We start from the raw sequence: 111,887 nt of genomic DNA, 5'->3' as shown, positions 1-111,887 counted from the left end.
CAGATGCGCTTCACTTCGACGGTCCTCTCGAGCTCGAGGACGTGGTTCTCGCTCACCTGGGAGGATGTTGTCTCCTGGCGCGGTTCGCGCGGCGCGATCCAGCGCTCGGAGATGGGGTCGTACCACTTGCCCAGATTGATCAACTCGCTTCTCCTCTTTTCGATCCCCCATGCGTGATCGTTCATCCCACGCTCGCTATCGATGTTTTGCGTGTTCTGCGGAGCAGGCTGCGCCTGCTGTTCGGCTCCGACGTGGTCGTTGCCTTGGTGGAAGGCCAACGGCGGAAGGCGCGCGACGTTCCAATGTCGCGAGCGAAGTGGAATCTGCGAAGAGAATCTAAGCGCTAGCGCTTCGGCGCGTTCCGATCATCGGTCGAGGATTCGCCGGCCGTCGTGCGATTCTCGCGCGTGCGGAGGTCTTCAGACACCGTCTCCAACGAGCGTTCGCTGTCCGCGGCTTCGGGCGGCTCGCCGGACTTGCGGTACTTCCTCACCAGCCGCTTGATGTCGTCGATCGCCTGCAGTAGCGGCGGCGTCAGCGAGAACAGCGCGCCCATCGCAATGGCGATGATGGTGTGACGAAGCGAGACCTTCTCGTCCTCGTCGAAAGGATAGGCGTTGGGCTCGATGGCTGCCGGTGCGAGGCCGGCCGATGAGCGCGGATGATCCGGCTTCCGCGGCTTGCGCGGCGGCATCATGATGACGACGAAGAGCACGTTGATCAGCAGCCAGATGCCGAGAATGATGAGAAAAGTTCGCATTCCAGAAAACCAAAAAAATAGCGCGGCGTCGGCCTAAACCGCCATTGAACGGCCATTCATGGGCCGATGCAAGTTGTGCTTTTCCCGGCGGCAAGTCCCGGTCGAGTGAGGCACGACGAAATCGCTATCGGAATCCGGCAAAACCCTGGGGTGTCCAGTGGAAAGCGATGGCTGCGTGGCAGACCGGGACGATGCCGCCGTCGGTCATCCGAAGCGCGCCTCGTGCGGCCGGCGCGTGGCCGCGTGCGCGCGCCAGGCGTCGATCGCCCGGTTCGCGAGCATCAACTGCCGGCGTTCGCCCTTCCTGAGCTGGGCTTCGATGGTGTCGAGAAGGAAGTTTGCGGTCTCGTCCGGCGCGCCGAGCTCGCCGCTCTGCTCCAGGCAGCTCCAGGCAATGAAGAATGCGCTCTCGACGGTGCAACGTATGGACATGCGCTGCCAACGCAGCGTAGCCGCCGGTGTTCCGCGGCGAGACATTCGATCTCGCCGCAGGAAGATTCAGGTTCCTCGCATCCTAGTTCTTCAGCACGATGCGGCCGACAACCTTGCCGGCGCGAAGCTCGTCGATCCATTTCTGCACGTCGCCCATCGGCTCCTCGCGCATCGGCGTCGGCTTGATCTTGCCGGCGCGGGCGAGAGCCATCAGCTCATGGCCTTCGGCGAGCGTGCCGACCATGAAGCCTTCGACGGTCAGGCGCTTGTAGACCCATTGCACCATCGGCAGCGTGAACTGGCCGCCCATCAGGCCGGAGACCACCACCTTGCCGCCGCGTGCGGCGACCGCGACCGCAAAGGCCATCGACTTCTCGTTGCCGGCGAAATCGACGACCTCGTCGAAGCCGCCCTCGGTCTCCTTCAGGATGCGGCGGATCACTTCCGGCTCGGACGGATCGTAGGCGACGGCCGCGCCGTTCTTCAGCGCGGTCTCGCGCGCGGCCGGCGAGAGGTCGGCGACCGTGATCGGCTGCTTGAACATCGCCTGCGCGAACGACAGGCCCATCATGCCGACGCCGCCGAGACCGATCAGCAGCAGGTTACGCTGGCGCGGACGATCGACCAGGCGCTTGAGCGCACCGTAGGCGGTGACGCCCGAGCACATCAGGGTCGCGGCCTGGTTGACGGGAAGGGGATCGTAGTCGAGCAGGTATTTTGCGTCGGGCACCAGCACATGGGTGGCAAAGCCGCCATCGATGGAGACGCCGAGGAAGCGCTGCTTGGCGCAGAGGTTCTCGTCGCCATTGGCGCAGTCGCGGCACTGGCCGCAGCCGATCCAGGGAAACACGGCCTTCTTCGCGCCGACCAGACCGGCGGGAACGTCAGGGCCGACCTCGTCGACGACGCCCGCGATCTCGTGGCCGAGCGTGAAGGGCAGCGTCATGCCGCGCGTGGTGTCGAGCTTCTTGCCGCCGCCGAGATCGGCATAGCCGTCCTGGATGTGCAGGTCGGAATGGCAGAGGCCGCAGCGCTCGATGCGGACGAGGACCTCGCGGCCTTGCGGCTTCGGCGTGTCGACGATGGTCTCGCACAGCGGCGCATCGAACTTGACCAGGGATTGCCGACGCATCAACGCCATATTCCTTCCTCCGAAATTAGCTCATTGTTTGAGCATGATCTCTTTCGGAAAACCGCTTCACACTTTTCCGGATCATGCTTCTTCGTTGCGTATATCCGCCAATTCACGGGCCATGGCAACAAAGCCTGAAATCGGAATCGTCTCGGCGCGCCGCGTCGCATCGACGCCGGCGGCAGCGGCAAGTCGCGCGGGATCGACGCCCAGCGATTTCAGGCTCTGGCGCAGCATCTTGCGGCGCTGGCCGAAGGCGGCGGCCGCGACCTGCTCGAGCAGCCTGCGATCGCACGGCAGCGGCTCCGCGCGCGGCTTGAGGCGCACGACGGAGGAGGTGACCTTCGGCGGCGGCACGAAGGCGGACGGCGAAATATCGAACAGGATCTTGGTCTCGCAGCGCCAGTTGGCAAGCACGCCGAGACGGCCATAGGCCTCCTCGTCCTCGCGCGCGACGATGCGCTCGCCGACCTCACGCTGGAACATCAGCACCATCATGTCGTACCAGGGCGGCCAGGGTTCGATCGTGAGCCAATTGATGAGAAGCTGGGTCGCGATGTTGTAGGGCAGGTTGGCGACGATCTTTGCGCGTTCGCCCGAGAGCAGCGGGCGCGGGTCGAACGTCATGGCATCGCCATGCACGATCTCGAGCCTGTCAGGATAGCGCGCGGAAATATCCCGCAAGGCCGGGATCGCGCGCTCGTCGTGCTCGATCGCGATGACGCGCCGGGCGCCGAGCGCGAGCAGGGCGCGCGTCAGCCCGCCGGGGCCGGGGCCGATCTCGACGATGGTGGAGTCTTCGAGCGGCGCGGCCGCACGGGCGATGCGCGCGGTGAGGTTGAGGTCGAGCAGAAAATTCTGACCGAGCGATTTCCTGGCCGACAGCGCGTGCTGGCGAATGACCTCGCGCAGCGGCGGGAGGTCGTCGATCGCGCTCATCAGGTTTTCGCAGCCGCCATGCGGCTTGCAAGCTGCAGCGCCGCGATCAGGCTGGCCGGATTGGCCTTGGCGGTGCCGGCGATGTCGAAGGCGGTGCCGTGATCGGGCGAAGTGCGGATGAAGGGCAGGCCGAGTGTGACGTTGACCGCGTCGTCGAAGGCGACGGTCTTGATCGGGATCAGCGCCTGGTCGTGATACATGCACACCGCGCAGTCATAGAGGTTGCGCGCAGCTTCGTGGAACATGGTGTCGGCTGGCAGCGGCCCCCTGGCCTCGATGCCGTCATTGCGTAGCACCTTGAGCGCCGGCGCAATCACCGTCTGCTCCTCATGGCCGAGCGAGCCGTCCTCGCCGGCATGCGGATTGAGGCCGGAGATCGCGATGCGCGGCCGCGCGATGCCGAAGCGGGATTTCAGCTCGCTCGCGACGATGCGCACGGTCGAGACGATCAATTCGCTGGTGAGCTGGCTCAGCGCCTCCCGCAAGGAGACGTGGATGGTTACCGGCACCACGGCGAGCCGCGGCGACCACAGCATCATCACCGGCTGCGGCACGCGGCCGTCCTCGGCGGCAAGCTCGGCGAGGAATTCGGTGTGGCCGGGATGACGGAAGCCGGCGCGGTAGAGCACGCTCTTGGCAATCGGATTGGTGACGACGGCGCCGGCGCGCCCCTCGCGCACATCCGTGACCGCCTGACGGATCGAGGCGAGCGCGGCGGGCGCGCTGGTGGCGTCGGGCTTGCCGGGCTCGGCCGTCGCGCGCACGCCGGTCGCGACCACGGGCAGGGCATCGGCGAAAGCGGCCGCGGCCTCAGCGGGGCTCACCGAGGCGATCCGGATCCCGGCGCCGAGCGCCTTGCCGATGACCTCCGCGCGCCGCGCGACGAAGGTCTCGTCGCCGAGCAGGTAGAAGGCGGGCAGGTTCAACTCACGGCGTCGCAGCCAGGCTGCAATCGTGATGTCGGGGCCGATGCCCGCGGGCTCTCCCAGGGTCAGGGCGAGGGGCTTGATCGGGGCGTCGGCCATCAGCGGTTGCGATATTCGATCATCGCCGCCTTGCGGAGCTCTTCGAGATAGGCCTTCTGGGTCTTCTCGTACTTCTCCTGGTACATCTTCTCGCGGACTTCGCGCTTCTTCGGCGTGTCGATCATGGTCGGCTTGCGCGAGCACAGCACCACCATCTCGATGCCCGCCTTGGTCACCTCCGGCGCGGTCAGATGGCCGATCGGAGTGTCGTCGAGCACCTTGCGCAGCGCCTCGGGCAGGTCGGCCGTCGTCTTGGTGACGGCCTCGCGGATGGTGGCGTTCGGCGTCGAGCGGAACAGCGAATTGGCTTCCTCGCAGCTTCCGACGCGGGAGCGATACTGCTCGGCTTCCTTCAGCCGCGTCTCCTGGAAGGCCGGGGACGAGCCGCGCGGCACGATCAGCACGATGGGCTGCATCTTGTATTCGGTGCCCTCGACCTGCAGCTTGTCGCCGGTCTGGGCCTGGACGGCCTGGGCGACGTCGCGCTCGCCGACCAGCAGCTTCTCCTTGAAGCGGCCGCGCACGAGGCTGGTCCAGACCATCTCGGCCTTCATGCGGCCCTTCAGGGTTTCAGGTCGGACGCCCTTGGCTTCGAGGGACTTGGTCAGCTGATCCGGCGAGATGCGCATGCGTTGCGCCATGCCCTCGTAGGACTGGTTGATGTCGCTGACACCGGGATCGACGCCGTATTTCTTGCCCTCCTTGAGCTTCACCCTGTCGTCGATCAGCTCGTTGATGACCTCCTGCCGGGCTGGAGCCTTCTGCGTCGTCAGCTGGTCGAGCTTGGCGCGCTGGTCGATGTCGAAATCGGTGATCGGATCGCCGTTGACCATGACGACGATGTTCTGCGCGCGCGACGGCGCGGGCAGGCCGGTCAGGACCAGCCCGGCACCGATGGCGAGGAGGACGCGGAAGGCAGGCAATGGAGTAGTCATGGTTGTCGCTCGTATGTCAGCCGCGGTGAACCTGCGATCGGGACCGCGCGGCCGTCACTTCAAACCGTTCACTGGAAGCCGCCGGCGGAACTGCTGGTCGTCGACGAGGTCGCCAGCGTGCGCAGACCGATCTGGAACATGAACGCGTGGCTCAGCGTGGGCGGGGTCGTGCCCGCGGAGTAGCTGTACGAGGTTACATAGTTCGCCGCCAGCACGAAGCAATCGTCGACATAGCCGGCGCCGAGCACATACTGGTTGATCTTGTTGGCCTCGAGGTCCCAGCGCGCCGAACCCGTCACCACCCAGTTGGTCGCGACCTTCAGCGAGCCCGAGGTCAGGATGCCCTCGCGGCGCGTCAGGTAGCCGAGCTCCGGCTGCGCCGCGTAATTGCCGTACAGCATGCTGATCGACCACCGATCGAAATTGGCGCGGCCTTCGGCCTCGAAGCGCTGCACGTTCCAGGTCTGCTCGTCCATGCGGGAGCGGACGCTGAAGGTGTAGGTGCGGTTGGGCGAGTAGCTGGCGCTGGCGACGTAATCCGAGCGCGGCTTGTCGAGACCGGAATCGAGGCCCGTGTTGATGGAGTCCCGGACCGCGAAGGAGTTCAGGCCGAACAGCTGGTAGGACTCGCCGAACAGCACCTTGACGGCGCCGCCCCTGTCGAACTGCGTGGTGGACTGCACGCCGACATTGGCGCGGCCGCCGCCCTCGACGCGGTCGTAGCCGGAGAACTTGTCCACGCTGAACAGGTTCGAGGCGTCGAACACCATGCTCTGCGCGTCCTCGTTCGGCAGCTTGCCGGCATAGGTCTCGTTCGGGCGGATGATGATCTGCGCGATCGGCTCGATGGTGGTCGAGCCCCAGGGCTGAACGTTGATGAAGGGGTAGCGGTATTCGAGGCCGACGGTCGGCATCAGGCGGAATGCCTGGGTGTCGCCGACCGGCAGATAGTTCGACACGCCCGGCTGGTTGGAGACCGAGGAATTGATCGCGTCGGCGCGCAGGCTGGCGAACGGCGTCCAGATCTGGCCGAACGGATCAGTATAGGACTTGCGCCACTGCGCTTCGGCGGTGAGGCGAGTGTAGGTGCCGGGGAAGCCGCGCAGCAGGCACTGCGACGGCGTCCGCGCGAGCGGATCGGCCGAGGTGGTGGTGCACAGGCCGTTGGTGTTGGCGAGCGTCGTGATCGGATCGAACACCGCGGTCTCGCGCGACAGGTTCACGAAATTGGTCTTGTAGCTGAACTCGCCGCCGAACACCGGATAGTTGAGCACGTTCGAGTAATCGATCACGGGATAGACGACCGGCACCTGGCTCTGGTTGCCCGAGAAGCTCAGCCAGTACATCGTCCGCGCGTCGAAGAAGCTGCGATTGCCGACGCCGGTCAGATAGAGCTGCGACAGCGCGTCGGTCGGCAGGTTCAGGAACGAGCCGAGCGGATCGCGGTACTGCGCGAGGCGGTAATCCGACATGAAATAATAGTCGGACAGCAGGACGCCGTCCCAGCCCCAGACCCATTTGTCGTTGAGCGCGAACTGGCCCTTGGTCTCGACGCCGCCGCGGAACTGGCGGTCACCGGGCAGGCCGGAGAACTGCTTCTGATCGAGCTGGTCGATGCCGTAGAGGCGGATCTGGTAGGCGCCGTCCATCAGGCGCTGGCGGAATTCGGTCTGGAACAGCACGCCCTGCTTGGAGGTGATGCGCGGGCTGAAGGTCATGTCCATGTCGGGCGCGATCGCCCAGTAGAACGGGACTTCCACGCCGTAGCCGAACGTCGTGTAGGAGGTGAAGCCCGGCATCAGGAAGCCGGTCTTGCGCTTCACGGTCGGGTCGGGCGTCGAGAAGTAGGGCATGTAGGCGAGCGGCACGCCGAAGAACTCGAGCTGCGCCGTCTCGAAATACAGCATCTTCTCCTGCTGGTCGTGGATGATGCGGGCACCCTTGACCTGCCAAAGCGGCGGCTTCTTCGGATCGTCCTTACACGGCGCGCAGGCCGTGTAGACGCCGTTCTCGAACACCGTGTAGTTGCCGCTGGAGCGGTCGGCGCGGCTCGCGGCCATGCGGGTCTGGTCGGCGGTGTCCACGCGCAGCGAATCGACGAAACCGTCGCGGTAGTCGTCGGAGAGATCCATGATCTCGGCATAGGTGATCTTGCCGTCGGCATCCGTCATGCGGATGTTGCCTTCGGCATGAAGCCGCTTGGTCTTCTGGTCGTAGATGACCCTGTCGGCCTCGACGCTGGTGCCGTTGTAGAACAGCTGGACGTTGCCGACCGCGGAAACGCGCGAATTGTTGTAGTCGTAGTCGACCTCGGTCGCCTGAACCAGCATCTGGTTGTCGTTGGCGACCTTCGGCGGCTTCGGACGCGGCGGCAGCGGATTGTAGGTGAAGCTCTGGGCAGAGGCGGGGGCCACGGCGGCAACGTCGATCAGCCCGCCGAGCGATGCCACGGCGGCAACAGCCAGCAGGAGCCTGCGAATAGACAAGCCACCCCCGTTCGCGCGCACCACAGTACGCCGCGTCAAACGAGACACGCGCCCTCGTTGGACGGCAGTCACTAACCGTCCTCCTGATAGAGCAAGGCCAAAAAGCCGGTGAGGCCGCCCACAACAACGGGCAACCACGCCGCAGCGATCGGATGCATCAACTCAGCCTTGCTCAAATCCTCAGTTACTTTCGACAGAACGTAGAGCAGAAAGCCTGCGCCCACGCCACTCAAAACCATCTTCTGCACGCCGCCCATCCGGAAGAAGCGCAACGACACGGAGGCCGCGAGCATCACCATGGCGGCGAGCAAAAACGGCTGCGCCAGGAGCTTCTGATACTGGAGTCGATATCCGGCTGTCGCGAAGCCTGAGCTTTCGGAAGAGCGGATGTAGCTCGGTAGTTGCCAAAAGGACACAGTCTCGGGTGTGGAAAAACTGTTACGGACCTGGGCCTCGGTCAGCGTCGTCGGAATCTCCAGGCTGGCCTGGTCGACCGGCGGCCCGTCCAGCGTGAAGCGGCGGACGCCCTTGAACAGCCAATGGCCGGCCTCGAGCGTGGCTTCGCGCGCCTCGACGCGCTCCTTGAAGTGCTGCTGTGTGTCAAACCGGAACAGTGTGAGACCGGTGAGTCGGATGCCCTGCTGCTCGCTGCGCGCGGCGTTGATGATGGTCTGGCCGTCGCTGGTCACCTGATTGAGCCAGAAGCCGGAGGCGTCCTGGATGCCGCCGCCGGGTGCCGAACCGAACAGCTCCGCTTCCATGCGCTTGGAGAGCTCGCGCAGATTGGCCGACATCGGATTGTACGCGACGGTGGCGATGACCCCGATCACGAGCGCGCTCCCGAGCGCCGGCGAGATGAACTGCCAGGCCGAGATGCCGGCGGCGCGCGCCACAACGAGCTCGAGCCGGCGGGAGAGGGCGAGATAGCAGGTCATGGCGCCGATCAGCATGCAGAACGGCGTCAGCTTCTCCAAAAGCTGCGGCACCCGGAAGAGCGAGGTCTCGGCCACCATGATCGCGGAGGCGGATGCAAGGCCGGAAGTCTTGCGCACCATCTCGATGTAGTCGACCAGCACCAGCAGCAGGAAAATGCTCGCGAACACGCCGAGCGCCGCGACGACGAAGCGGCCGGCGAAATAGCGCCCGAGTGTGTTGGTGAGCATGCTCATGCTGTGGCCGGCCGTCCGAACAGCCGCGCAATGCGTGCGTTGGACCTGTTGATGGCCTCCACGAGGCGGGGAGGCGGTTCGACCACGATGCCGCCGATGATCATCCACAGCCCGATGCCGATGGCGCCGATGACCATCGCGTATTGAACGAGCACAGCCCCCGGCGATTTCACCGCCATCACCGAGCAGGCGAAGCCGGCCATGCGCAGGCCGAACACCGCGAAGATCGAGGAGCCGATCGAGAAGTTGCGGCTCTGGCGGGTGGTGCGAGGCGCACCCAGGAAGGCGAAGGTCAGCACCGCAAAGGCAAAGGGGTAGACCGGCGCGAGCAGACTGTCGTGCAGGGCCGAGCGGAACTGCCCGGGAATCTGCTTGTAGACGGGATCGTCCTCGGATGGCGAGAACAGCTCCCAGAGATAGCGCTCGCGGATGCCGAGGGTGACGTCACGGCCCTGATTGCCGAACTTCGACATGTCGAAGCCGTAGCGCCCGAACGCCACCAGCGCGGGATCGCGCTTGCCGGCCTCGAAGCGCTGCAGGTTGCCGTCCTTCAGCACCAGGAACGAGCCGTTCTCGTTCTTCACGACCTCGCCCTGCTCGGCGACGATCGAGACGCGCTCGTTCGGATCGCGGCGGTCGTCGATGAAGATGCCGGCCAGGATGCCACCGGGCTGCCGCTCGCGGATCCGGATCGTCAGGTTCTTGTCGAGCTGGGCGAAGCGGCCGGGCTGGAGGATGTTGGTGAGCACGTCGGCGGTGATCTCGGCGTCCCACTGCTTGATCCGCCGCATGCCGTCGGGCGCCAGATAGGCCGCGATGAAGGCGACCAGCGCCGCCACCACGCAGGTGGCGTAGAAGAACGGATAGAACAGCCGGAACGGCGAGAAGCCGGCGGCATTCATCACGATGATCTCGGAATCGGTCGCGAGCTTGTTCAGCGTGTGCGAGATCGCGATCATCAGCGCGATCGGCGAGATGATCAGGACCAGCGCCGGAATGACGAGGCTGGTGATGCCGAGGAAGGTAAGGATGGTCTGACCTTGGCTCGTCATCAGGTCGATGCCGCGCAACGCCTGCGTAATCCAGATCACGCCGGTGAGGCTGACCAGGACCAGCGCAAACGACGCCAGCGTCGTGCGGAAAATATACCTATCGATCGACCCCATGCGCTACCGCACGAATCCCACCAAGCCCCACTGCAGGCCGCAACTCCGGCTGTCCGACCAATCCCGGTCAGGGGATCCCCAAGGTCGGCCAACCACCGCTTCCACCGGCTTACTCTCTCACTACCATCCCGTTGATCCGTCAACAAAATGGCTGCCCCGTGGCACCCTCAATATATGGTTAATATTTCGCTCGATGTGGCCTGGCGGCCACGGCGGTGCTTGGCATCTGCCGGGCCGGTGGCCCATAGTGGGTAAAGTCCAGTGAATCGTCGTTCAGCTCCGGCCTGTGGCCGGGACCGCAGAACGGCAAAAAGCCCCATGTTTTGGAGGAGTTACCCATGTCCGATGCCATCAAGGTCGGCTTCGTCCCGTTGTCTGCTGCCGCCCGTGGCATCCTGGTCGTGTTCTGCGACGACGGCCTGAAGCTCGGCCCGGCGACGGCCAAGGCGCTCGGAAGCGCTGTCGACCTCGTGAAGCGGGCGGCCTCCGCCTCCGGCTTTAGAGGTAAAAGCGGGGCGGCCCTGGACATCCTGGCGCCGGAGGGCGTGAAAGCCACCCGTCTGGTGGTGATCGGGGCCGGCAAGCCGGCGAGCCTGAAGGCGAGCGATTTCCTCAAGTTCGGCGGCGTGGCGGCGAGCAAGCTCACGGCCGGTACAGCTGCCATGACCATCATGGCGGAATTGCCCGGCGGCGCGATGACGAGCGAGCAGGCGGTCGCGATCGCCTCGGGCCTTCGCTTACGCGCCTACAAATTCGACCGCTACAAGACCAAGAAGAAGGACGGCGAGGAGGGCGGCTCGCGCGCCGACATCTCGCTGGCGGTTGGCGACGCAACTGCTGCGAAGAAGGCTTTTGCCCCGGCCGGCCACGTCGTCGACGGCGTGGTCATCGCCCGCGACCTCGTGAACGAGCCGCCGAATGTGCTGTTCCCCGAGGAGTTCGCGCGCCGCGCCGGTCAGCTCCGCAAGCTCGGCGTCAAGATCGAGGTGCTCGACGTCAAGGCGATGCAGAAGCTCGGCATGGGCGCGCTGCTCGGCGTCGGCCAGGGCTCGGCGCGGCCGAGCCGCACCGTGATCATGCGCTGGGACGGGGCCAAGAAGGGTGAGGCGCCGGTCGCCTTCGTCGGCAAGGGCGTCTGCTTCGACACCGGCGGCATCTCGATCAAGCCGGCCGGCAGCATGGAGGACATGAAGGGTGACATGGGCGGGGCGGCCTGCGTCGTCGGCCTGATGCACGCGCTGGCGGCGCGCAAGGCCAAGGCCAACGTGGTCGGCGCCATCGGCCTCGTCGAGAACATGCCCGACGGCAATGCACAGCGGCCGGGCGACATCGTCACCTCGATGTCGGGCCAGACCATCGAGATCATCAATACCGACGCCGAAGGCCGCCTCGTGCTCGCCGACGTGCTCTGGTACGTCGCCAAGAAGCTGAAGCCGAAATTCATGGTGGATCTGGCGACGTTGACCGGTGCGATCGTGGTCGCGCTCGGGACCGAGCATGCCGGCATGTTCTCCAACAACGATGAACTCGCCGAGCGCCTGCTCGCGGCCGGCCTCGAGAGCGGAGAGAAGGTCTGGCGCCTGCCGCTCGGGCCGGAATACGACAAGCTGATCGATTCCCAGTTCGCCGACATGAAGAACACCGGCGGCCGCCATGGCGGCTCGATCACGGCCGCGCAGTTCCTGCAGCGCTTCGTCGACGGCACGCCCTGGGCGCATCTCGATATCGCCGGCACCGCCATGGGCGCGCCGAAGACCGACATCAACCAGAGCTGGGGAAGCGGCTACGGCGTCCGCCTGCTCGACCGGCTGGTCGCCGACCATTACGAGCGCAAGTGACCAAATGACCGAAGTGCTGTTCTACCATCTGCAAAACATGACGGTGGAGAACGTGTTGCCGCCGCTTCTCGAGAAATCGCTCGAGCGCGGCTGGCGCGTCGTGGTGCAATCGACCTCGGAGGAGCGCGCCGACGCGCTCGACGCGCATTTGTGGACCTATCGCGACGATTCCTTCCTGCCGCACGCGACGTGGCGGGTGAACGATGCCGCCGATCAGCCGATCGTGCTGGCGATCGAGGAGGGCAATCCCAACCGCGCCAATGTCCGCTTCCTGGTCGACAACGCCGCACTGCCGGAGGACGCGCAGGGCTATGAGCGCATGGTGCTGCTGTTCAACGGCGACGATCCGGATGCGCTCGCTTTGGCCCGCACAGCCTGGACGGATTGCAAGGCGCGGGGATTTGATGTCACCTATTGGCAGGCCGACGAACGGGGCCGGTGGCAGCGTCGGAATTAGCCCTCCAACGCAATTAATGATAATTTGTACTTTCCGGGCGATGCTGGCTTTGGCCACCTTCGTGCCGCAAAGTGATGTTGGGACAATCGCTTAGGGCTGGTCCTTCACGCGGGGAATTTAGTTTATCGTGCGACATCAAAAGCTTCCCGGCTCGCTCATAGTTGCGTTGGCCGCCGTAGCGCCGCTGCTCGCGGGCTGCTCGGGGACCGATCTGCTGTCGAAGGATGCCGAATGGTTCCAGAGACCGGGGCGTCTCTTCATCAAGAACATCTCGATCGAATCGCCGCCGCTGACCCCGGACAAGCCGGTGGGCGCCGAGGATCTGGTTAGCGCCGACGGCGCCTGTCCCGGCATGGCGCCGCCGCCCGGGCCGGCCGACGCCAATGCATCGACGACGGCGCCCGTGGGCGGCACCGTCGCGCTGGGCCACACCGAGTGCGACGTGGTGCGCGGCATCGGCGCGCCCTCGACCGTCAATCTCTCCAATGACGCCGCCGGCCGTCGCGTCGCGGTGGTCACCTGGACGAGCGGGTCGCGCGCCGGCATCTACACGTTCACGTCCGGACGCTTGTCCTCGATCGAGGGCACGCCGGAAGCGCCGGTCATGCCAAAGACGGCCAAGCCGAAGCCGAAGAAGAAGTCGGCGTAAGGCGAGCTTGCGGGACGGGCTATGGCCGTCCCTTCGTTGCATCTTCGAACGACAGGACCTGACCGCTCAGTCCCCGGAACGTGGTTTTCTGGGGCCACATCTTCTCGATCTCACGAGGAGTTGGCGGGTGAGCGGTTTCCAGTTCGAGTCCGGCTTGAGCGAATAGACGCTGAGCGTCATGCCTTCATCGGCACGAGGCGAGTGAACCTGCGCGAGCCAAGGCTCATCGGATAGGTTGATGCCGATACCCGCCTCGTTGCGCAGGTCTGTTGCGCGCCATGTGCTACGTCTGTTTCGAAGCTGTTCGTCGTCGCGAATTGACAGCGCATGCGCGTGACCAAAATCAGCGAATGTTTGCTCGAGCCTTTTCAAGCGGTTTTCCGGAGAGACCATGCGCAACCGATATCCACCCGCGTCGGCTGCGCGATCATGATCGTGATTGCGACACTTTTGCTGAAATCGCTTTCGTGATGGCGGTGCGGCCGAGAATGCGCTCATATGGCGTGAGAAAAAAACTGGAGGAAATCGTGCGGTTCATTGCCCTCGTATCGGCTCTGCTCATGTCGCTCGGCTCGGCGGTTGCCCAGGACTATCCGTCGCGGCCGATTACCGTGCTGGTGCCGTACGCTGCGGGCGGACCGACGGATACCATCGCGCGCCTGACCGCGGCGGCGATGGGGAAATCGCTCGGCCAGCAGATCATCGTCGAGAACGCGACCGGCGCCGGCGGCACGATCGGCACCACCCGCGCCGCGCGTGCCCAGCCGGACGGCTACACGCTGCTGGTCCATCACGTCGGCATTTCGACCGCGGCCACGCTGTACCGCAATCTGAGCTACGACACGAAGACGGCCTTTGCGCCGATCGGGCTTGTGACCAATGCGCCGATGACCATCATCGCGCGTCCGGATTTCCCGGCCGACACGCTCAAGGAACTGGTCGCCTACGCCCAGCAGCAGGGCGACAAGCTGACTTATGCCAATGCCGGGTTAGGTGCGGCATCGCATCTCTGCGGCATGCTGTTCATGACGGCGATCCAGAAGCAGCTCACCACGGTGCCCTACAAGGGCAATGGTCCGATCATGAACGATCTGCTCGGCAAGCAGATCGATCTCACCTGCGACCAGGCGACGAACACGACCGGCCCGATCACGGCCAAGCAGGTCAAGGCCTATGCGATCACCACCAAGGAGCGGTTGAAGAGCCTGCCCGATCTGCCGACCGCTGACGAGGCCGGCCTCAAGGGTTTCGAGCTCGGCGTCTGGCACGGCCTCTATGCTCCCAAGGGCACGCCGCCCGCGGTCGTTCAGAAGCTGACGGCGGCGCTTCAGGCCGCGCTGAGGGATCCTACATTGATCGCCCGGTTCAACGACATCAACACCGAGCCGGTCCCGCAGGACAAGGCGACGCCGGAGGCGTTAGGCGCGATGCTGGCCAGCGAGGTCGATCGCTGGGCGCCGATCATCAAGGCGGCGGGCCAATATGCGGATTGAGTAAAGATCACGCGGTTCAGTGACTTGCGGCTAGGTGATTCATTACCTGTACTGTGCATGGGGTTGTTTTCGAGGTTTTGAATCTACCCCGCCGCCTCGTCGAACTGCGTGCTCGCCTCGAGCCATTGCTCTTCCGCGCGCGCCAGCGCGTCGGCGGCATTGGCGCGCGCCTTTGACAGTTGCGCGGCCTGCTTGGGATCGCGGGTGAAGATGTCGGGCAGGGCGAGCGCCGTGTCGATCTTGGCGATGATGTCGGTGACGCGGGCGATCTCACTCTCGGCTTCGGCGATGCGCTTCCTCAGCGAGCCGCGATTGTCCGACTTCGGACGCTGCGGCTTTTCGCTCGGCGCACTGCGCTCGCGCGGCGCGGCGTCCGCATTGCGCGCCGACAGCACCAGGCGGCGGTACTCGTCGAGGTCGCCGTCGTAGTTGGTCACGGTGCGGTCGGCGACGATCCAGAGCCGATCGGCGCAGGCCTCGATCAGGTAGCGGTCGTGCGAGACCATGATCACCGCGCCGGGGAACTCGTTGATCGCCTCCGCGAGCGCGCCGCGGCTGTCGATGTCGAGATGGTTGGTGGGCTCGTCCAGGATGATCATGTTGGGGCCGAAGAAGGTGGCAAGGCCGAGTAGCAGCCGCGCCTTCTCGCCGCCCGACAATTTGCCCGCCTTGGTGTCGGCGGCCTTGCCGGAGAAGCCGATCGTGCCGGCGCGCGCCCGGACTTTTGCTTCGGGCGCATCGCCCATCAGCTTGCGGACGTGGTCGTAGGCGGAGGCGTCCTCGTTGAGCTCGTCGAGCTGGTGCTGCGCGAAATAGGCGATCGACAGCTTGTCCGCGCGCGTCACCTTGCCGGAGAAGGGCGCCAAGCGCCCGGCGAGCAGTTTGACCAGTGTCGACTTGCCGTTGCCGTTGGCTCCCAGCAGCGCGATGCGGTCGTCATTGTCGATGCGCAAGGTGACGCGGCCCAGCACGGGACTCGCCGGATCGTAGCCGACCGAGGCGTTGTCGACGGCGATGATCGGCGGCGACAGGATCTTCTCCGGCGCGGGAAAGCTGATCTCGCGCACGTCCTCGGTGACGAGCGCCGTGATCGGCTTCAGCCGCTCCAGCATCTTGACGCGTGACTGCGCCTGGCGGGCCTTCGAGGCCTTGGCCTTGAAACGGTCGACGAAGGCCTGCAGGCGGGCGCGCTCGGCCTCTTGTCGCTTGACCGCTTTGGCATCGAGCAGCTCGCGCGCGGCGCGCTGCTCCTCGAACGAGGAATAGCTGCCTTTGTAGAGCGTGAGCTTGCCGCGCTCGAGGTGCAGGATCTGGTCGACCGAGCTTTCCAGGAGGTCGCGGTCGTGGCTGATCACGATCACCGTGCGCGGATAATGCGCGAGGTGATCCTCCAGCCACAGCGTGCCTTCGAGGTCGAGATAGTTGGTGGGCTCGTCGAGCAGCAACAGATCCGGGGCGGCGAACAGCGTCGCGGCGAGCGCGACGCGCATCCGCCAGCCGCCGGAGAATTCGGCGCAGGGACGGAGCTGATCGGCGGCGGAGAAGCCGAGGCCGGAGAGGATCGCAGCCGCGCGTGCGGGCGCCGAATGCGCGTCGATGTCGACGAGCCGGGTCTGGATCTCGGCGATCCGATGCGGATCGGTCGCGCTCTCGGCTTCGTGCAGCAGCGCGTCACGTTCGATGTCGGCCTTGAGCACGACCGTGATCAGGCTTTCGGGACCATTCGGAGCCTCCTGCGCCAGGCTGCCGACGCGCCAGCGCGGCGGCAGGGTCACCGTGCCGTGCTCGGCCGCCAGCTCACCCCGGATCACCTTGAACAGGGTCGACTTGCCGGTGCCATTGCGCCCGACCATGCCGACGCGGGATCCGGGCGTGATCTGCACGGAACTCTGGTCAATCAAAAGGCGTCCGGCGAGGCGGATGGAGAGGTCGTTGATGGAGAGCATGCGGCCTTGTCACCGCAAGGCGCGTCGAACGCAACTCGTTTTTCCGCAAGACTATTGTTTGAGCATGATCTTTCCGGAAAACCGCTTCGCACTTTGCGCTGGCGCGGCCCTTCGGGTCCGGATCATGCTCAGTGCGACTCGCGCTCGCGTCGCTTCAGCTCGTTCAGGAGCTGCTCGAGATGCGTCGGCAAGTGGGGTTCGGGGCGCAGGCTCTGCTGGAGCCGTTCGCCCACCGCATCGCAGATCGAGCGGCTGGTGCGCCGGTCGATCTGTTCGCTGTCATTGGCGAGAAGGCCAGGCATGACCGGTTCCATGTTGCAGAGTAACGATACGGTACCAAGTCATTGGCCCCCCAAATGGTTTCGCCATTCTTTGGGGATGTCCGGCGTTCTAGCAAAAATTGTATGAATTGGACGCAACCGCCCAAAAACGAGGCCCCGGCGGGGGGATCACCGGGGCCTCTCTAGGAGGTACCTTGGGGGGCTTAGGTACCGTCGGAAGGTGCTTTAAGAAGGTGCTGTCGGGCTCAGTAGCAGCGGTTGATCAGTCGCCAGCGGGGTCCCCAGGGGGTTGGGACCAGCCGGCGCACATAGCAGCCGCCATAACCGTAGGAGACGGGGGCATAGACGCGCGGGCCACCCCAGCCGTAGCCGTGATGCCAGCCGCCGCCGTGCCAGCCCCAGCCGCCGCCATGCCAGTGCGCGGAGGCCGAGGTCGGTGCCAGCGCGGCACCCAGCGCGACCGCGGCGACGGCGGCAAGCGAAAGTTTCCTCAACATGGTGATCTCCTCAAGACTGCCGGCGCGGGGCTATCGCGTCGATGGAAAGGCCGCCGAAACGTTCCGCCTGTCGATCAGGCTTCGGTTTCGATAGGCCCGACCTTACGCCGGCGAGGCTGAACCAAACCCTGAATGGGGGCTTCAGATTCGGTTCATCTGGGTGAAATCTCGGTAATCCCCGTCTTGATCCGCCCGGATCAGCCTGCGGCGAAGCGCCCGTGAGACGGCTCTGGCGGTCGCTTGCCGTCCGGCAACGGCGCCGATATAAGCCCCGCAACTCCGAACCACCGCTTTCTTCCCAAGGACAAGATTATGGCCATCGAACGCACTTTCTCGATCATCAAGCCCGACGCGACCGCGCGTAACCTGACCGGTGCGGTCAACGCCGTGATCGAGAAGGCGGGCCTGCGCATCGTCGCGCAGAAGCGCATCCGCATGACCAAGGAACAGGCCGAGACCTTCTATGCCGTCCATAAGGCCCGCCCGTTCTTCGGCGAGCTCGTCGAGTTCATGACCTCGGGCCCGGTCGTCGTCCAGGTCCTGGAGGCCGAGAACGCCATCGCCAAGTATCGCGACGCGATGGGTGCGACCGATCCGTCCAAGGCGGCGGAGGGTACCATCCGCAAGCTCTACGCAAAGTCGATCGGCGAGAACTCCGCACACGGCTCGGATGCGCCGGAGACCGCCGCGATCGAGATCGCGCAGTTCTTCTCGGGCAACGAGATCGTCGGCTGATCGATCAGCTGAAGAGTTAAGGCGACTGGGCGAAAGGACTTATTGTGAGCTGGCTCTGGCAGATCTTCGATCCCGCTACGATCGGGGCGTTCTTCACCCAGTTCCGCAATGAGATGGCCGAACCGACCTTCTGGATTGCGGTCGGCAAGATCATCTGGATCAACATCCTCTTGTCTGGCGACAACGCGCTGGTGATCGCGCTCGCCTGCCGCGGTCTCTCGCCGCGGCACCGGCTGTGGGGCATGGTCTTCGGTGCGGGCGCGGCGGTGATGCTGCGCATCATCTTCACCGGCATCGTCGCGACCCTGATGGAGCTGCCGTACCTCAAGCTGGTCGGCGGTCTCGCGCTGATCGTGATCGCGGCCAAGCTCTTGGTGCCGGAGAACGAGGACGAGGACGACGTCGAGTCCGCCTCGCATCTGTGGCAGGCCATCCAGATCGTCGTGGTCGCCGACATCGTCATGAGTCTGGACAACGTCATTGCGGTCGCCGCCGCGGCCAATGGCAGCGTGCCGCTGCTGATCCTCGGCCTTGCCATCAGCGTTCCCTTGATCGTCGCCGGTGCGGCGCTGATCATGGCCCTGCTGGCCAAGCTGCCGGTGCTGGTGTGGGCCGGTGCGGCGCTGCTCGGCTGGATCGCGGGCGAAGTGATCGCGACCGATCCAGGCATCGCGCCGAGGCTGCACACGCTGTTCGACGGCCCGCTCGGCGCCTCGCTGGATTCGATCCTCGGCGCGTTCCGCATCCCGCCGCAATTCGGCCATGGCGGGGGAGGCGGCGAATATCTCTGCGCAGCGCTCGGCGTCGTCGTGGTGCTGGTGGTCGGCACCATCTGGCGCCGGCGCAGTCTGAGTGCGGCCGCGCTCGAATCCTCCGAGCGCCACGCCAAGGCGTCGGCGGAGTAAGCTTTTCGAGGGGGCGCCCGCGTCACCTCTCCAACAGGGAGAGGTGAATTACCGCCTTACGATCGACCCCGAACGGCCGACCAGGCGGGCGAGCTGCTTGAAGCGGCTGCCGACGCGGTCGGCGACGAGGTCGACGAGCCGATGCTCGAACACCAGCATCAATTTGCGGCCCTGGGTGCGGAAATGCGTGGCGGGCAAGACGCCTGGGCGCGCCGCCGAGATCAGATGCGCGACACGGAATGCCGCGCCGAGCAGGCGGGCGCGTTCGAGCTGCGCCGGGGTCAGCAGCTCCTGCGTGGTGACCGGCGGCTGGTTTTCCTCGCTGAGGCCAGCGTAGCGATAGAACACCGACAGGCCGACGAAGGCGCGCTCGGTGTGGGTGATCGCGCCGAAATTGCCGTTGACGACGAGGCTCAGCGTCTGCTCGCCGCGGTGGTCGGGATGCACGCGCCAGCCGATGTCGGAGAGCAGGCACGCGGTGTGGCGCAGGCGGCGGTCCTCCTCGGTCTCGCGCAGCTTCACGACGCGCACCAGGCGGTCGGTCCAGGCGATCAGCTCGCGGGCGTGCTTGGCCGAGCGTGACAGCAGCTGGTTGAGCTCCTCGGCTGCGCAGATCAGGCCGTCCTTGTTGCGCTCGGCCTCCGGCAGCTTCTCGTGCAGCAGGCCCTCGCGCACGCCGAAGGTGGAGAACACGATGTTCTTGGGTTTTGCGACGCGGATGATGTGCTCGAGCACCAGCGCCGCATAGGTGAGGAGAGGGCGGCGCGCGTCGGCGACGATCTCGATGTCGGCGAGCATGTCGGCGGCCGCAAGCCGGCGCAGGCGGCGCGAGAAGTCGAGCGCCTCAGCCGCGGAAATCGAGTAGCCGTGCATCACCTGGAGCGGATAGCCGCTCTGGATGATGTGGATGCGCGCGAGCGCGCGCCAGGTGCCGCCGACGGCGTAGAAGGTGCGACCGCGGCCGGCAGCGAGCAACTGCACCTCGTCGATCTCCGCGCGCACAATGCGGTCGGCGCGCTTGAGCGATTTGTGCGCGAGGTCCTGCAGCGCAAGGCCGCCGAGCGGCAGCGTGACGCCGCTGCGCACGCTGTTCCTGCGCACGTCGATCAGCTCGAGCGAGCCGCCGCCGAGATCGCCGACGATGCCGTCGGGATGGTGGATGCCGGAGATCACGCCGAGCGCCGACAGCCGCGCCTCGCGCGGGCCCGACAGGATCTCGATCTTGACGGCGCAGATGCGCTCGGCTTTCGCGATGAAGTCGGGGCCGTTGGAGGCATCGCGGCACGCTGCAGTGGCGATCGCGAACACGCGCCCGACCTGCATCACCCGGCACAGCGCGCGGAAGCGCTTGAGCGAGGTCAGCGCCTTGTCGACGGCGTCGGGCGCGAGCAGGCCCGTGCTCTGCACCTCGCGCCCGAGGCCGCACAGCGTCTTCTCGTTGAAGATCGGAATGAGGCTCCGCGCCAGCGCCTCGTAGACGACGAGACGGACCGAGTTGGAACCGATGTCGATGACCGCGACAGTGGCGCCGCGCTTGCGCGGCCGCGTCACGTCAGGGATCCCGGATCAGGATTGATGACGTTCATTCCGGCGCGTGAGGCGGCGCGGCGAGGATTCCTTGAGCGACTTTCCACGGCCAGACAGACTCGGATTTGTCATGAAATAGTTGTGGACGTTGAAAGGCTCCTCGCCCTTCGCGGCCTTCATACGCGTTGAGGACCCGTCCGGCAACAACTGCCAGCTTTGCTCATTGTCCTTCAGATTCGCGACCATGATCTGTTCGAGAACCTGCTGATGCACCGTGGGATTTTGCAGCGGACACAGCACCTCGACGCGGCGGTCGAGGTTGCGCGGCATCATGTCGGCCGAGGAGATATACACAGCCGCTTTCGCGCTGGGCAGGCCCTGGCCCATGCCGAAGCAGTAGATTCGGCCGTGTTCCAGGAAGCGTCCGATGATCGACTTGACGCGGATGTTCTCCGACAGGCCGGGAATGCCAGGACGCAGGCAACAGATACCGCGCACCACGAGCTCGACCTGCACGCCGGCCTGCGAGGCCTCGTAGAGCGCGTCGATGATATCGGGGTCGACCAGCGCATTCATCTTCATCCAGACCGCGCCGGGACGGCCGTGCCGCGCATGCGCGGTCTCGCCCTGGATGTGCTCGATGATGCGCTTGCGCAAGGTAAGCGGCGAGACCGCCATCTTTTCCAGATCGCTCGGCGCCGCATAGCCGGTGATGAAGTTGAACACGCGCGCGGCATCGCGCCCGATGGTCGGATCCGAGGTGAAGTAGGAGAGGTCGGTATAGATACGCGCGGTGACCGGGTGGTAGTTGCCGGTGCCGGTGTGGACGTAGGTCGTGAGGCTGCCGCCCTCGCGGCGTACCACCATCGAGAGTTTCGCGTGCGTCTTCAATTCGAGGAACCCGTAGACGACCTGCACGCCGGCGCGCTCCAGGTCGCGCGCCCAGCGGATATTGGCCTCCTCGTCGAAGCGCGCCTTGAGCTCGATCAGCGCGGTGACGGACTTGCCGGCCTCGGCAGCCTCGGCGAGCGCGCGCACGATCGGCGAGTTGTTGGAGGTGCGGTAGAGCGTCTGCTTGATCGCGACGACATCGGGGTCGCGCGCGGCCTGCTGCAGGAACTGCACGACGACGTCGAAGGACTCATAGGGGTGGTGGACGATCAGGTCCTTCTGCCGGATCGCGGCAAAGATGTCGCCGCCATGCTCGCGCACGCGCTCGGGGTGGCGCGGCACGTAAGGAGTGAATTCGAGGTCGGGCCGGTCGAGGCGGGTGAGCTGCGAGAGCTCGTTCATCGCCTGCACGCCGTCGACCAGGAACACCTCGTCGTCGGCGGCCGAGAGCGCGTGCTGCACGAAGCTGCGCAGCTCTTCCGGCATCTTGGCGTCGATCTCGAGCCGGATCACCGATCCGCGGCGGCGGCGCTTCAGCGCGGTCTCGAACAGGCGGACGAGGTCTTCGGCCTCTTCCTCGATTTCGAGCTCGGAGTCGCGGATGATGCGGAAGGCGCCCTGGCCGTGCAGATTGTAGCCGGGAAACAGGCGGTTGATGAACAGCCCGGTGGCCTGCTCCAGCGAAATGAGCCGGACGGTCTTGCCTTCGGACGGCAACCGGATGAAGCGGTCGATCTTGCCGGGCATGCGGATCAGCGCGTTCATCTGCCTGCCGTCGGCGGCGCGGGTGAGCTGGAGCGCGATGGTGAAGCCGAGGCTCGGAATGAACGGGAAGGGGTGGGCCGGGTCGATCGCCAGCGGGGTGAGCAGCGGGAAGACGTTGTTGAGGAAGTAGTCCTCGACCCAGGTCCGCTCCGCCTTGGTGACGTCCTTGCCGTCCACCAGAACGATGCCGACATCGGCCAACGTGCCGCGCAGATCACGCCAGATCGCCTGCTGGTCGGAGGCAAGCTGGGACACCGTGCGGTTGATCAGCGCGAGCTGCTCGGACGGCGTCAGGCCGTCGGGGCTGCGCTCGGCGATGCCCTCGCGCACCTGGGCCTTGATGCCGGCGACGCGGACCATGAAGAATTCGTCGAGGTTGTTTGCCGAAATCGACAGGAATCGCACCCGCTCCAGCACGGGATGGCTGGGATTGACCGATTCCTCGAGGACGCGGCGGTTGAAATGCAGCCAGGACAGCTCGCGGTTGATGAACCGTTCGGGGCTCGATGCGATCGCCGGAAGGCCCTCGGTTTCCGGGGCTTTTTCTTTTGTTTCAACGGCTTGCGCTGAGTCCATGAGAAGTCGATCCATCCAGTTCACCCCAATTTGCGACCTATGCGCAAAACCGGCGGGAGCATGTGTTAGAGCGATGACGTTTCGATGACATTGATGTTCCGCGGTTCCGCGCAGTCAAGCGGCGTCGGGACCCGGGCGGGGGTCAGGCGTCCCGCAGCAGCTCGGCGGCCAGCGCCCTTGTGACCGGGCGGCCGAGGCGCAGGGCCTCGCTGTCGAGCAACTCCACAGCCTGCCGGGCCGCCGCGGAGGACCGCTCCAGCCGGGTGGCGAGGTAGCCGACCACGCTCTCGTCCACAGTGAGCTGGCGGTCGGCGCAGAATTTGACGATCAGGCCGCGGAACAGCTGGTCGTCGGGCGGCAGCAGCGCGACCACAGGCACAGTGCGCAGCCGCGAGCGCAGATCGCGGAGCTCGATCTCGAGCGAGGCCGGCGCGTCGCGTCCGGTGAAGAGCACGTAGGCGCCGTCCTCGCGGGCGAGGTTCATCAGGTGGAAGAGGGCGCGTTCGTCAAAATCCCCGGCCTTGAGATCCTCGACCACCAGCGCGCCGGTGGCGAGCGCGGCCGGAACGCCTGCGGCGGTCAGTCCATTCGCCGTCGTCGAGCGCGCGCCGGCTTCCTCCGCCCAGATCGCGGCCAAATGGCTCTTGCCGCTGCCTTCGGGGCCGGCCAGCCACATGATGCGGTTCGGCCATTCCGGCCAGCCGTCGATCAAGGCGAGGCCGGCGGCGTTGGCGGGTCCTTCGAGGAAATTGTCCCGGCTGAGGCTCTCCGCATGCGGAAGCGAAAACGCCAATTGTCGGGGGTGAACGCGGCCTGCCACGCTAGCTTTGCTCCATGCCGGCGCGCCGGCTTCGTTTTGAGAGATTCGACTTCATCGCGCGGGCGTTGGCCTTTGCGGGGCCGCCTCCCAGCTCATTTGGCCTCGATCGTGCTCATGTGCCGCAGCCACTCCACGAGATAGAGCGACACGGAGGAGAGCGTGAAGACCGTGACGAGGCCCATCATGATCATATCATAGGGCGCAGGCTTGAAGCCGAAGGCAAGAGATGCCAGCACCAAGGCGGCGTAGGCGACCTGGGCGGCTGTGTTTAGCTTGGATACTTTCGACGGCTTCATCTCGACCGGCTTGTCGAACAGCCAGGACACGATCACCGCAGTGACGATCATGATGTCGCGCGACACCACCAGGATCACGACCCAGCGCGGGATGTCGCCCCAGATGCCGAGGGCGAGATAGATCGAGACCAGGAGCGCCTTGTCGGCGAGCGGGTCCAGCAGGGCACCGAGCTCGCTGCGCATGTTGAAGCGCTTGGCCAGGAAGCCGTCGACGGCGTCGCTGATGCCCGCGATCAGGAAGACGGCGAATGCCACCTCCATTTGGCTCGACACGATGGCCCAGACGATGATCGGGACCAGCATGATGCGGCCCAGGGTAATGATGTTCGGAATACTCACGCGGCGCTTCCCGGCACCCGGCCTGACCTCGAATCCGGCCCCTTGGAGGCTGAACCGGTTGATATCTACATAGTACGCCCGGGAGCGCCATGCGAGCCATTGCGCATCCCCGGAATTCGACGTAACCAGCCGCAAACCCACTGGAAATCGGGCATGACCGACCGCAAAAACGGCCTCACTTACGCCGATTCAGGCGTCGATATCGATGCGGGCAACCGCCTGGTCGACCTGATCAAGCCGATGGTGCGCGCCACCGCGCGCCCCGGCGCCGACGCCGAGATCGGCGGCTTCGGCGGCCTGTTCGACCTCAAGGCGGCCGGTTTCAAGGACCCAGTCCTGGTGGCCGCCACCGACGGCGTCGGAACCAAGGTCAAGATCGCGATCGAGACCGGCCTGCATGGCGGGATCGGCATCGACCTCGTCGCCATGAGCGTCAACGACCTCGTGGTGCAGGGCGCCGAGCCGCTGTTCTTCCTGGACTATTTCGCCTGCGGCAAGCTCGACCCGGAGGCCACCGCCGCGATCGTTGCCGGCGTTGCCGAAGGCTGCCGTGAATCCGGCTGCGCCCTGATCGGCGGCGAGACCGCCGAGATGCCCGGCCTCTACAAGGACGGCGATTACGACCTCGGCGGCTTTGCCGTCGGCGCCGCCGAGCGTGGTACCCTGTTGCCGCGCAAGGATATCGCCGCGGGCGACGCCGTAATCGGCCTCGCCTCGTCGGGCGTGCACTCCAACGGCTTCTCGCTGGTGCGCAAGATCGTGGAACAATCCGGCCTTGGCTTCGGGGCCCCGGCGCCGTTCGCGCCTGTCATGACGCTCGGCGGCGCGCTGCTGACGCCGACGAAGCTCTACGTCAAATCCTGCCTGCGGGCGATCCGCGAGACCGGCGCGGTGAAGGGGCTCGCCCATATCACCGGCGGCGGCTTCACCGACAACATTCCGCGCGTCCTGCCGAAGGATCTCGGCGTCGGCATCGATCTCGCGCGCCTGCCGGTCCTGCCGGTGTTCAAATGGCTCGCCGCGCAGGCCGGCATCGCCGAGCTCGAGATGCTGCGGACCTTCAATTGCGGCATCGGCATGATCGCGATCGTCGAGCCGGACAAGGTCGACGAGGTCGTGCGGGTCTTCACCGACGCCGGCGAGACCGTGGCGCAGCTCGGCACCGTGATCCCGGCTGAGGGCGAGCACCGCGTCGTCTATAACGGTCACCTCGATCTGGCGCTGTGATGAAGCGCCGCGTCGCAATTCTGATCTCCGGTCGCGGCTCCAATATGGCCGCGCTGATCAAGGCAGCCGCTGCCGCGGATTTCCCGGCGGAGATATCGCTCGTCATCTCGAACAAGGCCGATGCGCTCGGGCTCGAACGGGCCAAGGCAGGCGGCGTCAACACGCTGGTGATCGAGAGCAAGCCGTTCGGCAAGGACCGCGCCGGCTTCGAAAAGGTGCTGCAGGCGGCTCTCGACCAGCACGGCATCGAGCTGATCTGCCTCGGCGGCTTCATGCGCCTGTTCACGGCCGAGTTCACAAAAGCCTGGTACGGGCGGATGCTCAACATCCATCCCTCGCTGCTGCCGTCGTTCCCCGGCCTCGACCCGCACGGCCAGGCCCTGCGCGCCGGTGTAAAGCTGTCCGGTGCGACGGTACACTTCGTCATTCCCGAGACCGATGCCGGCCCGATCGTGATGCAGGGCGCGGTTCCCGTCGGCGACCACGACACGGCGGACACGCTGTCGGAGCGCATCCTCGAAGTTGAGCACCGCATCTATCCCGAAGCGCTGCGGCTGCTCGCGACCGGCAAGGTCCGGATCGAGGGCGATGTCTGCAGGACGGCGGGCAGCTCTGCTTCGGAGAATTTTTTGGTTGCGCCGGTGGTGAGCTGAGGCGTCGGCTTCGTTTCGTCTCCCCCAAATAAAATCCCCCGGCAGAGCCGGGGGCAACGTCATGATCTCTCGCGTGTCGTGAGAGAAGTCAGGAGACCTTGAGGTTCTCCGCGGACGACTTGCCGCGGTTCTCCACGAGGTCGTATTCAACCACCTGGTTCTCGTTGAGGGTGGAGAGTCCGGCACGCTCGACGGCGGAGATGTGGACAAACACGTCCTTGTCGCCACCATTCGGCTTGATGAACCCATAGCCCTTGGTCGGGTTGAACCATTTGACGGTGCCCTTTTGCGGCATCGCTAGTCTCCTCCACTAGATAAAAAAAGACGCGGCCGCTTTTTCGCGTGCCACGCCACAAACGGGCTTCCGGAAGTCTGTTCGAGTCTCATCGTCGCGAAACGCACAGTCGAGCGGCCAATTCCGATTGTGCCGGATATTGCAACATGAAAATCGCGCGTTAGCAAGCCGCGCGCGAATTTCAAGACCGGGGCGGGGGCTATCGTCTGCTATTTGCGACCTGTGGCCGCGGAACCACAATCGAGGGCAATAGCCTCGGTCACAGCGTGCCAACCGGTTGACCCTCCGTGGCAGTTCGGCACAAATCGCCGCACACGCGAGCCGCCCGTGTTGCATTTTTGCGGACCGCCCTTTGCTTCGGGATTAGTCGTCATGCGCTGCACCTCGCAGCCCTCCGGGACACGGCAGACGATCGGGCTGGACCGCGTCCGCCGGATCGCGACGGCCATTATGATGGCGTGCGCATTCGCCGTGATGATGTCGGCCACGCCGGTCCTGGCGCAAACGCCAACGCCAACGCCGACACCAACGCCAACCCCCACGCCGACCCCAACGCCCACGCCGTCACCGACCCCGACCTCGACCTCGATCAATTACGACCAGTCGATCGGCAGCAGTGCGCTCAATCTCGGCTCGAATTTCCTGGAGCGGCTGGGCAACCAGGCATCGGGCGGCGTCAACCGCGCCTTCCGCACTAATCCCGGCGGGGGCGGGGCGTCCGCAGCTACGGAAGATCCGCGCTACCGCACGTGGTTCGAGGGCTACGGCATCTCGGTGCGGACTGATCCGCAAGGCGACTTCGTCGGCGACAAGCGCAAGACGTTTGGCGGCGTTGCCGGCTTCGGTGCGCGGGTCGCGCCGGGCGTCAATCTCGGCTTCTCGGTCGACCAGAGCCATACCGACGTTGACGTGCCGCTGGCGCTGCAGTCGGCGACGATGGACCTGACGCAGATCGGCTTCAACGGCTCGGTCGACAAGGGCCCGTGGACCTGGGCCTTCGCGGTGGTTCATGGGTTCGGCAAGGTTCATTCCAGCCGGGATACCGGCTTCGGCCTTGCCACCGCCGGCTATCGCGCCGCTGTCGACGGCGCGCTGACCGAGGTCAGTTACTACTGGACCAAGGATCAGATGCGCATCGTGCCCAAGGGGGCGCTCGAATATGTCCGCGCCACAAGCGCGGCGTTCCAGGAGGCCGGCGGGCTCGATCCGCTCAATGTTGGCTCGACGGCGCTCTCGCGCGCACGTGTCATGATCGGGGCCGAGATCGGGCGCTACTTCATCTTCGATCAGAAGATCCTGGACCTGTCAGCTTACGGCAAGTTCGTCGACAATTTCTATCAGAACCTGGGATCGGTGCAGGTCAGCCTCGGGACCCAGAGCATCGTCGTCCCCGGCATCGGCGAGAGCCGTTACGGCATGGATGCGGGCGGCTCGGCCTCGCTCAGCCTGACCAACACCGCGCGGCTCTACATCAATTACGATGGCAAGTTCCGCAACGAGCTCACCTCGCACCAGGGCACGGTCGGTTTCGAATACAGATGGTGAGCTGAGCTCGCCTTTGCCTCAAGTCGGCGTCGCCGCGACGTAACCGGTCAATCCGAAACCCTCGCGCGCGGCGGTCATCATCGGCACCAGCGCGTCCGGATGGATGAACTCGTCGCGGAAGCAGGGATAGGTCCTGGGATCGAAGATCTTCTTCAGCCACTCGACCACGATCTTGTGGCGCTCGGAGGCGCGAAACTCTCTGTGATAGGTGAGCCAGAGATCGGCGTGGTGGCTCACGCCGAGATCCACGGCAACGAGCGGTGCGCCGAGCGCGATCGACACGGTCGGCAGGAAGCCGATGCCGGCGCCGCGCTCCACCGCATAGAGCACGCCGACGGAGGAATTGGTCTTGATGCCGACGATGCCCTCGAGCGATTTCAGACCGAGCACGCGGGCATAGGCGCCGTCGTCGACCTGCGGTGCACTCTGCTTGATGATGCGATGGTCCTGCAGATCGGCCAGCGTTGCCGGCAGGCCGTACAGATTCTCGTACTCCTTGGAGACGAACGGATAGATGTGCAGGCGGCCGAGCTTGGCGACGATCAGATCGGGATTGGTCGGCGGCTCGAGCTGGATCGCGATATCGGATTCGAGCCGCGCGACGTCGGCCTGCTCCATCGCGCAGCGCAGGTCGACGGTGATCTTGCGATAGGTCTTCTGGAAGTCGATCAGCCGCGGCAGGATCCAGAAGTTGCCCGGGCCTTCCGTCACCGCGACGCGCACGGTGCCCGACGTATCGTTCGACGAGCGCGAGGCGCGGCGGAAGACGTTGAAGGCGTGACGCTCCATGTGCGCGACGTCGGCAATCATTGCGGTGCCTTCGTCGCTCAGCGTGAGCCCGCTCTGGTCGCGCAGGAACAGCTTGCAGCCGATGCTCTCTTCGAGGCGATCGATCCGGCGCATCAGCGTCGTCGAGGTGAGGCCGAGCTCTTCGGCGGCGTTGCGGAAACTTTTATATTTTGCGCACGCTAAAAACAGCTTCAAATCATCCCAGGACGCGCCCAGGGCTTCTTCACGGTGCTGCATCATCGCAGCACCCCGGTGCAATAACTGCTGCATACTCCTGATCCCCAACCGCTAAGCTCGTGATAGCGGGGCCTGAAAGCCGCAAACGATAGAGGGGCGATCTGCGTATGAAAAGGGGCTCGTTTGCCGCAAGGCATGATTTCGACGCGCTGCCGCTCAGTCCCGAGGTCGATGTCCGTTGCGCGCAATTTTCCGAAATTGCGGCGCTTTCGGAGATGGCGCACCGGCTGGTGCCGGGCGTGCAGATCGGGACCGCGGAGCTTGCGAAATATTACACGTTCGATCCCCAGAGCATCCTGACATTCAGCCGGAACGGCCGTCTGCTCGGTGGCATGGCCTTCCTGTTTCTCAACGACCGCGGACACGATGCGCTGCTGCTCGACGAGATCTGCCTCACCGCGCCCGAGACGCATTATCTCGCTTCCGCGACGGAAGACGTTGCTGCCATCTATATCTGGGCGATCGCCGCGACGGGGCGCGGCATCGCGGGTCTCGGCAAAGCCGCGGCTCATCTGCGACAGGTAAGATTTCGCGGCGCGGATTGCTATGCGCAACCATCAACCGTGGCCGGACGCGACATCATGAGAGCGACCGGATTCGAACCGATCGCGAGCTTTCAAGCAGACCTGTGGTGCTACGAACGCCCCTGGCATCGGCAGTCGATGCGCATGCCCGGTGCGATCATCCAAGCAAGGAGTTTTGCAGATGCACGGCACTAGGATTCCCCTCGCCAAGCCCGACTCCCGCGCCATCACCATCCGCCTCGCGCGCGATCCCAGCGATCTCATGCTGGTCACCGCCATTCGCTCGGCGGTCTATCTCGCCGAGCAGGATTGTCCGTTCGAGGAGGAGTTCGACGGCAACGACATGGTCGCTGCGCATTTCATCGGCTATGTCGGCAACGAGCCTGCGGGCTGCCTGCGGGTGCGCTTCTTCGGCGATTTCGCCAAGGTCGAGCGGCTCGCGGTGCGGCACCAATACCGGCGCTCGCGCGTCTCCTTCAAGCTGGTGCAGGCGAGCGTCGACTATGTGAAGCGCAAGGGCTTTCGCAAGATCTACGGCCAGGCGCAGGACCGGCTGGTCGATTTCTGGGCCCATTTCGGCGCCAAGCCGCTCGGCCACAACCGCAAGATCACCTTCTCGGATTTCTCCTACACGGAGATGCTGCTGGAGATCGAGCCCGGGCCGGACGCCATCACTCTGGACAGTGATCCTTACGTAATCATCCGTCCCGAGGGCGATTGGGACCGGCCGGGCGTGCTCGATGCCTCGGCGGGGCGGGCGGTGACCTCGCCGCTGCGGGACCTCGCACTCGCCGATCGCTGAAACCGGTGCAGCCAAACGCAAGACAATGCTGGCTTCCATCACCGACGACCCGCCGATCCTGGTCTGTGCAGACCTGCAGGTCGAATATCTGACCCCCGGGCGGCGCCACGTGATCCTCGACGGCGAGGCCGCCACCATGCGCTGCCTGGAACTCCTGACGCTATGGCGCGACAAGCTCTGGCCGGTGATGCATCTGAAGCGCATCGCCCAGGCCGCCTGGTTCAATCCGGCATCGAGGCTGACCGATTGGATCGCCGAGGCGAAGCCGCGGCCGGGCGAGATGACGTTCGAGCACCCGCTGCCCTCGGCCTATAGCTCGTCGCGGTTCGTGGACTACATGTCCAATATCCGCACTGGCCGCTTTGTGGTGATCGGCTTTTCGCTGGACGAAACCATCCTGGCCACCGCTGTCGACGGGTTTCACCGCAGCCATCGCTACCAGGTGGTCGCCGATGCCGTGGCCTGCCGGCAGCCGGGGATGGGCGAGGCCGCCGCCTACAAGCAGGCGGTGGTGAATGTTGTCGGAAACTTTGCTACAATCCAATCCAGCGCCGAACTGATCAAAACCAGCGGCGCCGTTGCGGTGTAGGCGGCCGCGATCGGCGGATGGGGTGGGACATTGTCACGGGGAGAAGAGCTCAAGGAGCTGACGAGCGAGCTGTCGCACGCAGCCGAGAGGGCGCGCCGCATCGGCTTGCCCACGACGGTCTATCTGCTTTCGATGGCGCTCGTCGAGGTGAGGGAGGCCGCTGCTGCCGCCGCCGACGATGGCAATGACGACAGCGTGGCGTGAGAACTGCCAAATCTGCAAGCTACAAGCCTGCAAGCTCCTCGTGTGCGGCTTTCTGCAACGCTGCTGAGCGCGTGCTGCCGACGAATTGGCGTTGCAAGTTTTCCCTCGTCGCAATAGCCAGATAACTCGATCATCAGTGACGAAGCTGGCCGCGCCGGCGACGCGACTATTCGAAGGATTTCGCAAATGTCCATGCTGCCCAATTCGCAGGAGGCCCGGGATGTGGCCTACCAGCTCCATCCCTACACCAACGCGCGCACCCATCAGCAGGCCGGTCCCCTGGTAATCGAGCGCGGCGAGGGGCCTTACGTGTTCGATGCGACGGGCAAGCGCTATTTCGAGGCGATGGCGGGTCTGTGGAGCGTCGGGCTCGGCTTCAACGAGAAGCGTCTGGTCGAGGCGGCGCACAAGCAGATGCAGGCGCTGCCGTTCTATCACACGTTCTCCGCCAAATCGCACGGGCCCTCGATCGATCTCGCCGAGAAGCTGGTGGCGCTCGCGCCTGTTACGATGAGCAAGGTGTTCTTCACCAATTCCGGCTCGGAAGCCAACGACACCGTGCTGAAGCTGATCGCCTACCGTTCCAACGCGCTCGGTCAGCCCCAGCGCAAGAAGGTGATCAGCCGTCTGCGCGCCTATCACGGCGTCACCATCGCGTCGGCCAGCCTCACGGGCCTGCCGAACAACCATCGCTCGTTCGACCTGCCGCTGCCGAACATCCTGCACACCGGCTCGCCGCATTTCTACAAGGACGGCGCGCCCGGCGAGAGCGAGGAGGCGTTCGCCACCCGCCGGGCCGAGGAGCTCGACGCGTTGATCCAGAAGGAAGGCCCGGACACGATCGCCGCGTTCTTCGGCGAGCCGGTGATGGGAGCGGGCGGCGTCATCGTGCCGCCAGCGACCTATTGGGACAAGATCCAGAAGGTGCTCAAGAAGTACGACATCCTGCTGGTCGCCGACGAGGTGATCTGCGGCTTCGGCCGCACCGGCAAGATGTTCGGCTGCGAGACCTACGGTATCAAGCCCGACGCGATGGTGGTCTCCAAGCAGATCACCTCCAGCTATTTCCCGCTGTCGGCGATCATGCTGAACGATCGCATGTTCGAGCCGATCGCGGACGAGAGCAACAAGATCGGCGTGCTCGGCCACGGTTTCACAGCGGGCGGCCATCCCGTCGGCTCGGCGATCGCGCTCGAGAACCTCAAGATCATCGAGGAGCGCGGTCTGGTTGCGCATGCCGCCGAGCTCGGCGGTTACATGCAGGGCAAGCTGCGCGAGCTCACCAGCCACCCGCTGGTCGGCGAGGTCCGCGGCGTCGGCATGATCGCGGCGATCGAGCTCGTGCTCGACAAGGGGCGCAAGACGGCAGCGACAACGCCCGGCGCGGTCGGCGGCATCGCCAGTCGCATGCTCCAGGAGCGCGGCGTGATCTCCCGCAACATGCTGGATGCCATCGCCATCTGTCCGCCGATGATCGCGACCAAGGCCCAGATCGACGATCTGGTCGCCGCGATCGCGGGCGTGCTGAATGACATGAAGGGCGAAGTGGCGAAGCTGACGCCGGCGTAACTGCTGGCCCCAACTCTATCACCGTCACCCTGAGGTGCTCGCCTCTCCGGCGAGCCTCGAAGGGCGACGGCCGGCTCTCCCGGAGCGGCGGCGTGGCCGTTCATCCTTCGAGGCTCCCCGTGCGGTGCAAAGCACCGCACGGCTCGCACCTCAGGATGACGGTGTGAAATTATTGTGCGTTGATAGTTAGCAGCGGCCGCCTACGCCCGCTGAACCCCGACCACGCGGCCCTTCTCGATCGCCAGCGCCAGCTCGCCGCGCTTGAGCTTCAAGGCAGCCTCGCCGAACAGCTCGCGGCGCCAGCCGCGCAAGGCGGGGACGTCGGCGGCGTCGTCGGCTGCGATCTCTTCGAGATCGTCGACGGTGGCGATCACCTTGCTCGCCACCGCATGGCGCTCGGCGGTCATGCGCAGCAAGACCTTCAACAGCTCGACGATGGCCGCGCCGTTGGAATTGTTGCGCGGCTTCTCCAGCTTCGGCAGCGTCGAGAAATCCCGCGCCAGCCCGCGCTCGACCGCGGCGACGATGTCCGCGCCCCATTTCGACTTCTCGAAGCCCTTCGGCACCGAGCGCAGATGCGCAAGCTTCTCCAGCGTGTTCGGCGCGTGGGTGGCGATGTCGGTGATTGCCTCGTCGCGCAGCACGCGGCCGCGCGGCACGTCGCGGCTCTGTGCCTCCTGCTCGCGCCAGGCGGCGACCTCCATCAGGACGGCGAGATCCTTCGGCTTGCGCACGCGCGTCTTCAGCCGCTCCCAGGCGCGCTCGGGGTGGAAGTCGTAGGTCCTGGGCGAGGTCAGGATCTCCATCTCGATCGAGACCCATTCGCTGCGGCGGCGCTTCTTGAGGTCGGCATCGAGCGCCGCGAAGACGTCGCGCAGATGGGTGACGTCGGAGACCGCGTAGTGCATCTGCTCCTTGGTCAGTGGCCGGCGCGACCAGTCGGTGAAGCGGTGGGTCTTGTCCGGGCGGTGGCCGGTAACCTTTTCGACCAGCTGGTCGTAGGCGATGCTGTCGCCGTAGCCGAGCACCATCGCGGCGACCTGGGTGTCGAACACCGGGTGCGGGATGATGTTGGCCTGATGCCAGATGATCTCGATGTCCTGCCGGGCGGCGTGGAAGACCTTCAGCACGGCCTCATTGGCCATCAGCTCGAAGAACGGCTTGAGGTCGATGCCCGGGGCGAGGGCGTCAATGACGACGGCTTCCTCGGCGCTGGCCATCTGCACCACGCATAGCAGCGGGTAATAGGTGGTTTCGCGAAGAAACTCGGTATCGACGGTGATGACGGGGTGCTTGGCCAGCCGGCTGCAGGCAGCCGCGAGGTCAGCGGTGGTGGTAATCAAATCCATGAACGGCCCATGACACTTGATATCAGCCGTTCTGCCGAAAGTGCTGTGATGTCAAGGGGCTCTAAGCAAATTCGAGCCTTGCATCGGGCCGGAATCGTCGCTTTCCGACGAAATTCCTATTCGTAACGGATCCGGTGCGAGGATTTGCGGGCGCAGGGCAGCGCCACCACGACCACGCACATGGCGACCAGGGCCAGTCCCAGGAACTCGAAAACCAACAGATCCACGGCGAAATCTCCAGAAACATTGATAGATTTGTCGGGGGTGCGTTGAGGGTCTGTTAATTGCAATGGTTACCGGCGGCGGGGCGGGCCGGATGGTGGACGGGGGGTTAATGGGGGGCGGGGAAGGGTGTAGGGTGGATTAGCCGAAGGCGTAATCCACCAGTATCCACCTTCGAAGACGCAGACGAGGTGGATTACGCCTGCGGACTGCGCCTTCGCGCAGCCGCAGGCTAATCCACCCTACGAAGCGACAGCGGCCTTACGGCAGCTTCAGCGACGTCTCCGCGTTGTACGGCTTCAGCGTCTCATCCGCGGCCTTCTGGGCGGCGGCGAGGGCTTCCTTCGGCTGCTTCTTGCCGTTGAGGACCAGCATCACCTCGTCCTCGAGGTTCTTGCGGACAGGGACGGTCTTGTAGGTGGCGAACCAAGGCTTTGCGACGTCGAGCTGCTCGACGGCGGTCTTGGCGTCCGGGTTCTTGTTGAGGAAGTCGACCATGTCGGGCGTCTTGTAGGCGGCCATGTTGGGCGCGAAATAGCCGGTGGCGCGGCTCCACCAGCCGCTCTTCTCGGGCGAGGTCATCCACTTGATCAGCGTCCAGGCGGCCTTCTGCTTGTCGGCCTCGAGCCCGGCCGGCATGATCAGCGAGGCGCCGCCGATCGGCACCGCGTTGCGGACGTTGCGCGGGATGAAGGCGACCTTGTAGGCGAACTTGGCGTTGTCGCGCACATAGGTGAGCGAGCCCGTCGACAGCATCATCATCGCGGCGTTGCCGGAGATGAAGGAGGTGCTGACGGCCGGACCAGGCGTGGCGCCGGGCGGATGCACCTTGTGCTTGGCGATGAGGTCGTTCCACCAGGAGAGCGCGCCGAGCATCGAGGGCGTATCGTAATAGACCTCGCCGCCGAACTCCTCGTTGTAGTAGCGCCCGCCATTGCTCATGGTGAGCGTTTCCATCATCCAGCCGCAATAGTCGTAGGCGCAGGGGATCGCGATGCCCCATTGGGTCACCTTGTCACCCTCGCGCTTGGTGAGCTTCTTGGCCCAGTCGGTGAGCTCGGCCCAGGTCTGCGGCGGCTTGTTCGGATCGAGGCCGGCTTCCTTGGCCTTGTCGGCGTTGATGTAGAGCAGCGGCGTCGAATTGTGGAACGGCACGCCGTAGACCGAGCGGTTGATCACTGCGTTGCCCTGGAGCGCCGGGAAGAACTGGCCCAGGAACTGATCCTTGGTGGTGCCGTCGGCGGCGATCAGGGGATCGAGATTGGTGAGCTCGTTCTCGATCTGCATGTCGAGCAGGAAGTTTGCCGACATGATCACGGCGGCCGGCGGCTTGCCGGCCTTGATCGAGGCGCGCGTCTTGATCAGCGTGTCGTCATAGGAGCCGGTGTAGACGGCAGTCGCCTTGATCGCCGGATGGCTCTCGTTGAACTCCTTGATCAAGGTGCCCATGTCGCGGGCGAGCTTGCCGTCGACGGGAACGGGGAAGAACAGGTCGATCTCGGTCGGACCTTCACCGGCGAGGGCCGGGAAAGCGAGGGCGCCGGCCATAGAGCCTGCCATGGCAAGGCCGAGCATGAGCCTGCGGGTAAACAGCATCGAAAAATCTCCTATTTGATGCCTGAGGTGACGAATGAACTGATGAAGCGCTTCTGGAAGATCAGGAAGGTGACGAGCAGCGGCGCGATCACCATGAGCGTGCCTGCAGCGATGGTGCCCCAGGCCTGCGTGCCTTCGGCCGTCTTGGTGAACACGGAGAGGCCGACCGTGAGCGGCCGCTTGTCCGGCGAATTGATCACCATCAGCGGCCACAGGAAGTCGTTCCAATGGCTGGTCACGGAGATGATGGCGAAGGCGGAGAAGCTCGGCATCGACAGCGGCACGTAGATGTGGCGGATGCGCTGGAACAGGCTTGCGCCGTCGATTAGGGCTGCGTCCTCCAGCTCGGTCGGGATCGCCTCGAAGGCCTGCCGCATCAGGAAGGTGCCGAAAGCCGAGGCGAAGAACGGCATCATGACGCCGGCGAGCGTGTCGTAGAGGCCGAGCTGCGCCACGAGCTTCAGGTTCGGCACGATCAGCAGAACCGGCACCAGCATCAGCTGCATCAGGAACAGATAGAAGATCAGCGTCTTGCCGGCGAAGTTCAGGCGGGCGAAGGCAAAACCCGCCAGCGTGATGGTGAAGAACTGCACCAGCAGGATGCCGGTGCAGATGATCGTGGTGTTGAGGGTGTAGCGCGGGAAATCGCCGATCTCCCAGGCGTCCCTGATATTGTCGAGCGTGGGCTTGAGGCTCGGCATCAGCTCGGCCATGGCGTTGATGCCGTCGGAGGCGGGGCGCAGCGTTGCCACGCCCATCCACAGGAACGGGATCAGCCAGACGATCGCGAGCAGCACGGTCAGGAGGAAGCCGAGCGGGGGCGTGATCTCGCCGCGGGTGGCGAGCGGGGCGTCCTTCCACAGCGCATCGAACAGCTTCATGGTCCGCCCTCGCGGTTCGCCATGGTGCGGAAGGACAGTGCGGTGAGCCCCATCAGCGCGGCGAGCGTCAGCAGCGTCGCTGCCGAGGCCTTGCCGACGTCGTAGTGCTCGACTGCCTGCTGGTAGATGTAGAACAGCACGAGGTTGGTCGAGTTGGACGGCCCGCCCTGGGTCATGACGAAGACGTGGTCGACCTGCGTCACCGCGTTGAGGATTGCGATGACGGTGACGAACAGGAAAGTGGGCTTGAGCTCCGGCAGGATGATGTGGCGCAGGCGCTGATAAGGCCCCGCGCCGTCGAGATGCGCCGCCTCCATGACATCCTCGGGCACGGCCTGGAGGCCGGCGAGGAAGAACAGCATGTAATAGCCGGCGTTCTTCCAGACGGTGATGACCATGATCGCGTAGAGCGCGATGTCGGGGTCGCCGAGCCAGTTCGGCAGCACCGGCAGCAGGCGGCCGATGTAGTAGTCGAGCAGGCCGACATTCGGCAGGAAGATGAACAGGAACAGCGCGGAGGCCGCGACCATCGGGATCAGCACCGGCAGGAACAGCGCGGCGCGCAGCGCGCTGTTCACGGCATGGGTGCGTGACAGCGCAAGTGCAAACAACAGCGCAAGTCCGATGCTCGGCACCGCGGTGCCGACGGCGTAGATCAGATTGTTGACGACGGCGCCGGTGAAGGCAGGGTCGGCGAGCACGGCGCTGATATTGTCGAGGCCGACGAAACGCACCGGCGCTTTCGGTGTGGCGCGCTGATAGAGCGCGTCGATGAGGACGCGCCCCATCGCGCCATAGGTGAACAGCGCGAGGAAGACCAGCGAGGGTAGCAGCAGCAGATAGGCAGGCAGCGAGGCTTTGAAGCGGTGCGAGAACCGCTTCAGGACGTGCAGACGCGGTGCCGCCGACGTCGCGACCGGGAGAGCCGCGGGTTCAGCGAGGCTCATCTCATCGCGCCGGGAAATTGAGCGCGTAGTCGCGGCCGTCCACTCCGGCCGGTGGCTCGAAGGGGAAGCGCAGACTCTGGTCGAGGAAGTCGTGGCTGTGCACGACCAGGTTTTCCTGGTCGATCAGCACCACGCCATAGGCCGGCGGCTCGTGGCTGGCAAGATGCTCGGCGGCGGCAGCGTCGAGCTCGAACCAGACCTGGTGGTTGGTGCCGCGCAGCGTCGAGAACGGGATCTTGCCGTAGCTGCCGAAGATCGGCCGGTGCACATGGCCGAAGAAGAGGTGGCGGATGCGCGAACGGTAGGGCGCGATGACTTCCGCGAATTCGGCGCTCTGCTTCAGCGCGATCTCGTCCATGGCGTGGACGCCGACCGGGAAGGGCGGATGGTGCATGAACACGACGAACTGCTGGTCGGCGGGTGCGGCAGCCAGTGTGCTCGCGAGCCAGCCGAGGCGCCTTTCGCACATCTCGCCGGCATGGCTGGTCTCGTCCAGCGTATCCAGGAAGATGAACAGGCCGTGCTCGGTGGTGCGGGTGCCCTGCACGAAGCCGTTGGCATCGCGCGGGGCGGCTTTCAGGCTGTCGAGGCAGGTCACGCGCTTGTCGTGATTGCCGACCATGGCGATGTACGGAATCTTCAGCGCGGCCATCGCATCGGCGAAATTGGCGTAGGACTCAGCTTCGCCCCAATGGGTGAGGTCGCCGGTCACGACTGCGAAGGCAGCATCGGACTGGTGCTTGTTGATGTCGGCGATCGCCGCGTCCAACCGCGCGCGCGGATCGAGCCCGTAGAGCTTCAGCCCGGGGTTCGCGAGATGCGTGTCGGTGATGTGGATGAATTTGAAGGGCATGGCGCGCTTTGTCGGGACGGTTGGAGGATGGGCGCCTCCGGCAGGGACGGCCCTGCCAGCCCGTTAGAGCGCGTGTGTTTCAGTTTGATGACAGCGGTTCCCGCGGGGACGACGCGTCCACAGGGAAGCAGTTCAGAAGGACGTTTCGCCGCGGGACTGGATGCGCCTCACCGACAGGCGTAGCTCACGGATCGATCGCGCTACGCGCCGCTCCATCCAGAACGTGCGTCCGTTGGAGCGAAGCCGCTCATTCCCTCTGTTCGGAACGGGGATGCATGTCGTCCCACGATGTCTGAGCCCACCAGTGGAGCAGATCGAGCGCGCGTGCCTTATTCTCGGCTGGTGCGATCCAGTCGGTATCCTCGCGTGACAGCCGGAGGGCGCCCAGCACATCGTCCACCAACGCTGCGACGCCGACCGCCGCAACATCCTGCGCCTCGACCTCGACAACAGGGCCCTTCATGCCATGGCGCTCTATCGCATACCTAAATTCGGTCAGGGCGGCGTCACGTCCGGATTCCAATTTCACCAGCATCGCGGTGGCTGGGCCGAGCTGGTCACCCCAATGGACCAGCGTAAAGCGGAAGCGGTCCGCAAGATCCGCGACGCGAACCGTGAGGGTGCAGAGCTCCATCGAGGGGCCGGAGAACCGAAAGTCGTCCGGGAGTTGCGTGATCACGACGGCCCCTTTGAAGCTGTCGCTATGTCCCGCAGAACGTCTGCAGCACCCGCTGATCCGGCAGCGGCGGATCGGCGTAGGCCGCATACTCCGGCTGGTCCTCGTACGGCTTGCCCAGCACCTTCACCAACTCCTCGAACGGCGCGTAATTGTCGTTGTTCACCGCGGCCTGGATCACGGCTTCGACGCGGTGGTTGCGCGGGATGAAGATCGGGTTGACGGCGTGCATCGCGGCCTGCCGTTCGGCTGCGGTCTGCGGCTCCAGCGCAATACGCGCGCGCCAGCGGCCGGCCCACTCGTCGAAGGCTGCGGGCTCCATGAACTGCGCGCGCACGTCCGCGCCGTCATCGGCTGCGGCGTCGCCGAGCTTGCGGAAGGTGAGGGTGAAGTCGGCCTGGTTCTTCGCCATGGCATCGAGCAGGTCCTGGATCAGCGCCTCGTCGCCGTCGCGCTCGGTGAACAGGCCGACCTTCTTGCGCAGTCCGGCCTGATAGGCGTCGCTGAAGATCTCGCCGAAGGCGCCGAGAATGTCCTGGGCTTCGGCCACCGCCTTCTCCTGATCGTCCGAGAACAGCGGTAGCAGGCATTCGGCGAGGCGGGTCAGATTCCACAAGCCGATGCGCGGCTGATTGGCATAGGCGTAGCGGCCCATCTCGTCGATCGAGGAAAACACCTGCGCGGGATTGTAGGCATCCATGAAGGCGCAGGGGCCGTAATCGATGGTCTCGCCCGAGATGGAGCTGTTGTCGGTGTTCATCACGCCATGGATGAAGCCGACCAGCAGCCAGCGCGCGACGAGGTCGGCCTGGCGCGCGACGACGGCCGCGAGCAGGTCGTGATAGGGCCGCTCCGCCTGGAGCAGCTCCGGATAGTGGCGCGTGATGACGTGATCGGCGAGCCGGCGGATCGCCTCGGTGTCGCGGCGGACCGCGAAGAACTGGAAGGTCCCGACGCGGATATGGCTGGAGGCGATGCGCGTCAGCACCGCGCCGGGCAGCGCGGTCTCGCGGATGACGTGCTCGCCGGTGACGACGGCGGCAAGCGAGCGCGTGGTCGGGATGCCCAGCGCATACATCGCTTCGCTGACGATGTACTCGCGCAGGACCGGCCCGAGCGCCGCGCGACCGTCGCCGCGGCGGGAGAACGGGGTGGGGCCCGAGCCCTTGAGCTGGATGTCGCGGCGGACGCCGTCCTTGTCGATGACCTCGCCGAGCAGGATGGCGCGTCCGTCGCCGAGCTGGGGCACGAATTGCCCGAACTGGTGCCCGGCATAGGCCATGGCGATGGGGTCGGCCCCGGCGGGAACCGTCTTGCCGGCCAGGATCTCGGCGCCTTCCGGGGTCTCCAGCAGGTCGGGATCGAGCCCGAGCTGGACCGCCAGCGACCGGTTCAGCTTGATCAGCCGGGGGGCGGCCACGGGGGTCGGCGCGACGCGGGCAAAGAAGCTGTCCGGCAGCGCCGAATAGGAGTTCTGGAAGGGGAAATGGACGGTCATGGAGGTAAAGATAGGCGGGGAACGCCGGATGGCAAAGGCGTGAGGCCGGATCGGCCAAAAATGGGCCTTCCGGGCTCAAAACAGCCCGTTCCCTTGGTTGCCGCCCCGGGCCTCGTCGGGTAAACCCTGCCGCAACTTCGGACCGGCCGTTTGAGGCGGTCCGATTCGCTTCCTCCGACATTGATTTTGGGACGACCATGCATCGCTACCGGTCACATACATGCGGCGCGCTCCGCGAGAGCAACATCGGCGAGACCATCCGCCTCTCGGGTTGGGTCCATCGCGTTCGCGACCATGGCGGCGTGCTGTTCATCGATTTGCGCGACCATTACGGCCTGACCCAGTGCGTGGTCGATCCGGACTCGCCGGCGTTCTCGCTGGCCGAAAAGCTGCGCTCCGAATTCGTGGTCAAGATGGACGGCAAGGTCCGCCGCCGCCCCGAGGGCACCGACAATGACGACCTGCCGACCGGCAAGGTCGAGGTCTATGTCGGCGAGATCGAGGTGCTGGGCCCGGCCGGCGACCTGCCGCTGCCGGTGTTCGGCGACCAGGAATATCCCGAAGACATCCGCCTGAAGTACCGCTTCCTCGACCTGCGGCGCGAAAAGCTGCACCAGAACATCATGACGCGCGTCGAGATCATCAAGTCGATGCGCCGGCGGATGGAGGGGCAGGGCTTCTTCGAGTTCAACACGCCGATCCTGACCGCGTCCTCGCCGGAAGGCGCACGCGACTTCCTGGTGCCCTCGCGCATCCATCCGGGCAAGTTCTACGCGCTGCCGCAGGCGCCGCAGCAGTACAAGCAGCTCCTGATGATGTCGGGCTTCGACCGCTACTTCCAGATCGCGCCCTGCTTCCGCGACGAGGACCCGCGCGCCGACCGTCTGCCCGGCGAGTTCTACCAGCTCGACGTCGAGATGAGCTTTGTCACGCAGGAAGACGTCTTTGCGGCCATGGAGCCCGTCATCACCGGCGTGTTCGAGGAGTTCGCCAAGGGCAAGTCGGTGAGCAAGAACTGGCGCCGGATTCCGTTCGCCGAGGCGCTGCGCAAATACGGCAGCGACAAGCCGGACTTGCGCAACCCCATCGAGATGCAGGACGTCTCCGAGCATTTCCGCGGAAGCGGCTTCAAGGTGTTCGCGCGCATGCTCGAGGATCCCAAGAACCAGGTCTGGGCGATCCCGGCCGCAGGCGGCGGCAGCCGCGCGTTCTGCGACCGCATGAACTCGTGGGCGCAGGGCGAGGGCCAACCCGGCCTCGGCTACATCATGTGGCGCGAGGGCGGCGAGGGCGCAGGTCCCCTTGCCAACAACATCGGGCCAGAGCGCACCGCTGCGATCCGCGCGCAGATCGGCACCAAGGAAGGCGATGCCGCCTTCTTCGTCGCCGGCGATCCCGACAAGTTCTGGAAGTTTTCGGGCCTTGCCCGCAACAAGGTCGGCGAGGAATTGAACCTCACCGACAAGGAGCGGTTCGAGCTCGCCTGGATCGTCGACTTCCCGATGTACGAATACAACGAGGACGACAAGAAGGTCGACTTCTCGCACAACCCGTTCTCGATGCCGCAGGGCGGTCTCGAAGCGCTGAAGGGCCAGGATCCGCTGACCATCAAGGCGTTCCAGTACGACATTACCTGTAACGGCTACGAGATCGCCTCGGGCGGTATCCGTAACCACGTGCCGGAAGCGATGGTGAAGGCGTTCGAGATCGCAGGTTACGGCGAGCAGGAAGTGGTCGATCGCTTCGGCGGCATGTACCGCGCCTTCCAGTACGGCGCACCGCCGCATGGCGGCATGGCCGCGGGCGTCGACCGCATCGTGATGCTGCTTTGCGGCACCACGAACCTGCGCGAGATCTCGCTGTTCCCGATGAACCAGCAGGCCATGGACCTCCTGATGGGCGCGCCGTCGGAAGCCACCACAAAACAGCTCCGTGAGCTGCATGTGCGGGTGAACCTGCCGCAGAAGTGAGTGCGTGCCCCGGACGCAGCGCAGCGCTTCTTTAGCGGTGCGCTGCTGAGCCGGGCCCATGTTTCAGCGAGCCACAAACTCTCTGAGTCCCGGCTCAGCGTCGCAACGCTTACGCGCTGCGCCGCGTCCGGGACACGAGACCTACAGCCCCGTCGACGCCTCGATCCTGAACTGCGCCAGCGCGCTCTGCGGGTCGGTTTGCAGAAGCTGCATCAATTGCATCAGCGGTGCCTTGGCGCGGGGTGTGAGCTTGATGACGAGCGTCTGGCCCGGCGTCTCGACAAAGCTCGCGATCGCATCCACCGCCGTGCCCGCGTCCGGATTGGCGGCGGCGACGTCCGCCCGGTGCACCCGAACGCTGTCTGCGAGCGCCTGACGCGCGGCGTCTCGGCTCACATTCTTGCCGCGTGCATATTGCGTCGCCGCGGAATCGACGCCGCCATTGTCGCGCAACGAGAACTCGAGCGCGCCGGCCTCGATCCGGGCCGCCTGGCCCATGAGTTGGGCGGGATCGGCCGAAAACACCTCGCGCGGCACGTTGCCGAGAGCGACACGCAATTGAGCTCTTGCGATCCCTCCGATGTCGAGCGTCGCCGGCGTCAGGGAGAAGCTGTTGGACTGCTCGGCCCACGCCGCGCCGAGATCGAGGTCGATCGCGAGCTTGTCGATCCCGCTGGCAATCAATGGGAGCTGCTTCGGATCGGACGGATCGGTTGGCGTGACGAATTTGGCAACCAGATGCGCCTTGCTCGGAATCGGGCCGACCAGTTGCCCCCAGTCCAGGCTCAACGTGTCGATCGTGACGAGCTTCTTGGTGGCCTTGTAGGGGGCCGCCACGCCCTTGATCTCCGCGCCTGCCAGCACGCCGAACAGGCCCAGCATCTGATCCGGCGAGGGGGGCCGCCCGACGTTCTTCGTGAGATCCGCTGCCCAGCGCATCAGGTTCGTGACGCTGAAGGATTTCAGCGCGAAGCGCTCCATCTTGAACTGACCTTGCGGCGAGGGCGCATCGAGGCCTTCCAGCGCGAACTCGCCCTGGGAATATCTGATGGCGTTGAGCTTTGCGGCGCCCTGCGGTGTGTCCATCGACAAATCGGCGATTGTCACCTTGCCGACCCGTGCACCGTCATAAAGGTTTGCGACCTTCTCCATCAATTCGCGTATCTGCGCCGGGCTCTGAGATGCAGACGGGTCCTTCGGCAGAACGGCCAGCAGCTCTGCAGGACGAAATTTCGACGGCTGATATGCAATGTCCTCGACCAGGATGCGTCCGATTTTCGCGCCGATGCCGGAAGTCGAAGTCATGGCGTATGCGGTTGATATCTGCCGATAAACACGGTGATAGCTGTCGTCGTTTGCCTTTTCCGGATTGAGCGCGGCGATCACGACGTTTGCGTCGAAATCGTCGATAGTCACGTCGGAGAAGCCCGTGGTGACTTTATCTGGACGTGGCTGTTGCACATTGATGGCGACAACAGCGCGGTCCATCTTTACCGCTTCAATCTTGCCGCGATTGATACTGCGGAACATCAGTCCCGAATAGGTAACCTCGCCGGTTCCTCCCCCGGTCACTCCGGTCATTGCGGCGGTTATGGTTGGCGCGTTGAGCGAGGCGGCCGCAACGTTTGCAAATTGCTCGAGCCCAAAACGGTATGCGTCGAGAATGGAGTCCGAGGCCGGCGCGCCCTGCATGCGGGTGGGCCCGGAATAATCGGTCAACGTGAGCTGCGGGATCTTGTAAGTCATCTTCATGCCCGCCGCACCCACGGCGCCGTCGATCGCCAACTCCACGCCATCGATCGCGACATTGTCGGCCGCAATACGGGCCTCGTCGACTTGACGAACGCCGACGGCCTTGAAGCTCGCAGCCTTGATGCCGGCCAGGGGGCCTCGGCCCGGCTCGACATTGACCTCCTCGATGGTGAGGGTGCGGCTCGGCAGATCGAACCCGATCTTGCCGTGGCTCGCCTTGCCGCCGCCGGCACGCACCTGTTCGAACGCCGCCTCGATCTCGGCAATGGCCCGGTGCTGGACGTAGAGGTTGACGCCGAACCATCCGCCCGTGGCGAGCACGGCCGCCACGACCAGGCCGATCAGGATGCGCTTCATTCCCAGCTCCAGTTGCTCGTTTTGCACTGCGCAACCTGCCATATTCGCGAAATGCCGTGCGGTCCAGGGAAAGCTATGGTTTTCAAATATTTGACCGTGCGCCCTGTTGATGGGGGCGCAATCCGATGTTGCCACCGGGGCTTCGGCCGTGCTTCATCCCGTTTCCACGACCCGGAAATACCGTCCGCTTGGACGGCCGCTCCGGATCGTGCATTTTTGAGGCCGGTAACGCGAGGCGAGACACCGCATGTCGTCCTATTCTGATGATCTCCACCAGGCGGCGCTCGCCTACCATCGTCTGCCGCGCCCCGGAAAGCTCGAGATCCAGGCGAGCAAGCCGCTTGCCAACCAGCGCGACCTCGCGCTGGCCTATTCTCCGGGCGTTGCGGCTGCCTGCACCGAGATCGCCAAGAACCCGGCCGAGGCCGCCACGCTCACCACCCGCGCCAATCTGGTCGCCGTGGTCTCGAACGGCACTGCGGTGCTCGGCCTCGGCAATATCGGCCCGCTGGCCTCCAAGCCGGTGATGGAGGGCAAGGCCGTCCTGTTCAAGAAATTCGCCGGCATCGACGTGTTCGACATCGAGATCGCCGCCGACACCATCGACCGCGTGGTCGAGACGGTGGCGGCGCTCGAGCCGACCTTCGGCGGCATCAATCTGGAAGACATCCGCGGGCCGGAATGCTTCGAGATCGAGGCGCGGCTGAAGGAGCGCATGAAGATCCCGGTCTTCCATGACGATCAGCACGGCACCGCGATCATCGTCGCCGCCGCCATCACCAACGGCCTCCGCCTGAACGGCAAGAAGCTGTCCGACGTCAAGATCGTGGCATCAGGGGCAGGGGCCGCGGCCATCGCGACGCTCAATCTGCTGGTGTCGATGGGCGCGCAGCGCAAGAACATCTGGGTCTGCGACATCGATGGTCTCGTGCATGAGGGCCGCAACACCTCGATGGACCGCTGGAAGGCGGTCTATGCGCAGAAGACCGACAAGCGCACGCTGGGCGACGTCATCGGCGGCGCCGACATCTTCATCGGGCTGTCGGCACCGGGCGTGCTCAAGCCGGAGATGGCGCAGGCGATGGGCGAGAAGCCGCTGATCATGGCGCTCGCCAATCCGACTCCGGAGATCATGCCGGAGGAGGCGCGCAAGGTGCGCCCCGACGCCATGATCTGCACCGGCCGCTCCGACTATCCGAACCAGGTCAACAACGTCCTGTGCTTCCCCTTCATCTTCCGCGGCGCGCTCGATGTCGGCGCCAGCGCCATCAACGAGGAGATGAAGCACGCCGCGGTCGAGGCCATCGCACAGCTCGCGCGCGAGGCGCCGTCCGATGCGGTCGCGCAGGGCTTTGACACCGGCGAGGCGGGCGGCTTTGGTCCGGGCTCGCTCATTCCGAGCCCGTTCGATCCAAGGCTCATCCTGCGCGTGGCGCCTGCGGTTGCGAAGGCCGCGATGGAGTCCGGCGTGGCGACGCGTCCCATCACCAATTTCGACGAATATGCTGCGCTGCTCGAGCGCTTCGCCTTCCGCTCCGGCCTCGTCATGAAGCCGATGTTCGCCAAGGCCAAGACCCAGCCGGTGCGTGTGATCTACGCCGAAGGCGAGGACGAGCGCGTGCTGCGCGCGACGCAAGTCGTGTTGGAGGAGAAGCTGGCGACGCCGATACTGGTCGGCCGCCCGTCGGTGGTGGAGGCGCGCATCAAGCGCTTCGGCCTCTCGATCAAGGCCGGCCGCGATTTCGATCTCGTCAATCCCGAGGACGATCCGCGCTACCGCTCCTATGTGCAGTCCTACGTCGAGGTCGCCGGCCGCCGCGGCGTGACGCCCGATGCGGCCCGCACGGTGGTGCGCACCAACAACACGGTCATCGCCGCGCTCGCGGTGACGCGCGGGGAGGCGGATGCGATGCTCTGCGGCGTCGAGGGCCGCTACATGAGCCATCTGCGCCATGTCCGCGAGATCGTCGGATTCTCGCCGGGGATCAGCGACTATGCGGCGCTGGCGCTGCTGATCACCAGCAAGGGCGCCTTCTTCATCGCCGACACGCAGGTCCGCCCCAATCCGAGCGCGGAGGAGCTTGCCGAGATCGCCTCGCTCGCCGCGGTCCACGTCCAGCGCTTCAACATCAAGCCGAAGATCGCCTTCGTCTCGCATTCGGATTTCGGCAGCTACGACACCGAATCCTCGCGCAAGATGCGCCGGGCGACGCAGCTTCTGAAGGAGAAGCATCCGGAGATCGAGGCCGACGGCGAGATGCAGGGCGACACCGCGCTCTCCGCCGCCGCCCGCCGCATGGTCTTGCCGCATTCCAAGCTCGAGGGCGAGGCCAACATCATGATCATGCCGACGCTGGACACCGCCAACGTCGCCTATCAGATGATCAAGTCGCTGGCGGACGCGCTGCCCGTCGGCCCGATCCTGGTCGGCCCGGCGCGCCCGGCGCACATCCTCACGCCGTCGGTGACCGCGCGCGGCATCCTCAACATGACCGCGGTCGCGGTCGTGGAGGCGCAGGAGCGCGCGGCGCGGCAGCAGCCGACGCTGTTTACGTAAGGGGCGATCTTACCCTCTCCCCTTGTTGTGGGAGAGGGCGTCTCGCCGCGTAGCGGCGAGACGGGTGAGGGGTATCTCTCCGCGAGTCCCACTATCGTTGAATTCGCGGAGAGATACCCCTCCTCCGGCGCTCCGCGCCACCTTCTCCCGCAAGAGGAGAAGGGGACCGTACCTGTGGCGTGCTTTTGAATTGCTTTCAGTTCGCGATTTCCCCGTTTGTAAACGGGCGAACGACTCATCATAATCCCTCGCGCTTTCGTCCGAGTTCCGATTTCAAAAAGCCTGAGCCAAGAGGCCGATCATGCCAGCGTTCGTGACTTTCGGGCGGATCCTGTTCGCCGTGCTGTTCATCTACACGGGCGCCACCAAGCTGTTCGCCATCCAGGCGACCGCCGATTTCATCGCCACCAAGGTCGTGGTGCCTGACGCGATTGCGCCCTACGCCAAGCAGGTCGAGACGGCGACCGCCATGACCACGCCGCAGCTGCTGGCGATCGCGGTCGGCGGGCTCGAGGTCATCGCAGGCCTGATGATCGCGCTGAACTTCGGCGCGCGCTTCTTTGCGATGCTGCTGATCATCTACGTCGCGGTCGCAACCGTCCTGTTCTACGACTTCTGGAACCAGGTGCCGCCCGACAACGCCAAGATGCTGGTGGATGCGCTCAAGAACCTCTCGATCATCGGCGCGCTCTGCATGATCATCGGCTATGGCCGCACCACGCGCCCGGCCGAGGCGGCCTACGGGGACGTGTAGGGCTAGTCCGCCACCCTACGCCACGGCGTCACCGTGACATCGTACGCCGCATCGAGCAGGTAGGGCGCGCCCGGCCTCATCCCGTGCGACGCCAGCACCTGGTGCGGCGTCCGCTCGGGCACGCCGACAAAGCAGCCTTCGCCGCCGGGGAGCCGCACGTGGGGGGCTTCCGACAGCCAGAACGTGTCGTAGCGGTCCATGAACATGTCGAACACGACGGGGCCGCCGATGATCGCGACGGTGCCGGCGGCGACGTCGGCGAAGGCGCAGGCCTCCTCGAAGCTGGCGTGATCCGGATTCCACAGCGTCGCGTTCGGCATCTCCGGATCGACGGTGAGGGGCTTGATCTTGCGGGTGAGGATCAGGCGCTTGCGCTTCGGCGAATTCGGCTGCTGCTCGTGCGAGTGCCGGCCGTGCACGATCAGCGCGGCGCGATCGAGCGCCTGCTCGAAGAACAGCTTGTCGCCTTCGAATTTCAACGTCTCAGGCATGATATGCGACGGATCAGCAAGCATGCCGTCCGCGGAGACGATGACGTAGCCTTCGATACGGAAAGACAAGTGCAGGCTATTCGGAAACGGTCGTCACCACGGAATTGACCGGACGCTGGCTCACCGTCGGCAGCTTGACGTCCTTGAGCAGCTCCTGGTCGTATTCGGGCAACGTCGATGCCGGGAATTTCGCGCGCATCGCCACCACCTTGTAGCCGCCGGCCTTCAGGCGCTTGAGCAGCTCGGGCAGGGCTTCGGCGGTGTGCTTCTGGAAGTCGTGCATCAGGATGATGCCCTTGCCCTTGGCGTCGAGCTTCTTCATCACGGTCTCGATCACCTTCTCGGGCTTCGAGGCCTTGAAGTCGAAGGAGTCGATGTCGCAGGAGAAGATCGCGGTGTTGCGGTTGCCGAGATAGGTGACCATCTCCGGCGGATGCTGGAGCGCGGGGAAGCGGAAGAACGGCGAGGGCGAGATGCCGCCGAGCGCCCACTTCACCGCGGAAAGGCCCTTCTCGATCTCTTCCTTGCGCTGCGCTTCGGTGAGCTTCTTGTTGTTGAGGTTGGCGTGCGACCAGGTGTGGGTGCCGACGGTGTGGCCGGCCGCATAGACCTGCTTCAGGATCTCAGGCTCGTAGGTGGCGTGCTTGCCGATCGAGAAGAAGATGCCGGTGGTGCATTCGTCGGCAAGCGCCTTCAGCACGGCGGGCGTGTTCTTCGGCCAGGGGCCGTCGTCGAAGGTCAGCACCACCTCCTTGTCGCGCAGGAAGTCGAGCTCCTTGAAATGCTCGAAGCCGAAGCCGGGACCGCCGGTGGTGTCGATCTCGACGGTGCGGGCGACACCGAGCGCGCCTTGCGTGTTGCAGGCCGCGCGCGCCGGCTGCGGCGCCTGTTTCGGCGGCGGTGGATTGACGAAGCCTGCCGGCGCGGCGGCAGCTGCGGGTGCAGCTGCCGGAGCCGCAGCGGGCGCTGCGGCGGCCGGTGCTGCCGCCGGTGCGGCTGGGGTGGCGGCGGCGGGCTTGGCGGCCGGCGTCTGCGACCATGCCGCGCCCGTCATCGCTAGAGACATCGCGCTTGCCAAAATCAGTCCTGCCGCCACGCGCATGGTGTTATCCTCGAGATTGATCCCGTTGTTCCGCCGCGGCTTTTCGCCTCCGGCCAAACCTTCCCGCCCCAAACGATCCTAGCCTAGATGGTGGGCCCTCGCCATTGCAACGGCTGTTTGGCATCCCGCCACAATTGTGCCCAACCCGATTGGGCCCGTGTCGTGTCAGCTGGCGGCCAGTGCCTTGGCGACGGCCGTTTTGATCCGCGTGTCGGTCGGCTCGACCGCGGAGGGAAACACATCCGCGATATAGCCGTCACGGCCGATCAGGTACTTGTGGAAGTTCCAGCGCGGAACTTCGCGGGGGCGCGCCTCGGCCGCCCATTTATAGAACGGATGCGCCTTGGCACCGACCACCACCGCCTTGCCCGTGATCGGGAAGGTAACGCCATAATGGTGGTGCGCGGTCTCCGTGATCTCGCCGGCGCCGCCGGGCTCCTGGCCGCCGAAGTCGTTGGAGGGCACGCCGATCACGGTCAGCCCGCGCTCGCGAAACTCGCCCCAGAGCTCCTGCAGGCCCGCATATTGCGGGGTGTAGCCGCAGAGCGAGGCGGTGTTGACCACCAGCAGCGGTTTGCCGGTGAAGGTGGCGAGGCGGATGTCGTCTCCGGATAAGGCCGGGAAGGTGAAGGCATAGGCCGAGATCCGGCTCATGCCGGCATCGGCGTAGGCGCGCGTCATCGGCGCGGCTGCGCCTGCCAGCGCCGCGATGAGCAATGTCCTGCGGTTCATCATGACGGCGTCCCCCGAAATGATCCGGGACGGATGTTACTCCGGCGGCGTGACCGGGTCGCTCAACACCGCGTTATCGCGTGCTAGTACAGACGAACGATGAAATCCGTACCTTCGCCGGTCTCGCCCTGGTTGATGCCCTGGTCGGAGACGATGATCGAGCCGCCGGAGGTCAGCATCTCGTTGATCTTCACCATGGTGTCGGCGGGGACCGAGATACGGTCGAGCGCCTCAGTCGGGCTGTCCGGCGTCACCACCGGCTTTGCAGCGACGGGGATCACGGCGGCGCCACCCCGGCGGCGCGCGACGCGGCCGTCATCCTCGCGCGCGGCGGAGCGAGCGGTGACGGGCAGCGACACCACCGACCAACGCAGCGCATTGGAATCGGCCTTGTCGACTTCGGCGGTGAACACGTGCGTGCCGAGCGGCCGGTCGCTCGGAGCGATCGTCACGGGCACCTCGAACAGCGGCGCAAAGTTCTGCCGCGCATAGAGCTTGGAATCCTTGCGGCTGATGAAGACGGCGATCTGGCCGGCCCGCTTGGGGGTATCAGGCTTTGCCGCCGGTGCGGGATCGGCGAGGCGGGTTTCGTCCTTCTTGGCGTCCGGTGCGGGCGCCGTAGCCGTAACGGCGGCGTCGGGCTTCTTGGCGGAATCGGCAGCTTCAGTCTTCGCCGTCTCAGGCTTCGCCGCTTCTGACTTTGGCGCGTCAGACTTCGGTGTGTCGCTCTTGGCAGCTTCGACCTTGTCGCCGGTCGCCGGCTTCGCCACGTCTTCCGACCGCGGCTTGGACGCATCGGATGCCTCGGCGGTCTTCGTCTCGGACGTCGCAGGCACGTCAACCTTGTCCGTCGATGCGGCGGCTTCGTTGCGCGCGGCTGCGTTGCCCGTTGTGATGTCCGACATGACAGTGTGGCCGACCGATGAGCGCAGCTCCAGCGCTGCATCGGCGCTCGCGGTCTTGGTTTCGACCGGCTTGGCATCAGTGACATTGGCATCAGTGACCTTGGCAGCCGCGCCCTTGTCGGCCTTGTCGCCGACATTGGTCTGCGGCTCCAGGCTTGCCGCGGGCTGCGGCGGCACGCGCACCGAGGCGAGCAGCGGATGCTGGAAGGTGTGCGGCGTCATCTCGCCGGGCGCGACGATGACGCGCGCACCCATCTTGGTCCAGTTCCACATCTTCACCGCGAACGCCATCGGCATGCGGATGCAGCCGTGCGAGGCCGGGTAGCCCGGCAGCACGCCGGCATGCATGGCGACGCCGGACCAGGTGATCCGCTGCATGTACGGCATCGGGGCGCCGCTGTAGATGTTGGAATGGTGGAATTTGTGCTTCTGGATGACGCTGAACACACCCATCGGCGTCGAATGGCCCTTCATGCCGGTCGACACCGGGGATTCCGCGAACACGCCCTTGCTGTCGTAGATCGTCACCTTCTGGCGGTCGATCGAGACGACGATGACGAGGGGACCTTGCGGCTTGGCGCCGGCCTCCTTCTCGGCAACGATCTCCTTCTTGCCGGCCGTGCCGCGCTTCTGCGGCTTCTGGCGCGGTATTTCGGGATGCCGATCCTGCCGGGCGTAATAGGACCCGTCGGAATAATCCGTCCAATAATAAAACGCAGCGTCAGCCTGGCTTGCCGTTCCGATCACGCCCGCCGCCGTCAAGATGGCGACCTGCCAAATCCGCGCTGGTTTGGCGGCAAAACCGGACTCGTTCACGCTATTCATCCTCGAATCCATAATCCAAATCATTAGTCTCGCAGAGGGGATACGCGTTCAACAGCATGGCGGTTCTGCCATCAGCTACTTTTGTCCAAGACGTAACAAAAAAGCCTCACGGAGGGGTAAACGGCGGCCACGCCCGGCTTGCCGTCGTCTTCCTGACCGGCCAGCCGATACCTACATTGCGGGGACTTGTTACCGGAGAACTTCATGTCATCTCGTTTCCCCGGTCTTTCCGGCATCCGCTTGAAAGGCCTCGCTTTATTCCTCCTGGCCCTGGTCGCCCCGCTGGCTTCCGCATCCGCCGCCGATGAGCCCGATCTCATCTTCCGCCGCTCCACCGTGTTCAAATGGATGAGCCCGAACGATAAGCTCGCGACCTATGGCCTCGACGACCCCGAAGTCGAGGGGGTCGCCTGTCATTTCACCGTGCCGGAGAAGGGCGGTTTCAAGGGCTGGCTCGGCCTTGCCGAGGAAGTCTCGGACATCTCGCTCGCCTGCCGCCAGGTCGGTCCGATCAAATTCAAGGCCAAGATGGAGCAGGGCGACGATATGTTCCGTCAGCGTCGCTCACTGTTCTTCAAGAAGATGCAGATCGTGCGCGGCTGTGACGCCAAGCGCAACGTGCTGGTCTACATGGTCTATTCGGACAAGCTGATCGAGGGCTCGCCGAAGAACTCAACATCGACCGTGCCGATCATGCCGTGGGGACCGGCTGACGCCAACGTCCAGAAGTGCGGTGAATTCTTCACTCAGTGACGCTCTTGCGTTCACTCCAGTGACGCCTTCGCGTTCACTCAGTGACGCCTTCGCGGCTGACGCGCGGTTTTGCGAGATGCGAGCCGGTCAGCCGCACGAACATCTGCGGTGCGGCTTCGAAGCCGCGGCTCGATTGCAGCGCCATTTCGTTCGCCGAAGTGGCGCGGCTGCGAACCAGTCGTTGATCTCCGCGGTCCGTCCGTTGGTCCGCCTCGCGCGGCGTTGCGCGATCTTGCGCCATCATGATGGCCATTCCTCACGTGGATGCGGCCGGTGATCCCGGCGTCTCGGTTTCGATGGCTTGGGTCGCGGCCGACGCGTCCCCGGTTCGACGGGACTCAGCCCTCTTTTGGCTTCTCTTCAGCAGAAAAACGTAAAACGCATGTGAAGCGTGCAAGGCGGGCGCATGACGATGCCAGCGTCCGGTACCGTTGCGCACTGCGACAGCGCTTGCGAGGCCGCCTTGAGCCGCCGAGCGACGTGACTGAAATGATTGGCATTTTCCGAGAATTGTTTCGTCGCCTCGGACGGGACGAAACAATTCGCACGCGGATGAAACCATTTTCCGATTTTGGCGCATCACGCGCGAAACCGCCCATGGTTATCAGCTTCGCAACGACGACGGCGTACCGCCGGCCGCGGAATTGAGGGACAAGACCATGCGCGCGCTCAGCTTTATCCTTGCGTTCGGCTTTGTGCTCGCCGGTTCCTCGTTCGCGGGCATGCCCGATGGCAATCTTCCTGGCATCGGCACCTTCCAGTACTCCGGCTCGCCGGTCATGACGCCGGCGCCGCAGCCGATCGTTGTCGCTGCCCGCTTCTGATCGCCAACCAGAAATCAGCCGGCAATGGCCATCATGTTGCTTCGATTCTGCGCCGCGGCGTTCATCGCTCTTCTGACGATCAATTCCGTGCAGGCGCAGGTGCGCGCGCCGTCGCGGCTGCCGGATCCACGCGGTGAATTCGTGCGTCAGTGTGCGCCGCGCATGCTGGGACGCTGGGAGCATCCGGAAGAAGTCTGCGGCTGCCTGCACGACCATGCCGCCGCTGTTGTCGAGGATCGCGATTTGCGCGAAGCGCTGCTGCGCGGCATCAGCGAGACCGGCGTGCCGACGATCGAGACCGATTGGGTGCCGACGTCAAAACAAAGCGAGATCGGCCCGACCTTCACCAAGATCGCCAAGCCGACCCTTCAGTGCATGTTCGATCCGGCGAAGTAGCTTTCTCAGATCATCATTTCGTTTTCGGTCCGTGCCGCGGCACGCAGGAGCTCGTGCGCGAGACGCCCTTGTCGGTCATCTTCGCGCCGCGCACTTCCTTGACCTGCCCGGCAGGGCAGGTTCCGTCGTCCACGAGCACGCGCTGGCCGAGCTTCAGATCCACGATGTCCTGTTCGCGTCCGATGGTGGCTGCGCGTGCCGTCGAGGCAAACGCAATCAAGAACAGGAGCGAGAGGCAGGTCGCGTGGCGCAGCGGCATGATGTGAGGTCCCGGCATCGATGCCGCAATCTAGGGAGCGACGGGCGATTCTCATAGTGAAGCTTCGTCACGCCCGGCGGGCTGACTTGCCCTTTGCGCGCAAGGCGGCGCGCGATTCCCGTGCGAGCCGCTCGGCGGATGCCACGAGTTGCGGAACCGCATGCCCGGAAAATCCCAGCACGAAGCCGGGCAGGGGCCGTGCGCGCGAATAGGTGTCGGCCAATAGCCAGCCTTCCGCGCCGGCGGCTTGCTTCGCCTCGGCTGCGACCGCCAGTTCGACCGATGGATCGAACCGGGCGACAAGATGCAGGCCCTGCGATGGCACCGGCACGGACAATAGGCCGTCGGACCTCGCCTCCAACGTCGCGGCCAGCGCATCGCGCGCTTCGCGATAGAGCTTTCGCACCCGCTTCAGGTTCGCGGCAAAGGCGCCGGAATTGAGCATGTCGGCCACCGCGCCTTCCATCAGCGTGCCGGGAAAGCGGTCGAGCGCGGCGCGGGCGGCGGTCACCTCGGAGATCAGGCGCTCGGGCAGGGCGCAATAGCCGATGCGCAGGCCCGGAAACAGCGTCTTGGCGAACGTGCCCATGTAGATCACGCGCTGGAGGTGATCGATGCCGGCAAGCGACATCAGTGGGGCGCCGTCATAGCGAAACTCGCTGTCGTAATCGTCCTCCAGCACGAAGGCGCCGGCTTGCCTGGCCCAGTCCAGCAGCTCCAGCCGCCGCGGCATCGACATCTGCACGCCCAGCGGAAACTGGTGCGACGGCGTCACATAGGCCGCGCGTGCGTTGGGCCCAGCCGTGCGACCCTTGGCGACGCGCATGCCGTGCTCGTCGACGGGAACGGGCACGGCACGATAGCCGCAATGCACGATGGTTTTTCGTGCGGCGGGGTAGCCTGGGTCCTCGCACCACACTTGATCGCCCGCCTTCAGGATCGCGCTCAGCACGATGCGCAGCGCGTGCAGCGTGCCTGACGTGAGCATGATCTGATCGGGATCGCAGCGCAGCCCGCGCGCCGACAGCAGATGGTCGGCGATCGCGGCGCGCAGCTCGCCGCTGCCGCGGGGATCGCCATAATGCAGATGCTCGGACCCGAACGCGCGCATGCGCCGGCCGACGAAAGCGCGAAAACGCTGCACGGCGCGCTCGTCGATATGGGTGCAGCCGAGCGCGAAGGCGCCTTGCCCTGGCGTTTCCACCTTCGCCTTCGGCTTCTTCGGTTCAGTTGTGCGCGCCGGAATCCGCGCGGCCACGAAAGTGCCGGAGCCGACGGTCGCCTCGGCAAAGCCGTCGGCGATCAGCCGCTCATAGGCGGTGACGACGGCGTTGCGCCGGAAGCCGGTTTGCTTCGCCAGCGTGCGAGACGGCGGCAGCGGCTCGCCGGGCTTGATGAGGCCTGAGACGATCAACTCGCACAGCGCCTGGTAGAGCCGGTGCGCGGCGGAGGCGCCAGCCGTGATGTGCGGACCGGTAAGGTCGAGGGGCAGCTCCGCCTTGGCAGGCGCAGGAGAATTGGTCGGAATTTTTCGCATGGAATTGGCACTATCGCAGACCAAATCCAACGCTACAACTGCTCTGGAAGTGTTCCAATCCCGACAGGAGCGGCCGTGAGCCAGACCGAAATCTCGAATTCGTATCCGACCTCAGCGCGCAACCAGGTGAAGCGCCGTCACGACCGCGGCTTCTACGATCACGACACCGTCCATCGCATCCTGGATTCCTCGATGCTGTGCCACGTCTCCTATGTGATCGACGGCCAGCCCTATTGCACGCCGACCTTCTTCTGGCGCGAGGGTACGAGGCTCTACTGGCACGGCTCGAGCGCGAGCCGCATGCTGCGCAACCAGACCGGAGGCGAGCGTGTCTGCCTGACAGTTGCCCATCTCGACAGCCTCGTGCTGGCGCGCTGCGGCTTCAATCATTCGGCCGATTACCGCGCGGTGATGGCGTTCGGCACCGCCTATCTCGTCACCGACGCGGACGAGAAAGAGCGCGCCGTAATCGCCATGGTCGACCGCTTCTTCCCGGACCGCACCGCGAGCCTGCGGGCGAGCACCGCGCAGGAGATCAAGGCGACCTCCTTCATCGCCATGGAGATCGAGGAGGCATCTGCAAAAGTCCGCGCCAAGGGTGTTGCGGACGACGACGAGGACTATGAATTGCCGATCTATGCCGAGCGCATTCCGGTGCGGACCGTGCTCGGCGCGCCGGAACCTTGCCCGCGGCTGCTCGACGGCGTGAGCCGGCCTGCGACGCTCGATGGCTATTCGGAAGGCCGACTGCTCGAAGATGCATTGCGGGATGCTTATTTTGTGGAGTACCCGAACGGCTGAAATCGGCTAGCTTGCGCGCGCCATTGACCAATTGGATGCCCGGAGTTGCCTGATGAACGCCGAAACGCAGCAGAGGATTCTTGACGCCGTCGATGCCGGCTTCGAAGCCCAGCTTGCGACCACCCGAGACTTCGTCGCGATCCCCTCGACCCGCGGGGCGGAGGGGCCCTGCCAGGACATGATCGGCGACCTCCTGCGCGAACGCGGCTACGAGGTCGACGACTGGCACATCAATGTCGATGATTTGAAGGATCTGCGCGGCTTCGGCCCGATCGAGCACGATTTCTCCAAGGCGCGAACCGTGGTCGGCACGTATCGTCCTACGACCGAGGCCGGCAAATCGCTGATCCTCCAGGGCCACTGCGATGTGGTACCGGCAGGGCCTCTGGAGCTGTGGGACACGCCGCCGTTCTCGCCTGTCATCAAGGACGGCAAGATGTTCGGCCGCGGCGCCTGCGACATGAAGTCGGGCACCATCGGCGCGCTCTATGCGCTCGATGCAATCAAGGCCGCCGGGTTCAAGCCCACGGCGCGCATTCATTTTCAATCCGTGATCGAGGAGGAGAGCACCGGCGTCGGTGCGCTCTCGACTCTCCAGCGCGGCTATCGTGCCGATGCCTGCTTCATCCCGGAGCCGACCGGCGGCAAGATGGTGCGCTCGCAGGTCGGCGTGATCTGGTTTCGCCTGCGCGTGAAGGGCCACCCGACCCATGTCGCCTTTGCCGGCTCAGGCTCCAACGCGATCATGGCGGCCTATCATCTCGTTCATGCCCTGCAGAAGCTCGAGATCGAATGGAACGAGCGGGCCAAGGCCGATCGCCATTTCAAGACGCTGAACCATCCCATCAACTTCAACCCCGGCATCATCAAGGGTGGCGACTGGGCCTCCAGCGTTCCGGCCTGGTGCGACGTCGACTGCCGCATCGCGATCCTGCCGGGCTGGTCGGTCGCCGATCACCAGAAGGAGATCGCGGCCTGCGTCGCTGCCGCCTCGCGCAACCACCGTTTCCTCGCCAACAATCCGCCGGAGATCGAATGGTCGGGCTTCCTGTCGGAGGGCTATGAACTCACCGGCGCGGCGGAGCCGGAGGCTGCGTTCGGCAAGGCCTTCAACAAGGTCTATGGCGGCATGCCAGAAGATCTCGTCTTCACTGCGCTGACCGATACCCGCTTCTACGGTCTGAACCACGGCATCCCCAGCCTGTGTTTCGGCGCCAGCGGCGGCGAGATGCACGGCTTCAACGAATATGTCGACCTGGATTCGCTGAAGAAGACCACGAAGGCGATGGCCCTGTTCATCGCGGAGTGGTGCGGGGTGGAGAAGGCGTAGCGGTCGCCTCAGGCACAGCTCTCGTAGGGTGGGCAAAGGCGCACTTGCGCCGTGCCCACGAGTTCTACCCCGACATGACCAAGTACGTGGGCACCCTTCCGCCTTCGCTCTTCGAGCTACGGCGGACAAGTCGCTTTGCCCACCTACGGGATCTCGGCTGGAGCCCCTTTGCCCGAAACACGAGCGGATCCAAATCCTTTAAGCTTAAAATAAAGACTAGGATGCCGGCCGCGCCGGTGGCAGACTGGCGTCCTGTTCGCCGGCCGAGTCCTCGGGAGCCACGATGCGCGATTGGGATGATGCTTACGCCAATTCGGCCCATATCCCGGGCTCGGACAAGATGCCCGCGCAATGGGCCGAGCGGGCGGCGGCCTACCGCGCCGGGCTGAAGAATTTCCGCGCCGACATCGCCTATGGCTCCGGTGAGCGCCAGACGCTCGACCTGGTCCTGCCTGACGGCGACAGCAAGGGCCTCGTCGTGTTCGTCCATGGCGGCTACTGGATGCGCTTCGACAAGTCGACCTGGACCGATCTGGCCGAAGGTGCACGGCATCATGGCTGGACCGTCGCGCTGCCGAGCTACACGCTGGCCCCCGGCGCACGCATCTCCGACATGACCGCCGAAATCACCGCCGCGATCGCCAGGGCCGCCTCGCTCGTCTCCGGCCCGATCCGGCTCGCCGGGCATTCGGCCGGCGGCCATCTCGTCACCCGCATGCTGTGCGACGACAGCCGGCTCGAACCTGCGGTCTTCAACCGCATCGCCGGCACGCTCTCGATCAGCGGCCTGCACGATCTGCGTCCGCTGCTCAAGACGAGGATGAACGACACGCTGGGCATGACCCTGGAGGAGGCGACGCTGGAAAGCGCGGCGCTGCATCGGCCGCGCGGCCATTCGCCCGTGACCGCCTGGGTCGGCGGCGGCGAGCGGCCCGAATTCATCCGCCAGTCCGACCTGCTGGCCAATGTCTGGACCGGTTTCGACGTGCCGACGCGCCTCGTGGTCGAGCCTGCGCTGAACCATTTCACCGTCATCGACGGGCTCAAGGATCCGTCGTCGCAGATCACCGCGCGCCTGATCGGCCTCGATTGACGAGGCCGGAATGATCGATCGGGAGGGCCAGCCATGACGTCCAACGATTACGATCCCGCAAGCGAAGGCGCCGCGACCGATTTCGCCCGGCGCATGTCCTATGGCGATTATCTCGCGCTGGATTCGATCCTTGGCGCGCAGCATCCGTTGTCGGAGGCCCATGACGAGATGCTGTTCATCATCCAGCATCAGACCACGGAGCTTTGGATGCGGCTCGCCATCCACGAGCTCAGCGCCGCGCGCCGCGCCATCGCCAAGGACGAGGTTGCCCCTGCGATGAAGATGCTGGCGCGGATGTCGCGGATCTTCGAGCAGCTCAACAACGCCTGGGACGTACTGCGCACCATGACGCCGAGCGAATATACACGCTTCCGCTCCCAGCTCGGCCAGTCCTCTGGCTTCCAGTCCCGCCAGTACCGGCTGATCGAATTCCTGCTCGGCAATCGCAACCATGCGATGCTCAAGCCGCACGCGCATGACGTGGAGACGACGAAGCTGCTCGAGGCCGAGCTGGCGACGCCCAGCCTCTATGACGAGGTGCTCAGGCTCGCGGACCGCAACGGGCTCAAGATGCCGGCGGCGGTCTTGGCGCGCGACGTCCGCGAGACCCACAGCTTCAACGAGGGTGTGCTGCAGGCCTGGCGTATCGTCTATGAGGCGCCGGAGACGCACTGGATGCTCTATGAGCTCGCCGAGAAGCTGGTCGATTTCGAGGACTACTTCCGGCGCTGGCGCTTCAACCATGTGACAACGGTCGAACGTGTCATCGGCTTCAAGCGTGGCACCGGCGGCACCGGCGGCGTCAGCTATCTCAAGCGCATGCTCGAGGTTGAGCTGTTTCCCGAACTCTGGCGCGTCCGCACCATTCTGTAGAAATGCTCATGACCAGATATCGCGTCTATGACGATACCAAGGCTCTGTTCCACCTGCCTGACGGCGTGATCTATCTCGACGGCAACTCGCTCGGTGCGCTGCCGCTGGGCGTTGCCGAGCGCGTCAATCGCGTCATCACGACCGAATGGGGCAACGAGCTGATCCGCGCCTGGAACACCGCAGGCTGGTACGCCCAGCCGCGCCATGTCGGCGATCGCATCGCGCGGCTGATCGGCGCGGAAGCCGGCTCCGTGATGGTCGGAGACACGTTGTCGCTCAAGGTCTACCAGGCACTTGCCGCCGCGCTCGACATGAACGCCTCGCGCAAGGTGATCTTGTCGGACACCGGCAATTTCCCGACCGATCTCTACATGGCGGAGGGCCTGATCGCGACGCTCGGGCGCGGCCATCAATTGCGCCTGGTGGCGCCGGAGGAGATCGAGGCGTCGTTGTCGGAGGAGATCGCGGTTCTCTACATCACCGAGGTCGACTACCGCACCGGGCATCGCCACGACATGGCGAAGCTGACGGCCAAAGCGCATGCGCTCGGCATCGTCACCGTCTGGGATCTCGCGCATTCGGCCGGTGCGCTGCCGGTCGATCTCGCCGGCTGCGGCGCCGATTTCGCCGCGGGCTGCACCTACAAATACATCAACGCCGGCCCCGGCGCGCCGGCCTTCCTCTACGTCGCGCCGCGCCACGCCGACACCGCGCGCGCCGCGCTGTCGGGGTGGATGGGCCACGCAAAACCGTTTGCATTCGAGCTCGCCTATGCCGCCGCCGGCGGCGTCGAGCGCATGCGCGTCGGCACCCCGCCGGTGCTGGCAATAGCGGCGCTGGAGGCCTCGCTCGACATCTGGGACCGCGTCGACATCGCCGAGGTCCGCGCCCGCTCGCTGGCGCTCGGCGATCTCCTGATCGCCGAGGTCGAGCGCCGCTGCCCGTCCTTGAAGCTCGTCACCCCGCGCGCGCATGAGCGCCGCGGCTCGCAGGTCTCCTTCGCCTTCGAGGGCGGCTACGCCGCCATGCAGGCCCTGATCGCCCGCGGTGTCATCGGCGATTTCCGCGCGCCCGACATCATGCGGTTCGGCCTCACGCCGCTCTATATCGGCGAGAGCGAAGTGATGAGGGCGGCCGAGATCATCGAGGACGTGATCGCGGGCGAGGTGTGGCGCCGGCCGGAATACCAGGTCGTGAACGCCGTGACGTGAGCGGCGAGCCGATCCTCACAAGCGTTCATGCACCGAGCGTGCCGTAAGGCGCGAAATGCGGGTCGTAGGACGGGCTCTTGATGATGCTGTGGAGCTGCCGGCGGCGAGCTCCCATGTTGCCGCCGTCATAGAGCGGGAAGCACATCGCATCGTTCATGAGTTCGGCCAGCGGGTGCATGTCGGTGTAGCTGTCGACCCCGACCAGGCGCATGCAGTCGTAGACGACGTCCACGCAGGTCTCCGAACAGAACACTTTCGTCATCACGGCGAGCTCGTGCTCCTTTCCGCCCGACAGATCGTATTGCTGGCAGGATTTCCAGGTCAGGTAGCGGCAGGCCTCGATCTTCATCTTGATGTCGGCCAGCATATAGCCGACCGTCGGATAGTCGATGATGGGGTGGGGCCCGGAGCGGGCATCCTTCCTGGCGAAGGCGAGCGCATGATCGAAGGCGGCGCGCATTACGCCGACACAGGCGGCGCCGATCAGCGCGGCAGTCCACGCGAAATTGGTGGAGACGATTTTGACCCCGTCGCCAGGCTTGCCGATGATGTTGTCGGCGGGGACGCGGACATTCTCGAACTTCATCCGCGGCGAGATCGTTGCACGGTGGCCTGCCGTGTCCAGAATTCCCGTCACCTGCATGCCGGGCAGGTTGCCCGGCACCATGATGACGGCTAGCGACTCCTGCGCACCCTTGCTCGGATCGGTCCGGCACACCACGGCATAGAGATGGCAGTTCTTGCCGTCCCAGCCTGTCCCATTGGTCGTGTAGTGCTTCTCGCCATTGATGACCCATTCGTCGCCCTCGCGCCTGGCAAAGGTCTTCACGCCGAAGCGCGGATCGGGCGCATCGAAGTTTGCACCGCCCGTCACCTCGGTGAAGGCGAGCGCGCCGAGCCGGGTTCCATCCTCGATGAAGTCGGGCAGGAAGCGCTTCTTCTGCGCTTCGGTCCCGAAGAACACGATGGGTTTGACGCAGAGGCCGGTCCCGAGCAGCGTGCTGGGTACGTTGACGTCGACCGCAGCCAGCTCTTCGGCGGCGATGGCGAAGTCGAGTGCGGGAACGTCGGTGCCGCCGACCTCCTTCGGAAACAGTCCCTTGACGAAGCCGGCTTCGACCGCCTTCTTGTGAAACGGCCGCGTTGCATAGAAGCGCTCGTCCGGCCTGCTGTACTGGCGGATCGTCGGCCGGACGTCCTTCAGCACGGTGTTGGCGAAGCTGCGTGCGCCTTCGCGAAGCGCGGCCTGTTCCGGGCTGAGCGTGAAATCGATAGGCATGGCTTCCTCCTCAAGACGTCGAGATGTCGACGCGCCGCCGTCTCACGGCGCGCCTCGATTGACGGAAGGAAGGCTAAGCGCGGGCGCAACGACGGTCTTGCCCGACAGCGCCCGGGCTTTGTGCTGACAGTGAACAGGCCGTATCGGGCAGCCTTTCTGTCTCATCGGTTGCCGAATGTTTGTGCTGCAGGCTGTTGCCGTTCTGGCATGGAAAGTGCTTTTTCAGAGGCCAGTCTCACTCTGTGTCGAGGATTTGCCATGGAGACCTGGACCACGAACGATCTGCCCGAGCGGGATCAGTTCAGCTATTGGAGAGAGGTCCTCTGCGAGGCCTATATCGCGCTCAATCCGGTGCGTGAGCCCGCGGCGGGCGGCTTTGCCGGGCGTGTCACCGCCCATCCGCTTTCGACGATCAACGTCACCACCATCTCGTCCGGCCGTCAGAAGATCTATCGCGGGCGCTCCGAGATCAGCCGCATGCCGACCGAAGTCTATTTCCTCAATCTCCAGCTCCGGGGACAGTGCTGCATGCAGCAGGGCGGTCGTGCCGCGCTGCTCAATCCCGGCGAGTTCTCGATCGTGGATTCGACGGAGCCTTATCTCAACGACTACTGCAGTGACGATTGGGAGCAGTACTCGTTCCGGATTCCGCGGCATCTGCTGCGTCCGCTGCTCCGCAATCCGGACAAGGCGACGGCCACGATCGTCGCCGACAATGGCGGCATCAGCACGGTCGCCATCGATCTGCTCAAGTCGATCGTCCGCAATGTGGAGGGGCTGTCGCCGACCGGTGCGACGTTGAGCAGCAGCATGGTCGAGCTCGTGGCCATGTCGCTCGGTGCGACGCAGACTGCCCAGGAGATGGCGAAAGGCTCCGCGCGGCAGGCGCTATGTGCCTCGCTGGTCTCTCACATCGAGACCAACGTCGCCGATCCCGAGCTGGTGCCGGCCAAGGTCGCCGCCCATTTCGGCATCTCCGTGCGCTATCTCCACAAGGTGCTGGAGGAGGGCGGTCGCTCGTTCGGCCGCCTGGTCCTGGAGCAGCGCCTCGAGCGTTGCGCCAGGGATTTCGTGAAGCGGAAGGCGGACAGTGAGACGGTGACCGAGATCGCCTTGCGCTGGGGCTTCAACGACCTCTCGCATTTCAGCCGGACATTTCGCCAGCGGTTCGGAAAGACGCCGCGGGAATATCGCAGCGAGGGCGCGTGAACCGCCGGCGTTTCGTCAGGCGGCCCGCTCCAGCCGCCTGAATGCGCTGTCCATGTAGAGCAGGGGATCGACGTCCTGCTCGGCGAGGGAGACCTGCAAGACCTCGCCCAGGAAGATGGTGTGGGTCTCGTAGGCCAGCCGCTGCACCACCTTGCAGTCGAACGCGGCGAGCGCCGAAGCCAGCACGGGCGCGCCTGATATCAGCGCCTGCCAATCGCCGGACGTGAACCGCTCTGCGCGGCGCGCCGATTTTGAAAAGACATCGACCAGTTCGAGGTCGGCGGCGGCCAGCAGGTTGACGGCATAGACGCCGGACCGATCGATGACGTCATGCGCCGAGGCGCTCCTGTTGATGCAGACCAGCAGGGTCGGCGGCGCCGTACTGACCGAGCTGATCGCGGTTGCAACCAGCCCGGCGCGCTGTCCGGCGGCGGCGCTCGTGATGAGCGCGACGCCGGAGGCAAATCTCCGCATGCCCGACTTGAAGGCGTTGGCCCTCGACATCGCGTCGAAGGGCGGCTCGGAGCGGTCCATGACAGTCTCGTTCCTCATGCGCGTTCCGTCTGCCATTTGACGCCGGTGCTGCCCGCGCTCTTCTCGCCACCGCCCTTGAAGGCGCCGCGATAGCGCGCGGCGGGGTGGCGGTCGTTCAGCCGGCCGCCGCTGCCGGGGAACATCTTTTCGCGCAACGTGCCCGGCGCGTATTCGCGCTGGGCGAGGCCGCGCTTCTGCAGCACCGGGATGACGTGCTCGATGAAGTCGCGATAGGAGCCTGGAAAATACTGGCAGATCATGTTGATGCCGTCGACGCCCGCATCCTGCCAGGCTTCGAGCTGGTCGGCGATGCTCTCGGGCGTGCCGACGATCCGGCTGTTATAGGACAGCGCGTAGGCGAGGTCCTGGACGCGCGCCTTCTTGCCGGGATTGCTGGCCTCGAACATGCTGATGAACCCGCGCAGGCCCTCGATGTTGGCCTGTTCGATCGGCATGTCGCGGTCGAGCATGCCGAGGTCGATGCCCATGTCCCGGCTGATATGTGCGGCGAGGCCGTCATAGCTGACGCCCTTGTCGATCTCGTCGGACTTGCGCCACGCTTCCTCCTCCGTGCTCCCCACGACGAAGGAAAAGCCCTGGATGAATTTCAGGTCCTCCGGCCGCCGTCCGTTGGCTGACGCGACGGCGCGGGTCGCCGCGATGCCTTTGCGCGCGCCTTCGATGGTCGGATAGAGCACGAAGGTCCCTTCGGCATTGCGCGCGGCGAAGGACTGACCGACCGGCGAGGCGCCGGCCTGGTAGAGCACCGGCGTACGCTGCGGCGAGGGCGAGCAGAGATGCGGCCCCAGCACCCGGTAGCGCTCGCCGGAATGGTAGATGCGGTGGATCTTGCTGGCGTCGGCATAGACGCCGTTCTCCCTGTCGCCGAGCACTGCGCCTTCGTCCCACGAGCCTTCCCAGAGCTTGTAGACGACCTCCATGTATTCGTCGGCGCGCCGGTAGCGCTCGTCATGCGGAATGATCTCGTCGAAGCCGAAATTCTGCGCGGCGTTGTGGCTGACGCTGGTGACGATGTTCCAGCCGATGCGCCCATTGCTGAGATGATCCAGCGTCGATAGCCGGCGGGCGAAGCTGAATGGATGCTCCGACATGATGGAGCTGGTGAAGGTGAGGCCGAGGTTCTCGGTGACGCCGATCAATACCGCGGAGAGCGCGGCGGAATCGTTGCAGGGGATCTGCAAGCCTTCCCTGATGTAGGTGTCCCACGATCCCTTGTAGGCCGGGTCGATGCCGATGACGTCGGCGAGGAACAGCGCGTCGAAGCAGCCTTGCTCGAGCAGCTTGGTCAGCTCGATCCAGGTGCTGAGCTTGTCGAAATGCATCTGCGTGCTGTCGGGGTGGCGCCACAGTCCGTGATAGATGTGGGAGACGACGTTCATCGAGAAGCAGTTGAGGATCAGACGATTGCGCATGGACAGGCCCCTGGGTTGCGAAGGTTTCGTCGGATCAGAGGCTAGCGACGCGGCAATCGAGCGTCTTGCTTACGCGCGCCCGGCGTTTGTGCTGGGAGGGAACACGGGATGAGGTGAAGGTCGACGCCTATGTGCGCGACGCGGCGACGATGAATGTCAGATCGCCAATGCGGTGACGCGATCGGTTGCCGGCAATCGTTTGGCGCGGCGGCGCCGCTCCGGAAGCCTTGAAGCGACGAAGAGACCGCGGAGCGGATCGGGAGCTCCTGTCTCGAGGGCGTCCTTTGCAAGCAGGGGTAACAAGGCGGCGGCCTGTTGTGACTCCCGTCGGAGCGGCAGGTTCGACAATTTGGCGCCGTGGCGCGGCAGCACGAGCTGCCGCCCGAAATAGGCGGGATCGCCCGCGAGCTTGTTCAGGAATGCATCATGGCCCTTCGCCGCACTGTAGCGCAGCATGCGCCGGATGACGCTTTCGGGCCGTTGATAGCAGCGTGCGACGGCTGCAACGAACCAGGCCCAGGCGTCGTGCGCGGGGCCGCCCATCTGGATGTGTCCGGTCACGTCGATGTCCTTGATTGCCACGTTGCGAAAGACCATTGCAGCACGACTCTGTTCCGGAACGGTGGCGCTGCCGCGGTTCAGCGCGGTTTCCGCCGCCAGAGGAAAACGAGATAGAGCAGCGGCGGAATGCCGAGTGCCGTCCATGAGATTGTGTCCCACCAGCCGTCGCCGACAAGTGCGCTGATCAGGCCCGCGGTGCTGACCAGGGCGACGATGGTCGGCGCGGCAAAGATTTGCGCCAGGGAGCGATGGACGACCCGATGTGTACTCATGGGGATGTCAGTGCCGCGTTTTCGACGCTGGAAGCGCTTGCGATGCTCCGCTCCACCGTCACGCCAGCCTTGCGCCGGCGCAGCCACAGATACACGCCCGTGCCGAGAATGATGATGGTGAGCACGTCGAGCACGGCCCAGATGATCTTGAGCGGCATCCCGCCATAGTCGCCGAAATGCAGCGGCTGCGAGATGAAGAGAGCGGAGACATACCAGGGCATGTCGCGGGTGTCGGTCAGCTTTCCGGTCTCGGCATCGATCAATGCCGGCTTGAGCAGCCGCGACGTCAACGGCGTGTTGCCATGCAGGAAGACCGCATAGTGGCTCTTGCTGCTGAAGATCGTGCCGGGGAACGCCACGAAGCTCGGTGTCATCCCCGGGACGGCCTGAGAGGCGACCGCGACCGCGGCATTGACAGGGGTCAGCTTTGCCGGAACCGATCGACCGCTGTATTGGGCCGTCATTTCGGACAGCTGCCCGAACTGCCAGAGCTTCAGGACGAGATCGGCCCAGGTGTTGATGACGCCGGTGAAGCCGACCACCAGCGTCCAGGCCACCAGCAGGATGCCGGCGAGGTTGTGGACGTCGAGCCAGCGGACGATGCGGGTCCGGCGTGCGCGATAAGTGCCGAAGCTCAGCTTCCGCATCGATGGGGCATAGACCACGATACCGGAGATGATCGCGACGCAGAACAGGATCCCCATCAGGCCGAGAAACAGTTTCCCGGGCAGCCCTGCAAACATGTCGGTGTGCAGCTTCAGCATGATGTAGGTGAAGCGGCCGGTAACGTCGGGAGCATCGAGGTACGCGCCGGTGTGGAGGTCCATCCGGACCAGCGTATTCTTCGACGGGTCGGAGGTGATCGACGGGCCCACGCTGACGACCATGGCATTGGGATCATCCCGATCCCAGACCAGGAAATGCGGCACCTTGCCGGGCGCGCTGGCGAGCGCATTGGCGAGGAGGGAATCGAGGTTGGCCTGCGGTGTCCCGGGCGGCACCTCCGCTGGCTTGACCTGATCGTGCAGGAGATCGTCGATCTCGTCGTGAAAGATCAGCGGCAGCCCGGTAACGCACAGGAGCAGCATGAACAGGGTGCAGATGAGGCTCGACCATTTGTGGACGAAGCCCCATCGTCGGAGAGATATTGTCGCTGCCGTCAAAGCCAGTTCCAGCTCTTCTCAGTTCCACGTGTATTTCAAGGTACCGAGCACCGTGCGCGCGTTGCCGAAACCGCAATAGGCCAGACCTGTGAAGCACGAGGCGACATAATACTTGTTGGTCAGGTTTGTCACGTTGATCTGGGCCTTCCAGTTCTTCCAGTCGGCCCGGAGATAGGCGAAGTCGTAGCTCGCGCTTGCATCGATCAGTGTGTAGGACGGGACGACGAATGTGTTGAAATTGTCGCCATAGGTGTCTCCGACATAGCGGACGCCGGCGCCTATGCCGAAGCCTGCGAGCGGGCCGTCATACCAAGTGTACTTGCCCCAAAGCGAAGCCTGGTCCAGCGCTGTATTGATCATGTATTTGCCGGCATAGCCCGCGATGCTCTGGGTGACCTTCGGATCGAGATGGGCGTAGCCGCCGGTGATTTCGAACTCGCGGGTGAGATTGCCCTTGACCTCGAGCTCGAAGCCGCGGACCCGTACGGCGTCGGTCTGAACGCTGAAGAAGGGATTGATCGGGCTCGTGGTCAGCACGTCCTTCTGCTTGGTGTCGAAGATTGCTGCGGTGACCATGAAGTTCGATCCGACCGGCATGAACTTGACGCCGCCCTCGATGTTTTCGCCCGTGGTCGGCTTGAACGAATTGCCCGTGAGGTCTGCGCCCAGATTGGGGGTGAACGACGTCGAGTAGCTGACGTAAGGCGCAAGCCCGATGTCGAACAGATAGCTCAAGCCGACGCGCCCGGTCTGCGCGGAGTCGTCGCGATTGTAGATGCCGGCCGGCGGATAGAATGCCAGGCTCTGGAAACCTGAACTCGTCCAGTCCTGCCGCCCGCTCAGGGTCAGAGTGAAGCGGTCGAGCTTGACCTGATCCTGGATATAAAGACCCGCCTGCTTCAGGCTGTCGCTGCGCAGAATGAAGGGCGCAAGGGACGAGAACGACGGCACAGCCGCGCCATAGGCGGGGCTATATGCGTCGATCGGAGCGATAACGGTCGTGCGATAGTCGGTATTGGACCAAAGGTTGAAATAGTCCATGCCGAGCAGGACCTTGTGGGTGAGCGGTCCGGTCGCGAAGTCGGCCTGGATCTGGTTGTCCACTGCGACATTGGCGGCGCTCGCCTTGACGTAGTTGTAGGTCCGGGCAACGAGGCGATCGGTCACCATGCCTTCGGTGCGGACCGAAGCGAGATCGTTGGTCACCTCCGTGTAACGCAGGTTCTGCCGGATCTGGAACATGTCGTTGAAGCGGTGCTCGAACGCGTAGCCGAGCATGAATTGCTCGAGATGATAGCCGTCGATCGAGGGCTCGCCGAGATAGCGGCTGTAGGGAATGTGGCCGTTCGGATTGGGCAGGAACGAGACCTGTCCGGTCACGTATTGCTGATAACCCTTGTTGTCGACCTTCTGGTACTGCGACAACATGGTGAAGCTCGTGTCCGCATCCGGGCGATAGGTGAAGCTCGGTGCAATGAACAGCTTGTTGTCCTGAACGAAGTCGGTCTGCGTGTTGCTGTCGCGGCCGAGGCCGACGATGCGGTAAAGGTACTGTCCGTCCTTGTCGATCGGGCCGCCGATATCGAACGCGCCCTGGAAGCGCTCGAACGATCCGAAGCTTCCGACGATCTCATTCGTTGGGGTCGCGGTCGGGCGCTTGCTGACCATGTTGAGCAGGCCGCCCGGATCGGACTGACCGTAGAGACCGGACGAGGGGCCTTTCAGGACTTCGAGGCGCTCCAGGCCATAGGTCTCGATGCGCGGCACGGCGAAAGTGGTGGTGTCCGCCGGCAGGCGGAGGCCGTCGAGGTAGCGCGGCGCTTCGAACCCCCTGAGCTTGAACGTGTCGAAGAAGGCGTTGGCGCCGAAACTCACCACCGTGACCCCCGGCGTATAGCGCAGCGCCTCGCTGACGTTCTGCGCGCCCTGCGCCTCGATCTGGTCCTTGGTCACGACCGAGATCGACTGCGGGGTCGACAGGATCGGCGTGTCGGTCTTGGTCGCGGTCATGCTCTGACTTGCGAGATAGCCGGTCACCGGACCATTGCCTTTCTCGCCTCCGGAGACGGCAGGCACGGCCTGTTGCGTGGCTGCGGGGGCGCGCCGCGCGACGGTGCGCGTTGCGCGAGCCGGGCTCGTCGATCGGACCGGCTTGGCGCGGGCGCGCTCGGGCTTGGGCGCGTCGACCGTGACGGGCGGCAGGGTGCCTCCGGCATTCTGAGCCTGCGCGGGCGATTTCGTCATTGCCACCATCGCAAGTCCGGCAAGCGTCATTGCAGTCAGCCGCTTCTCATTCTTCAGCGTTCGAAATTCCATTGCCCCAAACCTGTCCACGCCATTCCAAGTCCGGGGCGATTAGGTGCCGAATCCGTGCAGTGCCGCCTTTGCGTGTGCGCAAAAATCCTTTGATCGCTTGTCGACAAGTTCCAGATTGGCCGGCAAGACATTTCGTCGCAGCACCGGGCTGGCTGGATCGATCTGCAGCCTCGCGGCATCGGGAGGGCGAATGCCGATCAATGCTTCAGCGCGCGAATGCGACTTGGAGCCTGCCCGAAATGTTTGCGAAAGGCGGTCGCGAAATTGGCCGGGTTGCCGTAACCGGCAAGATAGGCTGCCTCGTTGATCGAGACACCTTGCTCGATGATCGCGTCCTTGGCCGCTTCGAGACGCCGCGTCCGCAAATAGTCCGCAGCGCTCATGCCAAAGACACGGCGGAAGTGCGTGTTGAAGGAACGGCGGCTGATGCCGGCCTCGCGTGCCAGTTGCGGGATCGTCCAGGACCGCCGCAGATCTGCGTCGATCGCGTCGCGCACGGCGCGTAGGCGCCGCCGCTTGATGTCGCCCACGGGGTCTGCGATCGCGCGGGCTCCGGCCATGGAAATCACTCTCACAAGGATTTCCAGCGCATGTGCGGACAGCAACAGTTCTTCCACGCGCCCACGCACCGTTGGAGTCAGCATTTCCGTCGCCATCGCCAGAATTCGTGCGGGGGCCTTCAACGAAATCGCGAACTGGTCGGAGCCGGCCTGCGCGAACAGGTCAAGGAATTCGCGCTGCAGCCCCAGCCGTTCGATCGAGGAATAGGGAAAGGCGAGGCCGGCCGCGAACATGTACGTCCCCCGGGCCGCCTGTCCACCGCAGTGCGACGGTGTGCGCAGGCCCATCACGACGATCGAATTATCCGAGTAGCGCGTTCGCTCGACGCCGTTGAGCGGTCCGCCCATGCCGGCGCCCTTCAGCACGACCGAAACGTACAGCCCGGGCTTGATCACGCCCTCGGAACGTATCTCGCTATCGAGAACGAGATCGTTGCGCTGGAACAGGCATCCGGGAAACTCCAGCCACCGCACGATCTTGGCAAACTCGTCCGCCCGCGATGTGTTCGTCGCGTCGAGAATGCTGAATTCGTCGAAGATGCGATGATAGATGTGCGTCACGTGCCATTCCAGGAAACGGTCGGCGCAGGGCAGCACGCTCTATTTGTCGTCGATCAGAATGACCCGCAACTAGAATGCTTCCAAGAACCCCGCGGTCTGGTCGGACATGCGCTCGCCCCACAACGCCGTCACGATTGCGTCGAGCCCGTCCGTCAGTGCCGCCGGTCCCGGCTGCAGGATGATCGGCGACTTGATCTCGACGATGCGGTCGCTGCGTACGGCGGGGATCGCGCTCCAGCCATCGCGTGCGCGGATGCGGGCAGGGACGACCTTCTTGCCGCACCATGAGGCGAGGATGATGTCGGGTGCGGCTTCGCGCACCGCCTCCGTCGAAACGATTCGATCCTTTGCCGCCTGCCGATGTCGCAGTTCCGGGAAGACATCCACGCCCCCGGCGATCTCGATCAGCTCGGACACCCAGCCGATGCCCGAGATCAACGGATTGTCCCATTCCTCGAAATAGACCCTTGGTCGAGGCGAGGGGCGAGGCGTTGCCGCGATCGTCGCCAGGCGTTGCTCGAAGCCTTGCGCGAGCTGGTCCGCGCGTTCGGCCACGCCGACCAGCGCGCCCAGCATCCGGATCATCGCCAGGATTCCGGCGACATCGCGCTGATTGAAGACGTGGACGTCGATGCCGGCGCGGACGAGATCGGCGACGATGCCGGCCTGAAGATCGGAGAAGGCCAGCACCAGATCCGGCTCCAGCGCCAGGATCTTCGGGATGTCAGCGGAGACGAAGGCCGACACCCGCGGCTTCTCACGGCGCACCTGGGGCGGACGGACGGCGTAGCCGGAAACGCCGACGATGCGGTCCTGCTCGCCGAGCAGGTAGAGTGTCTCGACCGTCTCTTCGGTCAGGCAGACGATGCGGCGGGGTGGGTAGTGGCGCATGGTGCACCATATGCGCAAACGTTGCAGGCGATGTCACGGCGGCCATTACCTCGGACGTCATTGCTTTGCCGCGCGAAGCAATTCACCCTGACAACACAAGGAATTGGGAGGAGATCCGATGACGCCGCTCGAGAAACTTAAAGCGATGAAGATGCCGTTCGCCGAGCTCAAAGGCGTCGAATTCGTCGAAGCCGAGAAGGACCGCGTGGTGGCGCGGATGACGGTCCGGCCTGATCTCTGCACCCTGCACCACACCATCCATGGCGGCGCGGTGATGGCGCTGGCCGATTCCGTCGGCGCCGCGGCGACCGTGATCAATCTGCCCGAGGATGCCAAGGGCACCACGACGTTGGAGAGCAAGACCAATTTCATCGGTGGGGCCAGAGAGGGGGCCACGGTGATTGCCACTGCCACCCCGGTCCACCGGGGCCGGCGGACCCAGGTCTGGACCACCCGGCTGGAGACTGAGGACGGGAAGTTGGTGGCTGTGGTGACCCAGACGCAGCTGGTCCTGTAAGACTACGGGGCCTTGATTTTGTTAACGAAATAGTCGCTTCCGATGCCACTAAGTTGGGCAGGTTCCCGTCTTGAAAATCATATTGCGATGCACAATATAGGGGGCCTAGGGATTCGAACGCCTCCTCGAGGGACACCAAGAGGAGTTTTGACGTGGTACTTCAAGCGACTGTCCGCACGGCTCCGGGCTATGTGCGGACCCTGATCCAGCAGGAAGAATTGCCGCTTTTGCGCGATCACCTGCTGAGACTCGATGCCGAAAGCCGGCATGACCGTTTCAACGGCTTTCTCGACGACAGCTTCATCGAGCGTTACGCCGCCCGCTGTGCCGAGGATGGCACTGTCATCGTCGCCTATATCGTCGACGGCATGGTTCGCGGTGCGGCGGAACTGCATCCGCCGGAAGATGGTTCACTGCCCGAGGTCGCTTTCAGCGTGGAAGCCTCGGCACGCCGCCAGGGCGTCGGCACCGTGCTATTCCGCCGCTTGATCGCGGAGGCGCGCTGGAAGGGCTACAAGCAGCTGCGCATCACCACCGGTGCCGAGAATCACGCGATGCGGGCACTGGCCAAGAAGTTCGGCGCGCATCTGGCCTTCCGTCACGGCGAATCGACCGGAACGATCGATCTCGCCAAGACGCCCGAGGCCGAACTGGCGGATCTCGCGGCAGCGCCGTTCACGGCAGGCCGCGCGCTGCTTAGCTTCAACTCGACCTGCTGGAAGATCATCTCCAGCATGTACGGCAATCGCGCCGCCTAGTTCAGAAGCGGACTGGAATCAAAAAGCGGACCGGTAAAACCGGTCCGCTTTTTATTTCGGATCGAAAGATAAACGCTCAGGTACCGGTGCGCGTAGCGGTGCTGAAGCGGCGAACGACGCGGCGTTCGACCACCACCGAGCGCTGCGCGCCCTGCTCGCCGGCGATCACGCGCGTTGCGGTGATGCGGCTGTTGGTGCGGGCCTGCTTCTTCACCTCGGCCTGGACGACATCGAGCGGCATCCCCATCAGAGCTGCGGCGATCTCGGCCTGCTGCTCCTGGTCGTCGGTAATTCCGACGGCGGCGAAGATCGCCTCGTCCAGGGTCGGCGGATCGTGACGCACGCGCCGCGTGCCGTATTTGGTATTCCAGTCTGCGCTCATGGTAGCCTCATTTCGATCCGGGATACCTAGTGCTGCATATGTTGCATTGCAATATGAATTTGGTGTGGCATCTCAGCTATTCACCACTTGCATCGATCCGGCGTCAGGGTGGTGACGGAGCACCGGCATCGGCCTCGACCCTTTGCTGCGGCCAGCGCTTCAGCGCGGCGTGTCCGGCCTCGGTGAGCCCGTAGATTCCCCGTTCGGCGCGCTCAAACCAGCCATACACATTGTTAAGCAAGATCTTGCCGGCATCGGGACAGCGCACACGCAGCTCGCGGACGGGCCGCGGGCCTGTCGCGAGTTCCGATGCGCAAGCCAGTGCCTGCTGCCGGTAGGCCGTCATGATCGGCGCGCGCGTGCTGCCGCCGAGCACCGGATCGCCCTGACGGCGCTGATGCTCGGCAACGAGCCGTGAGCGAATTTTCGGTTCCCGACGCGGGGCCGCCGTCGGCGGCTTGACCAGCACCTCGACCTGGCCGCGGTCGGTCACCCCCAGCATGCCAAAGCCGAGGCGGCGGCAGAGATTGCGGTAGCGCGCATCGCTCTCGCGTCCCTTGCCACGCGCGGACATTTTTGCGGCGATCCAGACCTCGTCGCCCGCCGGCGCGCGGTCGACCGCCTGCAGGATCAGCTCGAGATTGAAGGCGAGCTTGAGCTCGCCGATCACCACGACAGGCGGATCGCCGGCGCTGAGGCCGACGAGATCGCAGCCGCCGATCTCGCCCTTGACGGTGAAGCCGAGCTCTTCGAGGAAGCGTTTGACGGGCAGGTAGAGCGCGGTTTCCACGGGTGGTCCGATCGGAGAATCAGTTGCGTGCAGTCTAGAGCCTTCTCGGCTCCGATTGAATCCGAGCCGGCCCCGGACGATTCGATCTGAACGCAGCTACACCCGCCCGCCGACCGGGATCAGCGCGCCGGTGATGCCGCTGGCGGCATCGCTGGCGAGGAACAGGATCACCTCCGCGAGCTCCTGCGGCGTCACCCACCTGGAAAAGTCCGCCTTCGGCATGTCGGCACGGTTGGCTTTGGTGTCGATGATCGAGGGCAGCACCGCGTTCACGGTGACCTTGCCCTTCCACTCATTGGCGAGCGCCTCGGTGAGGCGATGTACGCCGGCCTTTGAGGCGGCATAGGGGCCCATGCCGTTGCCGGCCTGGAGCGCGCCCATTGCGCCGATGTTGACGATGCGGCCGGCGCCGGAGGCGGCGAGATGCGGCAGCGCCGCGCGCGAAGTGCTCAGCGCCGTCAGCACGTTCAGCGCATACATGCGTTGCCACGTCGTGACGTCGCCGTCGCCGACGGTCTCGAAGGCGAAGCCGCCGGCGATGTTGATCAGCCCGTCGAGCCGGCCGAAATGCTTCGCCGCGGCATCGATCGCGGTCTTCGCCTGCGCTGCGTCGGACAGATCGACGTCGCCGATCTCGATGCGCTGGGGCGTTGCCGGCAGTTGCGAGGGCGCATGATCGATCCCGGCGATGAGTACGCCGCGAGACTGTGCGACTTCGGCAACCACTTTGCCAAGCGCGCCGAGCACGCCGGTGACGACCAGAACCTTGCCTTGCATCATCGTTCTCCCGGCGCAGCCGCTACGCTTGCAGATAGAGCGCCTTCAGTGCGGTTCGCTCTGCTGTGCCGAGCTTGAGCCCATCGCGCAAGTAGGTTTCGAGATCGCCATAGTCGCGCCCGACGGCTTCGAACGCTGCCGCCAGGTACGAGGATTCGACGGAGCCGATCGCGTCGAGAACGTCGGCGGGAAGATCGACGGCGTTCGACGGGGCGCGCTTGTAGTGGCGGTTGGTCAAAAGGTAGTCCTCGGCAATGACGTCGTCGGCGACGCCCAGCGCATGCAGGATCAGCGCGCTGGCAAAGCCGGTGCGATCCTTGCCGGCGGTGCAATGGATCACGAGCGGCGCGCGGTCTTCGAGCAGATGGCCGAACAGCGCGCGAAAGCTATGCGTGTTGTGGCGAACATAGTTGCGATAGGATTCGCGCATCAGCTCGAGCGCGACCGGTGCGGTCAGTGTCCCCCTCGCGATCTCGGCGCGCAGCGCGGCGACGACGGTTGGCTCGATCGGCAGCGAATAAACCGTGATCTCGTTGACGACGCAGACGCCGGCCGCGCGCTCCTCGACACCGCGAAAATCGAATGCGCTTCTGACACCGAGCGCGCGGACGATCTCGACATCGGCTGCGGTGAGCTGCCCGAGATGATTGGAGCGGAAGATGTGCCGCCAGCGCGTGGTGCGGCCGTCGGCGGTCCGATAGCCGCCGAGATCGCGAAAATTACTGGCGCCTTGCAGGGCGAGGTGGCGGGCAGGGGAGTCTTTTAGGGAAGAGTCTTGCATCAGATCGGCTTGGGTTATGGTTCCACTGGACGCACTACGGCGTCCTTCAAGTCCATTACAGGGGGCGATCATGGGCCGGCACAAGGCCATTGTTTTGACGATCACCATGCTGGCGGTCGGAATTCTCAGTGCGCGGCAGGCCGATGCGCAGACCTTCCGGACCTATCGCTGCGCCGACGGTACCCAGTTCATCGTGGGATTTTATGACTACGACAAGCGCGCCTTCCTCCAGATCGACGGCGAACCCGTCACGCTCGCCAAGCGGCTGTCGGTCTCGGGCGCGCGCTATTCGGGGGCAGGGATCACGCTTGTTATCGGCAAGACCGGAACGACCACGGTCAAGCATCTGAAGCGGCCGGTCACGGCCTGCGCGGTGATCGAAAAGCCCGGGATCTAATGGGGGGCCAACACGAATCAAAAAGGGCCGAAACACCGTTGTTTCGACCCTTTTTTAAACTGCTACCGGCTGCTTGCGAGAGCCCGGCGCTTTCAAACCAGCAGCTGGCATTAGCGTTCCCATTTGGGCTTGGCTTCGTCGACCGCGTCCTGGTGGTACCAGCTGTCGCTGCAGATCGAGACGTTCGCGGGAAGCGAAGCCTGATCGGCGGGGAAGCGGGTCTCGCCATAGCGGCGTCCGGCGAGAGCCGCGCGGCCCCCGACAGGGAATTGGTAGATCTTTGCAGATCCGTGACTCAGACCATTGTTCATCATTGCGATTCTCCTTGGTCGAAGCGCCTTGGCCTCCATGGTGCGCCCGACTCGTTCGATTGTGGTTACTGGAATCCCCATATCGGCCGCGCATCCCGAATTGGAAAGTGCTGAAAAGGAGATCAGTTGCGGCCTATTTTGTAGGCAGGCAGCCGTCTGCATCCCCCAAGGCACCGTGCAGATGACTAACGCCTAGGCCATTCCAAAGGTTGCTAGGCAGGGGCGGAATGCTTTGCGAAAATTACTCGACGTTGATGCGCGTTTCATCGGCAAGTTCGGGCAACCTGGTTGCTGCTCCAGAATCAGGCGTTTTTCGCGGGATTTTTGCGGTGCAGCTTCACGCGAAGGTGCGCGGCTATGACGCAGGCCGCTGTGGATGGTTTGCCGGTGTCGGGGAGGGGCCGGCTGCCGTGGAACACCCCCGGTACTGCGGCCTTTTGGCACGTTAAATGCTTGTAAAGCGCCGGCCGATGATGGCCGGGTACAAACGTGCGGGGGCCCCAGGGCCCCCAACCTTTCGCATCATCTACAGAGAGGCTCAATGACCAAGTATAAGCTCGAGTACATTTGGCTCGACGGATATACGCCGACTCCGAACTTGCGCGGCAAAACTCAGATCAAGGAATTCGCGTCGTTCCCGACGCTCGAGCAGCTTCCGCTCTGGGGCTTCGATGGCTCCTCCACCCAGCAGGCCGAAGGCCACAGCTCCGATTGCGTGCTGAAGCCGGTCGCCGTCTTCCCGGACGGCGCGCGCACCAACGGCGTGCTCGTGATGTGCGAAGTCATGATGCCCGATGGCAAGACCCCGCACGCCTCCAACAAGCGCGCCACCATCCTCGATGATGCCGGCGCCTGGTTCGGCTTCGAGCAGGAATACTTCTTCTACAAGAACGGCCGCCCGCTCGGCTTCCCCGAGGCCGGCTATCCGGCTCCGCAGGGTCCGTACTACACCGGCGTCGGCTACTCGAACGTCGGCGATGTCGCCCGCAAGATCGTCGAAGAGCATCTCGACCTCTGCCTCGCTGCCGGCATCAACCATGAAGGCATCAACGCGGAAGTCGCGAAGGGCCAGTGGGAATTCCAGATCTTCGGCAAGGGCTCCAAGAAGGCCGCTGACGAAATGTGGATGGCCCGCTACCTGATGCTGCGCCTCACCGAGAAGTACGGCATCGACATCGAATTCCACTGCAAGCCGCTCGGCGACACCGACTGGAACGGCTCGGGCATGCACGCCAACTTCTCCACCGAGTACATGCGTACGGTCGGCGGCAAGGAGTACTTCGAGGCGCTCATGGCTGCCTTCGACAAGAACCTGATGGACCACATCGCCGTCTACGGCCCGGACAACGACAAGCGTCTGACCGGCAAGCACGAGACCGCGCCGTGGAACAAGTTCAGCTACGGCGTTGCCGATCGCGGCGCTTCGATCCGCGTTCCGCACTCCTTCGTCAACAACGGCTACAAGGGCTATCTGGAAGACCGTCGTCCGAACTCGCAAGGCGACCCCTACCAGATCGCTTCGCAGATCCTGAAGACGATCTCGTCCGTGCCGACCGACAAGAAGGCCGCGGCCTAAGATCTCCCGGCCCGGGCTGGGGGGCTGGCCCGGGTTGGCGCTCAATCCGCCGGAGCTGCAAGGCTCCGGCGGATTTTTGCATTCTGATGACAGCAATCCCGTGACGTGCGGGGCTGTGCCGCGCGAAACTTGTCCACCGCCGTCGAAAGCGGGATAGAGTGCCCCTGGATGCGCGCTGGTGCCGGGGACACGGCTGGTGTTTGAGGGTTTCTACAAGGTGCGGTTTCAGCTCGGCGACACCGTCGGCCGGAGCGTCATGCATGCCGGCAACGGCAAGATGCTCGGCGGCAATTCGGCCTTCGCCCATATCGGCACCTACGAGAAGACCGACGAGGGCGTCGACGTCGTGATCAAGACGGTCCGCCACAACCCCGACCCGAACTACCGCGCCATGGCCGGCACCGATGATGCGACCCTGCTGGCGAAGGGCTGGGCCGATGGCGATCTCTATCGTTTCAAGGGTGAGCTGAAAGAACTGCCGGGCGTGCCGTTCCAGTCGGTGATGACGCCGATCAGCGAGGACGAGGTGCCGATCGCGGGCGGCCTCGGCGAAGGCGGTATCGCCGATGGCCTCTACTCGGTGCATCTGCGCATGCTCGACGGCATCGACGGCGGCCTCACCGGCGTGATCCTGCTCAACCAGGGCCGCATCCTCGGCGGCGATGCGGCGTTCTACTATCTCGGCAGCTACACCGCCGCGAAAGGCCGCTGGAAGGGCCAGATCCTCAACCAGGAGCACACGCCGGCCAAGGACGATCCGATCTTCGGCGGCCACGAGGTCGGCATCGGCTTCTCCGGCAGCTACGACGCCGACGAGGCGGTGCTGGAGGCGACGGCACTCGCCGGCAAGCGATCCTTGCGCCTCACCGCCGCGCTCAAGCTGATGCACCGCGCCTGAACGCTACAGGAATTGCACATGGAAAACGTTCGCATGCTCTCGACGCTCGGCCTGGCGGGCGCGATGCGCAGCCTGTCCTCTGCCTTCGAGACCGCCAGCGGCATTCATGTCGATGCGGACTTTGCGCCGACCCTGGCCCTGCTCAAGCGGCTGCGCGGCGGCGAGGCCGCCGATCTCGTGATCCTCACGCGCGAGGGGCTCGACGAGATGATCGGCGAGGGCCGCGTGGTTGCGGAAAGCGCGGCCGATCTGGCGCGCTCCTATGTCGGCATTGCCGTGCGGGCAGGGCAGCCGCATCCTGATATCGGCAGCGAAGCCGGTCTGCGCCAGACGCTGCTCGCGGCGCGGTCCGTTGCCTATTCGCGGCTGGGCGCGAGCGGCGTCTACTTCGCCCAGCTGATCGTGCGGATGGGCATCGCGATCGAGATCAACGCCAGGGCCACCATCGTCGAGCAGGGTTTTACGGCGGAGCGGCTCGTCAGCGGCGAGGCCGATCTTGCCGTGCAGCAGATCAGCGAGCTGAAGCAGGTCGGCGGCATCGAGGTGGTCGGCCCGATCCCGCATGAGCTGCAAACGCCAGCCATCTTCTCCGCCGGCTGCATCGCGAGCGCGAACAATGCCGTCGCGGCCGATCGGCTGCTCCGCTACCTGGCCTCACCGGAGGTCGTGCCTGTCCTCCGCCAATCCGGTCTCGAGCCTTGAATTTGCCGGGACGGGGACGCAACGTGGCGATCATGCGAACTCATCTCCTTGCCATCGCTCTCGCGCTCGCCGCGCCTCTCGCAGCTCACGCGCAGTCGGCCGATCTCGTCCTGTGCGACCGCGTTGCGGCCGATCCCAGCGATCCCGACAAGCCGGCCGACGTGAAGGGCGTTGCGGAGATCGCTGCGTCCGACGTCGCGACCGCGATCAAGTTTTGCAAGCAGGCAGCAAACGCCTCGCGCCGCGCGATGTTCGCGCTGGGACGCGCCTATGCAGCCAATCGGCAGACGGCGGAGGCGATCGCGGCCTGGCGCAAGGCGGCCGACAAGGGATCGAGCGCGGCGATGGTCGAGCTTGGCGTGCTCTACGGCACCGGCGCAGGCGTCGCCAAAGACGAGGCACAAGCGCGAAAGTTGTTCGAGAAGGCAGCGCAGGCCGGCAATCCCCGCGGCGTCAGCAACCTCGCCGCGATCGGCAGCGCAGGTGGCGCCGCGCCGGCCGATCCCGCGCAGGCCCGCGCGCTGCTGGGCAAGGCCGCCGAGACCAATGCGGAGGCGCAGTACCAGCTCGGCTTGATGCTGTCTGAAGGCGATGGCGGCGCAAAGGACGACGTCGCGGCGCGCGCGCTGTTCGAGAAGGCGGCGGCGCAAAATCATCCCGGCGCGCTCGAGCGGATGGGTGCCTTCGCCCAGGAAGGCCGCGGTGGGCCCAAGGACAAGGACGCCGCAAAGGCCTATTACGAGCGCGCGGCAGCGCTCGGCGATGAGGACGCCAAGAAGGCGCTGGAGCGCATTCGCTGCCCGTATGCGATCAAGGACAAGCAGGGCAAGCTCGTCACCACGCTGTGCTTCTGACTCACATCTCCCGAAGGGAGAGGTGAGAATGCTCGACAACGTGGCACGCAGCTCACTTCATGTAGTAGGCGAGATTGTTGCGAGCGTCGCGATAGGTCGTCTCGAGAAAATCGGGATACTCGGCGGCGGCCTGCGCCACGGCGCGCACGATGCAGGCCCAGAAATCGCCGTCCCATTTGAAGTGCGCTTCAGTCGCGCCCTCGAACTTGACGGCGGTGATGATGGCCTGCCGGATCGCTTCATCGTCGGCACGCGGATGGGCGCGCTTCACGTAGCCGAACATCGGCCCCTCATGGGCATGGTCGCGGTCGTAGCGATATTTCGCGGTCATCTGCTGCGGGGTGAGGGTGCGATTGATGCGGACCTCTTCGGCGGTCGGACGCCCTTCGATCGAATTCAATCGGTAGCGCCAGCGCCAGAGTTCGAAGGCGGCATCGAGCAGCGGCTGCTTCGCCGCGCTTGTGACGAATTCGGCGATCTGCTCTTCGGGTGATGGCTCTGTCTGGTTCATGCCCCTTGGTCGCGCGCTTGCTCCGGCGGGTTCGAAGGGCCCTTCAAGCAGGAACCAGCTCCAGCACTGGTCGTTGAACCCCGATCAGCAGGAGGCCCGATCATGATCCGCAAATTGGCATCCGGCGAATATCGCCTCTATTCACGCAAGGTGAATCCCAGGACCGGCAAGCGCCGCAACCTCGGCACGTTCAGGAGCCGTGCGGCGGCCGAGAAGCACGAGCGCGAGGTGCAGTACTTCAAGCGTCACTGAGGCGCCGGGAAGGCCCGCCAAAACAAAAAGTCGAAAAACAACCCCATGCACAGTAGCCGGGGCACTGAAATCACGCCGAAATCCCGTTCTGCTGATTTTACGAAATCTGTTTGACCCGTCGGGCAAAACAGGGGCATAATGGCAACATGGCAGAGCGAGGTCTCTAAGGGGCCTGCGCGGAAAAGCCGGGTGGAACCGGGGCGGCAGCAATGCTAGGTAACCCGCGATTCCTTTTGATTTTGCGGGCGAATTGCATTGCTGGACGGACTCTACAAGGTTGAATACGGCGTCAACGATGCGTTCGGCCGCAGCATCATGTGCCTGCATGACGGCAAGATGCTGGGCGGCAATTCGGGCTTTGCGCATCTTGGCACCTATGTGGAGCGTGACGGCGAGATCAGCGCCGAAGTGATCACCGAGCGGCATAACCTCGATCCCACCTATAAGCCGCTGATGGGGGCCGACGTCGCCTCGATCAGGGCGCGCGGCCGGTTGTACGGCAACGAGATACGTCTTCAGGGCGGTGCGAACACGATGCCGGGCGCTCATTTCTGGGCCAACATGACGCGGCTCGACGACGGGGCGCTGCCGCCGCGCGGCGCGATCGGGCCGGGCGGCATCGCCAACGGGCTCTATGGGATGAGCCTGCGCGCGCTCGACGGGGTCGAGGCCGGGCTCTCCGGCGTGATGCTGCTGATCGACGGCCGCATCCTCGGCGGCGATGCGTTCTTCTACTATCTCGGCTCCTATTCCTCGGCGGACGGCCGCTGGAAGGGCGAGATGCTGAACCAGGAGCACACGCCGGCGAAGGGCGAGAACCCCGTGTTCGGCGGCTATGAGGTCGGGATCGGTTTCTCCGGGACCTGTACGGAAGACAGCGGCGAGCTCGAAGGCATCGCGCTCGCCGGCAAGCGCAGCCTGCGCCTTGCGGCTTCGCTCAAGCTGATGCGGCGGGCGTAGGACATGTACTCATATACGTCGGATGTCCGCTTCCCGACGTGAAGCAGGCCCCGCGTTTTGCGTTCAGGACCACGGCGGCTCTTCGCTCGCCCCGGCTGCCTCGTGGCGGATCGTGACATCCGCCGAACGCAACCCGGTCAGCAGTACAGTTCTCACAGAGGCAGCATCAAATCCAATATCCTTGGCATTTGGTGGATGTGCCTCGCTGTTCTTCAATCGGAGCGCCAGGTGCAATTGCTCGCAAAGGTGCTGAACGACGAGATTGACCTGATCGTCAGTCATGATCGGCTTCTCCTGCGACCATTCTGCTACCCAACCAGGTAGCGCACTTAAGAATCGGACGGTACGCGATTGAACCGCCCAAAGGATCACTCTGTGCGATGACCATGGGCGGATGAATGAGACGCATTCCGTTCGCTACAACGCGCGAGTCCGAAATTCGACGACATCACATAGGCCCTAGTCGGACTAGGGCCTACTTCGGGATGGATCACACCGCCCGGTGGGGCGGGCCGCGCAACGCGCCCTTTCCAATCAGCCATCCTCGCCCCCGCAAGCGGGGGCGAGGTGCTGAGGTTCAGGAGCCCTCGAACTTGAACGATACGTTGATCTTGGCGCGATAGGCCTCAACTTTTCCCTTGTCATCCAGTTGCATATCGAGCTTGACGACCTCTGCAACGCGAAGATCCCGGAGAGATTTTGCAGCTTGCTCGACCGCATTGGCGGCCGCTTTCTCCCATGAGTCGCTGCTGGTACCGACCAGTTCTATGACCTTGTAGACGCTATCAGGCATATCGTCCTCCCGTTCGGTATGACCCGGGAAATCTAGCATCAGGATCTCGGCGCTGATACCGTTTCGGGGATACCCCCGGAGCCGAGAGGGAACAAACTGCATTTCGCAGAGGGCGGCTCTTGGCACCGAATTAACTGCCGGATCAGCCGGTTGGCATTCCGGCCTCTTGCAGGCCGCTGTAGATTCGGTCCCGAAGAGCCAAATAGGCGGGGTGCTGCGAATAAGCCATGCGCCGCCAGCCTGCGACGGTATTGATGCGCGTGTCCGGTAGCGCAAGGTAACGCGCCAATTGCTCACGCGCTTCCATGGTGTTTCCATTGAGCGCAAGGGCGGCAACGAGGTAGCCCGACGCGGCCGGGAATTCCGGATTGTTCGCCACTGCCTGACGAAGACAGGCGACCGCGAGATCGTCCTCGCCCAGCATGATCTGCGCCAGTCCCTCCTGAGTGTGGAATACGTAGAGGTAGGGATCAGGCGGGCTCAGCCGCTTCACCCTTCGCGCATGTTCAATGGCATTCGTGGCCAACCCAAGCATGAGGTTCGCCTGGCAGAGCACAAGATAGCTCGGAATGAAGCCGGGATTCAGCCGCAGGCTCCGCTCCGCCTCGATCAGCGCCTCCTCGGCGCAGCCTTGCGCGACGAGGAGGCGCGCCTTGGCATGACGTGCATGATAGGAATTCGGGTCGGCGACGAGTGCACGGGTCACGAGCTCTTCGCTGCTCCTGATGTCGGCATCGCGATCGACGCTCTGCATGCCGGTGATCCGCATCGTCGTCCTTTCCGCCAGGATCCCCGACCCGCAGCGCGGCGTCGCCAAATTCCATCGGGTCCTTCGTCGCGGCGGGCGCACCGCTGTTTCAGTCAGCACGGTGCCGGAACGATCCTATAATACGCGCATCAACCTTGCGGTTGCCCGCTACCTACCGTCGCTGGCGAAGGCCGCCGCTCGCGTTTTTGCGCTCGGCAATGAAATGAAATTGAAATCGCTTTTTGAGGACGCACATTTCAGGGATGTGGAGATCACTTTGCAGGCCAGGGTTTTCACGCTGCCTTCCTTTGACACTTACTTCGAGCCAATCGAGCGAGGCGCAGGATCGGCAGGGCAAGCATTCACATCCCTGCCGGCGGCCGCCCGCCGCGCCGTGCGCGAGGAGCTCCGCCGCGAACTTGGCGATACCGGTGGACCCATCGAACTGAAAGTCGAGTACAGCTTTGCAAGCGGACGACGCTGAACGCCCCTCCCTGCGGGAGGGCTGACAGCGGACCACGGCATCACTCCTTGACTGCGGCGCGCCTCTTGCAGATTGGAGGAGAAACGCGATGATCGAGAGATCCCAGGGGCAGTTGCAAACGTCTCTCGTTCGTGACGCGGGGGACGACAAGGCTCCATCTGCACACCCGGCGGATGGTGAAGATCAGAACTCGTTCCTTTATGCGAATTGTGCTCTTGGTCTCTTTCCAATCGACCCGGTCGATCTTCACGATTTCGCAAAAGGGCAGCTGTTGGCTTTGGCGATTTTTGTGCCTGTTGCGATGGCGCTTTTCATTTTTCTTGCCTCGTAAGGGCTTCCGCTTGACGGACGCAGCGGCAAACGTCACGCCGGCAAGCGCAGCCTGCGCCTTGCAGCTTCGCTCAAGCTGACGGGGCGGGCGTGAACGTCAATTCGCGCGATCACGGCTGAGGACGCTGGCGCGGTCTTCGCCGGGAGACGGTCGTCATATCCGCTGGGCGGACAGCCGCGCCACGACGAATTCGATGGCGGTGCGAACCCGCCGAGGCATCGCGCCGGCCCCTCGCTTGGGCCAGACGATCTGGAGCGGGATGGGTGGCGGCTCGTGGCCGACAAGGATCTGCTCGACGATGCCCTGATCGATGAGCCTGCGGACCTGCCAAAGCGGGGCGATCCCGATGCCAAAGCCGGACGCGACGGCCGCGTTGCGTGCCGCGGCGCTTTCCGACCGAAAGCGACCATGGACTGCAATACGCTGCCGGTCGTCGCCGAATACCCATCTGTCATCATCACCGGCTCGCAACACGGATTCATGCCGGGATAGTTCTTCCGGACGCTCGGGCCGACCATGGGCCGCGAGATAGACCGGCGAAGCGAACACGGCCCAGCTCAGTCCACCGAGGCGGCGAACCCGCAAGTTCGAGTCCGGCAGATGGCCGATGCGAACGGCAAAATCGAGCTTCTCCGCGACGAGATCGACACGCTCATCGGACAGGACGAGTTCGAGGTCGATCTCCGGATTCCGCGTCAGGAATTGGCTCAGCACGGGCGTCACATATTCGGGGCCGAACAGGCTCGATGTGCCGACGCGGATGGTGCCGGCAAGCCGCCGGTTGCTGGCGAGCAGGTCTTCACGCGCGGCGTCGATGGTTGTCAGCGCGAGGCGGATGCGATCGGCAAATTCGAGGCCCGCTTGTGTTGGATTTAGGCGCCGCGTCGTTCGCGATACGAGCTCCACGCCAAGGTCGTCTTCGAGACGCGCAAGCGAACGGCTCACCGATTGCAGCGATCTGCCAAGACGCGTCGCGGCGGACGTCAGGCTTCTCTCGTCGAGGACAGCCAGAAATACCTCGTAGTCTGCAAGCGAGGCCAACGTCATTCCTCCGGAAAGTGAGATAATATATCCATATTGCCGGTCATTATCATCATAGATGCGATGTGTTGTGAATGGACTCCCGATCACCTGGAGATTCTCATGACGAAACCGGCTTCCTGCGCAGCAAACGTCCCTTTGGCGGCCCTGACGCCTCTCTATGGCCCCCCGATCACGCTCGAAGAGGCGAGGATCGTGGCCGATGCGGCGCGGGCCGAAGCGCAACGTCATGGCTGGCCCATGGTCATCGCCATTACCGACAGCGGCGGCCATCTCGTCCTGCTGTACCGTCTCGATCAGGCGCAGCATGGCAGCGTGCTCGTCGCGCAGCAGAAGGCGAAGACCGCCGTCGATTTCAGGCGGCCGACCGGGGCGTTCGAATCCGCGCTGGCGGACGGCGGCCTTCACTGGCGATTGCTGGGCATGACCAACCTGACGCCTCTGGAGGGCGGCCTTCCAATCCTGCGCGACGGCAGGGTGATCGGAGCCATCGGCGTCTCGGGCATGCAGTCAACCCAGGACGCGCAGGCCGCCGCGGCAGGCGTTGCGGCGTTCGGAGCGTGACGGCTCCGGCGCGGGGGCGCGGCGCGGAACTACGGCTACGCGCGGTTGGGGATAGCGGAATCCGTACCCCGCTGGGCTTCCCCTGGCGGGCCGTATGGCCTATGACGCTGCAACGCAAAAATCCCCCCAAAAGACCCCATGATCCGCCTCGACAACGTCAGCAAGCAAGCCGGCCACCAGATCCTGTTCATCGAAGCCTCCGCGGCCCTCAACAAGGGCGAGAAGATCGGCCTTGTCGGCCCGAACGGCGCCGGCAAGACCACGCTGTTCCGCATGATCGCCGGCGAGGAGCTGCCGGACGAGGGGCAGGTCTCGACCGATCGCGGCATCACCATCGGCTATTTCAACCAGGACGTCGGCGAGATGTCTGGCCACAGCGCCGTGGCCGAGGTGATGAATGGCGCCGGTCCCGTCAGCGAGGTCGCGGCCGAGCTGCGCGAGCTCGAGGCCGATATGGCCGATCCCGACAAGGCCGATGCGATGGACGAGATCATCGCGCGCTACGGCGAGGTGCAGCACCGGTTCGAGGAGCTGGACGGCTATGCGCTCGACGGTCGTGCGCGCGAAGCGCTGTCCGGCCTCGGCTTCAGCCAGGAGATGATGGACGGCGACGTCGGCAAGCTCTCGGGCGGCTGGAAGATGCGCGTGGCGCTGGCGCGCATTCTCCTGATGCGCCCCGACGTCATGCTGCTGGACGAGCCGAGCAACCATCTCGATCTCGAAAGCCTGATCTGGCTGGAGAAATTCCTGCACGACTACGAAGGCACGCTGCTGATGACGTCGCACGACCGCGAGTTCATCAACCGCGTGATCTCCAAGGTGATCGAGATCGACAGCGGCTCGCTCACCACCTACACCGGCGACTACGAATTCTACGAGCAGCAGCGGGCGCAGAACGAGAAGCAGCAGCAGGCGCAGTTCGAGCGCCAGCAGGCCATGCTCGCCAAGGAGATCAAGTTCATCGAGCGCTTCAAGGCGCGCGCCTCGCATGCGGCGCAGGTGCAGAGCCGGGTGAAGAAGCTCGACAAGATCGAGCGGGTCGAGCCGCCGCGCCGCCGCCAGAGCGTCGCGTTCGACTTCCTGCCGGCGCCGCGCTCGGGCGAGGACGTCGTCGCGTTGAAGAACGTCCACAAGGGCTATGGCAGCAAGCGCATCTATGACGGGCTCGATTTCATGATCCGCCGCCGGGAGCGCTGGTGCGTGATGGGCGTCAACGGCGCCGGCAAGTCGACGCTGCTCAAGCTGGTCGCCGGTGCGAGCGAGCCCGACCAGGGCACGGTGGCGCTAGGGGGCAGCGTCAAGATGGGCTATTTCGCCCAGCATGCGATGGACCTGCTCGACGGCGAGCGCACCGTGTTCCAGTCGCTGGAAGACCAGTTTCCGACCGCGGGGCAGGGCTCGTTGCGCGCGCTCGCCGGCTGCTTCGGCTTCTCCGGCGACGACGTCGAGAAGCGCTGCCGCGTGCTGTCGGGCGGCGAGAAGGCGCGCCTGGTGATGGCCAAGATGCTGTTCGATCCGCCGAACTTTTTGGTGCTGGACGAGCCGACCAACCATCTCGACCTCGCCACCAAGGAGATGCTGATCACGGCGCTGGCCGATTTCGAGGGCACCATGCTGTTCGTCTCGCACGACCGCCACTTCCTGGCGACGCTGTCGAACCGCGTGCTGGAGCTGACGCCGGAGGGTATCCACCAATACGGCGGCGGCTACACGGAATATGTCGCGCGTACGGGGCAGGAGGCGCCGGGGTTGCGGAGCTAGGGGTGGCCTGTAGCCCGGATGGAGCGCAAGCGTAATCCGGGATTCCTGCCACGCGGTCGTTCGATGCGGACGGTCTGACCCCGGATTGCGCTGCGCTTCATCCGGGCTACAAGAGCGCCGACGGGATCCGTAGCCCGGATGGAGCGCAAGCGTAATCCGGGATCACTCTCCGCGTTCACCGAAATTGCCGGTGATCTTGCCGTTGCCACCCCAATCGGCGGGCAGGATGCCGGCACGAATGTAGCGATGGAGCGAAGAGTAGGGCCAGTCGATCGGTGACGCGACGAGGCCGTGCCTGACGGGATTGAAATGGATATAGTCGGCGCATCGTTCGAAATCCGCGTCGTCGCGAATGGTGTGCTCCCAAAATCGTCGCTGCCACAGGCCGAACTCGCCGCGATGATTGCGAGCGACTGGTACGCCGGAAGTGACGAGCCGGTGCGTGAACAGGCTCTTGATGCGTCGCCATCGACCGGAGAAGTCCGAGTCATTTTCCGGCAACGTCATGATGATGTGGAGATGGTCGGGCAGGATCACGATCGTGTCGATCGTGAACGGTTTTTCGGTCCGGGCCGTCCTAATGCTGCGCGCAGCTGCCCGACGTGGTCGATCAACGCGGACGATCTCCGATCGTCCAGCGTCGCGGTGAAGAAGTAGGCGCCGCCGGGTACGAAATTTCGCCGATAGCGAACCATGCGAGAGTTTCCCGGATCGTGCTTCGCTTCATCCGGGCTACAACCAAATCGAGAGAGTTGCAATGAACTCGCTCGATGTGCGCGCTTCAGTGAATGATGCCGAGGCTTAGCCCCGCCGCCACCGGCCGGACGATGCCGTAGCCGTAATCGTAGTTCGGCACTGCGCTGCCCTGGGGCCGCGCCGTCGCCTTCAAGACCGCAATCATGGTTGCCGGATCCGTCGCCATTGGCGGCCGCAGGGTTCGCAGCGCCGCGATGCAGCCGGATGCGACGCCGCATGACGTCGACGTTCCCGTATCCGGCTCGAAGCCACGCGGGCCTCGCAGGACCTTCGAGCCGAGAAACTGCGTATAGGCGGTGATGTCGGGCTTCTGCGGCGGCAAGCCCGCGATCGACGGTCCTTGCGAGGAATAGCAGACGCGCACGTCGTGGATGTCGCAACCGGCGATCGTCAGCACTTCGTCATAGGCGTTGGCGCCCATGATCATGCCCTCCGTCCGCTGCAGACACACGGCATTGGGGCAGCCGTCGCCGCAGTTGCCGGCGGCGAAAACCACGTCGGCTCCGAATGCCGTGAGCAACCAGACGTACAGTCTGAAGGGGTGATTGGGATTGTCGATGTAGCGCATGGGATCGCCGGGCGGAAAGTCGTCGAGGCTCGGATGGAAGATGCCCCAGCTATTGTTGACCACGAGCGAGCTCTGCGGAATGGCTCCAGTGACCGCCCAGCGCCAGATCAGGATCAAGTAACCGCGCATCATTTCCCCGATCGTCGCACTGACGGTGTGCTCCCCGGCCGGACGCCCGAGCAGCAAGGGATAATCGAGCAGCGTCACGTTCGGCGCCACCGCGAGCACGCCATAGGCGCACATCGTTCCGTGTCCGATGCGATGGAGCCCCGGCTTCGTCGCCACGGTCGGTGGCGTCCACGAATTGCCGACATTCAGGTCCGGGTCGAAGCCGAACCGCGTCGCAAGATGTGACTTGCAGATCCCGGTATCAACGATAGCGACGGCAACACCCGCACCGTAGAGGCCGTTGTGCTGCAGCGTCGCGGTGTTGAGATCCTGCCGAACCGTCTCGGTATTGCCCGTGGCCTTGTTGGCAGGGGGTAAAGCAAGCTGGCCGCGCACGTCGGGATCCAACCACACCGGCTCGCCATTGTTGAAGCCCGGCTTGGCGAGGCTTTCGGGAGCAACGTAGGCGCGGATCAGGAATTTCTTCGATTTATCGAGCGCGAGGAGTGAGGACGCGTTCTCGCCCTTGTCGTTGATCGAGACTGCAGGTCGCTGATCGGCGCCATCCCAGATCGGCAAGGCGCCGAACTCGCCGTCGACCAAAAAGTCGGACGCCGCGTTCCTTTGAATGTATTCGCTCATCGTGCCGGCCGGACTATCGCCCTTGAGCAGGTCGTTTGCCGCCTTCACGAGCAAGCTATTCTGATTACGCTGCGCCAGCACCCGCACATAGCCGGTGCGCAATTCCCAGGGCGTCATGGCTGCCTCCGCTGCCGTGGTCAGGTTGCGCGTGGTCTCACTGCCATTCGGTCTTCGCGAGTTTGAGCGTGGCCACGTAGAACGGGCAGGCCGTCAGATACGGTTTCAGGGCGACCGCGGCCCTGGCGCCCGCGTCGATGTCCTCGCGATAATGCAATCCCGCGATCACCCGGTTCATCCCGACCCGCGCGGCCAATGCGCGCAACGCCTCCTTGTATTGAGGCAGCAGGTCGGCCAGGCATTCGGAGGTGAGCGTGCCGATCAGCGCGTGTCCGGCCGGATAGGCCGGGTGCCCCGGGACCTGGACCGGCGGATACAGCGTCGGGCAGACCTGGCTTGGTCGCGGCTGGTACCAATAGGGCGGTGGGCCGGCACCAGCCGGGTTCGGATATTGGAGCTTGAGCTCGACCATCGCGAATTCGCCGACCCGGGCCATGATCTTCATCAGCAGGAACGTGTGCGGGTGGGACGTGGCGCTTATGTTGAGAAGCTGCAGCCAGCGCAGCTGAAAGTTCTGGTTCTCCTCCACGATCTCGCCAAGCGCTTCGGGCCGCTCCGCGACAGCCAGCATCAGGACCTCGTCGATCATCTTCGCAGTGACGGGGTAGGTCGGCGGCGGGAGCGCGACTGCCGCCTGCCATTGCTTTTTGTCGATGGTCTGCGACAGAAATTCCGGCAGGATTGCGATGGCGCGCAGATCCGGATCCCATTCCGCGTCTCGAAACTTGGCGCTGTAGTCCCGCGTGATGGCGATCTCGGCAAGCGGCCGATCGGCCCGCATTGCGAACACGGGCGATCCACCACCGCCGCCCGAGCCGCCCGACCAGTTTCCTCCGAACCAATTGCCACCAAACCAGTTGCCTCCGAACCAATTGCCCCCCATGACGGGATCCTCCTGTGGTTCGCTGCAAATGCAGCATGGGTTCAATCCGGCAAGCCTGCCTCTCGCAAATGTTCGATGAAGCGTTCCCGCAAACCTATCTTGAAGGGGCAACGCTCGCGATAAGCCGAAAGCTTGAATCGAGGTTGGATGTCCAGAATCATCTTGGTGACGCTCCGGGCCTCCTCGTTCTGGCCCTTCGCAATATAGGCGGCTGCCAGCACACGCAGATTGGCGGACAGCCGTCCGTTCAGAGCTGCGGTCTTGCGGGCCCACACGACCGCCTCGTCGTAATTGCCATTGATGTAATGCGCTTGGCCGAGGAACATCAGGTAGAAATATGCCTGTGTATCGGCCGGCGACAGACGCAATCCCTGTTCAGCGCGCGTGATCGCTGATTGGCCCTCCTCAAGGTAGCCGTACACGCCACTGCTAAGGGTCCAAGCCATAGCATTTCCGGGCGACGCGCTCAACGCTCTGTCAAAGAGGTCGAGCGCCGCGTCGTAGTCCTTGAACAACAGCGCCTTGGCGTGTCCGAGAACGGCCAGCGCGAAGCCGTCCGCCGGCGCACGATCGACCGCCGCGGTGGCAAGGCGCGCCGCTTCCGCCGCATCGGGTCCGCCTTCGGCACCCCAGCCTTGCGCGACATTGTGAATGTGCCAGAGCGCTGCATAAGCATAGGGGGTCGCGTAGCTCGGATCCGAAGCGATCGCGGCCTGCAACAGCTCGCCCGCCCGGCCGAAGTCGAAGAAGTTCATGCGATACATGAAGTCGATCGCCTTCATGAGCAGCTCGTAGGCATTGAGATTGTCCGAGCGCTTCTGCAGCGCGCGCTTCAGCTCCGCCTCGCGGACCTGGGGAGCGATGCTCCATACGATGCGCGTCGCAATGCGGCTCTGAAATTCGAACAGTTCGGAGACGTCGCCATCATAGTGATCCGCCCAGAGCACGATCCCGGCTTCGACGTCCTTCAATTCCACGCCGATGCGAAGCCGCTTGTCGGCGCGCCGGATGCTGCCGCTCAGGACGTATCGGACGCCGAGCTCCTGACCGATCCTCTGGCTGTCGATCGGTCCGCTGCGATAGGGCGAGGTGGACATGCTCGAGATGACGAACAGCCCGCGGAGGCTCTGAAGCGCCACGACGATCTCGTCGGCCGTCCCATCGCCGAAGTAATCGTCGACCGGGTTCGCTCCCTGGGTACGAAACGGCAGGACCGCGATGTAGGGCACCTTGGCCTGGCGGCTCGCCTTGCGGCCACCGCTCGACGGCAAGCGTTCGGCCTCCGGCAGCAGGAGAGAGTAAGCGTGAACGGGGCGTGCAAGGTGCTTGAGCCGGAGGACGCCCAGGTCCTGGACCGGTACCTCGATGCGGTCCTTGATCTGCTGAAACATCTCGTCCGAAAGCACCACGCCGCCGGCCGGCGCCGACTGCTCGAGCCTCGCCGCGATGTTGACGCCCTTTCCGAAGATGTCCTCGGATTCGACGATGGTCTGCGCAACGTTCAGACCCATTCGAAACTGTATCTTCCGGTCGAATCCTTCCCGGGTCTGTGCCGCCGCGACTTCGGCCTGCAAGGCGACCGCACAGCGCGCAGCATCAAGGGAGGAATCGAAGGAGGCGAGAAAGCCGTCCCCCGTATTCTTCACGATCCTGCCGCGGAAGGAGACGATGCACGGGTTGATGACGCCGAAACGAAGCGCTCGCAGGCGGATGTGGGTGGCTTCCTCCGCCACCTCGGTCAGGCGAGCATAGCCCACGACGTCGGCGGCCAGAATCGCAAGCACGCGCCGCGATGGCGGGGCATCTGCAACATCGATCCCCGGATGGTTCACCTTGCCCGCCCCGCTGCTTTGCAGAACGGGGGCAGGATAGCAGAACGTGACGCTATTGACAGCGCGCACCGGGCACCTCGTGCTCCAAACAACGTCAACGCCCGCTTGCGCGCGCGCCGACATCTTGCTGAATGACGCGGCCCCCAAATCATATACAACGAACCTCCCTTCCGGTGAGCGCCATGTCAGACGAGGCACGGTGGTCGTGTCCGCGAACATGGGAAACGCGCTCCCCGAAGCGGGTGGTGGGCCTGATCCTGGCGGCCTTTTCAGCCCTATCTGCATAGAGCCACAGATCAACTCGACCGCAAAGCGGAAGGCCTGAGAGCCACCGCGTTGCGCAGTGGCATTTTACAGCCAAACCGGAAATGCGCTGTGAATTAAATCATACATAAATACGTAAATTCGTGCGATCCGCCTCAGCGGTTGTGTTTCGCCGATTTGCTCGCGTCGGCTCGGTGCATATTTACCGCGCGGCAGTTTGCAATGTGGTCTACGGTGAAGAACTAGCTCCCGCCGCGAACAGGATTGCTCCGGGATGGGCGCTGATCGGCGCCCATCCGCTCGGCCTCGGTCGTCAGCGTAAAATCTCGCGCAGCACCTCGCCGTCGACCTGGTGCGGCCTGACGCCCAGGAGTTGCATGATGGTCGGGGCCACGTCGAGATTGCGCATGCGGCGGATCGTCGTGTTGTTGCGGATTTGCGGGCCGGCGGCGATGAAGGTCGCGCTCATCACCGGCAGTTTTGGATCGTGGCCGTGGGCGCCGTAGAAATTCGGCATCGACAGCGTGGTCGTTGCCGCGTTGAACGGTGCATCGCCGAGCCGGGCGACGCCGGGGTTTTGGATGCCGTCGAAATTGTAGCCCGGCGCCATCAGCGCGAACACATCGCCGAAATCCTGGCCGATGGTCTTGCTGGTGCATTGCCCGATCCCGGCTTCGCATTGGAGCGGACGGGTCTCGACCACGGTGAAGAGGCGTCCGCCCTCGAGCGAGAAGTTGAATTTTGGATTTGGATCGGCTGCGTTCTTCACGGCGTCGGTGATCTGCGTCACCAGCGCTGTGTAGGTCGCGGGATCGACGGTGCCGCCCTGTTCGCGCTGCTGCAGGTTGACGTAGATATTGACCGCCGGACCCGAGGTGCGGATCGCCACCTTGCTGGTGTCGATGCCGGCATTCTTCAGGATGTTGGTCATGCTGACCGAGGTGTGGAACGGTGCGAAGCCGTGGTCCGACACCACGATGATGTTGCTGTCCGGCCCCGCCGCCTCGATGATCTGCTTCACCGCCTTGTCGGCGGTCTGATAGGCGAAGCGGATGTACGACTTGTAGCGGGCGACCTTGGCGGCGTCCTGGCCGGCGCCGATCGAGCTCGGGTCCTTCGGATTGGTGCCCTGGCGCGGATCGGTGAGCAGGAACTGATGCTCGGAGCCGTCCGGTTGCTCGATATAGATCATCACCAGATCGGCATCGGGATGGTTCTTGATCGCGCGCTCGCCGATATCGGCCTGGTAGCGCACGAAGGTCTTGACCATGTCTTCGTACATCGCCTCGATCTCGATGTCGGGGAAGTCGGTGAAGCCCGGGCTGAGCCGCTCCGGAATGCGGAAGTCGGCCTGCGGGCGCCAGAACCCAATGCTGTTGTTGATGTCGTCGACGTCGGCCAGCACGGCCGCGTTGCGCGGGATGTAATTGGCGCCGTAGCGGGCAAAGCGCACCACCGACAGATCGGGCGTGAGCTGCGAGACGAAATAGGCGGCGCCGACCCTGGCGCCGCTGCCCTCGAAGAAGAACGGCGCGTTCTCGCCGCCGATCTTCGCATAGGCGGGTCCGGTCGCCGGCGGCTTGAACGGCCCCGCCGTGATGCCGCGCGTGGCATCGAAGAACACGAGGGTGTCGTAGTTGACCTTGTTGTCGTTGGTGGTGTCGAGCGCCGCCACCCGGATCGCGTATTTGAGGTCCTGCGTGGCCGCGCTGGTGCAGGTCGCGGTCTGCACTGATGCGCACGAGAAGGTCTCGATCGGCGTCGGCGTTGCCAGCACCGGGCTGAACGAGAAGCGGCCGGCCGCCTGGAGCGCCGCGGCCACCGCCGGATCGGGCGCGAAGTTCGCCTGGGTCAGGGAAAAGCCCTGCGCGCTGAGCCCGCCGAACGCGCCGAACGGCACGGTGTAGTCGGTGACGCGGATCGGCTGGGCCGGCTGCACCACGGTGCCGTTGATCGAGATGTCGGCACCGTCGCCGCCCGGCCAGGTCGCGGTGACCACCTTCTTTCCCTGCTGGCGCAGTTGCACCCAGAGCGGCGCCGCGGTCGGCTGCGGCGAGGGCCCAAGCGGGCTCTCGCGATAGCCGCCGATTGGCGCCGCAAAGCCGCTGAGGCTCGATGTGGTCGGGCCGACGATGGCCTGGAAGGTGTTGGAGGGAATGTCGTTGTGAACGGCGGTCGAGCCGGTCGCGATCTCGATATGGGAGACCGCGGTGAGCGAGGGCGAAGCCGTGATGTTCTGCAACGCCACGGCACCATGGCGGCTCAGCCGCGCCAGCCCGCCGTCGCGCGGCAGCACGCCTTCGTCGATGAATTGCTGGATGAAATCGGGCTTTGCGCCGTCGAGCGAGATGAGGACCACTGGCGATCTGCGGCCGTGGTGATGGCCCCGATCGCGGGCATTGTCGAAACCACGGCCGTTGTCATCCTGATCGGCGTGTGCTGCCGCTGCAACGCCAGTCAGCGTTGCGGCGAGCGATAACGACGAGATCAGGGAGAAGAGCTTTTTCACGTGAACGCCCCATGTATTTGTTGCGCAACCTGTGCGCGCTTAATCTGAAATGACACGAAGATTATCGAGCGTGGCTGACGACGCGCGTGTGACGCTAGAGCGACGCATGTGCGTCGCTGCGTGAGGGTCGTCGCGAGAGTCCAACTCAACGCCCTGTCGAGTCAGTGATGGGAACTCGCCGGTGCAAGCACGCGCTCACGCGTCTTGTACGCCGCGAACTCGTTCGCTACGCTTGAGAAAATCTGGAGGGGACGCGTGAAGCAGCTCAGGATCGGCGACATCACCATCGATGCGGTGATCGAGCGGGAGGGGCCTTGGCGGCGGCCGCAAGATTTTTTTCCGGCTTATGACGACGGCGTATTCAAGCGTCATCTGCCGACGATGGAGCCGGAGGTGTTCGATGCCGCGCGCGGCATGATGGTGATCACCTACCAGACCTTCGTGGTGCGCACGCCGCGCTATATCATTTTGGTCGATACCTGCACCGGCGAGGACAAGGGCCATCCGCCGCCGTTCGATTTTCCCGGCAAGGAGCGCTGGCGCAACGAGTTGTTCGCGCTCGGCATCGGCTTCGAGCAGATCGACTACCTGTTCTGCACCCATCTGCACATCGACCACTCCGGCTGGAACACGACCTTGCGCGACGGCCGCTGGGTGCCGACGTTCCCGAACGCCAAATACGTCTTTCACAAGGGCGAATATGCGGCCTGGGAGGCCGAGAACGCCAAAGGTAACAACCCGCCCGGCACGGTCTTCCGCGACAATTGCCTGCCGATCGTCGAGGCCGGGCAGGCGCTGCTGGTGGATGACGATTACGCGCTGGATGATACCGTCACGCTGACGCCGACACCGGGGCATTCGCCCTGTCATTGCTGCGTGAATATCTTTTCAAAGGGCCAGCGCGCGGTGGTCGCCGGCGATCTCATGCATCACCAGATCCAGTGCCGCGAGCCGGATTGGTCGGCACGGCCGGATTGGGATCCGAAGCAGTCGGCGGTGTCGCGGCGAAAGTTTTTTGCGTCCGTCGCGGATACGGACACGCTGATCCTGCCGATCCATTTTCCGGCGCCGACGGTAGGATGGATCAAGCCGCTGGATGGGGCGTTCGATTATCGGTTCAGGCGGGAGTGACGCTCTGCATCTCGCCCCGCTTGCGGGGCGAGGTGCATAGGCATCGCAGCGCCCTTACGCGCTGACTTCGCACTTCTTCATGAAGCTGTTCTTGGCGGCGCCGGCGAGCGGCTTGCCGTCGGCGCTGACGGCCTTGGGCGTGCAGGCGTCGGCCTTGCACTTCTTCAGGAACGAGGTCTTGGCGGCGCCGGCCAGCGGCTTGCCGTCCTTGCCGACCGCCTTGCTTTCGCAGGTGTCCTCTGCGAAGGCCGAGCCCGCTGCAAAGGTGGCAACGATCGCAGCCAGGAAAATCCGCTTCATCATGGGTGTCTCCCTAAACCAAAAAGATGGCGCGTGAATTGGAGACTGGAATCGTGGCGCAATCAAGCAGGATCGGGCCGCGGCAGGTCGACGTTGCGGATATTTTCCGGCGCGCGATGAATGCATCTCGTCTTGACGCGTACGGCGTGCTGCCTTGGGATTCGCGCGGATGCTTGCTGCACTGCGCGCAGACCGGGCGGCGCGGACCTGCTAGGCTCATCTCATTACAGCAGGAACGGAGCGTTGCCATGGACGCCGTGTCGAGCCCGCAGTCCGCCGACCAGCATTCCCATCTGGTTCAGCCGCAGGCCATGGAATGGCAGAAGACGCGCTTTCCCGGCTGCGAGGCCAAGACCTTGCTGTTCGATCGCGGCACCGGCCTGATGACCGCCCTGATGCGGTTCGCACCGGGATCGGTGCTGCCCGATCACGAGCATGTCGGCATCGAGCAGAGCTATGTCATCGAGGGCGCGCTTGTCGACAAGGAAGGGCCCGCCCAGGGCATCGCCTGCAAGGCCGGCGAATTCATCTGGCGCGAGGCGGGCAGCCGGCACGCCGCCTGGTGCCCGGACGGCGCGCTGATCCTCGCGATCTTCCAGGTGCCGAACAAGTTCTTCGAAGCCGACGGCCGCGTGGTCGATGCCGCCGGCCAGGACTGGGACGAGGCCTGGGGGCACACGGCGGCGCAGCGGGCGCGCCGCGTCTAGCTGGCCCTTATACGCCGCGCGTGAGCAATGCCTTGAAGTCGGCCCGCGCGCGCTGCGCTTCGGCGCGCGCGACGTCCGAGGCGTCGCCCATGCCGAAATAGCCATGGATCAGTCCGGGCCCCTCGTGGTGTTTGACGCGCACGCCGGCGGCCTCGAGCGCCCGCGCATAGGCGGCGCCCTCGTCGCGCAGGGGATCGAACCAGGCGGTGGTGACGACCGCCGGCGCGAGGCCCTTGAGCGATGGCGCGCGCAGCGGCGAGACGCGCCAGTCGGTCGCGTGAGCGGGATCGGCGAGATAATGCCCGCAGAACCATTCCATAGTGGCGCGCGTCAGGAAGTAGCCGTCGGCATTCTCGGCGCGCGAGGGAAAGCGCGCGTTCTCGCCCGCATCGGCGTAACCGCCGACGACGTCGGTCACGGGATAGACCAAGAGTTGCGCGGCGAGCCCGATGCCGGCATCGCGGCAGGCGATCGCGGTGGTGGCTGCGAGATTGCCGCCGGCGCTGTCGCCGGCAACGCCGAAGCGTTTGGCGTCGCCGCCAAATTCCGCGACACGGCCAAACACGTCGCGCACCGCGGCAAAAGCATCCTCGAAGGCGCCGGGAAAGCGCGTTTCCGGCGGACGGCGATAGTCGACGGAGACGACGACCGCGCCGGTCTCGATCGCGAGATTGCGCGCCTGCCGGTCATGGGTCTCGAGATCGCCCGCGACCCAGCCGCCGCCATGGAAGAACACCACGGTGGGAGCGGGCGTCATGCCGACCCGATAGACACGCGCATCGAGCGGGCCGGCGCCGCCCTTCACCTTGATATCGGCGACAGTGTCGACCGGCGGCGGCGGGATGGCGGCGCGCGAAGCAGCCAGTGCGCGCAAGGAATCGCGGGCGCTCTGTGGCGTCATGACCGCGGGATCGCGCATCGGCATGAGCGGAATGATCTGGGCGATGACGGGATCGAGCGGCGCGGGCATGAGGTCCTCACAGGGTTCTTGGTCTTGCTTGCGGGTTAGCATAGATTTTGCGCGCCGCATCGGCAACCGGCCACGTGTTGTGATGCTGCGGGGATGAACGGGCAGGGAGGCCAAGGAGTGGAATTCGAGACGCTGGTCCAGTCGCGCCGCAGCGTGCGCGGTTTCAGGAACGAGTCGGTGCCGCGCGCGGTGATCGAGGCGATCATCGAGAGCGCCAAGCGCGCGCCGTCGTCGATGAACACCCAGCCCTGGCACGTTCACGTGCTCACGGGCGCGCCGCTCGAAGAAGTACGCCGCCGCAACATGGAGGAGATGGTCGGCGGTGCCAAGGTCAAGCGCGACATCGTCAGCCACGGCGAGTATCAGGGCGTGCATCGCACGCGGCAGGTCGACGTCGCCAAGAAGCTATTCGGCGCGATGGGGATCGCACGTGACGACAAGCCGATGCGCCAGGACTGGGTGCTGCGCGGCTTCCGCCAGTTCGACGCGCCGGTCTCGCTGGTCTTGACCTATGACCGCGTGCTCGATCCCGGCGCGGTCTGCCATTTCGATCTCGGCGCGCTCTGCTACGGCATCGTGCTCGCAGCCTGGGACCGCGGCCTCGGCTCGGTCATCAACGGGCAGGGCATCATGCGCTCCGACATCGTGCGGGAGGTCGCTGATATCCCGGAGGACGAGGTCATCATGACTTGCGTCGCGATGGGTTATCCCGACGACAGCTTTGCCGCGAACGGGGTTCGCTCGGACCGCGAACACAACGACGAGTTCGTGCGTTACGTGGGTTTTGCCGATTAGCACGGCAAAGAGGAGATTGTTCTCCGGCAAAAATTTTTTTGGTGCGGAGTCGTCAGCAAACTCTTGCAATCTCGAACGTGCGGGAGGAACAATATCCGGACTGAAAGGTTTGTTGCTGGCGCGAGGGAATTGATATGCGGCGGCTGGCTAGCCTGGTGCGACGGTTGTTCGGCCCGCGAGTGCGGCGTCCGATCGACGATGATCCCACTCTTCCTTTCACATCCGACGAGTTCGGGCGGCTGATCCGGAGCGGCAAACGCGAGGACATGAAGCTGCTGGCCGAGGGTCTGGCCTGCAATTCGATTCCCCGCCGCGCCAAATACCGCGCCACCCACTAGGGCAGGTGTTCGAGGGGAAGGGCGGCGTTTACCGCGTGAGGGCGACCTGCTTGAACGAGGCGACTAGCGCGTTCTCCAGCTTGCCATTCATCCCGCAGAGAATGTTGTAGGCCTCTGCGCGCGGCATCGTCGGTTTGTAGTGGCGGTGCTCGATGAGCGCCGCGAAGATGTCCGAGATGGTGAGAATTCGCACGATATCGCCGATGCTTTCGGCGCACAGCCCGTCCGGATAGCCGCTGCCGTCGAGATATTCGTGATGATGCAGCACGGCATCGAGGATCTCGGGCGAAATTCCCTCGTGGTCCTTCAAGAACCCATAGCCCGCCGCCGGGTGCGTTTCGATCAGAGCGCGCTCTTCGGCATCGAGACGACCCGGCTTGTCGAGAATGGCGAGCGGGATCTGGGCCTTGCCGATGTCGTGAAACATCGCGGCCGAGTAGAGGCGCTCCAGATCGGCTTTACCCACGCCGAGGCTGAGACCGAAGTCGATGGTGACGCCGGTCACCAGCAGGCAGTGCTGATAGGTTCCCTCGTGGTGGCGGCGTACCGTCGTCAACCACTCGGACAGGCCATGCTCGATAATGCGATCGGCAATCTGGCGCCCGGCTTCCCTGGTGCCGTCGACGTCGAGCGGCTGGCCAAGGGTGACGGACGTGAACATCGAGGCGATGGCGGTCGCTGCGGTCTCGACCGCGTCGACCTGCTGCGCTTCGCCGCCCGGTGAGGCGGTCACCGGCGCGGCATGATCGGACAGCGCCGCCAGCAATTTGATCCGGTTGATCGTGCCGGGAAGCACGAGCGTGGCCCCGAGCGCATAGGCTTGCGAAATGCCGACGTGAGAACTGTGCTCGAGCAGGAAGACGCGCTTCCTGGCCTTTGCCAGCTTGCCGGCGCGCTTCTTGATGGCCGTGATGTTGTCGACGTCGCGCAACTCCGCGCGGACGACGATCGCGTAAGGCACCTGCGCGAGCTTGGCATCGGCGTCGAGGCGTTCGCCCGCGACAGTGAACTTCTCTTCAAGGATCGAGCGGATGCCGGATAGCTTGCCGGACGTGTCGGCCAGCACCTGGACGAGTGGGCGCGCCGTCTCTGCCGCCCGGACACCGCCGTCGCTATTGACGGCGGGTCTTGGGATCGTTCGCGCGCTCTCACGGTCTGACCTAGAGTTACGCCACTGGACTTCAATGCGTGGAACGGAGGCTCGGATCATCTGGTTTGGGACGAGCCCGGCGCGGTGGCTGCCGATGCGCTTGCAGTTCTCTTCTTGCCGTCTGCAGTGATGAAGTGAACGCCGGCCGTGGAGCCGTCGATCCACACCAGCTCGCAGCGCCGATAGGCGAGCCCCGTCGACGACAGCACCATGAAGAATTCCTTCGCCTGCAGCACGTCGAGCGTACCCTCGACCTCGACTTTCGCGCCGGTCTGCGACACGTCGAGCAGAACGCAGCTGCGCCGCCAGGTGCCGTCCGAGCCCATCAGGTTGACGGGCTGCCGGTGATCCATCTTCACGCGAGACGCCTTTCGACCGTCGAACCTCATCGGCTAACCCCCACTTTTGCGCTGCGATGTCCCGGATCGCTTGAGCCTGCCCCTGCTGCGATTTCTCCCCAGCGCACCGTCCATTGGCTGGTCGACAAGAGCAGTGTTTCAAAGATGAGCTGCGCGCGTTCGCGCTGTGCGAAAGAGATTCGAACGCCGCTGCGGCTGCTGAGGATCGCGAGCGTGGTCGCCCAGTTCAGCCGCGAGGCACGGCAGGCCATGACCAGGCCCTCGCAATTCTCGTCGGTCATGACGTGCTCGATGATCTCGATCGGAGCCCCCGAGAGTACCGACAGCGCGGTGACCAGATTTGCAGTCTCTCCGCGGATCGCAAAGCGGTTCACGGTGGAGTCGTTGAGCTTGCCGACCCGGGCGAGGGCGACGATCTCCGGCCTTGCGTTCGCATAGGCCGCCGCACAGGGTAGAGCGGGTGTTGTCGGACCGGATGCCGCATCGTGCGTCGGCGGCACGGCGGAAGCGTCGGGCTTGGCCGGTGGTGTCTTGTCGGGCAGCGTCTTGCCGGCGGGAGCGGACAACAACTTCCTGACGATGAGGTCGGGGGTATCAGGCCTGAGCGCCAGCGCCTTGATAATTTCGTCATCCTGCCCGGCCCCGGCGATCAGTGCGGCATAGGCCGCATCGGAGAATTTCGTCCCCGGGTTCTTGATCAGCGCGGGATAAACCGGCCGGCCACCGTGCCTGATCAGCGCCTCGGTCACATCAGGCGGGATGCTGTCGCGGGCGCAGATCGCGCGTTGCTGCCGTTCGCCGCGCGAGCTCGCAATAGCAACGAGATCGGGCGCGGAAAGTGCCTGCGATTCGAGCAGGATCGGACAAGCGACGTCCGGATCCTCGTGCAAGGCCAGCCGCAGCAGTGTCCCCTGCGGCGCCACGCTCAGTTCAGCGAGCGCCTTGCTGAGCTGCATCAGTGCGTCAACCGCGACCCGTTCCGTCAGGCGTAGCAGGACACCATCGACCACACCGATCAGCATCTGCTGGGGGTGATCGCGGTTCGTGGTAAGCAGGTGGGTGATGCCTTCGAGAACGCGCGTGCAACGCTCCGGCGGGCAAGTTGCGACCGCGTCTTCCAATTCAACAAGACTATCGGCAGGCAAATTTGCCATCATGGCAGGAGCCTGAATTTAAAATAGTTTTGACGATTTAACGACCATCATTGCGCCTGACAGACGTTAATTTGAATTTGAGATTATGAACGCCCAGGTATAAAATGACCGGAGCTACAACCTAAAACGCTATCGAAATTCGGCAGAACGAGTTGCCGCAGCTTGTCCCTTCAACGGAACGCTCGCCAATTGATGCGGGCGGGGTAGAGTAATTCTTTCGGTCTAACGGGGCCTCGAAAGGGGGACTTCAGATCGGCGCTATTGCCGGACGCGCGTCGTTTTAGGGCGCGGCTTTTTTTCATTTGTCATGAGCAACAATGATGATGCGCCAGGATTGGCGCCAAAGATATTTCGTTTCTCCGATGTCGACGAGTTTCGCAGTTCGATACGCGGGTTGAACATCGAGTTTACGCCGTTCGCGCGACGGATTGCGACCGAGCAGGTGATCTTGCGCCTGCCGGGCTGCGACGTGAACGTGACGCGGACGTTTCCGCGCGTGGTGGACGCGCAGCTGGTTGCCGACTGCACGGCGGTCGGTTTCGCGATGGACGATCTCGACGTTCCCATCCGCTTCAACGGCGCGCAGCGCGACCGCGCGGTCGTCGTCATCGGCAGCAGCGGCGCTGCCTACAACACCATCGAGGAAGTGCAGAGGCAGATCGGCTCGGTCGTGTTTCACCCCGAGGTGAAGGGACGCGGCTGGCCCGAGACGAATACCAGCTTCAAGATCTTCGAGACCAGCATGTCGGCGCTGCTCCGGCTGCGGAAGGTGGTGCGGGAGGTGGTGGCGGCCGCGTCCGAGCCGATTGATCCCGCCGAGGTTCCGTTGAAGGGGACGGCGATGAAGGAGTCCCTGTTCGGTGCGGTCGACAGCGTCTTCGCTAACCTCGTCGCCGCACGATGGACGGTGCGGCCGAACGACGGGCGGCAGTTCAAGATGTTCCAGGACATCCGCGCGCTGCTATCCGAGGACCTCTCGCAGCCGATCTACAGCGAGGAGATCGCACGCAAGCTCGGCCTGTCCGTGCGCACCATGCACGACGTCGTGCGCCGCTATCGCGGCATGAGCCTGCACCGTTATCTGCGCCTGCGCCGGCTGTGGCTGGTGCGCCAGCGGCTGCTCGCCGGCGCCGACAGCGTCAAGGCTGTCGCGCTCGCCTTCGGCTTCTGGCATCTCAGCGATTTCTCCAGAAGCTATCGCGATCAATTCGGCGAGACGCCGTCGCAAACGCTGGACCGCGGCCGCGGGCGATAACGCGACAAATCGATCGGGCGCGCCGCCTGCTTTCGTGCTAGCCTGCCGGCCATGAGCAATCGCATCCTCGTCCTCTACGGTTCCTACCGTTCCGACCGCATGGGCATCCGCCTTGCGAACTTCGTCATCGATCGCCTGCGCAGCCGCGGCGAGGAGGTCGAGTTGATCGACGCCAAGGCCATCGGCCTGCCGATGCTCGACCGCATGTACAAGGAATATCCCAAGGGCGCTGCCCCCGAGGCGCTGGAGAAGCTGGCCGGGCAGATCCGCGGCGCCGACGGTTTCGTCTTCGTCACCGGCGAATACAATTGGGGCATTCAGCCCGGATTGAAGAACCTGACCGATCACTTCCTCGAAGAGTGGTTCTGGCGCCCGGCCGCGGTCGTGAGCTATTCCGCCGGCCGCTTCTCGGGCGCGCGCGCGGCGACCGCCTGGCACGGCACGCTGTCGGAGATGGGCATGGTGGTGGTGTCGAGCACCATCGGCGTCGGCCCGATCGCGCAGAGCTTGTCGGCGGATGCCGAGCCGATCGGCGAGGGCGGCAAGGCGCTGGAACGCGCATTCCCGCGCTTTGCGGATGATCTCGCCTGGTGGATCGAGGCGGCCAAGGCGCAGCGGGCACGCAAGGCGCCGCCGTATTGACGTCCCGTAGCCCGGATGAAGCGAAGCGCAATCCGGGGTCTTGCGCGTCAACGGCACCGTCCCGGATTACGCTACGCTCCATCCGGGCTACGAATCTGCGGCTTACGCGGCCCTGACCTCGCCGAGGAAGCGGTCGAACTGACCGGCGAGATCGCGCGACTGGGTCGAGAGCTGCTCGGCCGCGCCAAGCACTTCCCGGGCCGCAGCACCGGTGTCGTCGGCGGCGCGCTGCACGCCCGATATGTTGGTGTTGACCTCCTGGGTGCCGCGGGCGGCTTCCTGGACGCTGCGGGCGATCTCCTTGGTGGCCGAGCCCTGTTCTTCGATCGCAGCCGCAATCGCCGTGCCGATCTGGTCGATCTCGGCGATGACGTCGGCGACGTTGCGGATCGCTGCCACAGTCTCGTCGCTCGCGCTCTGGATCGCGGTGATCTGCTCGGAGATCTCGGTCGTGGCCTTCGCGGTCTGGCCCGCGAGCGATTTCACTTCGGAGGCGACCACGGCAAAGCCGCGGCCGGCATCGCCGGCGCGGGCGGCCTCGATGGTCGCGTTCAGCGCCAGCAGATTGGTCTGCTCGGCGATGCTCTGGATCAGCGTGACGACGTCGCCGATCTTCTGCGCGCCATCGGCGAGCGCACGCGCGGTGTCGCCGGTGCGGCGGGCATTGTCGACGGCGCGGGCCGCGATCTCGGTGCTCTGGGCGACCTGACGGCCGATCTCGGCGATGGAGGAGGTGAGCTCCTCCGTGGCGCTCGCAACCGTCTGCACGTTGGTCGAGGTCTGCTCGGAGGCGGCGGCGACGACCGCGGCCTGGCTGTTGGTCTGGGCCGCGGTCGAGGTCATCGACTGCGCCGTGCTTTCCATGGTGGAGGAGGCGCGGGACAGGCCGCCGACGAGCTCGGTGACCTTGGCCTCGAATGTGCGCGTGAGCTCGTCGAGCGCGTGCGCGCGGCGCATCTTGCCGTCGTTCTCGGCCTGCTTCTCCGCCGCGAGCCGCTCGGCCCGGATCATGTTGTCCTTGAAGACCTGGACGGCCGCAGCCATCGCGCCGATCTCGTCGGAGCGCTCGGCGCCGGGGATGGCTTCCGCAACCTCGCCGTCGGCCAGCCGCGACATCCGCGTCGTCAGGCCGACGATCGGCGCGCAGACGCGGCGGCGGACGGTCACGACGAGGCCGATGCTGGCGACCAGCACGGCGGCAAGACCGAGGAGGGCGATGATGAAGCTGGTGCGCGCGGCCGACGAGGCGCCGGCGAGGACCTGCTCGGCATTGTCGTAGAAGGCATCGCGGACCTCGATGATGGTGCTGAGGCCACGCTGTGTGGCGGCGTAATAGGTGTCCATGTCGTGTTCGTACTTGCCGGTGACCGCACCGTCCTTCACGAGCTTGAGCTCGCGGCCGAACTCCTCGACATAGATCGAATTGAACTTCTCCAGCGCTGCGGCGACGTTCGCCGGGGTTGCCGGATTGCCGCGCAATTCCAGCAGCGACATCACGATCTGGTCGTTGCGACCCTGCGAACGGCTGATGTCTGCCTTCTCGGCGTCGGTCGCCGGCTTCTTGCCGCCGACGAGATTCTTGTGCAGGCTGGAGTTGAAGCCGCCGACATCGCGCAGCGTCATCGCGATGTTGGCGTAGCTGGCCTGCCGGTAGGCGTCGCCGTTGAGGATCGCCATGCGGCGGACCTGCTCGTTGAGCAGCGCGGTCACGCCGCCGTTGAGCACGGCATTGTCGGCGACGATCTTCTTGGCGGCGTCCTTGCGCGCCTCGGCCGGCCCGGCCAGCGCCTTGTCGATGGCATCGCGTAAGCCGGTGAACTTGGCATTAATGCCGTCGATGTTGCTGCCGATGGTGGTGCCGTCGTCGAACGGGCCGGGCAGCTCCTTGCGCAGCGCATTCATCTTGTCGCGCGCGCCGTCGGTCTGCTTGCGCAGCTTGTCCTGTTCGACGAGCAGCGCGGGGTCGATAGTCGCAGGCCCGTAGAGGATGTTGGTGGAGAAGCCGCGCTCGGGATTGAGATAGCGCGGGATGTCGCTGACGGCGCGGACGATTGCGAGTCGCCCCTGCGCCTCGGTGATGCGGTCCATCGTCTGGTATTTCGTCACGGCGACGTAGACGGCAAGTCCCCCGCCGACGGTCGAGAGCGAGACGATGGCGGTGGTCAGGAGCGTACCGATTTTCATGGGCAGTCCGGCAATTGGCGCGGGAGGATAATTATTTTGCCCGAAGGTTAGGCAGCCGGTGTTAATCGGGAGTTTACGCTGACGGCCGCCATGCTCCGCCTGCATGCGTCCATTCGTCTAGCGCCCCGTTCCGATGGGATCGGAACGGGGCGCTAGAGTCTTTGGTTTGACGCGTTTTCTTGACGCGAACCGGTATCCACTTCGTTCGAAAACGCTCTAGGCGTAGGTCGCGCTCACGGTTCCGAGCGGGCCGAAATCGGCGAGATAGGTTTCGCCCGCCTTGGGCCGCAGCATGCCGGTCAGCGTGCCCGTGCTGATGGTTTGCCCGGCCTTGAGACCGATGCCGGTCCGCGACAGCTCGTTGGCAAGCCAGGTCAGCGGCACCAGCGGATGATCGATGGCCTCCGCGGCACTGCCGCGGCGCCGTTCCGCGCCGTTGCAGTTCAGCACGACCACCTGATTCGCGATGTCGCGGCTGCGCCAGTCGGCGATCGCCTCGCCAAGGACGATCGTCCCCGATCCCGCGCCGTCGGCCAGGATCGCCGGCATCGGCGGAAACTCCGCATCGTGGATGAAGCGGCATTCGGCAAGCTCGATGCCGGGATGCAGCGAGGCGACGGCATCGCCGATCTCTTCGGCGGTGTAGGGTTTTGCGCGCGGCGGCAGATCTGCGCCGAGGCGTGCCTGATACTCGACCTCCGGGATCGGGCTGCACTGCCTGACGTGCTCGACAGTCGCGGGCGAGTCCTTGATCAGCGGCGCGAAAACCCGCCCATAGATCGGCGAGGAGGTGCGAAGCTGGCGCTGCAGCCCGGGCTTCATGCCGGCAATCTTCCAGCCGACGACATCCCAGCCCAGTTCCTCTTCCACCATCAGCGCGATGCGATAGGCCGTGTCGGCATCCGGCGGCACGAGATGCGCATCGAGGCCGCTTTGTTGCCGGCTCTCGCGACGGAGATTGGCGAGATGGCGTGCAAGCTCGCGTTGTCGGGACAGATCCATCGGTGCGTATCCAATCTATTTGCTGGTGCGGGCGAGGGCGGCGGACAGGACTGTCTCCAGCTCTTCCTGAACCTGATCGAGCGCGTCGGCGCTGCGGCTGGCGCGGCACATCGCGACCGTGCCTTCGATCGAGGCGACGACGAGCGTTGCAAGCCGCTCGGCGCGGTCGGCGGCCAGTCCTTCGCGCAACAAGGCTACGTGCATGATCCGCCGCCAATCGGCGAACACGCCGTCGGCCAGATCGAGCAGGTGCTGCTGCGCCGCCGCGTCGTCCTTCTCGCCGGGCTCGCCGACATAGCGGTCGACGGCGACGGCGAGCACGGGGCAGCCGGCCTCGAAGCCGGTTGCTGCCAACTGGCGGCGCCATGCTGCGACGAAAGCCTTGAGACCGCCGATCACGCCGCGTTCGTTCATGGCTTTCTCCAGGGGAATGGACACCTGCCGGCCGGCGAAGGTCACGGCTTCGGCAATCAATTGCGGCTTGCCGTCCGGGAAGTGATGGCTGATCGAGCCGCGCGGCGTCGCCGTGTGGCGGACGACGTCGCGCATGCTGGTGGCGTTGACGCCGCGGCGGCTCATCAGGTCGGCGGCGCCGGCGATCATCTTGTCGCGTGTGGTGGTGGTCATCGGAATCCCGCGATTGGCTGCGCTCATCTGCACTATGACACTTGACATAGTCAAGCCATGCTGAAATATGACGACCGTCATATTCATGGATTGGGTGCCGAATTGACCATCATCACCGTGACTGCACCGGCCGGACGGCTCGGCCTGCCGCAACGCCGGCTGCTCGCGGTGAGCCTGACCGACGCTGTGCTCGTGCCGGAAGTCGGCCAGCACGCGCCGGCGGCGCGAATGGGTTTTCAGGTGCACTTCCATGACCTGCTGCCCGACTGCATGGCGATCGGCGGCCGGTTGCTGTCCGACCAGGACACGCCGCGCGACATCATCACCGTCAATATCGCGGTGATGAACGCGGCCTGGCCGGCGGAGGTGCGCGTCGAGGTGATCCGCAACGTGATGGCGCGGCTTGCGGAAGCCTGCGGCATGCCGGCGCCGTCGCCGACCTGGTGGGTCAATTTCGAGATCATCGACGAGGGAAGCTGGGGATCGCGCGGCGGGGTGCTCTCGATCCTTCAGCTTCTGGACTCCGGCGTGTTCACCCCGGCTCGCATCGCGGCGATCCGCGCGGCGATTCAGCCGCCGGCCTGATTTTCTGCCAACAGCAACAATCTGGAGAGCGACACATGAGCGAAGGTCAGATCCGCACCGAGGTGCACGGCTACGTCTTCAAGATCATCATCGACAATGCCGCGAAGAAGAACGCGTTCAGCCCGGCGATGATGGAGCAATTGTCCGATGCGCTCACCGAGTTGCACGACAACGAGGCCTACCGTGTCGGCGTAGTCTGCGCGGAGGGCAGGGACTTCACCGCCGGCCTCGACATGCCGAAATTCTTCGGTCCCACCGCGGAGAAGCGCAACATCAAGGAGGGCAATGTCGACCCGTTCGGGCTCAACAAGCGTTGCCGCAAGCCGATCGTGACAGCAGTGCAGGGCATCGTCTTCACCATCGGTATCGAGCTGATGCTCGCCGGTGACATCGTGGTTGCGGCCGATGATGCGCGCTTCTGCCAGATGGAGGCGAGGCGCGGCATCGCACCGCTCGGCGGCGCGCATTTCCGCTTCCTGTCGCGCGCGGGCTGGGGCGATGCGATGTATCATCTGTTCCTGTGCGACGAGTTTACCGCGCAGCGCGCGCATGCCATCGGCCTCGTCCAGGAGGTCGTGCCTGCGGGCGAGCAGATCGAGCGGGCGATGGCGCTCGCCGCCATCATCGCGCGCAATGCGCCGCTCGGCATTCAGGTGACCAAGGAAGCGGCGGCGAAATATGTCGAAGCCGGCGAGGCGGCCGCCATCGCCTACATCCCGAAAATTCGCGATCGCGTGCTCGGCAGCGCCGACGCGAAGGAGGGCATTCAGTCCTTCATCGAGCGTCGTGCGGCCGTCTTCCAGGGACGCTGATCGCAGGCGCTACGGCCGATCGAGCTTCGCGAGGATCGCCAGCGTCGCGCCGTCGCGCTCGCCTGTGAAATAGCGGGCGAGCGCCTGATCGAAGACGGGCTCGTCGGACACCGCGCCGAACAGCGTCATCGACGAGCGGAACTTGGCGTCGTCGGGCGCGCCGAGGATGGCGTTGATGGTGCGCCCTTCGACGGCGAGCACGAGCCTCGTGCATGCGATCAGGCGCGGGCCGAGGACGGGATGGGCGAGGTAGGCCACGGCCTCGGCGCGCGAGCCGATGGCATAGCGCTGCGACATGGCGCTGAAGCCGAGGCCGGCTACTTGCGGGAAAACGAACCACATCCAGTGGCTCTGCTTCCGGCCCCGGGCCAGCTCCCCCTGGACGTCGCGAAAAACCGGGTTTTGGGCCTGGACGAACCGTTCTAGGTCGAAAGGATCGGTCATTGGATACCCCGGGGGTGCCTCACCGGCCGCGATTATGCCTAACTTTTGGCTCCCAATGTGGTAGCTGGTATAGAGTCTCTCCGGGTGGGGGTTGGGTCCCCCGGGGGTCGATTTGGGGATCTGATGGTTTCCGACGCAGCGCACGCCGAGAGGCTGTTGTCGCGCCGCCGTATTGGGCGAGCCGAGACGGTATTGCTGTCTTTGGCTGCCGTCGCTTTGGCGCTGGGCGCTGCCGCCTGGGTCGCCGATCTCGGCGATTCGACTCCGCTGGTCACCGCCGCCCTGCCGCCGGCCAATACCCCTTCGTTCGAGGACCGTTTCGCGTCGGCGTCTGCCAACCCGCCGGCCCGCGACCTCGGCCTGCGGTCGCTGGAGCGCTCCGCGGTGAACGCGGTCCAGCTCAAGCTCCGCGACGCCAAGGCGATGCTCGCCCAGAGGCTTCAGGGCGACGAATGGCGCTCGACCCTGACCGATGACGATCGGACCGCAGTCGAGGAGCCGCGCCCCACGCAGCGTGCCGATGCCGTCCCGATGCCGCGCTCGCGCCCGGTCCAGGCGGACTTCTCGGCCCAGATCGCCTCGAGCCAGTCCTATGCCGAGACCAATCCCAGGGTCGACAACCGCAACTTCTTCGAGAAATTCACCGACAAGATCAAGCTCGCCTCCCTGACCCCTGGCGACGGCCTGCTCGCCAAGGCGCCGGATCTCGCCGCGCTCGGCTATGATTCGCGCACTGCGGTCTACGACATCTCGGCCAAGGCGCTGTACCTGCCGAGCGGCGTCGCGCTGGAAGCGCATTCGGGCATGGGCGCGCTGATGGACGACCCCCAGCATGTCGACCAGCGCATGGTCGGCGCAACTCCGCCGGCGACCTACGATCTGAAGCCGCGCGAAAAGCTGTTCCACGGCGTCCGCGCGCTGCGCCTGACCCCGACCGACGGGACCAGCGCGCTCGGCCGCGTCGGCCTGCTCACCCACAACTACATGCTCGGGCCGCGCGGCGATTCCAACGGCTGCGTCTCGATCAAGGACTATGATCGCTTCCTGAAGGCCTGGGACAATGGCGAGTTCAACCGCCTGGTCGTGGTGCCCAGTCTGAGCGGATCGGCGACCGCCTCGCAGCGCGCCAGCACCGCCTCCTGATATTTACCGGACGGCGGGGCTGCCGTTTCCCCTTCGTTAAGCCGTCATCGTCCAGAAGCCGCCCATGAGTGATCCAGCAAGCTCCGAAACCCCGTTGCGCACCACGTTCAAGATCAAGCTGAACGGTGACACGCTGGCGATCGCGACCGTCGGGCAGGCCTATCAATTCCTGACCAATTTCAAATCGGTCGAGTGGATGGAATTCCGCTCGCTGCATGAGGACGCCGTCGCGGCCCTCGAAGGCGCGGCCGGCAATGCCATGCTGGCGGTGCAAGCGACCAACGCCGTGCGCGCGCTGTTCGTGAGCGCCAAGCTGCTCTGAGCAGGCGTTCCTCCTTCTCCAATCCTCGAACCCGTTCCAGGGGCGTTGCGACCAAGCTTGGCGCGTTTGGCGCGAAGGAAACAGGGTCGCATGGATATCTCGGATTTCATTGCAGGCGTCGATCGCGCCGGCACCAACCAACCGACGCCCGCAGCGCTCGAGGCGTTCGAGAAATCGATCGGCTGCCGCCTGCCGGATGAGTATCGTCAGTTCCTGCTGGCCTGCGCCGGCGGCTATTTCCAGGGCTCGGCCGAATTCAACTGGCCGCAAGGGCATTGGGCGGG

The 111,887-nt window shown here is 64.7% G+C and carries 117 protein-coding genes and 1 pseudogene (2 of these 118 running past the window's edge); 50 read left to right on the top strand and 68 right to left on the bottom strand.

Features of this window, described 5'->3' with window-relative positions; all coding sequences use genetic code 11:
• The 10 genes from XH79_RS26430 to lptF all read right to left on the bottom strand — a co-directional run.
• A protein-coding gene (locus XH79_RS26430; RefSeq protein WP_271583481.1) for a hypothetical protein crosses the window boundary here: on the bottom strand, positions 1–185 show its 5' portion. Its footprint begins 34 nt before the window's first position; only the first 185 of its 219 coding nucleotides appear in the window; it begins with the start codon at positions 183–185; its stop codon lies off the left edge, out of view.
• A gap of 158 nt (positions 186–343) precedes the next feature.
• Positions 344–760: a phosphonate metabolism protein PhnM gene (locus XH79_RS26425; protein ID WP_271583480.1), complete on the bottom strand. Its 417-nt coding sequence runs from the start codon at positions 758–760 to the stop codon at positions 344–346.
• Between the two features lie 204 nt (positions 761–964).
• Entirely contained in the window at positions 965–1,192 is a 228-nt protein-coding gene (locus XH79_RS26420; protein ID WP_271583479.1) for a hypothetical protein, read from the bottom strand.
• An 82-nt stretch (positions 1,193–1,274) separates the two neighbouring features.
• Positions 1,275–2,333, bottom strand: coding sequence for an alcohol dehydrogenase (locus XH79_RS26415; protein WP_271583478.1), 1,059 nt, complete (start codon positions 2,331–2,333; stop codon positions 1,275–1,277).
• A 72-nt stretch (positions 2,334–2,405) separates the two neighbouring features.
• Complete coding sequence (gene rsmA, locus XH79_RS26410; protein WP_212337247.1) at positions 2,406–3,263, bottom strand: 16S rRNA (adenine(1518)-N(6)/adenine(1519)-N(6))-dimethyltransferase RsmA; 858 nt, start codon at positions 3,261–3,263, stop codon at positions 2,406–2,408.
• Positions 3,263–4,288 (bottom strand): 4-hydroxythreonine-4-phosphate dehydrogenase PdxA, encoded by a 1,026-nt coding sequence (pdxA, locus tag XH79_RS26405; RefSeq protein WP_271583477.1) that lies wholly within the window; start codon positions 4,286–4,288, stop codon positions 3,263–3,265. Before pdxA ends, rsmA begins: the two co-directional genes overlap by 1 nt.
• On the bottom strand, positions 4,288–5,223 hold the full coding sequence (locus XH79_RS26400; RefSeq protein ID WP_212337244.1) for a SurA N-terminal domain-containing protein: 936 nt from the start codon (positions 5,221–5,223) through the stop codon (positions 4,288–4,290). Before XH79_RS26400 ends, pdxA begins: the two co-directional genes overlap by 1 nt.
• Positions 5,224–5,291: 68 nt before the next feature.
• A complete protein-coding gene (locus XH79_RS26395; RefSeq protein WP_271583476.1) occupies positions 5,292–7,781 on the bottom strand; it encodes an LPS-assembly protein LptD in 2,490 nt (829 codons plus the stop codon).
• Positions 7,781–8,878, bottom strand: coding sequence for an LPS export ABC transporter permease LptG (lptG, locus tag XH79_RS26390; protein WP_212337240.1), 1,098 nt, complete (start codon positions 8,876–8,878; stop codon positions 7,781–7,783). Before lptG ends, XH79_RS26395 begins: the two co-directional genes overlap by 1 nt.
• Positions 8,875–10,044: an LPS export ABC transporter permease LptF gene (gene lptF / locus XH79_RS26385; RefSeq protein ID WP_212337239.1), complete on the bottom strand. Its 1,170-nt coding sequence runs from the start codon at positions 10,042–10,044 to the stop codon at positions 8,875–8,877. The genes lptG and lptF overlap by 4 nt, the downstream gene beginning before the upstream one ends.
• A gap of 338 nt (positions 10,045–10,382) precedes the next feature.
• Between lptF and XH79_RS26380 the strand changes: the two genes are divergently transcribed.
• The 3 genes from XH79_RS26380 (at position 10,383) to XH79_RS26370 (ending at position 12,988) form a co-directional block, all read left to right on the top strand.
• Positions 10,383–11,882 carry a leucyl aminopeptidase gene (locus tag XH79_RS26380; RefSeq protein ID WP_271583475.1) on the top strand — a complete coding sequence of 500 codons (1,500 nt, stop codon included), beginning with the start codon at positions 10,383–10,385 and terminating at the stop codon, positions 11,880–11,882.
• A gap of 4 nt (positions 11,883–11,886) precedes the next feature.
• The gene (locus tag XH79_RS26375; protein WP_212337235.1) at positions 11,887–12,339 is read left to right on the top strand and encodes a DNA polymerase III subunit chi; all 453 of its coding nucleotides are present in this window, start codon (positions 11,887–11,889) and stop codon (positions 12,337–12,339) included.
• A gap of 166 nt (positions 12,340–12,505) precedes the next feature.
• Entirely contained in the window at positions 12,506–12,988 is a 483-nt protein-coding gene (locus XH79_RS26370; protein WP_271583557.1) for a hypothetical protein, read from the top strand.
• Between the two features lie 66 nt (positions 12,989–13,054).
• On the opposite strand, the gene XH79_RS26365 is transcribed toward XH79_RS26370, so the two are convergent.
• Positions 13,055–13,360 carry a hypothetical protein gene (locus XH79_RS26365; protein WP_271583474.1) on the bottom strand — a complete coding sequence of 102 codons (306 nt, stop codon included), beginning with the start codon at positions 13,358–13,360 and terminating at the stop codon, positions 13,055–13,057.
• A 155-nt stretch (positions 13,361–13,515) separates the two neighbouring features.
• On the opposite strand from XH79_RS26365, the gene XH79_RS26360 reads away from it, so the two are divergent.
• Positions 13,516–14,481: a tripartite tricarboxylate transporter substrate-binding protein gene (locus tag XH79_RS26360; protein WP_212337231.1), complete on the top strand. Its 966-nt coding sequence runs from the start codon at positions 13,516–13,518 to the stop codon at positions 14,479–14,481.
• 83 nt (positions 14,482–14,564) lie between these two features.
• Here XH79_RS26360 and XH79_RS26355 read toward each other — a convergent pair whose 3' ends face one another.
• The 3 genes from XH79_RS26355 to XH79_RS26345 all read right to left on the bottom strand — a co-directional run bounded on the left by XH79_RS26355 (position 14,565) and on the right by XH79_RS26345 (position 17,205).
• Complete coding sequence (locus XH79_RS26355; protein ID WP_271583473.1) at positions 14,565–16,427, bottom strand: ABC-F family ATP-binding cassette domain-containing protein; 1,863 nt, start codon at positions 16,425–16,427, stop codon at positions 14,565–14,567.
• 128 nt (positions 16,428–16,555) lie between these two features.
• Positions 16,556–16,729 carry a hypothetical protein gene (locus XH79_RS26350; RefSeq protein ID WP_271583472.1) on the bottom strand — a complete coding sequence of 58 codons (174 nt, stop codon included), beginning with the start codon at positions 16,727–16,729 and terminating at the stop codon, positions 16,556–16,558.
• A 224-nt stretch (positions 16,730–16,953) separates the two neighbouring features.
• The gene (locus tag XH79_RS26345) at positions 16,954–17,205 is read right to left on the bottom strand and encodes a sulfur globule protein precursor (protein ID WP_212337225.1); all 252 of its coding nucleotides are present in this window, start codon (positions 17,203–17,205) and stop codon (positions 16,954–16,956) included.
• Between the two features lie 312 nt (positions 17,206–17,517).
• Between XH79_RS26345 and ndk the strand changes: the two genes are divergently transcribed.
• Both ndk and XH79_RS26335 read left to right on the top strand, forming a co-directional pair.
• Entirely contained in the window at positions 17,518–17,940 is a 423-nt protein-coding gene (gene ndk / locus XH79_RS26340; protein ID WP_018645406.1) for a nucleoside-diphosphate kinase, read from the top strand.
• Between the two features lie 44 nt (positions 17,941–17,984).
• Positions 17,985–18,845 carry a TerC family protein gene (locus tag XH79_RS26335; RefSeq protein ID WP_271583471.1) on the top strand — a complete coding sequence of 287 codons (861 nt, stop codon included), beginning with the start codon at positions 17,985–17,987 and terminating at the stop codon, positions 18,843–18,845.
• 48 nt (positions 18,846–18,893) lie between these two features.
• Here XH79_RS26335 and ppx read toward each other — a convergent pair whose 3' ends face one another.
• From ppx to XH79_RS26315, 4 genes are all read right to left on the bottom strand, one after another.
• Complete coding sequence (gene ppx / locus XH79_RS26330; RefSeq protein WP_212337207.1) at positions 18,894–20,396, bottom strand: exopolyphosphatase; 1,503 nt, start codon at positions 20,394–20,396, stop codon at positions 18,894–18,896.
• Positions 20,397–20,411: 15 nt separating this feature from the next.
• Complete coding sequence (locus XH79_RS26325) at positions 20,412–22,604, bottom strand: RNA degradosome polyphosphate kinase (RefSeq protein WP_212338222.1); 2,193 nt, start codon at positions 22,602–22,604, stop codon at positions 20,412–20,414.
• Between the two features lie 142 nt (positions 22,605–22,746).
• Positions 22,747–23,424: a DnaA ATPase domain-containing protein gene (locus tag XH79_RS26320; RefSeq protein WP_271583470.1), complete on the bottom strand. Its 678-nt coding sequence runs from the start codon at positions 23,422–23,424 to the stop codon at positions 22,747–22,749.
• A gap of 92 nt (positions 23,425–23,516) precedes the next feature.
• Entirely contained in the window at positions 23,517–24,059 is a 543-nt protein-coding gene (locus XH79_RS26315) for a CDP-alcohol phosphatidyltransferase family protein (protein ID WP_018645412.1), read from the bottom strand.
• A 153-nt stretch (positions 24,060–24,212) separates the two neighbouring features.
• Here XH79_RS26315 and purM point away from each other — a divergent pair, with 153 nt between their 5' ends.
• Both purM and purN read left to right on the top strand, forming a co-directional pair.
• A complete protein-coding gene (gene purM / locus XH79_RS26310) occupies positions 24,213–25,286 on the top strand; it encodes a phosphoribosylformylglycinamidine cyclo-ligase (protein WP_212337203.1) in 1,074 nt (357 codons plus the stop codon).
• Entirely contained in the window at positions 25,286–25,939 is a 654-nt protein-coding gene (gene purN, locus XH79_RS26305) for a phosphoribosylglycinamide formyltransferase (protein ID WP_271583469.1), read from the top strand. The genes purM and purN overlap by 1 nt, the downstream gene beginning before the upstream one ends.
• A gap of 88 nt (positions 25,940–26,027) precedes the next feature.
• Here purN and XH79_RS26300 read toward each other — a convergent pair whose 3' ends face one another.
• Positions 26,028–26,234, bottom strand: a complete 207-nt coding sequence (locus tag XH79_RS26300; RefSeq protein ID WP_008551638.1) for a cold-shock protein — start codon at positions 26,232–26,234, stop codon at positions 26,028–26,030.
• Positions 26,235–26,606: 372 nt separating this feature from the next.
• Here XH79_RS26300 and XH79_RS26295 point away from each other — a divergent pair, with 372 nt between their 5' ends.
• Complete coding sequence (locus XH79_RS26295; protein WP_271583468.1) at positions 26,607–27,779, top strand: autotransporter outer membrane beta-barrel domain-containing protein; 1,173 nt, start codon at positions 26,607–26,609, stop codon at positions 27,777–27,779.
• Between the two features lie 18 nt (positions 27,780–27,797).
• Here the strand turns inward: XH79_RS26295 and XH79_RS26290 are convergent, their stop codons facing one another.
• Positions 27,798–28,838 carry a LysR family transcriptional regulator gene (locus tag XH79_RS26290; RefSeq protein ID WP_271583467.1) on the bottom strand — a complete coding sequence of 347 codons (1,041 nt, stop codon included), beginning with the start codon at positions 28,836–28,838 and terminating at the stop codon, positions 27,798–27,800.
• A gap of 74 nt (positions 28,839–28,912) precedes the next feature.
• On the opposite strand from XH79_RS26290, the gene XH79_RS26285 reads away from it, so the two are divergent.
• The 5 genes from XH79_RS26285 (at position 28,913) to XH79_RS26265 (ending at position 32,493) form a co-directional block, all read left to right on the top strand.
• Positions 28,913–29,524 (top strand): hypothetical protein, encoded by a 612-nt coding sequence (locus XH79_RS26285; protein ID WP_271583466.1) that lies wholly within the window; start codon positions 28,913–28,915, stop codon positions 29,522–29,524.
• The gene (locus tag XH79_RS26280) at positions 29,511–30,131 is read left to right on the top strand and encodes a GNAT family N-acetyltransferase (RefSeq protein WP_018645421.1); all 621 of its coding nucleotides are present in this window, start codon (positions 29,511–29,513) and stop codon (positions 30,129–30,131) included. Before XH79_RS26285 ends, XH79_RS26280 begins: the two co-directional genes overlap by 14 nt.
• Positions 30,132–30,156: 25 nt before the next feature.
• A complete protein-coding gene (locus tag XH79_RS26275) occupies positions 30,157–30,720 on the top strand; it encodes an isochorismatase family protein (protein WP_271583465.1) in 564 nt (187 codons plus the stop codon).
• Positions 30,721–30,750: 30 nt separating this feature from the next.
• Positions 30,751–30,924: a hypothetical protein gene (locus tag XH79_RS26270; RefSeq protein WP_271583464.1), complete on the top strand. Its 174-nt coding sequence runs from the start codon at positions 30,751–30,753 to the stop codon at positions 30,922–30,924.
• A gap of 186 nt (positions 30,925–31,110) precedes the next feature.
• Complete coding sequence (locus XH79_RS26265; protein WP_271583463.1) at positions 31,111–32,493, top strand: aspartate aminotransferase family protein; 1,383 nt, start codon at positions 31,111–31,113, stop codon at positions 32,491–32,493.
• A gap of 200 nt (positions 32,494–32,693) precedes the next feature.
• Here the strand turns inward: XH79_RS26265 and rnd are convergent, their stop codons facing one another.
• The 7 genes from rnd to XH79_RS26230 all read right to left on the bottom strand — a co-directional run bounded on the left by rnd (position 32,694) and on the right by XH79_RS26230 (position 40,515).
• Positions 32,694–33,842 carry a ribonuclease D gene (rnd, locus tag XH79_RS26260; RefSeq protein ID WP_212337187.1) on the bottom strand — a complete coding sequence of 383 codons (1,149 nt, stop codon included), beginning with the start codon at positions 33,840–33,842 and terminating at the stop codon, positions 32,694–32,696.
• A 483-nt stretch (positions 33,843–34,325) separates the two neighbouring features.
• Positions 34,326–35,660, bottom strand: a complete 1,335-nt coding sequence (locus tag XH79_RS26255) for an ABC transporter substrate-binding protein (protein WP_271583462.1) — start codon at positions 35,658–35,660, stop codon at positions 34,326–34,328.
• A gap of 11 nt (positions 35,661–35,671) precedes the next feature.
• A complete protein-coding gene (locus XH79_RS26250) occupies positions 35,672–36,541 on the bottom strand; it encodes a carbohydrate ABC transporter permease (RefSeq protein WP_271583461.1) in 870 nt (289 codons plus the stop codon).
• Positions 36,538–37,488 (bottom strand): carbohydrate ABC transporter permease, encoded by a 951-nt coding sequence (locus XH79_RS26245; RefSeq protein ID WP_271583460.1) that lies wholly within the window; start codon positions 37,486–37,488, stop codon positions 36,538–36,540. The genes XH79_RS26250 and XH79_RS26245 overlap by 4 nt, the downstream gene beginning before the upstream one ends.
• 1 nt (position 37,489) lies before the next feature.
• On the bottom strand, positions 37,490–38,341 hold the full coding sequence (locus tag XH79_RS26240) for a phosphodiesterase (protein WP_271583459.1): 852 nt from the start codon (positions 38,339–38,341) through the stop codon (positions 37,490–37,492).
• Between the two features lie 247 nt (positions 38,342–38,588).
• A complete protein-coding gene (locus XH79_RS26235) occupies positions 38,589–39,020 on the bottom strand; it encodes a hypothetical protein (protein WP_271583458.1) in 432 nt (143 codons plus the stop codon).
• A gap of 22 nt (positions 39,021–39,042) precedes the next feature.
• Positions 39,043–40,515, bottom strand: a complete 1,473-nt coding sequence (locus tag XH79_RS26230) for a protein adenylyltransferase SelO (protein ID WP_271583457.1) — start codon at positions 40,513–40,515, stop codon at positions 39,043–39,045.
• Between the two features lie 197 nt (positions 40,516–40,712).
• Between XH79_RS26230 and aspS the strand changes: the two genes are divergently transcribed.
• Positions 40,713–42,485, top strand: a complete 1,773-nt coding sequence (gene aspS / locus XH79_RS26225) for an aspartate--tRNA ligase (protein ID WP_271583456.1) — start codon at positions 40,713–40,715, stop codon at positions 42,483–42,485.
• A gap of 141 nt (positions 42,486–42,626) precedes the next feature.
• Here aspS and XH79_RS26220 read toward each other — a convergent pair whose 3' ends face one another.
• On the bottom strand, positions 42,627–44,729 hold the full coding sequence (locus XH79_RS26220) for a hypothetical protein (protein WP_333938891.1): 2,103 nt from the start codon (positions 44,727–44,729) through the stop codon (positions 42,627–42,629).
• 112 nt (positions 44,730–44,841) lie between these two features.
• Here XH79_RS26220 and XH79_RS26215 point away from each other — a divergent pair, with 112 nt between their 5' ends.
• Both XH79_RS26215 and XH79_RS26210 read left to right on the top strand, forming a co-directional pair.
• Positions 44,842–47,151, top strand: a complete 2,310-nt coding sequence (locus XH79_RS26215; RefSeq protein ID WP_271583455.1) for an NADP-dependent malic enzyme — start codon at positions 44,842–44,844, stop codon at positions 47,149–47,151.
• 301 nt (positions 47,152–47,452) lie between these two features.
• Complete coding sequence (locus tag XH79_RS26210) at positions 47,453–47,905, top strand: DoxX family membrane protein (RefSeq protein ID WP_212337168.1); 453 nt, start codon at positions 47,453–47,455, stop codon at positions 47,903–47,905.
• 2 nt (positions 47,906–47,907) lie between these two features.
• On the opposite strand, the gene XH79_RS26205 is transcribed toward XH79_RS26210, so the two are convergent.
• From XH79_RS26205 to XH79_RS26190, 4 genes are all read right to left on the bottom strand, one after another.
• Complete coding sequence (locus XH79_RS26205; protein ID WP_212337166.1) at positions 47,908–48,465, bottom strand: dihydrofolate reductase; 558 nt, start codon at positions 48,463–48,465, stop codon at positions 47,908–47,910.
• Positions 48,466–48,472: 7 nt separating this feature from the next.
• A complete protein-coding gene (locus tag XH79_RS26200) occupies positions 48,473–49,498 on the bottom strand; it encodes a polysaccharide deacetylase family protein (protein ID WP_271583454.1) in 1,026 nt (341 codons plus the stop codon).
• Positions 49,499–49,663: 165 nt separating this feature from the next.
• Positions 49,664–50,233, bottom strand: coding sequence for a glutathione peroxidase (locus XH79_RS26195; RefSeq protein WP_271583453.1), 570 nt, complete (start codon positions 50,231–50,233; stop codon positions 49,664–49,666).
• A gap of 80 nt (positions 50,234–50,313) precedes the next feature.
• Positions 50,314–51,960 (bottom strand): L,D-transpeptidase family protein, encoded by a 1,647-nt coding sequence (locus tag XH79_RS26190; protein WP_271583452.1) that lies wholly within the window; start codon positions 51,958–51,960, stop codon positions 50,314–50,316.
• Positions 51,961–52,164: 204 nt separating this feature from the next.
• Between XH79_RS26190 and XH79_RS26185 the strand changes: the two genes are divergently transcribed.
• Positions 52,165–52,713, top strand: coding sequence for a CreA family protein (locus XH79_RS26185; protein ID WP_271583451.1), 549 nt, complete (start codon positions 52,165–52,167; stop codon positions 52,711–52,713).
• A gap of 34 nt (positions 52,714–52,747) precedes the next feature.
• Here XH79_RS26185 and XH79_RS26180 read toward each other — a convergent pair whose 3' ends face one another.
• Positions 52,748–52,957, bottom strand: coding sequence for a hypothetical protein (locus XH79_RS26180; RefSeq protein ID WP_271583450.1), 210 nt, complete (start codon positions 52,955–52,957; stop codon positions 52,748–52,750).
• A gap of 415 nt (positions 52,958–53,372) precedes the next feature.
• Here XH79_RS26180 and XH79_RS26175 point away from each other — a divergent pair, with 415 nt between their 5' ends.
• Together XH79_RS26175 and XH79_RS26170 are read left to right on the top strand one after the other, a co-directional pair.
• A complete protein-coding gene (locus XH79_RS26175; RefSeq protein WP_212337157.1) occupies positions 53,373–53,537 on the top strand; it encodes a hypothetical protein in 165 nt (54 codons plus the stop codon).
• Positions 53,538–53,570: 33 nt separating this feature from the next.
• Positions 53,571–53,933, top strand: coding sequence for a hypothetical protein (locus XH79_RS26170; RefSeq protein ID WP_271583555.1), 363 nt, complete (start codon positions 53,571–53,573; stop codon positions 53,931–53,933).
• Between the two features lie 13 nt (positions 53,934–53,946).
• On the opposite strand, the gene XH79_RS26165 is transcribed toward XH79_RS26170, so the two are convergent.
• Together XH79_RS26165 and pdxR are read right to left on the bottom strand one after the other, a co-directional pair.
• Positions 53,947–54,192, bottom strand: coding sequence for a DUF6719 family protein (locus XH79_RS26165; protein ID WP_271583449.1), 246 nt, complete (start codon positions 54,190–54,192; stop codon positions 53,947–53,949).
• A 67-nt stretch (positions 54,193–54,259) separates the two neighbouring features.
• Positions 54,260–55,729 carry a MocR-like pyridoxine biosynthesis transcription factor PdxR gene (pdxR, locus tag XH79_RS26160; RefSeq protein ID WP_271583448.1) on the bottom strand — a complete coding sequence of 490 codons (1,470 nt, stop codon included), beginning with the start codon at positions 55,727–55,729 and terminating at the stop codon, positions 54,260–54,262.
• Positions 55,730–55,804: 75 nt separating this feature from the next.
• Here pdxR and XH79_RS26155 point away from each other — a divergent pair, with 75 nt between their 5' ends.
• The 5 genes from XH79_RS26155 (at position 55,805) to kynU (ending at position 61,037) form a co-directional block, all read left to right on the top strand.
• A complete protein-coding gene (locus XH79_RS26155; protein WP_271583447.1) occupies positions 55,805–56,530 on the top strand; it encodes a pyridoxamine 5'-phosphate oxidase family protein in 726 nt (241 codons plus the stop codon).
• Positions 56,531–56,582: 52 nt separating this feature from the next.
• On the top strand, positions 56,583–57,860 hold the full coding sequence (locus XH79_RS26150; protein WP_271583446.1) for an ArgE/DapE family deacylase: 1,278 nt from the start codon (positions 56,583–56,585) through the stop codon (positions 57,858–57,860).
• Positions 57,861–58,143: 283 nt separating this feature from the next.
• On the top strand, positions 58,144–58,953 hold the full coding sequence (locus XH79_RS26145) for an alpha/beta hydrolase (protein WP_271583445.1): 810 nt from the start codon (positions 58,144–58,146) through the stop codon (positions 58,951–58,953).
• Between the two features lie 33 nt (positions 58,954–58,986).
• The gene (kynA, locus tag XH79_RS26140; protein WP_271583444.1) at positions 58,987–59,826 is read left to right on the top strand and encodes a tryptophan 2,3-dioxygenase; all 840 of its coding nucleotides are present in this window, start codon (positions 58,987–58,989) and stop codon (positions 59,824–59,826) included.
• An 8-nt stretch (positions 59,827–59,834) separates the two neighbouring features.
• Positions 59,835–61,037: a kynureninase gene (kynU, locus tag XH79_RS26135; RefSeq protein ID WP_271583443.1), complete on the top strand. Its 1,203-nt coding sequence runs from the start codon at positions 59,835–59,837 to the stop codon at positions 61,035–61,037.
• 25 nt (positions 61,038–61,062) lie between these two features.
• Here kynU and XH79_RS26130 read toward each other — a convergent pair whose 3' ends face one another.
• Positions 61,063–62,316, bottom strand: a complete 1,254-nt coding sequence (locus XH79_RS26130) for an acyl-CoA dehydrogenase family protein (RefSeq protein ID WP_271583442.1) — start codon at positions 62,314–62,316, stop codon at positions 61,063–61,065.
• A 258-nt stretch (positions 62,317–62,574) separates the two neighbouring features.
• Here XH79_RS26130 and XH79_RS26125 point away from each other — a divergent pair, with 258 nt between their 5' ends.
• A complete protein-coding gene (locus tag XH79_RS26125; protein ID WP_271583441.1) occupies positions 62,575–63,525 on the top strand; it encodes a helix-turn-helix domain-containing protein in 951 nt (316 codons plus the stop codon).
• A gap of 15 nt (positions 63,526–63,540) precedes the next feature.
• Here XH79_RS26125 and XH79_RS26120 read toward each other — a convergent pair whose 3' ends face one another.
• The 8 genes from XH79_RS26120 to XH79_RS26085 form a co-directional block, all read right to left on the bottom strand.
• Positions 63,541–64,059 carry a flavin reductase family protein gene (locus tag XH79_RS26120; RefSeq protein ID WP_271583440.1) on the bottom strand — a complete coding sequence of 173 codons (519 nt, stop codon included), beginning with the start codon at positions 64,057–64,059 and terminating at the stop codon, positions 63,541–63,543.
• Between the two features lie 14 nt (positions 64,060–64,073).
• A complete protein-coding gene (locus XH79_RS26115) occupies positions 64,074–65,492 on the bottom strand; it encodes an LLM class flavin-dependent oxidoreductase (protein ID WP_212337136.1) in 1,419 nt (472 codons plus the stop codon).
• 156 nt (positions 65,493–65,648) lie between these two features.
• Positions 65,649–66,089: a hypothetical protein gene (locus XH79_RS26110; protein WP_271583439.1), complete on the bottom strand. Its 441-nt coding sequence runs from the start codon at positions 66,087–66,089 to the stop codon at positions 65,649–65,651.
• Positions 66,090–66,130: 41 nt separating this feature from the next.
• A complete protein-coding gene (locus tag XH79_RS26105) occupies positions 66,131–66,325 on the bottom strand; it encodes a hypothetical protein (RefSeq protein WP_271583438.1) in 195 nt (64 codons plus the stop codon).
• Positions 66,322–67,488: a PepSY-associated TM helix domain-containing protein gene (locus XH79_RS26100; protein WP_271583437.1), complete on the bottom strand. Its 1,167-nt coding sequence runs from the start codon at positions 67,486–67,488 to the stop codon at positions 66,322–66,324. Before XH79_RS26100 ends, XH79_RS26105 begins: the two co-directional genes overlap by 4 nt.
• Before the next feature lie 18 nt (positions 67,489–67,506).
• Positions 67,507–69,804, bottom strand: coding sequence for a TonB-dependent siderophore receptor (locus XH79_RS26095; RefSeq protein WP_271583436.1), 2,298 nt, complete (start codon positions 69,802–69,804; stop codon positions 67,507–67,509).
• A gap of 197 nt (positions 69,805–70,001) precedes the next feature.
• A complete protein-coding gene (locus XH79_RS26090; protein WP_212337130.1) occupies positions 70,002–70,925 on the bottom strand; it encodes an AraC family transcriptional regulator in 924 nt (307 codons plus the stop codon).
• Between the two features lie 69 nt (positions 70,926–70,994).
• The gene (locus XH79_RS26085; protein WP_212337128.1) at positions 70,995–71,816 is read right to left on the bottom strand and encodes a cobalamin-binding protein; all 822 of its coding nucleotides are present in this window, start codon (positions 71,814–71,816) and stop codon (positions 70,995–70,997) included.
• 118 nt (positions 71,817–71,934) lie between these two features.
• Between XH79_RS26085 and XH79_RS26080 the strand changes: the two genes are divergently transcribed.
• Positions 71,935–72,333, top strand: a complete 399-nt coding sequence (locus tag XH79_RS26080; RefSeq protein WP_212337126.1) for a PaaI family thioesterase — start codon at positions 71,935–71,937, stop codon at positions 72,331–72,333.
• 152 nt (positions 72,334–72,485) lie between these two features.
• Positions 72,486–73,091, top strand: coding sequence for a GNAT family N-acetyltransferase (locus tag XH79_RS26075; protein WP_271583435.1), 606 nt, complete (start codon positions 72,486–72,488; stop codon positions 73,089–73,091).
• Positions 73,092–73,167: 76 nt separating this feature from the next.
• Here XH79_RS26075 and XH79_RS26070 read toward each other — a convergent pair whose 3' ends face one another.
• The 4 genes from XH79_RS26070 to XH79_RS26055 all read right to left on the bottom strand — a co-directional run bounded on the left by XH79_RS26070 (position 73,168) and on the right by XH79_RS26055 (position 75,821).
• Complete coding sequence (locus XH79_RS26070) at positions 73,168–73,473, bottom strand: hypothetical protein (protein ID WP_063683963.1); 306 nt, start codon at positions 73,471–73,473, stop codon at positions 73,168–73,170.
• A 103-nt stretch (positions 73,474–73,576) separates the two neighbouring features.
• Positions 73,577–74,263, bottom strand: coding sequence for a DUF2161 domain-containing phosphodiesterase (locus XH79_RS26065; protein WP_212337123.1), 687 nt, complete (start codon positions 74,261–74,263; stop codon positions 73,577–73,579).
• Between the two features lie 96 nt (positions 74,264–74,359).
• On the bottom strand, positions 74,360–75,040 hold the full coding sequence (locus XH79_RS26060) for an SDR family oxidoreductase (RefSeq protein ID WP_271583554.1): 681 nt from the start codon (positions 75,038–75,040) through the stop codon (positions 74,360–74,362).
• A 22-nt stretch (positions 75,041–75,062) separates the two neighbouring features.
• Entirely contained in the window at positions 75,063–75,821 is a 759-nt protein-coding gene (locus tag XH79_RS26055) for a tyrosine-protein phosphatase (RefSeq protein ID WP_271583434.1), read from the bottom strand.
• 70 nt (positions 75,822–75,891) lie between these two features.
• Between XH79_RS26055 and XH79_RS26050 the strand changes: the two genes are divergently transcribed.
• Positions 75,892–76,218, top strand: coding sequence for an MliC family protein (locus tag XH79_RS26050; RefSeq protein WP_271583433.1), 327 nt, complete (start codon positions 75,892–75,894; stop codon positions 76,216–76,218).
• 110 nt (positions 76,219–76,328) lie between these two features.
• On the opposite strand, the gene XH79_RS26045 is transcribed toward XH79_RS26050, so the two are convergent.
• Complete coding sequence (locus XH79_RS26045) at positions 76,329–76,532, bottom strand: DUF2735 domain-containing protein (protein ID WP_172788500.1); 204 nt, start codon at positions 76,530–76,532, stop codon at positions 76,329–76,331.
• Between the two features lie 538 nt (positions 76,533–77,070).
• Here XH79_RS26045 and XH79_RS26040 point away from each other — a divergent pair.
• From XH79_RS26040 to XH79_RS26025, 4 genes are all read left to right on the top strand, one after another.
• On the top strand, positions 77,071–78,105 hold the full coding sequence (locus tag XH79_RS26040) for a glutamine synthetase beta-grasp domain-containing protein (protein ID WP_212337115.1): 1,035 nt from the start codon (positions 77,071–77,073) through the stop codon (positions 78,103–78,105).
• Between the two features lie 196 nt (positions 78,106–78,301).
• Entirely contained in the window at positions 78,302–79,003 is a 702-nt protein-coding gene (locus XH79_RS26035; protein WP_271583432.1) for a GrlR family regulatory protein, read from the top strand.
• An 18-nt stretch (positions 79,004–79,021) separates the two neighbouring features.
• Complete coding sequence (locus tag XH79_RS26030) at positions 79,022–79,705, top strand: substrate-binding domain-containing protein (RefSeq protein WP_271583431.1); 684 nt, start codon at positions 79,022–79,024, stop codon at positions 79,703–79,705.
• Between the two features lie 32 nt (positions 79,706–79,737).
• A complete protein-coding gene (locus tag XH79_RS26025) occupies positions 79,738–80,559 on the top strand; it encodes a tetratricopeptide repeat protein (protein WP_271583430.1) in 822 nt (273 codons plus the stop codon).
• 52 nt (positions 80,560–80,611) lie between these two features.
• Here XH79_RS26025 and XH79_RS26020 read toward each other — a convergent pair whose 3' ends face one another.
• A complete protein-coding gene (locus XH79_RS26020; RefSeq protein ID WP_212337108.1) occupies positions 80,612–81,070 on the bottom strand; it encodes a hypothetical protein in 459 nt (152 codons plus the stop codon).
• Positions 81,071–81,172: 102 nt separating this feature from the next.
• Between XH79_RS26020 and XH79_RS26015 the strand changes: the two genes are divergently transcribed.
• Together XH79_RS26015 and XH79_RS26010 are read left to right on the top strand one after the other, a co-directional pair.
• Positions 81,173–81,322, top strand: a complete 150-nt coding sequence (locus XH79_RS26015; RefSeq protein ID WP_254118827.1) for a hypothetical protein — start codon at positions 81,173–81,175, stop codon at positions 81,320–81,322.
• 255 nt (positions 81,323–81,577) lie between these two features.
• Positions 81,578–82,282, top strand: a complete 705-nt coding sequence (locus XH79_RS26010) for a hypothetical protein (RefSeq protein ID WP_271583429.1) — start codon at positions 81,578–81,580, stop codon at positions 82,280–82,282.
• Between the two features lie 63 nt (positions 82,283–82,345).
• On the opposite strand, the gene XH79_RS26005 is transcribed toward XH79_RS26010, so the two are convergent.
• The 3 genes from XH79_RS26005 to XH79_RS25995 form a co-directional block, all read right to left on the bottom strand.
• Positions 82,346–82,564, bottom strand: coding sequence for a hypothetical protein (locus XH79_RS26005; RefSeq protein ID WP_143109132.1), 219 nt, complete (start codon positions 82,562–82,564; stop codon positions 82,346–82,348).
• 295 nt (positions 82,565–82,859) lie between these two features.
• Positions 82,860–83,075 carry a dodecin family protein gene (locus XH79_RS26000; RefSeq protein ID WP_212337104.1) on the bottom strand — a complete coding sequence of 72 codons (216 nt, stop codon included), beginning with the start codon at positions 83,073–83,075 and terminating at the stop codon, positions 82,860–82,862.
• Positions 83,076–83,217: 142 nt separating this feature from the next.
• Positions 83,218–83,844, bottom strand: a complete 627-nt coding sequence (locus XH79_RS25995; protein ID WP_271583428.1) for a tetratricopeptide repeat protein — start codon at positions 83,842–83,844, stop codon at positions 83,218–83,220.
• On the opposite strand from XH79_RS25995, the gene XH79_RS25990 reads away from it, so the two are divergent.
• Positions 83,828–84,307, top strand: coding sequence for a hypothetical protein (locus tag XH79_RS25990; RefSeq protein WP_271583427.1), 480 nt, complete (start codon positions 83,828–83,830; stop codon positions 84,305–84,307). The genes XH79_RS25995 and XH79_RS25990 overlap by 17 nt on opposite strands.
• A gap of 88 nt (positions 84,308–84,395) precedes the next feature.
• Positions 84,396–84,638 (top strand): hypothetical protein, encoded by a 243-nt coding sequence (locus XH79_RS25985; protein WP_271583426.1) that lies wholly within the window; start codon positions 84,396–84,398, stop codon positions 84,636–84,638.
• Between the two features lie 153 nt (positions 84,639–84,791).
• Here the strand turns inward: XH79_RS25985 and XH79_RS25980 are convergent, their stop codons facing one another.
• Entirely contained in the window at positions 84,792–85,910 is a 1,119-nt protein-coding gene (locus XH79_RS25980) for a LysR family transcriptional regulator (RefSeq protein WP_271583425.1), read from the bottom strand.
• Here XH79_RS25980 and XH79_RS25975 point away from each other — a divergent pair.
• A complete protein-coding gene (locus tag XH79_RS25975) occupies positions 85,875–86,243 on the top strand; it encodes a GlcG/HbpS family heme-binding protein (protein ID WP_271583424.1) in 369 nt (122 codons plus the stop codon). The genes XH79_RS25980 and XH79_RS25975 overlap by 36 nt on opposite strands.
• A 138-nt stretch (positions 86,244–86,381) precedes the next feature.
• Complete coding sequence (locus tag XH79_RS25970) at positions 86,382–88,004, top strand: ABC-F family ATP-binding cassette domain-containing protein (protein ID WP_271583423.1); 1,623 nt, start codon at positions 86,382–86,384, stop codon at positions 88,002–88,004.
• 162 nt (positions 88,005–88,166) lie between these two features.
• On the opposite strand, the pseudogene XH79_RS25965 reads toward XH79_RS25970, so the two are convergent.
• From XH79_RS25965 to XH79_RS25945, 5 genes and pseudogenes are all read right to left on the bottom strand, one after another.
• Positions 88,167–88,699 (bottom strand): annotated as a pseudogene (locus tag XH79_RS25965) (REP-associated tyrosine transposase).
• Between the two features lie 86 nt (positions 88,700–88,785).
• Positions 88,786–90,195 carry a S8 family serine peptidase gene (locus XH79_RS25960; protein ID WP_271583422.1) on the bottom strand — a complete coding sequence of 470 codons (1,410 nt, stop codon included), beginning with the start codon at positions 90,193–90,195 and terminating at the stop codon, positions 88,786–88,788.
• A 37-nt stretch (positions 90,196–90,232) separates the two neighbouring features.
• Complete coding sequence (locus tag XH79_RS25955; protein ID WP_271583421.1) at positions 90,233–90,976, bottom strand: PA-phosphatase; 744 nt, start codon at positions 90,974–90,976, stop codon at positions 90,233–90,235.
• Between the two features lie 143 nt (positions 90,977–91,119).
• The gene (locus XH79_RS25950; protein ID WP_271583420.1) at positions 91,120–92,979 is read right to left on the bottom strand and encodes an adenylate/guanylate cyclase domain-containing protein; all 1,860 of its coding nucleotides are present in this window, start codon (positions 92,977–92,979) and stop codon (positions 91,120–91,122) included.
• Between the two features lie 508 nt (positions 92,980–93,487).
• Positions 93,488–95,683, bottom strand: coding sequence for an alkaline phosphatase family protein (locus tag XH79_RS25945; RefSeq protein WP_271583419.1), 2,196 nt, complete (start codon positions 95,681–95,683; stop codon positions 93,488–93,490).
• Positions 95,684–95,938: 255 nt separating this feature from the next.
• Between XH79_RS25945 and XH79_RS25940 the strand changes: the two genes are divergently transcribed.
• Positions 95,939–96,814 (top strand): MBL fold metallo-hydrolase, encoded by an 876-nt coding sequence (locus XH79_RS25940; RefSeq protein WP_271583418.1) that lies wholly within the window; start codon positions 95,939–95,941, stop codon positions 96,812–96,814.
• A 54-nt stretch (positions 96,815–96,868) separates the two neighbouring features.
• Here the strand turns inward: XH79_RS25940 and XH79_RS25935 are convergent, their stop codons facing one another.
• The gene (locus XH79_RS25935; protein ID WP_097660813.1) at positions 96,869–97,117 is read right to left on the bottom strand and encodes a hypothetical protein; all 249 of its coding nucleotides are present in this window, start codon (positions 97,115–97,117) and stop codon (positions 96,869–96,871) included.
• Positions 97,118–97,362: 245 nt separating this feature from the next.
• Here XH79_RS25935 and XH79_RS25930 point away from each other — a divergent pair, with 245 nt between their 5' ends.
• The gene (locus XH79_RS25930; RefSeq protein ID WP_271583417.1) at positions 97,363–97,821 is read left to right on the top strand and encodes a cupin domain-containing protein; all 459 of its coding nucleotides are present in this window, start codon (positions 97,363–97,365) and stop codon (positions 97,819–97,821) included.
• 7 nt (positions 97,822–97,828) lie between these two features.
• On the opposite strand, the gene XH79_RS25925 is transcribed toward XH79_RS25930, so the two are convergent.
• Positions 97,829–98,791 carry an alpha/beta hydrolase gene (locus tag XH79_RS25925; RefSeq protein ID WP_271583416.1) on the bottom strand — a complete coding sequence of 321 codons (963 nt, stop codon included), beginning with the start codon at positions 98,789–98,791 and terminating at the stop codon, positions 97,829–97,831.
• 117 nt (positions 98,792–98,908) lie between these two features.
• On the opposite strand from XH79_RS25925, the gene XH79_RS25920 reads away from it, so the two are divergent.
• Positions 98,909–99,586, top strand: coding sequence for a nitroreductase (locus XH79_RS25920; protein WP_212337080.1), 678 nt, complete (start codon positions 98,909–98,911; stop codon positions 99,584–99,586).
• Between the two features lie 134 nt (positions 99,587–99,720).
• A complete protein-coding gene (locus XH79_RS25915) occupies positions 99,721–99,924 on the top strand; it encodes a hypothetical protein (RefSeq protein ID WP_271583415.1) in 204 nt (67 codons plus the stop codon).
• Between the two features lie 28 nt (positions 99,925–99,952).
• On the opposite strand, the gene XH79_RS25910 is transcribed toward XH79_RS25915, so the two are convergent.
• The 3 genes from XH79_RS25910 to XH79_RS25900 are packed head-to-tail and all read right to left on the bottom strand — an operon-like array spanning position 99,953 to position 102,590.
• Positions 99,953–101,134: an HD-GYP domain-containing protein gene (locus tag XH79_RS25910; protein ID WP_271583553.1), complete on the bottom strand. Its 1,182-nt coding sequence runs from the start codon at positions 101,132–101,134 to the stop codon at positions 99,953–99,955.
• Positions 101,131–101,463 (bottom strand): PilZ domain-containing protein, encoded by a 333-nt coding sequence (locus XH79_RS25905; RefSeq protein WP_212337076.1) that lies wholly within the window; start codon positions 101,461–101,463, stop codon positions 101,131–101,133. Before XH79_RS25905 ends, XH79_RS25910 begins: the two co-directional genes overlap by 4 nt.
• On the bottom strand, positions 101,460–102,590 hold the full coding sequence (locus XH79_RS25900) for a DUF2336 domain-containing protein (protein WP_212337074.1): 1,131 nt from the start codon (positions 102,588–102,590) through the stop codon (positions 101,460–101,462). The genes XH79_RS25905 and XH79_RS25900 overlap by 4 nt, the downstream gene beginning before the upstream one ends.
• Positions 102,591–102,894: 304 nt before the next feature.
• Between XH79_RS25900 and XH79_RS25895 the strand changes: the two genes are divergently transcribed.
• Positions 102,895–103,842 carry a helix-turn-helix domain-containing protein gene (locus XH79_RS25895; protein ID WP_212337073.1) on the top strand — a complete coding sequence of 316 codons (948 nt, stop codon included), beginning with the start codon at positions 102,895–102,897 and terminating at the stop codon, positions 103,840–103,842.
• A 51-nt stretch (positions 103,843–103,893) separates the two neighbouring features.
• The gene (locus XH79_RS25890) at positions 103,894–104,484 is read left to right on the top strand and encodes an NADPH-dependent FMN reductase (RefSeq protein WP_212337071.1); all 591 of its coding nucleotides are present in this window, start codon (positions 103,894–103,896) and stop codon (positions 104,482–104,484) included.
• A 102-nt stretch (positions 104,485–104,586) separates the two neighbouring features.
• Here XH79_RS25890 and XH79_RS25885 read toward each other — a convergent pair whose 3' ends face one another.
• From XH79_RS25885 to XH79_RS25875, 3 genes are all read right to left on the bottom strand, one after another.
• A complete protein-coding gene (locus XH79_RS25885) occupies positions 104,587–106,668 on the bottom strand; it encodes a methyl-accepting chemotaxis protein (RefSeq protein WP_212337069.1) in 2,082 nt (693 codons plus the stop codon).
• Positions 106,669–106,884: 216 nt separating this feature from the next.
• Complete coding sequence (locus XH79_RS25880) at positions 106,885–107,670, bottom strand: 2-keto-4-pentenoate hydratase (protein WP_271583414.1); 786 nt, start codon at positions 107,668–107,670, stop codon at positions 106,885–106,887.
• Positions 107,671–107,685: 15 nt separating this feature from the next.
• A complete protein-coding gene (locus tag XH79_RS25875) occupies positions 107,686–108,273 on the bottom strand; it encodes a TetR/AcrR family transcriptional regulator (RefSeq protein WP_271583413.1) in 588 nt (195 codons plus the stop codon).
• Between the two features lie 81 nt (positions 108,274–108,354).
• On the opposite strand from XH79_RS25875, the gene XH79_RS25870 reads away from it, so the two are divergent.
• Positions 108,355–108,882, top strand: a complete 528-nt coding sequence (locus XH79_RS25870; RefSeq protein WP_271583412.1) for a tautomerase enzyme — start codon at positions 108,355–108,357, stop codon at positions 108,880–108,882.
• Positions 108,883–108,917: 35 nt separating this feature from the next.
• On the top strand, positions 108,918–109,694 hold the full coding sequence (locus XH79_RS25865) for a crotonase/enoyl-CoA hydratase family protein (RefSeq protein WP_271583411.1): 777 nt from the start codon (positions 108,918–108,920) through the stop codon (positions 109,692–109,694).
• Positions 109,695–109,703: 9 nt separating this feature from the next.
• Here XH79_RS25865 and XH79_RS25860 read toward each other — a convergent pair whose 3' ends face one another.
• On the bottom strand, positions 109,704–110,138 hold the full coding sequence (locus tag XH79_RS25860) for a DUF1810 domain-containing protein (RefSeq protein WP_271583410.1): 435 nt from the start codon (positions 110,136–110,138) through the stop codon (positions 109,704–109,706).
• A gap of 192 nt (positions 110,139–110,330) precedes the next feature.
• Here XH79_RS25860 and XH79_RS25855 point away from each other — a divergent pair, with 192 nt between their 5' ends.
• The 3 genes from XH79_RS25855 to XH79_RS25845 all read left to right on the top strand — a co-directional run.
• Positions 110,331–111,281: a DUF2778 domain-containing protein gene (locus tag XH79_RS25855; RefSeq protein WP_271583552.1), complete on the top strand. Its 951-nt coding sequence runs from the start codon at positions 110,331–110,333 to the stop codon at positions 111,279–111,281.
• Positions 111,282–111,345: 64 nt separating this feature from the next.
• A complete protein-coding gene (locus tag XH79_RS25850; protein ID WP_018644685.1) occupies positions 111,346–111,603 on the top strand; it encodes a hypothetical protein in 258 nt (85 codons plus the stop codon).
• Between the two features lie 90 nt (positions 111,604–111,693).
• Positions 111,694–111,887, top strand: the start of a protein-coding gene (locus XH79_RS25845; RefSeq protein WP_271583409.1) for an SMI1/KNR4 family protein. The gene runs 310 nt beyond the window's last position; only the first 194 of its 504 coding nucleotides appear in the window; it begins with the start codon at positions 111,694–111,696; its stop codon lies off the right edge, out of view.

Source organism: Bradyrhizobium sp. CCBAU 45389 (genome assembly GCF_028128625.1).
GTDB lineage: Bacteria > Pseudomonadota > Alphaproteobacteria > Rhizobiales > Xanthobacteraceae > Bradyrhizobium > Bradyrhizobium liaoningense_B.
The sequence above is the reverse complement of the archived record's forward strand: the minus strand, read 5'-3'. Positions and strand labels throughout refer to the sequence as shown.

Coding starts and splice junctions, on each gene's coding strand:
- XH79_RS26190 (WP_271583452.1), bottom strand. CDS start 51,960: ATGAATAGCGTGAACGAGTCCGGTTTTGCCGCCAAACCAGCGCGGATT.
- XH79_RS26210 (WP_212337168.1), top strand. CDS start 47,453: ATGCCAGCGTTCGTGACTTTCGGGCGGATCCTGTTCGCCGTGCTGTTC.
- purM (WP_212337203.1), top strand. CDS start 24,213: ATGACCGACCGCAAAAACGGCCTCACTTACGCCGATTCAGGCGTCGAT.
- XH79_RS26325 (WP_212338222.1), bottom strand. CDS start 22,604: ATGGACTCAGCGCAAGCCGTTGAAACAAAAGAAAAAGCCCCGGAAACC.
- XH79_RS26380 (WP_271583475.1), top strand. CDS start 10,383: ATGTCCGATGCCATCAAGGTCGGCTTCGTCCCGTTGTCTGCTGCCGCC.
- XH79_RS26175 (WP_212337157.1), top strand. CDS start 53,373: ATGCGCGCGCTCAGCTTTATCCTTGCGTTCGGCTTTGTGCTCGCCGGT.
- XH79_RS26355 (WP_271583473.1), bottom strand. CDS start 16,427: ATGCTCTCCATCAACGACCTCTCCATCCGCCTCGCCGGACGCCTTTTG.
- XH79_RS26290 (WP_271583467.1), bottom strand. CDS start 28,838: ATGCAGCAGTTATTGCACCGGGGTGCTGCGATGATGCAGCACCGTGAA.
- pdxR (WP_271583448.1), bottom strand. CDS start 55,729: ATGCGAAAAATTCCGACCAATTCTCCTGCGCCTGCCAAGGCGGAGCTG.
- XH79_RS26195 (WP_271583453.1), bottom strand. CDS start 50,233: ATGATGAACCGCAGGACATTGCTCATCGCGGCGCTGGCAGGCGCAGCC.
- XH79_RS25870 (WP_271583412.1), top strand. CDS start 108,355: ATGCTGAAATATGACGACCGTCATATTCATGGATTGGGTGCCGAATTG.
- XH79_RS26080 (WP_212337126.1), top strand. CDS start 71,935: ATGACGCCGCTCGAGAAACTTAAAGCGATGAAGATGCCGTTCGCCGAG.
- XH79_RS26040 (WP_212337115.1), top strand. CDS start 77,071: ATGACCAAGTATAAGCTCGAGTACATTTGGCTCGACGGATATACGCCG.
- XH79_RS26165 (WP_271583449.1), bottom strand. CDS start 54,192: ATGCCGCTGCGCCACGCGACCTGCCTCTCGCTCCTGTTCTTGATTGCG.
- XH79_RS25955 (WP_271583421.1), bottom strand. CDS start 90,976: ATGCGGGCCGATCGGCCGCTTGCCGAGATCGCCATCACGCGGGACTAC.
- XH79_RS25915 (WP_271583415.1), top strand. CDS start 99,721: ATGCGGCGGCTGGCTAGCCTGGTGCGACGGTTGTTCGGCCCGCGAGTG.
- XH79_RS26110 (WP_271583439.1), bottom strand. CDS start 66,089: ATGGTCTTTCGCAACGTGGCAATCAAGGACATCGACGTGACCGGACAC.
- XH79_RS25880 (WP_271583414.1), bottom strand. CDS start 107,670: ATGGATCTGTCCCGACAACGCGAGCTTGCACGCCATCTCGCCAATCTC.
- XH79_RS26115 (WP_212337136.1), bottom strand. CDS start 65,492: ATGCGCAATCGTCTGATCCTCAACTGCTTCTCGATGAACGTCGTCTCC.
- purN (WP_271583469.1), top strand. CDS start 25,286: ATGAAGCGCCGCGTCGCAATTCTGATCTCCGGTCGCGGCTCCAATATG.
- XH79_RS26000 (WP_212337104.1), bottom strand. CDS start 83,075: ATGCCTGATAGCGTCTACAAGGTCATAGAACTGGTCGGTACCAGCAGC.
- XH79_RS26095 (WP_271583436.1), bottom strand. CDS start 69,804: ATGGAATTTCGAACGCTGAAGAATGAGAAGCGGCTGACTGCAATGACG.
- XH79_RS26285 (WP_271583466.1), top strand. CDS start 28,913: ATGAAAAGGGGCTCGTTTGCCGCAAGGCATGATTTCGACGCGCTGCCG.
- XH79_RS25910 (WP_271583553.1), bottom strand. CDS start 101,134: ATGATCCGAGCCTCCGTTCCACGCATTGAAGTCCAGTGGCGTAACTCT.
- XH79_RS26105 (WP_271583438.1), bottom strand. CDS start 66,325: ATGAGTACACATCGGGTCGTCCATCGCTCCCTGGCGCAAATCTTTGCC.
- XH79_RS26145 (WP_271583445.1), top strand. CDS start 58,144: ATGCGCGATTGGGATGATGCTTACGCCAATTCGGCCCATATCCCGGGC.
- rnd (WP_212337187.1), bottom strand. CDS start 33,842: ATGGATTTGATTACCACCACCGCTGACCTCGCGGCTGCCTGCAGCCGG.
- XH79_RS25905 (WP_212337076.1), bottom strand. CDS start 101,463: ATGAGGTTCGACGGTCGAAAGGCGTCTCGCGTGAAGATGGATCACCGG.
- XH79_RS26045 (WP_172788500.1), bottom strand. CDS start 76,532: ATGATGAACAATGGTCTGAGTCACGGATCTGCAAAGATCTACCAATTC.
- XH79_RS26230 (WP_271583457.1), bottom strand. CDS start 40,515: ATGACCGTCCATTTCCCCTTCCAGAACTCCTATTCGGCGCTGCCGGAC.
- XH79_RS26015 (WP_254118827.1), top strand. CDS start 81,173: ATGATCCGCAAATTGGCATCCGGCGAATATCGCCTCTATTCACGCAAG.
- XH79_RS26240 (WP_271583459.1), bottom strand. CDS start 38,341: ATGCCCTTCAAATTCATCCACATCACCGACACGCATCTCGCGAACCCC.
- XH79_RS25860 (WP_271583410.1), bottom strand. CDS start 110,138: ATGACCGATCCTTTCGACCTAGAACGGTTCGTCCAGGCCCAAAACCCG.
- XH79_RS26425 (WP_271583480.1), bottom strand. CDS start 760: ATGCGAACTTTTCTCATCATTCTCGGCATCTGGCTGCTGATCAACGTG.
- XH79_RS26280 (WP_018645421.1), top strand. CDS start 29,511: ATGCACGGCACTAGGATTCCCCTCGCCAAGCCCGACTCCCGCGCCATC.
- XH79_RS26420 (WP_271583479.1), bottom strand. CDS start 1,192: ATGTCCATACGTTGCACCGTCGAGAGCGCATTCTTCATTGCCTGGAGC.
- XH79_RS26120 (WP_271583440.1), bottom strand. CDS start 64,059: ATGGACCGCTCCGAGCCGCCCTTCGACGCGATGTCGAGGGCCAACGCC.
- lptF (WP_212337239.1), bottom strand. CDS start 10,044: ATGGGGTCGATCGATAGGTATATTTTCCGCACGACGCTGGCGTCGTTT.
- XH79_RS26250 (WP_271583461.1), bottom strand. CDS start 36,541: ATGAAGCTGTTCGATGCGCTGTGGAAGGACGCCCCGCTCGCCACCCGC.
- XH79_RS25875 (WP_271583413.1), bottom strand. CDS start 108,273: ATGATCGCCGGCGCCGCCGACCTGATGAGCCGCCGCGGCGTCAACGCC.
- XH79_RS25895 (WP_212337073.1), top strand. CDS start 102,895: ATGAGCAACAATGATGATGCGCCAGGATTGGCGCCAAAGATATTTCGT.
- kynA (WP_271583444.1), top strand. CDS start 58,987: ATGACGTCCAACGATTACGATCCCGCAAGCGAAGGCGCCGCGACCGAT.
- XH79_RS26005 (WP_143109132.1), bottom strand. CDS start 82,564: ATGACTGACGATCAGGTCAATCTCGTCGTTCAGCACCTTTGCGAGCAA.
- XH79_RS26200 (WP_271583454.1), bottom strand. CDS start 49,498: ATGCGCGTGGCGGCAGGACTGATTTTGGCAAGCGCGATGTCTCTAGCG.
- XH79_RS25935 (WP_097660813.1), bottom strand. CDS start 97,117: ATGATGAAGCGGATTTTCCTGGCTGCGATCGTTGCCACCTTTGCAGCG.
- XH79_RS25865 (WP_271583411.1), top strand. CDS start 108,918: ATGAGCGAAGGTCAGATCCGCACCGAGGTGCACGGCTACGTCTTCAAG.
- XH79_RS26300 (WP_008551638.1), bottom strand. CDS start 26,234: ATGCCGCAAAAGGGCACCGTCAAATGGTTCAACCCGACCAAGGGCTAT.
- XH79_RS25990 (WP_271583427.1), top strand. CDS start 83,828: ATGCCGGTGATCCGCATCGTCGTCCTTTCCGCCAGGATCCCCGACCCG.
- XH79_RS26415 (WP_271583478.1), bottom strand. CDS start 2,333: ATGGCGTTGATGCGTCGGCAATCCCTGGTCAAGTTCGATGCGCCGCTG.
- XH79_RS26025 (WP_271583430.1), top strand. CDS start 79,738: ATGCGAACTCATCTCCTTGCCATCGCTCTCGCGCTCGCCGCGCCTCTC.
- XH79_RS25980 (WP_271583425.1), bottom strand. CDS start 85,910: ATGACGTTGCGCTTCGGCCCGCGCCGCATCGGCCACGATCCTCGCCTC.
- XH79_RS25960 (WP_271583422.1), bottom strand. CDS start 90,195: ATGACGCCCTGGGAATTGCGCACCGGCTATGTGCGGGTGCTGGCGCAG.
- XH79_RS26050 (WP_271583433.1), top strand. CDS start 75,892: ATGGGCCGGCACAAGGCCATTGTTTTGACGATCACCATGCTGGCGGTC.
- XH79_RS26350 (WP_271583472.1), bottom strand. CDS start 16,729: ATGCCTGGCCTTCTCGCCAATGACAGCGAACAGATCGACCGGCGCACC.
- XH79_RS25925 (WP_271583416.1), bottom strand. CDS start 98,791: ATGCCCGCGCCGCTCGATCCCGTCATCGCCCAGATCATTCCGCTCATG.
- XH79_RS26170 (WP_271583555.1), top strand. CDS start 53,571: ATGTTGCTTCGATTCTGCGCCGCGGCGTTCATCGCTCTTCTGACGATC.
- XH79_RS25970 (WP_271583423.1), top strand. CDS start 86,382: ATGATCCGCCTCGACAACGTCAGCAAGCAAGCCGGCCACCAGATCCTG.
- XH79_RS26070 (WP_063683963.1), bottom strand. CDS start 73,473: ATGAGCGCAGACTGGAATACCAAATACGGCACGCGGCGCGTGCGTCAC.
- XH79_RS26030 (WP_271583431.1), top strand. CDS start 79,022: ATGGAAAACGTTCGCATGCTCTCGACGCTCGGCCTGGCGGGCGCGATG.
- XH79_RS26185 (WP_271583451.1), top strand. CDS start 52,165: ATGTCATCTCGTTTCCCCGGTCTTTCCGGCATCCGCTTGAAAGGCCTC.
- XH79_RS25890 (WP_212337071.1), top strand. CDS start 103,894: ATGAGCAATCGCATCCTCGTCCTCTACGGTTCCTACCGTTCCGACCGC.
- XH79_RS25850 (WP_018644685.1), top strand. CDS start 111,346: ATGAGTGATCCAGCAAGCTCCGAAACCCCGTTGCGCACCACGTTCAAG.
- XH79_RS25985 (WP_271583426.1), top strand. CDS start 84,396: ATGATCGAGAGATCCCAGGGGCAGTTGCAAACGTCTCTCGTTCGTGAC.
- XH79_RS26400 (WP_212337244.1), bottom strand. CDS start 5,223: ATGACTACTCCATTGCCTGCCTTCCGCGTCCTCCTCGCCATCGGTGCC.
- kynU (WP_271583443.1), top strand. CDS start 59,835: ATGACCAGATATCGCGTCTATGACGATACCAAGGCTCTGTTCCACCTG.
- ndk (WP_018645406.1), top strand. CDS start 17,518: ATGGCCATCGAACGCACTTTCTCGATCATCAAGCCCGACGCGACCGCG.
- XH79_RS26215 (WP_271583455.1), top strand. CDS start 44,842: ATGTCGTCCTATTCTGATGATCTCCACCAGGCGGCGCTCGCCTACCAT.
- XH79_RS26055 (WP_271583434.1), bottom strand. CDS start 75,821: ATGCAAGACTCTTCCCTAAAAGACTCCCCTGCCCGCCACCTCGCCCTG.
- pdxA (WP_271583477.1), bottom strand. CDS start 4,288: ATGGCCGACGCCCCGATCAAGCCCCTCGCCCTGACCCTGGGAGAGCCC.
- XH79_RS26020 (WP_212337108.1), bottom strand. CDS start 81,070: ATGAACCAGACAGAGCCATCACCCGAAGAGCAGATCGCCGAATTCGTC.
- XH79_RS26245 (WP_271583460.1), bottom strand. CDS start 37,488: ATGAGCCTCGCTGAACCCGCGGCTCTCCCGGTCGCGACGTCGGCGGCA.
- XH79_RS26085 (WP_212337128.1), bottom strand. CDS start 71,816: ATGCGCCACTACCCACCCCGCCGCATCGTCTGCCTGACCGAAGAGACG.
- XH79_RS26125 (WP_271583441.1), top strand. CDS start 62,575: ATGGAGACCTGGACCACGAACGATCTGCCCGAGCGGGATCAGTTCAGC.
- XH79_RS25900 (WP_212337074.1), bottom strand. CDS start 102,590: ATGATGGCAAATTTGCCTGCCGATAGTCTTGTTGAATTGGAAGACGCG.
- XH79_RS26060 (WP_271583554.1), bottom strand. CDS start 75,040: ATGCAAGGCAAGGTTCTGGTCGTCACCGGCGTGCTCGGCGCGCTTGGC.
- aspS (WP_271583456.1), top strand. CDS start 40,713: ATGCATCGCTACCGGTCACATACATGCGGCGCGCTCCGCGAGAGCAAC.
- XH79_RS26265 (WP_271583463.1), top strand. CDS start 31,111: ATGTCCATGCTGCCCAATTCGCAGGAGGCCCGGGATGTGGCCTACCAG.
- XH79_RS26180 (WP_271583450.1), bottom strand. CDS start 52,957: ATGATGGCGCAAGATCGCGCAACGCCGCGCGAGGCGGACCAACGGACG.
- rsmA (WP_212337247.1), bottom strand. CDS start 3,263: ATGAGCGCGATCGACGACCTCCCGCCGCTGCGCGAGGTCATTCGCCAG.
- XH79_RS26130 (WP_271583442.1), bottom strand. CDS start 62,316: ATGCCTATCGATTTCACGCTCAGCCCGGAACAGGCCGCGCTTCGCGAA.
- XH79_RS26275 (WP_271583465.1), top strand. CDS start 30,157: ATGCTGGCTTCCATCACCGACGACCCGCCGATCCTGGTCTGTGCAGAC.
- XH79_RS26150 (WP_271583446.1), top strand. CDS start 56,583: ATGAACGCCGAAACGCAGCAGAGGATTCTTGACGCCGTCGATGCCGGC.
- XH79_RS25995 (WP_271583428.1), bottom strand. CDS start 83,844: ATGCGGATCACCGGCATGCAGAGCGTCGATCGCGATGCCGACATCAGG.
- XH79_RS26255 (WP_271583462.1), bottom strand. CDS start 35,660: ATGCTGTTTACCCGCAGGCTCATGCTCGGCCTTGCCATGGCAGGCTCT.
- XH79_RS25885 (WP_212337069.1), bottom strand. CDS start 106,668: ATGAAAATCGGTACGCTCCTGACCACCGCCATCGTCTCGCTCTCGACC.
- XH79_RS26295 (WP_271583468.1), top strand. CDS start 26,607: ATGCGCTGCACCTCGCAGCCCTCCGGGACACGGCAGACGATCGGGCTG.
- XH79_RS25930 (WP_271583417.1), top strand. CDS start 97,363: ATGGACGCCGTGTCGAGCCCGCAGTCCGCCGACCAGCATTCCCATCTG.
- XH79_RS26345 (WP_212337225.1), bottom strand. CDS start 17,205: ATGTTGAGGAAACTTTCGCTTGCCGCCGTCGCCGCGGTCGCGCTGGGT.
- lptG (WP_212337240.1), bottom strand. CDS start 8,878: ATGAGCATGCTCACCAACACACTCGGGCGCTATTTCGCCGGCCGCTTC.
- XH79_RS26375 (WP_212337235.1), top strand. CDS start 11,887: ATGACCGAAGTGCTGTTCTACCATCTGCAAAACATGACGGTGGAGAAC.